The 115343-nt window shown below is 61.2% G+C and carries 100 protein-coding genes and 6 pseudogenes (1 of these 106 only partly in view); 62 read left to right on the top strand and 44 right to left on the bottom strand.

What is annotated here, in order from left to right; all coding sequences use genetic code 11:
* Both xylA and xylB read right to left on the bottom strand, forming a co-directional pair.
* Positions 1-471, bottom strand: the beginning of a protein-coding gene (gene xylA / locus ACYU8T_RS02295; RefSeq protein WP_247232671.1) for a xylose isomerase. Its footprint begins 843 nt before the window's first position; the window shows 471 of its 1314 coding nt (coding positions 1-471); it begins with the start codon at positions 469-471; the stop codon falls past the left edge of the window.
* A complete protein-coding gene (gene xylB / locus ACYU8T_RS02290; RefSeq protein WP_461158389.1) occupies positions 449-1924 on the bottom strand; it encodes a xylulokinase in 1476 nt (491 codons plus the stop codon). Before xylB ends, xylA begins: the two co-directional genes overlap by 23 nt.
* Positions 1925-2031: 107 nt before the next feature.
* Between xylB and ACYU8T_RS02285 the strand changes: the two genes are divergently transcribed.
* A complete protein-coding gene (locus ACYU8T_RS02285; RefSeq protein ID WP_461158388.1) occupies positions 2032-3078 on the top strand; it encodes a LacI family DNA-binding transcriptional regulator in 1047 nt (348 codons plus the stop codon).
* A 64-nt stretch (positions 3079-3142) separates the two neighbouring features.
* Positions 3143-4546 (top strand): sugar porter family MFS transporter, encoded by a 1404-nt coding sequence (locus ACYU8T_RS02280; RefSeq protein WP_461158387.1) that lies wholly within the window; start codon positions 3143-3145, stop codon positions 4544-4546.
* A 236-nt stretch (positions 4547-4782) separates the two neighbouring features.
* Here the strand turns inward: ACYU8T_RS02280 and ACYU8T_RS02275 are convergent, their stop codons facing one another.
* Positions 4783-6504, bottom strand: a complete 1722-nt coding sequence (locus ACYU8T_RS02275) for an FAD-binding protein (RefSeq protein ID WP_461158386.1) — start codon at positions 6502-6504, stop codon at positions 4783-4785.
* 118 nt (positions 6505-6622) lie between these two features.
* Between ACYU8T_RS02275 and ACYU8T_RS02270 the strand changes: the two genes are divergently transcribed.
* Positions 6623-8092 (top strand): NAD-dependent epimerase/dehydratase family protein, encoded by a 1470-nt coding sequence (locus ACYU8T_RS02270; protein ID WP_461158385.1) that lies wholly within the window; start codon positions 6623-6625, stop codon positions 8090-8092.
* Positions 8093-8349: 257 nt separating this feature from the next.
* The gene (locus tag ACYU8T_RS02265) at positions 8350-8937 is read left to right on the top strand and encodes a TetR/AcrR family transcriptional regulator (RefSeq protein WP_196225612.1); all 588 of its coding nucleotides are present in this window, start codon (positions 8350-8352) and stop codon (positions 8935-8937) included.
* A 62-nt stretch (positions 8938-8999) separates the two neighbouring features.
* Here ACYU8T_RS02265 and ACYU8T_RS02260 read toward each other — a convergent pair whose 3' ends face one another.
* The 4 genes from ACYU8T_RS02260 to ACYU8T_RS02245 all read right to left on the bottom strand — a co-directional run bounded on the left by ACYU8T_RS02260 (position 9000) and on the right by ACYU8T_RS02245 (position 17040).
* Complete coding sequence (locus ACYU8T_RS02260; RefSeq protein WP_461158384.1) at positions 9000-11867, bottom strand: glycosyl hydrolase; 2868 nt, start codon at positions 11865-11867, stop codon at positions 9000-9002.
* Positions 11868-11998: 131 nt separating this feature from the next.
* A complete protein-coding gene (locus ACYU8T_RS02255; RefSeq protein ID WP_461158383.1) occupies positions 11999-13510 on the bottom strand; it encodes a GH39 family glycosyl hydrolase in 1512 nt (503 codons plus the stop codon).
* Positions 13511-13567: 57 nt separating this feature from the next.
* Positions 13568-15253 (bottom strand): family 43 glycosylhydrolase, encoded by a 1686-nt coding sequence (locus tag ACYU8T_RS02250; protein ID WP_461158382.1) that lies wholly within the window; start codon positions 15251-15253, stop codon positions 13568-13570.
* Positions 15254-15456: 203 nt separating this feature from the next.
* On the bottom strand, positions 15457-17040 hold the full coding sequence (locus tag ACYU8T_RS02245) for a DUF5597 domain-containing protein (protein ID WP_461158381.1): 1584 nt from the start codon (positions 17038-17040) through the stop codon (positions 15457-15459).
* Between the two features lie 436 nt (positions 17041-17476).
* On the opposite strand from ACYU8T_RS02245, the gene ACYU8T_RS02240 reads away from it, so the two are divergent.
* The 3 genes from ACYU8T_RS02240 to ACYU8T_RS02230 all read left to right on the top strand — a co-directional run bounded on the left by ACYU8T_RS02240 (position 17477) and on the right by ACYU8T_RS02230 (position 21809).
* Positions 17477-19042: an aldehyde dehydrogenase (NADP(+)) gene (locus ACYU8T_RS02240; RefSeq protein ID WP_461158380.1), complete on the top strand. Its 1566-nt coding sequence runs from the start codon at positions 17477-17479 to the stop codon at positions 19040-19042.
* Entirely contained in the window at positions 19039-20016 is a 978-nt protein-coding gene (gene araD1, locus ACYU8T_RS02235) for an AraD1 family protein (protein ID WP_461158379.1), read from the top strand. The genes ACYU8T_RS02240 and araD1 overlap by 4 nt, the downstream gene beginning before the upstream one ends.
* 311 nt (positions 20017-20327) lie before the next feature.
* Complete coding sequence (locus tag ACYU8T_RS02230) at positions 20328-21809, top strand: hypothetical protein (RefSeq protein ID WP_461158378.1); 1482 nt, start codon at positions 20328-20330, stop codon at positions 21807-21809.
* 353 nt (positions 21810-22162) lie between these two features.
* Here ACYU8T_RS02230 and ACYU8T_RS02225 read toward each other — a convergent pair whose 3' ends face one another.
* The gene (locus tag ACYU8T_RS02225; RefSeq protein ID WP_461158377.1) at positions 22163-22378 is read right to left on the bottom strand and encodes a hypothetical protein; all 216 of its coding nucleotides are present in this window, start codon (positions 22376-22378) and stop codon (positions 22163-22165) included.
* A gap of 208 nt (positions 22379-22586) precedes the next feature.
* On the opposite strand from ACYU8T_RS02225, the pseudogene ACYU8T_RS02220 reads away from it, so the two are divergent.
* A pseudogene (locus ACYU8T_RS02220) lies at positions 22587-23100 on the top strand (helix-hairpin-helix domain-containing protein); the annotation flags it as partial.
* 161 nt (positions 23101-23261) lie between these two features.
* Here the strand turns inward: ACYU8T_RS02220 and ACYU8T_RS02215 are convergent.
* Positions 23262-24175, bottom strand: a pseudogene (locus ACYU8T_RS02215) (NAD(P)/FAD-dependent oxidoreductase).
* 474 nt (positions 24176-24649) lie between these two features.
* Between ACYU8T_RS02215 and ACYU8T_RS02210 the strand changes: the two are divergent.
* From ACYU8T_RS02210 to ACYU8T_RS02130, 17 genes are all read left to right on the top strand, one after another.
* Positions 24650-25336 (top strand): DUF72 domain-containing protein, encoded by a 687-nt coding sequence (locus tag ACYU8T_RS02210; RefSeq protein ID WP_461158376.1) that lies wholly within the window; start codon positions 24650-24652, stop codon positions 25334-25336.
* Positions 25337-25417: 81 nt separating this feature from the next.
* On the top strand, positions 25418-25774 hold the full coding sequence (locus tag ACYU8T_RS02205) for a hypothetical protein (RefSeq protein ID WP_097093113.1): 357 nt from the start codon (positions 25418-25420) through the stop codon (positions 25772-25774).
* A 306-nt stretch (positions 25775-26080) separates the two neighbouring features.
* Entirely contained in the window at positions 26081-26866 is a 786-nt protein-coding gene (locus tag ACYU8T_RS02200; protein ID WP_196225602.1) for an SIMPL domain-containing protein, read from the top strand.
* 3 nt (positions 26867-26869) lie between these two features.
* Positions 26870-27211: a hypothetical protein gene (locus tag ACYU8T_RS02195; RefSeq protein ID WP_461158375.1), complete on the top strand. Its 342-nt coding sequence runs from the start codon at positions 26870-26872 to the stop codon at positions 27209-27211.
* Between the two features lie 56 nt (positions 27212-27267).
* Positions 27268-28467 carry an META domain-containing protein gene (locus ACYU8T_RS02190; protein ID WP_461158374.1) on the top strand — a complete coding sequence of 400 codons (1200 nt, stop codon included), beginning with the start codon at positions 27268-27270 and terminating at the stop codon, positions 28465-28467.
* A gap of 1078 nt (positions 28468-29545) precedes the next feature.
* Positions 29546-29764 (top strand): hypothetical protein, encoded by a 219-nt coding sequence (locus ACYU8T_RS02185; protein ID WP_461158373.1) that lies wholly within the window; start codon positions 29546-29548, stop codon positions 29762-29764.
* Positions 29765-30079: 315 nt separating this feature from the next.
* Positions 30080-30235 carry a hypothetical protein gene (locus ACYU8T_RS02180; RefSeq protein WP_176502362.1) on the top strand — a complete coding sequence of 52 codons (156 nt, stop codon included), beginning with the start codon at positions 30080-30082 and terminating at the stop codon, positions 30233-30235.
* A 278-nt stretch (positions 30236-30513) separates the two neighbouring features.
* Positions 30514-30720, top strand: coding sequence for a cold-shock protein (locus tag ACYU8T_RS02175; RefSeq protein ID WP_097093838.1), 207 nt, complete (start codon positions 30514-30516; stop codon positions 30718-30720).
* A 61-nt stretch (positions 30721-30781) separates the two neighbouring features.
* A complete protein-coding gene (locus tag ACYU8T_RS02170; protein WP_461158372.1) occupies positions 30782-31117 on the top strand; it encodes a DUF6481 family protein in 336 nt (111 codons plus the stop codon).
* A gap of 354 nt (positions 31118-31471) precedes the next feature.
* Positions 31472-31693, top strand: coding sequence for a hypothetical protein (locus ACYU8T_RS02165; protein WP_097093836.1), 222 nt, complete (start codon positions 31472-31474; stop codon positions 31691-31693).
* A gap of 12 nt (positions 31694-31705) precedes the next feature.
* The gene (locus ACYU8T_RS02160; RefSeq protein ID WP_461158371.1) at positions 31706-32404 is read left to right on the top strand and encodes a polyamine aminopropyltransferase; all 699 of its coding nucleotides are present in this window, start codon (positions 31706-31708) and stop codon (positions 32402-32404) included.
* Between the two features lie 201 nt (positions 32405-32605).
* Positions 32606-33040, top strand: coding sequence for an AMP-binding protein (locus tag ACYU8T_RS02155; RefSeq protein WP_196225598.1), 435 nt, complete (start codon positions 32606-32608; stop codon positions 33038-33040).
* A 486-nt stretch (positions 33041-33526) separates the two neighbouring features.
* Complete coding sequence (locus ACYU8T_RS02150) at positions 33527-34054, top strand: hemerythrin domain-containing protein (protein ID WP_097093101.1); 528 nt, start codon at positions 33527-33529, stop codon at positions 34052-34054.
* Between the two features lie 170 nt (positions 34055-34224).
* Complete coding sequence (locus ACYU8T_RS02145) at positions 34225-35667, top strand: ATPase domain-containing protein (RefSeq protein WP_230463267.1); 1443 nt, start codon at positions 34225-34227, stop codon at positions 35665-35667.
* Positions 35668-35704: 37 nt separating this feature from the next.
* The gene (locus ACYU8T_RS02140) at positions 35705-36073 is read left to right on the top strand and encodes a response regulator (RefSeq protein WP_461158370.1); all 369 of its coding nucleotides are present in this window, start codon (positions 35705-35707) and stop codon (positions 36071-36073) included.
* A complete protein-coding gene (locus ACYU8T_RS02135; RefSeq protein WP_461158369.1) occupies positions 36073-37680 on the top strand; it encodes a sensor histidine kinase in 1608 nt (535 codons plus the stop codon). The genes ACYU8T_RS02140 and ACYU8T_RS02135 overlap by 1 nt, the downstream gene beginning before the upstream one ends.
* A 318-nt stretch (positions 37681-37998) precedes the next feature.
* Entirely contained in the window at positions 37999-38523 is a 525-nt protein-coding gene (locus tag ACYU8T_RS02130; protein WP_097093099.1) for a glycine cleavage system transcriptional repressor, read from the top strand.
* 261 nt (positions 38524-38784) lie between these two features.
* On the opposite strand, the gene ACYU8T_RS02125 is transcribed toward ACYU8T_RS02130, so the two are convergent.
* Positions 38785-39795 (bottom strand): helix-turn-helix transcriptional regulator, encoded by a 1011-nt coding sequence (locus tag ACYU8T_RS02125; protein ID WP_461158368.1) that lies wholly within the window; start codon positions 39793-39795, stop codon positions 38785-38787.
* A gap of 294 nt (positions 39796-40089) precedes the next feature.
* Between ACYU8T_RS02125 and ACYU8T_RS02120 the strand changes: the two genes are divergently transcribed.
* Positions 40090-44886, top strand: coding sequence for an autotransporter domain-containing protein (locus tag ACYU8T_RS02120; protein ID WP_461158367.1), 4797 nt, complete (start codon positions 40090-40092; stop codon positions 44884-44886).
* Between the two features lie 327 nt (positions 44887-45213).
* Here the strand turns inward: ACYU8T_RS02120 and ACYU8T_RS02115 are convergent, their stop codons facing one another.
* Positions 45214-46167, bottom strand: a complete 954-nt coding sequence (locus ACYU8T_RS02115; protein ID WP_461158366.1) for a mycofactocin-coupled SDR family oxidoreductase — start codon at positions 46165-46167, stop codon at positions 45214-45216.
* A gap of 307 nt (positions 46168-46474) precedes the next feature.
* On the opposite strand from ACYU8T_RS02115, the gene ACYU8T_RS02110 reads away from it, so the two are divergent.
* The gene (locus ACYU8T_RS02110; protein ID WP_461158365.1) at positions 46475-47770 is read left to right on the top strand and encodes a cation:proton antiporter; all 1296 of its coding nucleotides are present in this window, start codon (positions 46475-46477) and stop codon (positions 47768-47770) included.
* 117 nt (positions 47771-47887) lie between these two features.
* Here ACYU8T_RS02110 and ACYU8T_RS02105 read toward each other — a convergent pair whose 3' ends face one another.
* Positions 47888-49591, bottom strand: a complete 1704-nt coding sequence (locus tag ACYU8T_RS02105) for a cation acetate symporter (protein WP_461158364.1) — start codon at positions 49589-49591, stop codon at positions 47888-47890.
* A pseudogene (locus tag ACYU8T_RS02100) lies at positions 49588-49907 on the bottom strand (DUF485 domain-containing protein). Before ACYU8T_RS02100 ends, ACYU8T_RS02105 begins: the two are co-directional and overlap by 4 nt.
* 496 nt (positions 49908-50403) lie before the next feature.
* Here ACYU8T_RS02100 and ACYU8T_RS02095 point away from each other — a divergent pair.
* Positions 50404-50724 carry a hypothetical protein gene (locus ACYU8T_RS02095; protein ID WP_037463930.1) on the top strand — a complete coding sequence of 107 codons (321 nt, stop codon included), beginning with the start codon at positions 50404-50406 and terminating at the stop codon, positions 50722-50724.
* Positions 50725-51059: 335 nt separating this feature from the next.
* A complete protein-coding gene (locus ACYU8T_RS02090) occupies positions 51060-51950 on the top strand; it encodes an ankyrin repeat domain-containing protein (RefSeq protein WP_461158363.1) in 891 nt (296 codons plus the stop codon).
* Between the two features lie 400 nt (positions 51951-52350).
* On the opposite strand, the gene ACYU8T_RS02085 is transcribed toward ACYU8T_RS02090, so the two are convergent.
* Positions 52351-53406 carry a DUF3616 domain-containing protein gene (locus ACYU8T_RS02085; protein WP_461158362.1) on the bottom strand — a complete coding sequence of 352 codons (1056 nt, stop codon included), beginning with the start codon at positions 53404-53406 and terminating at the stop codon, positions 52351-52353.
* A gap of 12 nt (positions 53407-53418) precedes the next feature.
* Positions 53419-54537 (bottom strand): App1 family protein, encoded by a 1119-nt coding sequence (locus ACYU8T_RS02080; RefSeq protein ID WP_097093082.1) that lies wholly within the window; start codon positions 54535-54537, stop codon positions 53419-53421.
* A 468-nt stretch (positions 54538-55005) separates the two neighbouring features.
* Between ACYU8T_RS02080 and ACYU8T_RS02075 the strand changes: the two genes are divergently transcribed.
* Positions 55006-55845 carry a TIGR02587 family membrane protein gene (locus tag ACYU8T_RS02075; RefSeq protein ID WP_097093080.1) on the top strand — a complete coding sequence of 280 codons (840 nt, stop codon included), beginning with the start codon at positions 55006-55008 and terminating at the stop codon, positions 55843-55845.
* An 11-nt stretch (positions 55846-55856) separates the two neighbouring features.
* Complete coding sequence (locus tag ACYU8T_RS02070; RefSeq protein ID WP_097093078.1) at positions 55857-56258, top strand: hypothetical protein; 402 nt, start codon at positions 55857-55859, stop codon at positions 56256-56258.
* Positions 56259-56633: 375 nt separating this feature from the next.
* Here the strand turns inward: ACYU8T_RS02070 and ACYU8T_RS02065 are convergent, their stop codons facing one another.
* Both ACYU8T_RS02065 and ACYU8T_RS02060 read right to left on the bottom strand, forming a co-directional pair.
* Positions 56634-57317, bottom strand: a complete 684-nt coding sequence (locus ACYU8T_RS02065) for a CDP-alcohol phosphatidyltransferase family protein (protein WP_037466027.1) — start codon at positions 57315-57317, stop codon at positions 56634-56636.
* 447 nt (positions 57318-57764) lie between these two features.
* Positions 57765-58596: pseudogene (locus ACYU8T_RS02060) on the bottom strand (AIM24 family protein).
* A gap of 172 nt (positions 58597-58768) precedes the next feature.
* On the opposite strand from ACYU8T_RS02060, the gene ACYU8T_RS02055 reads away from it, so the two are divergent.
* On the top strand, positions 58769-59203 hold the full coding sequence (locus tag ACYU8T_RS02055; RefSeq protein WP_037466032.1) for a VOC family protein: 435 nt from the start codon (positions 58769-58771) through the stop codon (positions 59201-59203).
* A gap of 10 nt (positions 59204-59213) precedes the next feature.
* On the opposite strand, the gene ACYU8T_RS02050 is transcribed toward ACYU8T_RS02055, so the two are convergent.
* The 5 genes from ACYU8T_RS02050 to ACYU8T_RS02030 form a co-directional block, all read right to left on the bottom strand.
* Positions 59214-59810, bottom strand: a complete 597-nt coding sequence (locus ACYU8T_RS02050; protein WP_037466034.1) for a DedA family protein — start codon at positions 59808-59810, stop codon at positions 59214-59216.
* Between the two features lie 74 nt (positions 59811-59884).
* Positions 59885-60169 (bottom strand): hypothetical protein, encoded by a 285-nt coding sequence (locus ACYU8T_RS02045; RefSeq protein WP_037466036.1) that lies wholly within the window; start codon positions 60167-60169, stop codon positions 59885-59887.
* A gap of 3 nt (positions 60170-60172) precedes the next feature.
* A complete protein-coding gene (locus tag ACYU8T_RS02040; protein ID WP_037466038.1) occupies positions 60173-62704 on the bottom strand; it encodes a cbb3-type cytochrome c oxidase subunit I in 2532 nt (843 codons plus the stop codon).
* Complete coding sequence (locus ACYU8T_RS02035) at positions 62701-63630, bottom strand: cytochrome c oxidase subunit II (protein ID WP_369680250.1); 930 nt, start codon at positions 63628-63630, stop codon at positions 62701-62703. The genes ACYU8T_RS02040 and ACYU8T_RS02035 overlap by 4 nt, the downstream gene beginning before the upstream one ends.
* A 4-nt stretch (positions 63631-63634) precedes the next feature.
* Positions 63635-63925 (bottom strand): c-type cytochrome, encoded by a 291-nt coding sequence (locus tag ACYU8T_RS02030; RefSeq protein WP_369680249.1) that lies wholly within the window; start codon positions 63923-63925, stop codon positions 63635-63637.
* Between ACYU8T_RS02030 and ACYU8T_RS02025 the strand changes: the two are divergent.
* Positions 63860-64645 (top strand): annotated as a pseudogene (locus ACYU8T_RS02025) (c-type cytochrome); the annotation flags it as partial. The gene ACYU8T_RS02030 and the pseudogene ACYU8T_RS02025 overlap by 66 nt on opposite strands.
* A gap of 4 nt (positions 64646-64649) precedes the next feature.
* Here the strand turns inward: ACYU8T_RS02025 and ACYU8T_RS02020 are convergent.
* From ACYU8T_RS02020 to ACYU8T_RS02010, 3 genes are all read right to left on the bottom strand, one after another.
* Positions 64650-65321 carry a cytochrome b gene (locus ACYU8T_RS02020; RefSeq protein ID WP_097093069.1) on the bottom strand — a complete coding sequence of 224 codons (672 nt, stop codon included), beginning with the start codon at positions 65319-65321 and terminating at the stop codon, positions 64650-64652.
* Positions 65322-65499: 178 nt separating this feature from the next.
* On the bottom strand, positions 65500-66486 hold the full coding sequence (locus tag ACYU8T_RS02015; RefSeq protein WP_097093068.1) for a TerC family protein: 987 nt from the start codon (positions 66484-66486) through the stop codon (positions 65500-65502).
* An 855-nt stretch (positions 66487-67341) separates the two neighbouring features.
* Positions 67342-67593, bottom strand: coding sequence for a hypothetical protein (locus ACYU8T_RS02010; protein WP_461158361.1), 252 nt, complete (start codon positions 67591-67593; stop codon positions 67342-67344).
* Positions 67594-67888: 295 nt separating this feature from the next.
* Between ACYU8T_RS02010 and ACYU8T_RS02005 the strand changes: the two genes are divergently transcribed.
* Together ACYU8T_RS02005 and ACYU8T_RS02000 are read left to right on the top strand one after the other, a co-directional pair.
* A complete protein-coding gene (locus ACYU8T_RS02005) occupies positions 67889-69253 on the top strand; it encodes a hypothetical protein (protein WP_461158360.1) in 1365 nt (454 codons plus the stop codon).
* A 1479-nt stretch (positions 69254-70732) separates the two neighbouring features.
* Positions 70733-71257, top strand: a pseudogene (locus ACYU8T_RS02000) (AAA family ATPase); the annotation flags it as partial.
* Between the two features lie 324 nt (positions 71258-71581).
* Here the strand turns inward: ACYU8T_RS02000 and ACYU8T_RS01995 are convergent.
* The gene (locus tag ACYU8T_RS01995; RefSeq protein WP_461158359.1) at positions 71582-72523 is read right to left on the bottom strand and encodes an oxidoreductase; all 942 of its coding nucleotides are present in this window, start codon (positions 72521-72523) and stop codon (positions 71582-71584) included.
* A 129-nt stretch (positions 72524-72652) separates the two neighbouring features.
* On the opposite strand from ACYU8T_RS01995, the gene ACYU8T_RS01990 reads away from it, so the two are divergent.
* On the top strand, positions 72653-73882 hold the full coding sequence (locus ACYU8T_RS01990; protein ID WP_461158358.1) for an NADH:flavin oxidoreductase: 1230 nt from the start codon (positions 72653-72655) through the stop codon (positions 73880-73882).
* A 343-nt stretch (positions 73883-74225) separates the two neighbouring features.
* Here ACYU8T_RS01990 and fixJ (ACYU8T_RS01985) read toward each other — a convergent pair whose 3' ends face one another.
* Both fixJ (ACYU8T_RS01985) and ACYU8T_RS01980 read right to left on the bottom strand, forming a co-directional pair.
* A complete protein-coding gene (fixJ, locus tag ACYU8T_RS01985) occupies positions 74226-74840 on the bottom strand; it encodes a response regulator FixJ (protein WP_461158357.1) in 615 nt (204 codons plus the stop codon).
* Positions 74827-76335 (bottom strand): sensor histidine kinase, encoded by a 1509-nt coding sequence (locus tag ACYU8T_RS01980; RefSeq protein ID WP_461158356.1) that lies wholly within the window; start codon positions 76333-76335, stop codon positions 74827-74829. The genes fixJ (ACYU8T_RS01985) and ACYU8T_RS01980 overlap by 14 nt, the downstream gene beginning before the upstream one ends.
* Positions 76336-76483: 148 nt before the next feature.
* Here ACYU8T_RS01980 and ACYU8T_RS01975 point away from each other — a divergent pair, with 148 nt between their 5' ends.
* The 5 genes from ACYU8T_RS01975 to ACYU8T_RS01955 all read left to right on the top strand — a co-directional run bounded on the left by ACYU8T_RS01975 (position 76484) and on the right by ACYU8T_RS01955 (position 78802).
* Entirely contained in the window at positions 76484-77173 is a 690-nt protein-coding gene (locus ACYU8T_RS01975) for an alternative oxidase (protein WP_461158355.1), read from the top strand.
* 29 nt (positions 77174-77202) lie between these two features.
* Positions 77203-77556: a histidine kinase gene (locus tag ACYU8T_RS01970; RefSeq protein ID WP_461158354.1), complete on the top strand. Its 354-nt coding sequence runs from the start codon at positions 77203-77205 to the stop codon at positions 77554-77556.
* Positions 77553-77933, top strand: coding sequence for a group III truncated hemoglobin (locus tag ACYU8T_RS01965; RefSeq protein ID WP_461158353.1), 381 nt, complete (start codon positions 77553-77555; stop codon positions 77931-77933). The genes ACYU8T_RS01970 and ACYU8T_RS01965 overlap by 4 nt, the downstream gene beginning before the upstream one ends.
* Positions 77930-78226: a DUF1971 domain-containing protein gene (locus tag ACYU8T_RS01960; protein WP_461158352.1), complete on the top strand. Its 297-nt coding sequence runs from the start codon at positions 77930-77932 to the stop codon at positions 78224-78226. The genes ACYU8T_RS01965 and ACYU8T_RS01960 overlap by 4 nt, the downstream gene beginning before the upstream one ends.
* A 192-nt stretch (positions 78227-78418) precedes the next feature.
* Entirely contained in the window at positions 78419-78802 is a 384-nt protein-coding gene (locus ACYU8T_RS01955) for a group II truncated hemoglobin (protein WP_461158351.1), read from the top strand.
* Positions 78803-78836: 34 nt separating this feature from the next.
* On the opposite strand, the gene ACYU8T_RS01950 is transcribed toward ACYU8T_RS01955, so the two are convergent.
* Positions 78837-79523 (bottom strand): hypothetical protein, encoded by a 687-nt coding sequence (locus ACYU8T_RS01950; protein ID WP_461158350.1) that lies wholly within the window; start codon positions 79521-79523, stop codon positions 78837-78839.
* A 270-nt stretch (positions 79524-79793) separates the two neighbouring features.
* Between ACYU8T_RS01950 and ACYU8T_RS01945 the strand changes: the two genes are divergently transcribed.
* The 4 genes from ACYU8T_RS01945 to ACYU8T_RS01930 all read left to right on the top strand — a co-directional run bounded on the left by ACYU8T_RS01945 (position 79794) and on the right by ACYU8T_RS01930 (position 85136).
* The gene (locus ACYU8T_RS01945) at positions 79794-80711 is read left to right on the top strand and encodes a VOC family protein (RefSeq protein ID WP_461158349.1); all 918 of its coding nucleotides are present in this window, start codon (positions 79794-79796) and stop codon (positions 80709-80711) included.
* A gap of 17 nt (positions 80712-80728) precedes the next feature.
* The gene (locus ACYU8T_RS01940) at positions 80729-81922 is read left to right on the top strand and encodes a flavin-dependent monooxygenase (protein ID WP_461158348.1); all 1194 of its coding nucleotides are present in this window, start codon (positions 80729-80731) and stop codon (positions 81920-81922) included.
* 17 nt (positions 81923-81939) lie between these two features.
* Positions 81940-83019 carry a Rieske 2Fe-2S domain-containing protein gene (locus ACYU8T_RS01935; protein ID WP_461158347.1) on the top strand — a complete coding sequence of 360 codons (1080 nt, stop codon included), beginning with the start codon at positions 81940-81942 and terminating at the stop codon, positions 83017-83019.
* A gap of 173 nt (positions 83020-83192) precedes the next feature.
* On the top strand, positions 83193-85136 hold the full coding sequence (locus ACYU8T_RS01930; RefSeq protein WP_461158346.1) for a flavin-containing monooxygenase: 1944 nt from the start codon (positions 83193-83195) through the stop codon (positions 85134-85136).
* Positions 85137-85213: 77 nt separating this feature from the next.
* On the opposite strand, the gene ccoS is transcribed toward ACYU8T_RS01930, so the two are convergent.
* The 11 genes from ccoS to ACYU8T_RS01875 all read right to left on the bottom strand — a co-directional run bounded on the left by ccoS (position 85214) and on the right by ACYU8T_RS01875 (position 95774).
* Positions 85214-85354 carry a cbb3-type cytochrome oxidase assembly protein CcoS gene (gene ccoS, locus ACYU8T_RS01925; RefSeq protein WP_461158345.1) on the bottom strand — a complete coding sequence of 47 codons (141 nt, stop codon included), beginning with the start codon at positions 85352-85354 and terminating at the stop codon, positions 85214-85216.
* Positions 85351-87483, bottom strand: coding sequence for a heavy metal translocating P-type ATPase (locus ACYU8T_RS01920; RefSeq protein WP_461158344.1), 2133 nt, complete (start codon positions 87481-87483; stop codon positions 85351-85353). Before ACYU8T_RS01920 ends, ccoS begins: the two co-directional genes overlap by 4 nt.
* Positions 87483-87929, bottom strand: a complete 447-nt coding sequence (locus tag ACYU8T_RS01915; protein WP_461158343.1) for a FixH family protein — start codon at positions 87927-87929, stop codon at positions 87483-87485. The genes ACYU8T_RS01920 and ACYU8T_RS01915 overlap by 1 nt, the downstream gene beginning before the upstream one ends.
* Entirely contained in the window at positions 87926-89362 is a 1437-nt protein-coding gene (gene ccoG, locus ACYU8T_RS01910; protein ID WP_461158342.1) for a cytochrome c oxidase accessory protein CcoG, read from the bottom strand. Before ccoG ends, ACYU8T_RS01915 begins: the two co-directional genes overlap by 4 nt.
* Before the next feature lie 36 nt (positions 89363-89398).
* Positions 89399-90307, bottom strand: a complete 909-nt coding sequence (gene ccoP, locus ACYU8T_RS01905) for a cytochrome-c oxidase, cbb3-type subunit III (RefSeq protein WP_461158341.1) — start codon at positions 90305-90307, stop codon at positions 89399-89401.
* Positions 90300-90470 carry a cbb3-type cytochrome c oxidase subunit 3 gene (locus tag ACYU8T_RS01900; protein WP_461158340.1) on the bottom strand — a complete coding sequence of 57 codons (171 nt, stop codon included), beginning with the start codon at positions 90468-90470 and terminating at the stop codon, positions 90300-90302. Before ACYU8T_RS01900 ends, ccoP begins: the two co-directional genes overlap by 8 nt.
* Positions 90467-91213 carry a cytochrome-c oxidase, cbb3-type subunit II gene (ccoO, locus tag ACYU8T_RS01895; RefSeq protein WP_461158339.1) on the bottom strand — a complete coding sequence of 249 codons (747 nt, stop codon included), beginning with the start codon at positions 91211-91213 and terminating at the stop codon, positions 90467-90469. The genes ACYU8T_RS01900 and ccoO overlap by 4 nt, the downstream gene beginning before the upstream one ends.
* A 12-nt stretch (positions 91214-91225) precedes the next feature.
* Entirely contained in the window at positions 91226-92884 is a 1659-nt protein-coding gene (gene ccoN / locus ACYU8T_RS01890) for a cytochrome-c oxidase, cbb3-type subunit I (RefSeq protein ID WP_461158338.1), read from the bottom strand.
* 206 nt (positions 92885-93090) lie between these two features.
* On the bottom strand, positions 93091-93858 hold the full coding sequence (locus ACYU8T_RS01885) for a Crp/Fnr family transcriptional regulator (protein ID WP_461158337.1): 768 nt from the start codon (positions 93856-93858) through the stop codon (positions 93091-93093).
* A 152-nt stretch (positions 93859-94010) separates the two neighbouring features.
* Positions 94011-94622 carry a response regulator FixJ gene (gene fixJ, locus ACYU8T_RS01880; RefSeq protein WP_461158336.1) on the bottom strand — a complete coding sequence of 204 codons (612 nt, stop codon included), beginning with the start codon at positions 94620-94622 and terminating at the stop codon, positions 94011-94013.
* A gap of 3 nt (positions 94623-94625) precedes the next feature.
* Complete coding sequence (locus tag ACYU8T_RS01875) at positions 94626-95774, bottom strand: sensor histidine kinase (RefSeq protein ID WP_461159722.1); 1149 nt, start codon at positions 95772-95774, stop codon at positions 94626-94628.
* Between the two features lie 148 nt (positions 95775-95922).
* Here ACYU8T_RS01875 and ACYU8T_RS01870 point away from each other — a divergent pair, with 148 nt between their 5' ends.
* Positions 95923-96285 (top strand): hypothetical protein, encoded by a 363-nt coding sequence (locus ACYU8T_RS01870; RefSeq protein WP_461158335.1) that lies wholly within the window; start codon positions 95923-95925, stop codon positions 96283-96285.
* 3 nt (positions 96286-96288) lie between these two features.
* Here ACYU8T_RS01870 and ACYU8T_RS01865 read toward each other — a convergent pair whose 3' ends face one another.
* Positions 96289-96951, bottom strand: a complete 663-nt coding sequence (locus tag ACYU8T_RS01865; protein WP_461158334.1) for an OmpW/AlkL family protein — start codon at positions 96949-96951, stop codon at positions 96289-96291.
* Between the two features lie 132 nt (positions 96952-97083).
* Between ACYU8T_RS01865 and hemN the strand changes: the two genes are divergently transcribed.
* On the top strand, positions 97084-98391 hold the full coding sequence (gene hemN, locus ACYU8T_RS01860) for an oxygen-independent coproporphyrinogen III oxidase (RefSeq protein ID WP_461159721.1): 1308 nt from the start codon (positions 97084-97086) through the stop codon (positions 98389-98391).
* A complete protein-coding gene (locus ACYU8T_RS01855) occupies positions 98381-98614 on the top strand; it encodes a hypothetical protein (RefSeq protein WP_461158333.1) in 234 nt (77 codons plus the stop codon). The genes hemN and ACYU8T_RS01855 overlap by 11 nt, the downstream gene beginning before the upstream one ends.
* Before the next feature lie 37 nt (positions 98615-98651).
* Here the strand turns inward: ACYU8T_RS01855 and ACYU8T_RS01850 are convergent, their stop codons facing one another.
* Positions 98652-99533, bottom strand: coding sequence for an HAD-IC family P-type ATPase (locus tag ACYU8T_RS01850; RefSeq protein WP_461158332.1), 882 nt, complete (start codon positions 99531-99533; stop codon positions 98652-98654).
* 1036 nt (positions 99534-100569) lie between these two features.
* Between ACYU8T_RS01850 and ACYU8T_RS01845 the strand changes: the two genes are divergently transcribed.
* From ACYU8T_RS01845 to nhaA, 12 genes are all read left to right on the top strand, one after another.
* Complete coding sequence (locus ACYU8T_RS01845) at positions 100570-101094, top strand: curli assembly protein CsgF (RefSeq protein WP_461158331.1); 525 nt, start codon at positions 100570-100572, stop codon at positions 101092-101094.
* A 1-nt stretch (position 101095) separates the two neighbouring features.
* The gene (locus ACYU8T_RS01840) at positions 101096-102166 is read left to right on the top strand and encodes a CsgG/HfaB family protein (RefSeq protein ID WP_461158330.1); all 1071 of its coding nucleotides are present in this window, start codon (positions 101096-101098) and stop codon (positions 102164-102166) included.
* Between the two features lie 151 nt (positions 102167-102317).
* The gene (locus tag ACYU8T_RS01835) at positions 102318-103454 is read left to right on the top strand and encodes a hypothetical protein (RefSeq protein ID WP_461158329.1); all 1137 of its coding nucleotides are present in this window, start codon (positions 102318-102320) and stop codon (positions 103452-103454) included.
* A 120-nt stretch (positions 103455-103574) separates the two neighbouring features.
* The gene (locus ACYU8T_RS01830; RefSeq protein ID WP_461158328.1) at positions 103575-104717 is read left to right on the top strand and encodes a curlin repeat-containing protein; all 1143 of its coding nucleotides are present in this window, start codon (positions 103575-103577) and stop codon (positions 104715-104717) included.
* 60 nt (positions 104718-104777) lie between these two features.
* Complete coding sequence (locus tag ACYU8T_RS01825; protein WP_461158327.1) at positions 104778-106127, top strand: hypothetical protein; 1350 nt, start codon at positions 104778-104780, stop codon at positions 106125-106127.
* Between the two features lie 33 nt (positions 106128-106160).
* Positions 106161-106859, top strand: coding sequence for a hypothetical protein (locus ACYU8T_RS01820; RefSeq protein ID WP_461158326.1), 699 nt, complete (start codon positions 106161-106163; stop codon positions 106857-106859).
* Positions 106860-106861: 2 nt separating this feature from the next.
* Positions 106862-107224 (top strand): curli-like amyloid fiber formation chaperone CsgH, encoded by a 363-nt coding sequence (csgH, locus tag ACYU8T_RS01815; RefSeq protein WP_201513386.1) that lies wholly within the window; start codon positions 106862-106864, stop codon positions 107222-107224.
* A 105-nt stretch (positions 107225-107329) separates the two neighbouring features.
* A complete protein-coding gene (locus ACYU8T_RS01810) occupies positions 107330-108028 on the top strand; it encodes a hypothetical protein (RefSeq protein WP_461158325.1) in 699 nt (232 codons plus the stop codon).
* A gap of 244 nt (positions 108029-108272) precedes the next feature.
* On the top strand, positions 108273-108851 hold the full coding sequence (locus ACYU8T_RS01805) for a helix-turn-helix transcriptional regulator (protein ID WP_461158324.1): 579 nt from the start codon (positions 108273-108275) through the stop codon (positions 108849-108851).
* A 131-nt stretch (positions 108852-108982) separates the two neighbouring features.
* Positions 108983-109240 carry a hypothetical protein gene (locus tag ACYU8T_RS01800; RefSeq protein WP_201513383.1) on the top strand — a complete coding sequence of 86 codons (258 nt, stop codon included), beginning with the start codon at positions 108983-108985 and terminating at the stop codon, positions 109238-109240.
* A 109-nt stretch (positions 109241-109349) separates the two neighbouring features.
* Entirely contained in the window at positions 109350-109790 is a 441-nt protein-coding gene (locus tag ACYU8T_RS01795; protein ID WP_236574892.1) for a nuclear transport factor 2 family protein, read from the top strand.
* A 186-nt stretch (positions 109791-109976) separates the two neighbouring features.
* Entirely contained in the window at positions 109977-111173 is a 1197-nt protein-coding gene (gene nhaA / locus ACYU8T_RS01790) for a Na+/H+ antiporter NhaA (protein WP_461158323.1), read from the top strand.
* Here the strand turns inward: nhaA and ACYU8T_RS01785 are convergent.
* Positions 111151-112461 carry an SLC13 family permease gene (locus ACYU8T_RS01785; protein ID WP_461158322.1) on the bottom strand — a complete coding sequence of 437 codons (1311 nt, stop codon included), beginning with the start codon at positions 112459-112461 and terminating at the stop codon, positions 111151-111153. The genes nhaA and ACYU8T_RS01785 overlap by 23 nt on opposite strands.
* A gap of 103 nt (positions 112462-112564) precedes the next feature.
* Between ACYU8T_RS01785 and ACYU8T_RS01780 the strand changes: the two genes are divergently transcribed.
* Both ACYU8T_RS01780 and ACYU8T_RS01775 read left to right on the top strand, forming a co-directional pair.
* Complete coding sequence (locus ACYU8T_RS01780; RefSeq protein ID WP_247233936.1) at positions 112565-113440, top strand: hypothetical protein; 876 nt, start codon at positions 112565-112567, stop codon at positions 113438-113440.
* Positions 113441-113532: 92 nt separating this feature from the next.
* Complete coding sequence (locus tag ACYU8T_RS01775; protein ID WP_247233934.1) at positions 113533-114399, top strand: SDR family oxidoreductase; 867 nt, start codon at positions 113533-113535, stop codon at positions 114397-114399.
* A 234-nt stretch (positions 114400-114633) separates the two neighbouring features.
* Here ACYU8T_RS01775 and ACYU8T_RS01770 read toward each other — a convergent pair whose 3' ends face one another.
* Positions 114634-115182 carry a hypothetical protein gene (locus ACYU8T_RS01770; RefSeq protein WP_097092705.1) on the bottom strand — a complete coding sequence of 183 codons (549 nt, stop codon included), beginning with the start codon at positions 115180-115182 and terminating at the stop codon, positions 114634-114636.
* Positions 115183-115343 lie beyond the last annotated feature (161 nt).

The following is a 115343-nucleotide window of genomic DNA, read 5'->3' as shown; positions in this document are numbered from 1 at the left end:
GGTTGCAGCACCCGCCATGTAGCGCGGGTGGCTGAACAGGTTGGCCGTCCCCCACAGCAGCTTGCGGCCATGTCTGTCCTGCAACTCCTCCAGATGATCAACCGCCTCGGCAAAGCTCTTGCGGAACCCACCTATGGTGTCGGCATCGGCCATGACATCGACGTCGTGGAAGCAGTAGAAGGGCACGTCCAGCTTCTCGACGAAGGACAGCGCAGCCTCCCGCTTGGCACGAGCCGCCGCCGTATCGTTTGCGCCTGCATGCCAGGGGCGACGGAAGGTGCCGGCGCCGAACACATCGCTGCCTGGCCAGCAGAAGCTATGCCAGAAGCAGACCGCAAAGCGCAGATGCTCTTCCATGCGCTTGCCCAGGATGACCTTGTCCTTGTCGTACCAGCGATAGGCGAGGTCGTTATTACTCTCCGGCCCCTCGTAGGCGATGGTCGGGAATTCAGCGAAATAGCTGGCGGTCACGGATTTCTCCTTGAATTGATTGAACGGCGGAATAGGCGGCCCGAAAACGGGCGAGCCGCGGCGCAAGGCGATCGGCTAGCGCGGCGTCGGGCTCTATGATGTGAGAAATGGGGGGACGGACACAGGCTTCAGCCGCGCTGGCTCCAGTCACAGCCATGAGGGCGAGCTTCGCAGCGCCGAGTGCGGGGCCCACCTCCCCGCCCTCCAGGTAAGCAAGGCGCACATTCAGTGCAGCGGCGATGATCGTGCCCCAATATCGGGATCGCGCGCCCCCGCCGATCACCGAAAGCTGTTGGATTTCCGTACCGGCGTCGCGCAGCACGGCGATGCCATCTGCATGAGCGAATGCGACGCCTTCCAGGACAGCCGCTGCGATACGCCCTCGGTCCGTTTCATTGTCGATACCCAGCACAGCGGCACGAACATGTGGATCATTATGTGGCGTGCGCTCGCCCGAAAGATAGGGAAGGAATATCTCAGGCCCCCCTCCCGCGCCTCCCGCTTCGGCAAGGTCAAAGAATCCGGCCGGGTCATCGGCTCCGGTTGCCTTGACCCCCCATTCGATGCAGGAGGCCGCAGACAGATGCACGCTCATCTGGTGCCACATATCGGGAAGGCAGTGGCAAAAGGCGTGTACCGCACGTTCAGGGTTGGGGCGAAAAGCCCCAGTGGCCACGAAGATAACGCCAGAGGTGCCGAGCGACAGCAGCGCATCGCCTTCATTGACGACACCAATGCCGACAGCGCCCGCAGCATTATCACCGCCGCCAGCAGCCACCGGCACCCTCGCCATGCCCCACTGCGCCGCGACCTCGTGCCGCAACACGCCCGTAACGGCATTGCCCTCGAACAGCGGAGGCATGTGAGTTCTCGAAAGACCGGTGGCTCCAAGCATGACCTCGCTCCAGTCCCGCACCGCCACATCCAGCCACAATGTTCCGGCGCTATCGGACAGATCAGACGCCATGTCGCCGGTCATGCAAAGGCGCACATAATCCTTGGGCAGCAAAATCTTCTCGACGCGTTCGAAGATCTCAGGTTCATGCTCCGTCACCCACAGTAATTTGGGTGCGGTGAACCCAGGCATGGCAAGATTGCCTGTGATGGAACGCGATTCAGGAACCCGTTGCTCAAGTTGGCGGCATGCGTCTGAACTACGACCATCATTCCAAAGGATGGCTGGCCTCAGCGGACGATGATCTGCGCCTAGCAGGGTGGCGCCGTGCATCTGCCCAGCAAGGCCCACCCCTAGCACCCGCGCCCGGAGATCTTCAGGAAGCGCAAGAACCGCGGCCTCGGTCGCCTGCCACCAATGATCGGGATCCTGCTCTGACCAACCCGGGAACGGGCGGCAAACGCCTAACGGGGCGGTTCCGGCAGCCATGACCGCTCCGCTCTCCGCAACGATGACCGCCTTAACCCCTGACGTTCCGATATCTATGCCGAGATACATCCAGCTCCATCCTCCCGCCTTTAGGTAGCGCTACCATGAGGTATTGCGCAAGAGGCTTGCTCAACCGTCTCTGGCCGAATAGTCGATAAGACCAAGGGGAGCAGACCATGGCCGCCAGAAAAAATTTGCGCAGGAGAACCGAAGGGCCGACCGTTGCCGATGTGGCGCGGATTGCTGGAGTGTCCCCGATGACGGTTTCCCGGGTCATCAACCGCGATCAGCGCGTGAGGGAGACGACCCGCAAGAAGGTCGAAGAAACGATATCAGCCATCGGCTATGTGCCAAACGCAGCAGCCCGCTCCCTTGCTGGTGGGAAGCAATGCCGCATCGTCCTACTCTACCGCAATCCCAGCGCGGCCTATTTAAGCGAATTTCTCCTCGGTAGCCTCCATTCAGCACGGGAGAATGAAGCCGAACTGATCGTCGATGAGCATGATCCAGAGGAACTGCCCGCGAGCCTTGCTGCCCGGCTGGCTGCTCAGCGCATCGACGCGGTCCTGTTGCCGCCACCACTTTGCAATGACGGCGAATTGCTGGGCGCCCTCCAGAAAAGCGGCCTCGCCGTGGCTCAAGTGGCCTCAGGACAGCCGGCGCCTTCCTCTCACGCCGTCCTGATAGATGATGAGGAAGCTGCTTTCGCTATGACACAGCATATTCTTGCCCGCGGTCACCGCCGGATAGGATTTGCTGCAGGCGACCCCAACCAGACCGCCAGCCACCTCCGACGGAAAGGCTATGAACGCGCTTTGCTTCTGGCGGGTATCGCGCCGGAAGAGGAACTGATCGCACAGGGCAATTTTACCTATCGCGGCGGTCTGATAGCCGCGTCATCCCTGCTCGACCAGCCATCACCGCCCAGCGCGATTTTCGCTGCGAATGACGATATGGCGGCTGGTATCATCAGCGCCGCGCATCAACGCGGATTGGACGTACCGCGTGACCTTACGGTTTGCGGATTTGACGATACAGCAATCGCCACGACCATTTGGCCCGAGTTAACCACGGTGCGGCAACCGATTTCGGCGATGGCGAGCCTCGCCATCGACCTGCTTGCTCGCGCTGTCCGGTCCAAACGACCTCTCGCAAGCGCTCAGCCAGAGCATGTCAGACTGGATTTCGAGCTTGTCATACGAGGATCTGACGCAGCGCTATAGGGAGAGACTTGACGGCACCGCCAAGTTCGCCATGTTAGCGCTCACAATCAGGAGGGGTTCAGCTATGCATGGGGCTGCGCATGGGCGCGTCAATCTGGCGCTGATCAGCCGAATAGTCGCCGTAGCGACGATCGGCGGATTCATGTTTGGATATGATTCGGGGGCCATCAACGGCACGCAGGAAGGGCTTCGGCACACATTTGGCCTCAACGAGGCCCAACTCGGGCTGACCGTCAGCGCCCTGCTTCCAGGGTGCGCTTTGGGCGCTTTCCTCGCCGGCCGTTTCGCCGATATTTGGGGGCGCCGCTCCGTCATGATTGTGGCAGCGATCCTTTTCATCATCAGCGCGGCTGCGTCCGGGGGCGCATTCAGCGCAACGGTCCTGGGAATTGCCCGGTTTTTCGCCGGAATGGCGGTCGGCGCGGCGAGTGTCCTTTCACCCGCCTATATCAGTGAGGTGACTCCCGCACATATTCGTGGAAGGCTGTCGAGCATCCAGCAAGTGATGATCATATCGGGGCTGACGGGCGCATTTCTCGCCAACTACTATCTCGCAGACATAGCTGGGTCGTCACTTGGCACCGCATGGGCCGGACAGCCAGCATGGCGATGGATGTTCTGGGTTCAGGCGCTCCCCGCCCTTTTGTTCCTGGTCGCCTTGTTCGGCATTCCGGAAAGTCCGCGGTTCCTGATTGCCAAGGGACGGCTGCAACAAGCAAGGCTGGTGCTTGATCGCCTTATCGGCCCCCAAGCGGCGGCTGCCAAGATGGATGAGATCGGCGCGTCGCTTTCCCATGACCACCAACCGAGTCTTGCAGATATTCGTAAGCCCGGCGGCGGCTGGCGGAAGATTGTCTGGGTTGGCATTGGCCTTGCCGTGTTTCAGCAGCTCGTCGGCATCAACGTCGTCTTCTACTATGGCGCGGTGTTGTGGCAGGCGGTGGGCTTTACAGAGAGCGACGCGCTGAAGATCAACATCCTTTCGGGCGCCGTATCGATCTTGGCCTGCCTGATCTCGATCCTGCTCATCGACCGGATCGGGCGTCGCCCGCTGCTTCTGATCGGCTCTGCGGGCATGACGGTGACGCTTGGAACATTGGCATGGTGCTTCAGTAATGCGACGATTATCGACGGGGTGCTCCGGCTGCCTGAGGGGCTCGGCCTTGTCGCCCTCCTCGCCGCCAACATCTATGTCATATTCTTCAACCTCAGCTGGGGCCCCGTAATGTGGGTCATGCTCGGGGAAATGTTCCCGAACCAGATGCGAGGTTCTGCGCTTGCGGTGGCAGGCGCGGCACAGTGGCTCGCAAACTTCCTCGTAAGTTCGAGCTTCCCCTGGCTGGCGAAGAATATCGGCTTGCCCGTCACCTATGGCGCCTACACTGCCTTTGCCCTGCTGTCGCTGCTGTTCGTTCTGATGACGGTTCGGGAAACGAAGGGACTGGAACTCGAAGCTATGCAGGGTTAGCGGTTTTTCCAAGGCCTGCGGGTGGCGCCCCTGTTGATGACGGGCGCCACCACCACAACTCATCACACGATCTGCTGACAAATATGCTAGACTGTAGATTTACACTTCGGTCGTGGGCCTGGCGCGACGACCGTTGGCAATACGCCCTGGGCCGCCGTGCAGCTCGACCCAGGGTGCAGCACCGACGCAGCGAGAGAGTCTCGTCCTGTCTTTGATCTGTATGACCGACGGGCTGCTCAGTTGGGCGTTGCCAGGGACCGCGCAGCGCGCCGTCCAGAGAAGATACAATCGGCAACGGACAAGCCGCTCACATAGATGTTGGAGCATATGCCGACTGCATTCCGGCCGGCTGCGTAAAGTCCGCGAATGGGCTTACCCTCTTGGTCCAGGACCGCACCGCTTTCCTCCTGCACTTGCAGGCCTCCGAGCGTCAGGACAGGCAGGAATCCCAATTTCGCGTCGATAGACATGTTGATGGCGTGAAAAGGCGCTTTCAGGATTGGGGCGATGTCCTCCGATGCCTTGCCGAATGGATCGCGGGCGCCATTTTCGGCAAGCTGATTATAATCCGCCACCGCCGCCTCAAGTCCGTCCGGTGCGATCCCGCACTTTTCGGCGAGGCTTTTGACCGAGCCCGCCTTCTTCGATCCCAAAAGCATGGCGGCCAGCGCAGGGTAACGTTGAAAGGGTAAGATTGCCTTGCTTTTCGACTGGAGCTTCGCCCGCCGATAGCCTTCATCGTCAAGGATGATCCAGCACACGCCCTGATGATCCTCGACCATCGGCATGCCGATCGATGCGCCATAGAGCATCTCATTGACATATCGTCGGCCTTGTCGGTTGACGATCATGCCTTGCGCCCAGGCCATGGGCGGATTGATGAAACGCCAAGCACTGACATGGTTCAGGCGCGAGACAACGCCCCCCGCGCTTTGACCCAAGCGAATACCGCTGCCATCATCCCCTGGCGTACCAAGCGGCATGCCTTTCAAATATTTGGGCGCATAATGCGCGACCATCTGCCGGTTGAAAATAAAGCCGCCCGCCGCGAGGCATACGCCCCGCCGTGCGCGGATCATGCGCGTCGCGCCCGCCTGCCGCTCCACTTCCTGCGCCTTGCTGAACAGGCGTGAAGCCAGGCGAGCGATGATCGCAGCCCCAGGCATGGACGGCGGCAGGCGAAGCACCATCGCGGTTGCGCGACGCATCAGTGCGTCATAACGCTTTCCTTCTGCCGTATCGCGCTCCACCTGAACCGCGACCACGCCCACCACGCGTCCATCGCCATCCATGACGAGCTGTTTGACCCTTGTCGAAGACAGGGATTTGACGTCGGCGCGCTGCGCCGATTCCCTCAACGGGTCATAAAGGCCCTTACCGTAGCCCATAGGCGCATCCAGTTTATCGACCAGCGCGCGATGGCCTCTCGCGGCAGGTTTCGCCACGGCCTTGTAGTTGGGCGCAAGGCTATTGTCGGAATGATAGAGGGAATAGTCGGTGTGGGGATAGCTGGTCTTCTTTTCGTAGACCCGCCCTTCAAAGCGGACGCCGTGCCCGGCGAGCCAGCCTGCCGTTTCCGCGCTTTCCTGGCAGAAACGCCGCAGCGTGTCGTCGCTGACAACCCCTTGGGTTTCCAGGCGAAGATAGTTGAACATGTCCTCTACGCTGTCCTCGACGCCAGCTTCGAGCTGCGCAGGGGTGCCGCCGCCTCCGTAAAAGATGCCTCCGTTGATGCGCGTCGCCCCTCCCCCGTCGGCACGGTCGATGGCGATCACGGACAGCCCCTCCTCCCGCGCCTGGAGCGCTGCTGCAACGCCAGCGCCGCCATAGCCAACGATGACCACATCTTCTGCGCCATCCCAAGCGAATGCGTCAGCATCCTCGATCATGAGCGGCGCTTGCACCTCGCTATACCAATGAGGGTCGCCAGGACGAGGTTCGCTGTGCGGGCTGGTCATAAATTGTCTCCTGAGTCTGCGGCACGCTATAAATGGACATCAATGTACATTTCAATTGGCGTGCGCAGTTAAATGACCTAAGCCGCACCTATCCAGAAGAACGGCAAAAGGAACGAAGGTGGCAGGAACCGGAAAGCTTGTCCTGGTGACGGGCGCGACAGGCAATATGGGCAGAGCCGTTGTTGACGAACTATTGCAGACGCCCGGCATGACGGTCCGGGTCCTCGTACGCCCGGAAGAAAAATCTCATCCCGTCATTCGCCGCCTGCAAAAGCAGCACAATATCGATTACGCATGGGGCGACCTCACCGACCCCGTATCGGTGGATCGTGCCGTCGCGGGCGTAGACGTCGTCCTGCACATGGGCGCGCTGGTCTCGCCGCTTGCCGATGAACTTCCCCCTGCTCTCGTTGAGAAGGTAAATGTCGGCGGCACGCAGAATGTCGTGGATGCCATCCGACGCCAGCCCCACGCCGATCAGATCCGCCTTGTCTATATCGGCACGGTGGCGGAGACCGGCAGCCGCAATCCTCCCAACCATTGGGGCCGGACGGGCGACCCCATCTGCATCGGCTATAATGGACATTATGCCGGGACCAAGGCGCGGGCGGAGGCAATCGTCGCGGAATCAGGCCTCAGGCACTGGGTTTCCATCCGCCAGACCGGCATGGCCCATTACGACATGTGGAAGACGCAAGGGCCGATCATGTTCCACAATCCTCCAAACGGCGTAATGGAATGGTCGACCGTCGAGGATTCCGCAAATCTGATGGCCAAGCTGTGCGGCGACCGCATTCCAGATCATTTCTGGCGCCATTTCTACAATATAGGCGGTGGTGAAACCGGGCGGCTCGTCAATCATCAACTGATGGTCAGGATGATGGCTGCGATGGGCGTCAGCGACTTCCGCCGCATCCTCGACCCCAAATGGCTCGCGACGCGCAACTTCCACGGGCAATGGTATCTCGATTCCGACCGTTTGCAGGAACTCGTCCCCTACCGTCGCTTTTCAATCGACGATTTTTTCGCCGAGTTGTCGCGCCGCATACCCTGGGCTTTGCGCACTATCATGCGCTTCTTCCCAGGTCTCGCCCGCAAACAGATCCTTAAGGTCGCGGAAGGTCCCGGTGGCCCCCTTACCTGGCTGCGGACCAATGATGTGGAGCATATCGACGCCTATTTTGGATCACGGGAGGAGTGGGATCGCATCCCTAGCAGCTGGGACGACTTCCCCCTGGCGCAGCCTTCGCGCGAACCGGTCGCACTCGCCCATGGCTATGATGACGCCAAGCCGAAGGGTGAGTGGACTGCAGATGACCTGCGCGCCGCCGCCGGTTTCCGTGGCGGAAAATGCCATGCGGACGCGGTCGATGACCCCTTCACACCCGTGGAATGGGAATGCAGCCTCGGTCATCGTTTCTCTATGTCGCCCAACCTTTATCTGGCGGGCGGCCATTGGTGCCCCACCTGCCAGACCGATATCGAAAGCTATCCGCAGGTCGCCGCGTCAAATCCCTTCTTCGCGCAGGTTTGGCCGGGGCCGTCCGCCCAAACATCGACCACCGGCGCACCGAACCCTGTGAACTGATGAATTTCATGAAGAACCTTATCTTTCTGCGCGCGGCAGCGGCTGCGCGCACCCCTGAATCCGCCAGCGCGGCGCCCGCGACCTCATGTTGAAGGGCATAAAGCGTTTTTCGTAAGGCAGGATCACTGACAATCAGCTGGCCGCTGTGGAACGGCGTTGCCATCGCGACGGCACCGCATCAGAAGGTGCTGATGGCACGCCGAATTCCCATTCCTGCGAAACTCGCTTTAAGAAGGGGCCGCCCCACTTCCACGGAAGTGGCCCTGATCGAGCAAGCAATCCTTGCGACCGCGCGCAGCATGTTCCTTGCGGACGGTTTTGACGGCGTGTCGATGGAAAAGATCGCGGCGGCAACCGGAATAACTCGCACGACCCTTTACAGCCGCTACGCCACCAAATCCGACCTGTTTCGATCGGTCGTTAGGGAAACTTTGGCGCGTTGGTACGCCGTCTCTCGGGTCGAAGCCACCGACCGCATCACCGACATAGGCCAGATATTGCACCTGCGGGTTGCGGACATGGCGTCGCTTCTGGTGGATCCGCTCTTCCGCGGCCTTCACGCGCTGATCCTTCTGAACCGCCACCGCTTTCCCGACCTTGCGCCCCTGATGCATGATCTGGGCTATCTGAACGCGGTTCGGCTACTGGCGAACGACATCCGCGCCGCCGCGCAAAGAGACGGCATTCCGGTTGCCCGGCCTGAAGCGGTGGCGGAACATATCCTCACCGCCGTGCATGGCTGGTTCCTGCAATATGATCTGGTCCGCGAACTCACGGCCCAGGATATCGAAGCGCATGGAAGGGAAGTCGTCGACCTGATGCTCCTCGCTCGCGACCGCTGGTAATGACCTGCGGACGCGACCAGAGCGAGCAAAGGGGGGCGGGACTTCCCCGCTCGCGCTTCTGATCAACGACTGGCTTCCAGCCGTCCTGCGCCAACCCACCCCGCCGCGACGGGCTTCAGCTTCTTGAAGGCCGGGTTACTGGGGTCGATCATGCCGTTCTGCGGAACATTCGCCACAGTCACCTTGAGCATATTCGCGCCCGGCCGCAGCGCATCCGTTACATCAAGGCGGAACGGCGCGGCGATAACCGGCGGCAAAGTGCGGCCGTTGATCGTCACCGTCGCCATGTCATACACTTGTCCCAGGTCTAGACTGACGCGGGTGCCTTGCTTGAACCAGGATGGATCGATCGTGATCGAACGACTGTAGTTCGCTTCGCCGGAGAAGCCCGCCAGCTGCGGCACCTTGCTCCAGTCCTGCAGCGCGACCTCGCCGAAATCATGGGCGTAGGGCTTGCGCGCTACATGACCGGACACGGACAGCGCCCAGCCTTCGGCGGGCAAGGTCGCTGATCCGATTAAAGCCGGGGCCGCCAAGGTCTGGGGCCTGGCCTTGGGATCGAGGACAAGGAGTGCGCTTTCCCCGGAAGCAAGCGACAGAGGCAGCCGCGTCATGTCCGCCGTCGCGCTTGCGGAGACGGGCCTGACGCTGCCATCCATCGCATTCCAGCGCGTAACACCGCCGACGCCGGGCAACGACAGCGTGACATTTCGTGCGCTGTCACTGCGATTGTGAACGAAGGTGACGGTCTGCCCGTCGACCAACCGCTGAACGAACACCAGGTCCGAAGCGTCGCCATCAAAGCGAAGATTTCCCGCGACACCTGCGGCGCGGATCGCGGCAGGCAGCTCCGCTGCAGGCACGATCTTGGCTCCCGCCTTCATCGCTCCAGCTACCGCCTTCTTCACGCGAGCGTCGCGCTTCTTCGCCTCGGCCAGTCCTTCATCGCGGCGGGGTGCGTGATCGGTGAAGAAGACAGGCAGTCCCGCCTTGGCAAAGCCAGCTATCGCTTCCATCGTATCAGCGCGAATGCCGTCGATCGGCGGCAGCACGAGCACGCCATAAGCGTGCCCTCCCTTGGATATGAGCCGTCGACCCTCGACCCGCCCCTGCGCTATCGAGTCAGGATTGATCCGGTCGAAATCATATCCGGCGGCAAGGAAAGCCTTTTCGCCCGCCTGCTTGCCCGCGCCATCATCCTCGATACCGATATAATAGCCGTAGCGGCCATAGAACCAAGCAACCGGAACTACCGGCTCGCCCGCCTGCATGACGGCCTGCAACCGGCCCATATAGGCAGCAAGCGGCCTCATGGCAGGCCAGACCGGGTTGGTTTCGTTCAGCGGACCGCTGAACCCCAGGGAGAAAGGACTCGGTTGGAAGGCGTGCCAGCCCGGCCAGTCTTCGGCGTGAAAACGGTAGTTCATGCCGTGCAGGATCATGCTGTTGACGCCGCCGGCGATGATGAGGTCGGTGCGCCGCCGCATTTCCGTGGGCGTAACGCTATATGCCCGGTCGGGCCACACCAGGCTTTCCGCCGAAACGATGCGGCGTCCATAAAGGTTGGCGGCGGAGCGGGCGAGGCGCATGAACAGCGGATCACCGCTGTGAACCAGATCCTCGGTTTCTGGAATGTCGGCAAGTCCATAGCCGCGAATGGTATCGAACGCGCCGCCATGCGCCTGGAACTTGGCCTTCAGGCCATGGGCATGGTTCCACGCCACGAAGGGCTCGATGAAGCCCGCGATGATCATGTCCGACACCGTATGGCGATAATCCGCCCTCACCCGCTCGGCGATGTCGCTGTTTGCGGCGTCGAAATAGGGCAATGAATAATGTTCGTCCCATGCCTGCATCCAGCCCGGCTGCACCACGAAGGGGAGATAAGGCGTCAGATCATATCCGCGCCGTTTCTTGAATTCCTCCAGCAGTTTTGGGCCCCACTGAATATCCTGCATCAGTTCAAGAGAGTCGACGAACGTCGAGCGCATGCCCGGCGGGTTCTTGCCCAAGGGATCGCCGACGCGTGCGGCATGGGCTGCAAAGGCCGTGGGGTCGGTGTGGTCCAGGATAAGCTGAGGCCCCCGTCCGGCCGAGCCCAAGACCCCGACGTCAGAAGCAAATTGCCGGAAGACGAAGACCTGCCAGTCACCAGGCGGAGGCGACCAGTCGAGCGTGCCATCCTCCCGCAGCTTGTCGGTCAGGACAATGCGGCTGGCCGGATCTAGTGTGCCGGAGGTCAGCACATCGCTCCACGGCGAAATGGTCATCCCGTTCATGCCGCCGCGTTTCTTCAGGTCAGGCGCGCTGCCTTTCATCGCAACCACGGCCACGGTGCGCGCCCGCGCGTCCAACCGCTTACCCCAGTCCGCATATTTAGGATCTTTTGTACGCGGATCGAAGAAGTTGAGAGCGCCAAGCCTCTTGGTCCGCTTGGGCTGTTCGACCTTGATTGGGCCGGACGTGCCGCCCCTGACCATCGTGCGCGCCATGGCCAATTCGGTGAACGCCTTTTCCGGCGGTATCGCCTCGCCACCGCCCGACGGCCAGGCCGAGCCCAAGGTATAGTCGAGACTGAGACCAGCGCTCTTCGCGGCATCCGCCGCCGCGCGCAGATGCGCGAAGAAGCTGGGTTCGGCATAGTCGTTGACCACCGCCCTTTCTTCAGGGGTCAACTTCACGAAATTCGGCGAAAATGATTGCACCTCGGCACCGCCGAAGCCCATCTGCGCCATCAGCTGGACTTCGCGCCGCAACTCCACATCGGTTACAGCGTCGCCCGGCCACCACCAACGAAGGCGGGGCTTGGCCTCCATCGGTGGTGACTTGAACGCCTCCGACAAGGACTCAGCCGATGCCTGCACGTTCAGCACGGAAAATGCCATCGCGGTGGCTGCCAGAAGCTTTGCCGTTACCCTGTTGGCGAACATGATCTGATCTCTCTCTCGATTATTAACTTGGGGCCATTCAGGCGCAACACACTCGACATCACGGCAAACATCGTCGGCCGTCCGCACTCGGGTCGGTCAATGTTACAGCCTGAAGACCATCCTTCTCAGGATCAGACAGCCTCGACCAGCGCTACGCCTTCTGGCGGAAGATCCAGGATGATTTCGCCACGTCCATTGAGCGTTTTCAATTCAGGCGCAGCCAACTCCGCCGATTTGCGGATGGCGTCCATCTGCTCTCGCGTGGGATATTGCGGAGACCCCATGGCGCGCCATGCAGGATAAGGGGAACCGCGCTCCTGATCGACATAACTCACCTGTACCCGCTGCCCCGCCTGCGCGCCGCGCACCCTCACGAGCATCGCTTTGCGCGTACCTGTAACCTTGCGCTCCCTGCTCGCGCCGGGGATGCCTGGCGCCTGCTGCACATCGGCGAGATTCCAGACCAGAGCGGCAAATTTTCCCCCGTCCATTGTCGAGGCCAGGGCGGGTCCTTTTACCGCAAGTCTGCGGTCACTCAGGCGATTGAGCAACTTATAGGTGTTGAACTCAGGTTTCGCGACGCTGCCCCGGGCCAGCATTCCCCAACCATTCTGTCCTTCCTTGAAGACCCAGTTTGCGACCATATTTTCCTCATATTCGCCGCTGATCTGCCATTGACCCATGGCATGACAGTGAGGAAGGCTTTGCGTAATGGCGTGCGCGATCATGGCCGGGCTGTCGGATGACCATTCGTTCAACCACAATTCGGCTCCCTTGAACCGCGTCGCATCGATCTGCTTGCGGGCGAGCGCCACGCCCGCCGGCACGACGTCATATTCCCGGTATCGATCAACCTTGCCAAAGATCATCGCCTGGTCATCGCCAGGGTAAATGTGGGTGGATACGAAATCGACCGGCGTGCCAGTCTTTTCGCAATATTCCAGAAACTGAGGGATCCATTGGATAGCAGAGGTCGCCGGGCCGCCGATCCTGATCGACGGGTCAACAGCCTTAACCGAGCGAGCGCTCGCCTTGTAAAGCTCGAAATATTGCTCCTGCGTTCCACCCCAAAACCAGGACGTCAGGTTCGGTTCATTCCAGGCTTCAAAATACCATTGCCGCACTTCCGACGCGCCATAACGCTGTACCAGATGCCGCACAAACTTCTCGACCAGTTCGGACCATTTCTCCATCGAGCGCGGAGGGCTGACATCAGCCCTGTAGAAGCCGAACTTCTTCGTTCCGCTCGCCAACGCCTGCGGCATGAAACTCAGTTCGACGAAGGGCTGCACGCCACGGTCCAGCAGGCCATCATAGACGGCGTTGACGTTCTGGAAATTGCCGTTCGCGCCCACGCCCATTTCATCATTGAAAATTCCGTGAAATCGCACGCGTTTAAGACCGGCTTCGTTCTTGAAGCGTTCGAGATCCTTGCGCCAGGGCTCTCTCATCGTGATCGCCGCACGATCCGATCCCATGACCCGTGACCAGATATGGTCCAGCTTGCCTGTTTCGCGCCGAAGATCTATTTCGACGACCTGGCTCGCTTCCTCCGCCCACGCCGGCGAAGTCAACGCGGCGGCGCCAACCGCTCCACTCAGGGCTGTGAACTGGCGGCGTGTCCAGACAGGCATCTCATCCATCGGTCTTTTATCCTGCTTTTCTATAACATTGGGAATTTTGAGCGTGTGAACGCCCGCTCATCGTGAACAGGCAGGCTTTCCCCCGCGGGTGATGCCATTTTCGTTCACCGCATCGATCGCGACGCAGTAGCCTTTCCCAATGTTGAGGCTCGCTACGGTGATCGACGTCTTTCCATCATAAACCTGGTAATTCTGGTTCAGCAGGTCGGGGCGAACCCCAAGCCGCACGACGTAGAATTCGGCCCCCTTTGCCGGTGCCCAGTTGATCACTGCGCTGCGCCCGTCATCGCCGTCCCGGCGAAGAGACGCGCGGCGCACCTTGGCGGGCTTCACGCCTCCACCATTGCCGAAGACCCGCAGATCCGAGAGCGAAAATTTCCCCCCATCAGGCGAATGGATGTTGCGCAAACGGACAAAGCGAGCGCGCTCTGGCTTGGGGAGGACCTCATAGTCATGGGGAGCATCGACGCCGTTTTGCGAGCGATCGACCGCGGCTTTCCATGTCCGGCCATCCAGTGAGAGTTCGAGGATGTAATTATAGACGTCCGCACTGACCCCCAGCGCTTTGGCGTCCTGATCGGCGAAGTTGATCTGCACCGCCTCGATCCGCTTGGGCGCGCCGAGATCTACCTGAAACCATTCGCCTGCCCCGCCGGTCTTGGCTGACCACCAACTCCGCACATCCTCATCGACCGCGTCTTTTGCAGAATATCCGTCCAGCGTCGAAGAGGCGCTTACGCTTTTCAGCCGCGAGAGCAGCATCCATCCCGTAAGTTTGCGGCTCCCCCCGATGTAGCGCGGGTAATCGGCCAGATAGGTGTCTGCGATAACTTCACCCGATCGCGAGAAGCTCGTCGGAAACAGCCCCAAACGCCGCTCGAAAATATGTCGTTGGGAAATCGTCATCGTTCCCGCATGCCACCACTGACCATCCTTCCCCTCGAAGGTCGATCCATGGCCTGCGCCTGTAATGAAGCCGGTCGGCTTGAACGCGAACGGACTATAATCCTGATAGACGAACGGCCCTAACGGCTTTTCCGACACCAGCATCCCGTTGGCATAAGTCTTGAACTCCGTGCCAGGGGCTGAATATTCAAGATAGTAGCGCCCCTTGCGCTTCGTCATCCAGGCGCCCTCGACGAAGGTCATGCCTTTAAACTTCTCGTTCCTGTCACCGGGAACTTCCCAACCCCGTTCGTCCGGTTTGCGCGACTGGGGGATGTCCACCTTCGCGATCGGCTGAAACGTCTTGGGATCAAGCTCCTCAGCATGGAGCGGTCCCTTGGATGCGAGGCCGTGGTAAAGATAGAGCCGTCCATCATCGTCCAGAAATAGGGCGGGGTCCTGATAGCCCGGGCTGATGTCTGCGGCCACGCGCCATTTTCCGCTCATTGGATCGTCGGTCATCCAGATATGCCGGGTATCCTCGCTGGTGGCGAGATACAGCTTGTCGTTGATGACCACGACGGTCGGAGCAAATTTGTCAACGGCGTAACCGGTCGGCTGGACGAACTCCCATCGCAGAAGGTCCGTCGAATGCCAGTAGCCGCTCGAGTGCGAAGCGAAAAGCCAGTAGCGGCCCTTGAACAAGACAATCGTGGGATCTGCAGCTTCCCGGAAGGACTCCTTGGGCCGTGGCTGAAGCGGGCGAAAGGGCGAAGGCGCCTGGTAGCGGTAAGGTAGATCGACCGGGTTCGCATAAGTCGCAAATCGGTCAGCGCCAGCCGCTTGCAGCGGGTGCATGGAAAACAACATCGCGCCAGTGGCCATCAGGCAGCCGACCCGAGACAGCCCCGGTCGAGCGCTGGAACAAGGACCTAAAATCATTCTGACCACGTCATTTGCCATGTTCCTGCAGACCCCCTCAAATTTTCTACGACTTGGTCGTGATTAGAAACAGTTTGTATTTTGCGCGCTTTGCGCACCGCTAAGGCTGATCCAGAAATCTAGTAGGTTGAAAGCTTTACGCGAAGCAGCGCAGGCTGTTCGTTGAAGTTGAAGCCATAGGAGATCTGATCACCATTCCAGCGGCGGCTTGCTTGCCAGCGGCCATCGATGAAGGTTCCCTCCTCCGCGCTCATGATCTGCCCGTTCACGGCCGGATCGACGGGCGTGAACTGAAAGCGGCTATATTGCCCGGCAACCAGGAATTCATTGGGGCCGAGCTGAGCGACCACACCGCCACCGACAGGCTCCTTCGCCCAAGGCGGCGGCTCCATGCCCGGCCAGGGAATGTCGAAATTGTTGCGCCCATAGGTGACGGAAATCTTCCAGCTGCCCATGGAGGTCGAGTCCTCACCCGCGCTGTTCTTGGCGGTGCCCCAGGTCGGGTGCTTGCTGGCGATCGCAGCCCAGTCGCGCGCGATAGGCCGGAACAGGCGGTAAGGGGCGGCGAACGCCTCAATCGTGGCAGCGTCCAACTTGCGCGTGCCGAGCGGGTAATTGGAGTAGCTCGTCGCATCCATTCCAAATGGCGCCCAGCCGATAGCCCCCCGCCCCAGCGCGGCCCAGAAGAAACGAACGGCCCAGATTGCGTTGCTCGTCTCGGGGACAAACAGCGCATTGTCTGGCCGCGCATAGCGATCCAGCAGGCCCAGATAGGTCTTTTCAAGCGGCAGATAGAGGTCAGGTCCGATGAGATCCAGCGCAGGCGCAGCCGTCTTCCAGATTGGCAGCACATTCCAATTGGGGCCGCCGCTCGCAACCTGGGCGGCCATGGCAGTGCCCGTCGCGTCAATGACCGCGGCGTTGGTGTAGAGGGGCAAGTTCTTCTCAGCCTTGCCAGCCACAGCAACTTCCTGCACGAACCGCGCATAGGTCCAGGCGGCGAATGCCTGGTCCGCCTCCTTGCCGAACACCTCCGCCCATGTCCCCGACTGCTTTCCTGATGCGCGGCGGATGTCTTCGGGCACCTGCTGCGCGAAAAGCCGCTCGGCTGCAGGCGAATAATCGCGAGCAACGCCGTGGCTCCCGATCTCATTTTCAACCTGGACCATGATGACGGTGTGCTCGCGATCGACCTCGCGCAAATGCCGCATCAGCGCGACAAAGGCCTTGCGGTCGGCAGCAAGTGTCGCCTCACCAAGCGGGGAAAGCGTGGTCGTGGGGCGGCCGTCCCGCTTCTGCACACGGGGGAAGCGCTTCGTGTCGCTTTTCACCCATTCCGGCGTGTAGGTTGAATCGCCGTTTTTCCAGCTTCCGAACCATAGCAGCACAACGCGCATGTCATTTTTGCGCGCCTGGGCGAGCAGCGTATCGACCCAGCTATAGTCGAACCTGCCCTCGGTAGGCTCAAACTGTTCCCAGGCGACCGGAATTTCGATCGTATTGGCGCTCAGCGCCTGCATCACCGGCCACACCTGAGGCAGTACCGAGGGATAATTGCTGGAATTATGCACCTGGGCGCCCAGCATCAGATAGGGCTTGCCATCCACCAGCAACGCATGCCGCCCATCTTCCGTGCGCAGACGCGGCAGCTCACCTGCATGAGCCGACGCAGCGGCAGCGACGCTGCAAAGCATTAGCGTCATGAAGCGAATAGAGTGGCGCACATGATCTCCTATCAATCGTCGACCGTTATACGTCCCCTGCCTAATAAGTAAACCACATCGTTGCATTTTGCGCAGATCGGCCGCGGCCTGCGTTCGCGCGATCTCTACCCCCTCGTCGTCGTTCATCCCGCCGGTGTGGGTCACTTCGACCTTCACCCTACCCGAGCGCCGCTTGCGGTTGATGTTTTACTTGTATGAGTATATCTGCCTTCATGAGTTTGGTAATGCTCGGCTTCGCCAATCAGACGAACGAGCCACACAGCTTAGCGAGCCCCATGATTTCCTTTGCCCAAGTTTCATCCTGCGGTGTCGCGCTCGGCTCGGAGAGATCGAAGAGACTCTGCACCCCCGTTGGTCGCAGGGGCAAAATGGCCCGCATAGTTCTGAAAATTTCGATGATCGGGAGTTTTCCTTCGTGATTGATGGCAGCATTTTAATTGGCAGAGAGGCACGTCAGCGGGCGCCCAAATTCACAGGGTTTGACGCGACGAATGGCGATGCCGGCCCACAATATTTCTCCACTGCGGGGAATGAAGATGTAGCAGACGCGTGCTTGCTAGCCGCAAGCGCGGCGGAAAGCTTTGCCACGCTCAGTCCAGAGGCTCGCGCCAGTTTTCTGGAAGCTGTCGCGTATGAGATTGAAGCCATTGGCGACGATCTGATCGCCAATGTCATGGTCGAAAGCGGATTGCCACGGCCCCGGCTTGAGGGCGAACGGACGCGCACGATAAACCAGTTGCGCCTTTTCGCGTCGGAAATCCGCGCCGGTCTCTGGCTCGACATCGCGATCGATCCTGCAATGCCTGACCGCACGCCTCCGCGGCCTGATCTGCGCCGCATGAATGTACCACTCGGCCCCGTGGCTGTTTTCGGCGCATCGAATTTCCCTCTCGCTTTTTCTGTTGCGGGGGGCGACACGGCTTCCGCCTTCGCAGCCGGGTGCCCCGTCGTCGTGAAGGGCCACCCGGCCCACCCCGCCACGGGCGAGCTGGTGGCGCGCGCGATCGGCCGTGCGGTCGCCGCCTGCGATCTGCATCCGGGCATTTTCTCCTACCTCCCAGGCGCGAGCAATGAACTGGGTAGCGCGCTGGTGGCCGATCCGCGCATCAAGGCAGTCGGCTTCACTGGATCGCGCGCGGGGGGACTGGCTCTTGCGGCCATCGCTGCAACACGGGAAGAACCCATTCCGGTTTATGCCGAAATGAGCGCCATCAACCCCGTCATCCTCATGCCCCATGCGCTGAACGCACGGGCGGAAGACCTGGCAAGGGACTTTGTGTCGTCGTTGACGCTTGGGGCTGGGCAGTTCTGCACCAACCCCGGTATCGTAATCGCCATGGACGGTCCGGACCTCGACCGCTTCCTCGCCGCTGCGACAGGCGCTGTGACAGCCGCTTCGCCTCAAGTGATGCTGACGGCCGGCATCCACCTCGCCTATACGAAGGGCGTCGCCGCATTGCGCGCCAATCCCAATGCAGATTTGCTCGCTGTCGGTCCCGCACATTCCACCTGCGGCAGCGCCGCCCTGTTTGCCGCCAGTGCGGAAGCTTTCGCCAGCGACGCCTCCCTGCGGGAGGAGGTGTTCGGTGCATCATCAGTGGTGGTCCGCTGCAAGGATATAGACGCGATGGCGCGAGCGATTGGAGGGCTGGAGGGGCAGCTGACGGCCACCATCCACCTCGACCCCGAAGATGAGGCAACCGCCTCCCGGATACTGCCCCTGCTCCAGGGAAAAGCCGGACGGATCCTTGCCAATGGATGGCCAACCGGCGTGGAAGTGACTTGGGCGATGGTTCATGGCGGGCCCTTTCCGGCAACCACAGACGGACGCTCCACCTCCGTCGGCACCCTGGCCATGGCGCGCTTCCTGCGGCCGGTCTGCTATCAGGACATTCCCGACGATCTGCTGCCTGTACCGGTGAAGCATGACAACCCATGGAAACTTCCTCGCCGGATCAATGGCGAAAGAGAGTCCGCATGATCCGTTCACTCATACAATATGCCGATGACGCCGGACGCGGCGTCGCCGCTCTGGACGCACAGGGCGACGCTCACCAGCTGGTGGGGGTCTCATCCATTCGCGACCTCGCTCTCGACGCTATCGAACGGCGCAAGACGCTGCTGGAGCGGGCCAATGCGTTGCGTGGGAGCCGAATTTCGCTGCAAGGCGTCAGACTTCTGGCCCCGATCGACCACCCGGATCCAGCGCATCTGCTGATCAGCGGGACTGGTCTCACCCATCTGGGTTCCGCCGAAGGCCGCGACAAAATGCACAAAGCGGCTGCCGCAGGGCATGCCACCGACAGCATGCGCATGTTCCTGATGGGCGAAGAGGGCGGCAAGCCCGGTGACGGCCAGGAAGGAGTGCAGCCGGAATGGTTCTACAAGGGCGACGGATCGATCCTCGTATCGCCGGGCGCGCCCCTCGCCATGCCGCACTTCGCCGGTGATGGAGGCGAGGAGCCTGAGATTGCAGGCATCTATTTAAACGGCCCGGACGGCACGCCCTTTCGTCTCGGCTTTGCCCTCGGCAATGAATTTTCAGATCATGTGACCGAAAGAGTCAATTATCTATGGCTCGCGCATAGCAAGCTACGGCAGGCGGCCTTGGGACCGGAATTGCTGCTGGGCGACTTGCCTGCCGATGTTCGTGGCGTCAGCCGCATCTTGCGAGATGGCGAAACCCTGTGGGAACGGCCGTTCCTGTCTGGTGAACGCAACATGTCGCACAGCATCCACAATCTTGAACATCACCATTTCAAATATGCGCAGTTCCGGCGGCCCGGCGACGTGCATGTGCATTTCTTCGGTACAGCCACCCTCTCCTTCACCGACAAGGTGCAGACGAAGGTCGGAGACTTGTTCGAAGTGGCTGCCGACTGTTTCAGCTTGCCGGTCCGCAATCCTTTGGTCCGGGCAGCGGACCAAGGGATTGCAAGGGTGAAGCCGCTGTAGGCGATCCGATGGCGCTGAACCGAGCGAACGAAAACCGGCGAGCGCCGCCAGCAGGTCAGGACCATGCGGAAGCCGCCTACCAGCATGGCGCGCTTCTTTCCGGTTGCGTTGCACAGCGCCTAGGTCGTCGCAGCCGAAGTCGATCTGCGCGGTGCGCCCGATATCCTGACGGCCGACAGAAAGCCGCCATTCTCGGCAGCGCCGAGGTATGGGACCAAGCACCTTTACTGTCTCCGCCCCTTCGTTACTTTCTTCTTTAAAGTCGGCAGAAACGTAGATCGCCGGTAATTATCATCCAAGAGGTTCGAGCAATGATAGACCGCCGTAATTTTCTGAACGCGGGAATATTGACGGCGGCCGGGGCGCTGATCGTCCCGGCGCGCGCTGCGGAAACTCCGGCGACCCTGTCGCTCTCACTCAATGGATCGGCGCAAGGACCGCTGGTGCCCCGCGACTTCGTCGGCCTGTCCTACGAGACGCAGCAGCTTGAAACGCCCGATTTCTTCAACGCGCGCAACCGCCCGCTGGTCCGCGCTTTCCGTGACCTGACGCCGGCTGGCATCCTGCGCATCGGTGGCAACACCAGCGAATTTTCCTGGTGGAAGGAGCGCCCCGGCGACACGCAGCCGCCGCGCATCGAACGGCCGATCAAGCCGGGCCAGCCGCGCCCTGACCTGAACTACGCCGTCACCCCAGCAGCCATCGATGCGCTCAAGGGCTTCCTGGATGCGACCGGATGGCGGTGCATTTATGGCCTTAACCTTGGCAATGGCGTGCCGCATGACATGGCGCGCGAGGCAGCCTATGTCCAACGGCGGCTTGGCAAGCGGCTGGTCGCGTTCGTCATCGGTAATGAAGTTGACGTGTTCAGCTCGCACCTGCGCGATCCCAAGACCTGGGGTCCCGACACTTATCTTGCCGAATGGCTCGCCGCTGCCCATGCGATCACGGCGGTCAGCCCGGATGCCCGCTTCATCCTGCCCGACGTCGCTTACAAGCTCGATTGGTTGCCTGCCATCGCCGACCGCTGGGCCTCGATCAAGAATCCGCCGCGGATCGAGGCATTGTCGCATCATTTCTACAAGGGCGGTCCCAATGATCCGCGGATCAAGCCCGACCGCCTCCTCCTGCGCTCGACTCGGGAGGCTCAGGAAGGCAAGCTGACCAGCGACGCCGCGCGCAAGATGGGCGTTGCCTACCGCATGACGGAAGGCAACACCGCCTACCACGGTGGCAAGCCGGGCGTGTCGGATAGCTATGTCGCCGCGCTCTGGGCCGCTGATTATATGCTCCAGCTCATGTCGCTGGGCTATTCCAGCGTGAACCTGCACGGCGGCGCTGGCCCTGCAGTTGCCAACTCGGTCGGCGGCCTTGCGGGCGAAAAGATGCTGCCCGACGCGCAGCCCCGCCCGCGCCCCTTCTACACGCCGATCGGCAATATGGACGGGCAAGTGCAGCCGCAGCCGGTCTATTGGGGCATGAAGTTTGCCGGGCTGTTCAGCGGCGCACGCATGCGGACCGTCCAGTTGGACGCGCAGGGCCTCAACGTCGTCGCTTATGCAGCCGACACGGCTCAGGGCACGCTGCTCGCTATCCTTAACAAGGAAGTCAGCACCGACGTCCGCCTGCCGCTGCCCCGCCACCAGAGCGTCGCCACGTTGAGCGGCCCGTCCCTCGACAGCCGTGAGGCCCGCCTGGACCTCACCTCCCGCAGCGTCCCTGCTGCTACCGTCGACATCGCGCGGTCATCGGCCACCATTTTCAGATTGAGCAAAGTCGTTGCGGCTGATTGATTGCCGCTTCGGATCCTGCCGGGGTTGGCGTCGCCAAACGCGGCAGGCCTGACGGCCACGCAGACCAGGTATTTCTAGGTGCTCGAAAGAGCTCGATGATAGAAGTAGCCTGGATGGGTTCCTGAACAGGGGTGGCAAGAACGTCTACCGTAAACGGCGTTCTGCGGAAGGTTGACGGCACTTCCGACACCCACGGTCAGTGCCCGATTCGGACAGGAGCGGTCATTCGCTGCGGCTGGCCCTAACGGCGGGTCTGTCCCAGACCCAGTCATAATTCGAGCGTCTACTTTCAGGCGCGGTGAAATTGCTGTCGAACAGCAAAAAGTGGCGCAGAGCCGTCAGCCTGCTTCACCTCACATCCCGATGCCAAGCCCGCGCCGGCTCCCCAGGTCGATGCCATGGTTGAACGCCAGTTCTGCCCCTAACCTGCGGCCGCTGTCGATGAAGATGCCGAGTTCTCGTTTGCGGTTGGCCAATATCGACTGCACCTGCGGATCCCGCTCTAGGGATGTCGTTATCAACCGCATGCTAACCTGATAGGTACGGCGCTTGTCATAATCGCCTTCCACATAGGCCCGCTCGGCAGCGCGGGAGTAACGGTTCCACCGCTCGACAAAGCGGTCGGCGCGAAGCTCCGGATTGGTGCGAACCGCTTTCTCGTCGAGGATGGCAGCGTGCGCCGCCTCAGTGTCGCCGCGCGCCGCTGAGGCTGGGAGGGCGGGGTTGCGCGCATAGGCTGCTTCGGCATCGAGCGCTGCCTTGGGCCGCAGATCGTTCAGCCATTTCTATGACAAGCTGGTAAACGGTATGGTGTCGCGGGCTACTTCAGGGATCTTGCCGAACGCACCTTCAAGCAGATCAAAGGCTTTGGCAGCTATGGTTTTCCCGAGAGTCATGCGGCGAGCTTTGCCAAGATCGCCTATGCCTCGTCCTGGATGAAGCATCATCCGATGTCTTCTGCACTGCGCTCCTGTACGCACAGCCGGTGGGCTTCCACGCCCCGGCACAGATTGTGCGCGATGCCCGGCAGCACGGCGTTTAGCTACTGCCAGTCTCGATCAACCATAGCCGTCGGGACGGTACGCTCGAGCCAGCGCGTGGGCGCACCAAGGCGGTGCGGCTGGGTTTTCGGCAGGTGCGGGGCCTTGCCAATCTCCATGGAGCGGCGATCGTGGGCGCACGCGGTCCAGCGTCGTTCGAGAGCGTCGAGGAGGTCTGGCGCCGCGCGCGCCCGCCGCGCGCCGCGATCGAGCAGCTGGCGGAAGCGGACGCCTTCGCGTGCATCGCGCAGGAAATAAGCGCTAGACAGTAAGGTGCCCCCGACGATGATCGCCACTCCCGCAAGCTCGACCATTTTCGCGAGGAAATCGATTGCCGCGTGAGTATGCTCCATCAGCGATACAAGTGCGGCAAAGACGAAGCTGTTACCTCGCGGCGGCCGGTTCGAGTTCGCTAGCGCAGCAGCGCACGTGTTTTCGCCAGATCATTCCTTATGGTCGTGGCGGCCACCCCACCCTCACCCATGGCATGGCTGATCTGATCCAGGCCCTTCGCAACATCGCCCGCAGCGTATAGGCCCGGGACGCTCGTGCGCTGGTGCTCGTCGACGATTAGGCAGCCGTCTTCTGTGCCATCTGCTCCCAGCATCATCGCCAGCTCCGATCGGGTCACCGAACCTAGAGCCGGATAAACGCTGTCATAGGCGACTGGGCCCTGCGGCGTCGGAACGATGATCTGGTCACCGTCTATGCAAAGCGGTTCACACGGACCATCACACATCTTCACGCCAGCCTCTTCAAGCCGACCACGCTGCTCGCCGGTCAGGGCGTGTTCGCCGTCGGGCGCGATCAATGTGACGTCAGCACTATACATCCGCAGGAACAGCGCCTCTTCCAGCCCGTGCCCTTTTGTACCGATGACTGCGATCTTGCGATCGGTCACCTCATAGCCGTCGCAAATCGGGCAGTAGCGCAGCAGTCCCCGTTCGAGAGCAACATCGTGGATTTCTGGCGCAATCGGTGGCCGATTGTTGACGACCCCGGTGGCCAGCAGGATGGTGCGCGCGGTTCGCTGTTCCTCCCCTATGGAGGCGACCAACAGACTGCCATCCTTGGACAGCTTCTCAACCAACATGTTGGTGACCTGGCCGCCAAATTCCGCCGCCTGTTCACGCATGCGCGCCAGCAGCTCCTTGCCAGAAATGCCACCCGGATAGCCGGCGTGATTGCGGGTGCGAGGAATCAGGGCAGCACGACTATGCCCCGCATCGATGATGCCGATTTTCAGGTGAAACCGCGTCAGGTAGATCGCGGCCGTGAGCCCCGCGGGGCAGCACCTATTATAAGACAGTCCAACTCCTCGGCCATCGTAAACCTATCCTCACAGATGATCTACACCGGCAGCACTTGTGCGAGGGAGAAGTTCCATTCTTCACATTGGCACCGTCGCCCACGCTCGGGGGCGGTGCCTGGTCTGCGGAACAGCATGACGCGCCGAGGGTTCGCAGGGGAAGCTTCCGCTCAGCAGCGAGCGGACGCCAACCGGGAGCATCGAACCACATGGATATTCAAGCAACTACGGACCCGTCCAACCGTCACGCCCGAAGGAAGGCTAAGGCGCTGGCCAGGGAGCCCAAGCACAGAAGATGCAATTGCGGCACGGCGGGCCATCAACAGCTAACGGACCGGCACGGCTCTCCCTCGAACGACGAGCCATCATAACTGACAGTAAGGCGCTTGGCGCCATCTCCCAAATCACTTGGCGTCGTCACAATGCAGACAATCAATATCGGCACGGCGGGATGGAGCATATCCCGCGCGTCGGCGGAAGCATTTTCGAGCGTGGGTTCCGGCCTGGATCGATATGCTTCCCGGTTGAAGGTCGTGGAGATCAACAGTTCTTTCCACCGCTCCCACCGGCCTTCAACGTGGGCGCGCTGGCGCGAGAGCTCGCCCGCAGATTTTCGTTTCTCGGTCAAACTGCCGAAGCGCATTACGCACGAACTCAAGCTTGTGGATTGTGCTGCTGCCCTCGACCAGTTTCTGGCACAGGCTCACATCTTGGAGGAAAAGCTGGCAGTGCTCCTTGTTCAGTTACCGCCCAAGCTCGAATTCGCCGCCGAGACCGCACACCGCTTCTTCAGCGACTTGAAGTCCAGAAGCCCGGCACTGGTTGCCTGCGAGCCGCGCCACCCAAGCTGGTTTCTGTCCGAAGCTGAAGCCCTGCTCGAACAACATGAAATTGCGCGCGTGGCCGCCGACCCTGCCATCTGCAGAGCGGCCGCTCGGCCAGGAGGATGGATTGGCCTCCGCTACTGGCGGCTGCACGGCTCTCCGGTCATGTACCGGTCCAGCTATGGCGACCGGGTGAGTTCCTACGCGGATCGGTTGCTCGCGCACGCCGAAGCGGACGGGCAGACTTGGTGCATCTTCGACAATACAGCGTCCCCGGCGGCAATCAGTGACGCCTTGGCCTTATCGAACGCCGTTGAAAAGATCGCCCGCGCCTCTCGCGGGGGCAGTGTGTGAATGACTTCTGGGCGGCCGCCGGAACTCTCCTCATCGTGAGCGCTTGATGGCCGAAGACTTGAATTCGAGAGGAGTCTGTTCATGCGCCTTGCGCCAATCCTGATCGCCTGCAATCTGCTGGTTGCGTGCGGGGGTAATGATGGTCCGACAGTGATCGACGGCAGCAGTCAGGCCGCCTTTGAAAGCAGCCTTGCAGCCGCCCGGCGCGATGTGGGACCTAAAGATCGTATCAAGCTGGAGGCAGCGATCCGTGAACATCAGGCCCGGATGTTCGCCAAGGCCGACAATCGGCAGGAATATGAAAGGCTGGTGCGGCAGGGCATGGACGGCCTGACAGCGCCGGCCATCGTCAGGCAGTTCAACAAGGATGTCGACCGCGTTAGCGGCAAGGCAGCAGACGCCGTATTCGATGCGAAGCGCGCGCTGAAGGATCTTTGAAGCGTCGCTTAGTCGACCCGACTACCAGCCGCTGCCGCCGAAGTTGATGACCCCCAACAGGGCGAGCAGGGTCAGCGAGAGGATCGCCGAGAGTAGCAGCGATCCGAGGCAGCCCAGCTTGCTAGAAAAAAGAAAGAACATCATCGCTCCCAGGTGCAACGAAGAAACAGGCCATCGGGGAGCTGTATTGCCACCTCCCGACCGTCGATCCCTGACCAACGCAGCGTCGATCATGAGGTTGCCCGGGATCCAGGAAACTGAAGCGGCGGCACGACGTTGCGCAATGATAATAAGGAGGAGAGGCTTATGAGATGGTTCGCTTTCCTGGTCGCGGTGACCGGCGCAACATCCGCCGTGCAGGCTCAGCTGCCCGCGGCCAGCCCGGTCCTGACGCCCGAGGAAACCTTGTTGGTCGTCAGTGGAGAAGGGCAAAGCCGCCGTATCCCTGATGTGGCGCTGTTTTCGGCGGGCGTCGTCACCCAAGGCAAGACGGGAGGAGAGGCGCTAGGCGCCAATGCGACCCGCATGAACGATGTCGTAAACGCCCTAAAACGCGCCGGTATCGCGGACCGCGACATTCAGACATCGGCGCTCTCACTACAGCCGCAATATTCCAATCCCGAGCAGGAGGCCCAGATCCGGGCAAGAATGACGCGCGAGCCCTATATCGCACCGGCCCAGCCCCAGGCGCCCCGGATCATCGGTTATGAGGCCCGCAACAATGTGCAAGTGCGGGTCCGGAAACTGGGGGAGATGGGGCGCATCATCGACACTTTGGTCCAGGCTGGCGCCAACCAGGTGGACGGTCCCTCCTTCACGCTGGATGAACCCAAGGGCGCGCTCGACGAAGCCCGGACAGAGGCGGTGCGCGAAGCGCGATCCCGCGCCGAGCTGTATGCGCGGGCAGCCGGCCTGCGCATATCCCGCATCCTTTCGATCAGCGAAGGAGGCGGCTATTATCCCCAGCCGATCGTCGTCACCGGGCGCATGGCGGGAGCACCGCCCGCTCCCCCGCCGCCGCCAAGCCCCGTCGCGCCGGGCGAGCTGATGCTCGGCGCGACCGTCTCCATCCAGTTTGCGCTTCGGCCATAGGGTGTGAGGCTTCCGATCTTCGTGGTCGTCGGCTTTGGAGCTCTCCTGCTTGCAGGTTTCTCCGCAGCGGTCCAGCGACACGGGCCCGATCAGGCGATCTTCTGCGCCCTGGGCAAGTCGAAGGAGGGGTTCGACATATATTGTCCCAAGCCGGTGTTGAATGCCGGGTGGCCGGCGCCTTATCTGTTCGACCGGCCTGGCATTTCGGTCGAGAACAGGATCGGCATCCCCGAGGACGATTTCCGCTTCTGGCCTTTCACCGCCAACACCGCCTTCTACTGGTTGCTCCTGGCCGGGATACGCAGGATATCGGGGCGGCCTCGGCTTCGGGGCGGTGACGGCTAGTGCACCGCGCCGCGCTGATATCCGGAGCCATTCCCGCCGCCGGCCGTTTCCGCGAAATGACGCGTCGATCATGCCTGGCCATCCTGCTAAGCGTCGCGGGCTGCACCTCACCCGTGACAGCGCCTGTGCCTCAGCGATCGTCTAACGCACCCGTCGCAGCAGGCGCAGAGGACGACGGCACCTATCTGAGGCGCATCGACCCGCTGGGCGGCCAGTGGCGTGTCGAACGGCTGGGGCAGCAAGACTTCACCCGGTTCAGCGGCTCGGTGAATTTCAGCGGCGGCGGATTCCTAAATCATGGCGCCGGCTGCGGCGGCGGATTTCCAGCATTTTACCGGATAGAGGAAAACCGCATTTCGATAACCCGGCTGGAGAAGGTGCAGGTCGGGAAGTGCGGATCCACCGCCACGCCAGCGCGCACCCTCGCTGCCGATAGTGAGCGTCGCCTCGCCTCATTCCTTGACGGGGTGGTCAGTTGGAGCCGCCCTGACGAACGCACGCTGCTTTTGACGGGCAGCCGCAGCGAAACCGCGCTACTCACGCGCCCGGTTGAGCCACATCCTGAGATCGCGGGACGATGGCTGATCGAAAGCATCGGCGGCAAGGCACTGGTCACGGAACGGCGGCCGCCGACACTGTCGATCTCAATGAACTCCATCGGTGCACACGCGGACTGCAACTCGATGGGAGGGACGTTCACCGTGCCGTCGCCAGGGCGGATCGTGGTGACCGGCCCCTTCGTCTCTACCTTGATTGGATGCTCAGCTGACGACGCTGCGGAAGACGCGCTCATGACTGCCGCTATCAGCGGCGCCACCGCGTTTCACATCCAGGATGACAGGCTCATATTCACCGGAGGCAGAGGCATGGTGGTCCGCCGCCCCCCGCCTCCCGACCGCAGGCTTGCAGGCGAATATGCCGCCTGTGGCGACACTCTGCTGGGCGCCTATCATGAAGGGCCAATCACCGTAGTAATCGACAGCAACACGATGGTCGATAATGCGGGCTGTTCCGTACACTACACCACCAATGGCCCGCGGATTTCGCTCACATTGCAGAACCAATCGGCTTGCGCCTCTAACGCACCTCTTTTTGTACCGGGGCAGCCAGTGGCCGTTGGCGGCGCGATTTCACCCCTGGCGACGGTGCGCCCTGACGGCTTTGGATTTGATGAGCAGGGTCGACTGATACTGAGGACGAACCGAGGTCTGCTGAAAATGTGCCGCAAAGGGTCCCCGCTCCCGATGGGCGGCTGACGGTGAACGCGAAGATGCAACTCCCGCTAGCCCGGCGGAGACTGGCCGTGAACTGCATTGTCGTTGCGCCCTGAAGAGCAGCTTTGATAGACAATCGTGCCAGCTGTTCACGGTTGTGGCGCTGTGCGCTGGAATGGCCTGCACTGACGGAGGGCGTCAGGATCAACGAAGGTCGGCGGACGGGCGGATCACCTACGACTATAAGTTTGTTCTTCCAGATAAATTCAAGCGCACAAGGTCGACGGGATCGATAGCAAGGTGGAAGAATGGCAATCGCCCGATGCTATAATTATCACAGACTTTGGATTTTATAGCTCACCGCCCACATGCAATTTAGCAGGCCAAGGGTGTAGCGTTTCTAAGGAGAAGATCGCAGGAAGATCCTCTCTGGTCGGGCGGTACAGCTATTTACCCGGCCATCCCAACTATGAGCAGAGGCCTTTCAAATACCACGTCCACATTCCCCTGACCGAAGCGAGTGATGGCCGTCTCAATGTGTTCGCATGGTGTGACAGCGAGCCGGCTTGCGAGGAAGCGCTCTCCGCTATCCGGAAAGTCCGCATTTTGCATGGGAAGCGGCATCGCGTCGATTTAGTTCAGCCGGGCGCTCCGCCTGCGCCAGCACCCGCTGTTGCGCATGAATAGGGAAAGCATACACATCGCGATGCGTTGACTGACAGGGCCAGCATTCTTGCATCACCGCTAGCACCGGAGGTAAAAGCATCAGATACGGCAACAAATCGAGGGTATACCGGTCCGCGGTGAGAAATCTCTCGGCAATGGCCGCACTTCGCGAGGTAGGGAAGCACCAGCTAAAGACAAACTGGACGCAATATGTCGGTGCCGATCAGCGATCCCTTAGAACATGTGGTTCTGTTACAAGCCACGAGCAGGAATGTCGTGCCGCAAGTGGAATATCAGGGCACTTCACGAAAGGACACTTCTCTCGATTTTTTTGGAACCACGCCAAGGTTGTATGATTGTCGATCAAGACTATATGGAAGTCATCAAGTGCATAGCAACGTAGGCGCTCTTGACTGAGAGACCATCGCGCTCCCGCTTACCCAGGGAGTGACACATGGATCTCAATCAGCTTTATTTCGATCATCAGATTTTGCTGATGCACGCCGCCGACGCGATCAGTGAGCCGGCACGCCGCAAGCATCTGGCCGCCGCGGGCACTATCGGTGATCAGATCTTCGACTTGCTTTCCTCGAAAAGGGCCGATGCATCGCTGAGTTGGCTGCCTTGGACGGATAGGTCTTGCCAGGCCGCAGACTTGGTCGTGTCGGCATGACAGCGGACACGACCGCCCCGGCCCGCCCACGAAGGCGAGCGTTCATTAGCCGCGATCCACGGATTTCTCCTGACCAGGCGAGGCGGCAGGGGTTGATCACCCATCTTGCATTCGTCCTTCTGGGGCAGGAGGAAGCAATCCGCTTTCTAAACACCCACAATGCCTCGTTGGGCGCCCGGCCCCTCGATTTGGCGATCGCCGATCCAGAGGGGTATTCAAGGGTGGAAAATGCGGTCCAACTGCTTGCCCGACCCGCAGTCGGCGGGCGGCAGTAATCTTGCTCGTCAACCCGTACTCACCAGGATTGGACAGAAGATGACAGTTGTCCCGGCAGACGAAACGGAACTCATGGATCGCTATGGCATCATCAAGGTGCCGGCATATCGCTACCATTATCGTGACTGGCGATATTCGACCTTGAACGATGCGCTTGCTCAAGCCAAGCGCGATGAGGCGGCGCGCTCGAAGTGAGCAGCGCGCTGCGGCATTTGGTCGTGGCACAGATGCGATCCCAGTACGAAATCGAAGGAAACAGAGCAGGAGTTACCGGCAGCTGGGGAAATTGTCGCTCGATCAGCCCAGATCAGTTTTTGCATTTCCGTCGATTTGTGCTATTGACGCCTCGCTGAACGTCGCGCTTCGACGGATATCGGGCCGCTTCGGCTCTCCCTTGTCCCACATTTGCCTCTTGAAGCCGGGATGCCCGCATTGTCGCGGGCACCCATGAAACTTGGACAAGGAGCTCCAACATGATCATCGGAACAGTCAAATTCTTCAATGCCGACAAAGGCTATGGCTTCATCGCGCCGGAAAGCGGCGGCGGCGACGCCTTCGTGCACATAACTGCGGTTGAACGCGCGGGCATGCGTACGCTCGAGAAGGATCAGCGCGTGTCTTACACGCTGGAAACGGATCAGCGCGGCAAGGCATCGGCAACCAACCTTCAGCCTGCCTGAAGGAGGGTCGGGCGGCTTCGGCCGCCCCCAGCGCGAAATTGAAACAGGACTTTGCCTCTTAATGAAAAGATATAAGGAACCGCACTTCCAGGAGCGCATAGCCGCTGCGGCCAGCGCCCGGACAGAGGTTCTCGAACAACTACGGACGAAAGTGCCCGTGGTTCGGGCCGTTACCCTCGACCAAGCAGAACGCCGTCTGGCAAAGGAAGCTGCGGCAAGGGAGAAGCGCCAGCAGGCTCTGCTCGCGGCGAAAGAACAAAAAGCTGCCAGACGTGCGCAGGCCAACGAAATGGCCGCGGCGAAGGCGCCCAATCAAAAGCCGGAACTCAGTGAGGCTGAACGCAAGTCAGCCCGTGATGCGCGATATCTCGCGCGCAAGAAGCGGCTATCGTCTTGAGCGGGATGCTGCAAAGCCCTTTGGCTGGTGCGGCACCCTTGCAGATACAACCCCATGTCCATCGCCGCCATCGTCGCAAGCGCCTGATTAAAGGCCGTGCGGTGCAGCGAGGAACAAATATAAAAATGCGGCTCGCGCCGCGAGGACCATCTATGAATATATTTTCCAAACCCGATAAACGCGCAACCCGTTCCTCCTCCTTGCGAAGGCCCGAGGCGCGCCTCCCTGCCTTCAACCGCCCGACGACCTTGTCGAGCAGTGAATTGAAGCGCGTTGTCATAGCGATGGTGGGCTAACTTCATCCTCGGCAGAGTATTCGCCCTGCGATCAACCAAGTTACAGTGAGGAATCTCCATGAGCCGAGAAGCAATCCGTCCCTATCTAATCTCCAAGGATGATGATGGGAATTTCCGGCTCACGGTGCGTGAGACCCGGTACAATTCCCAAGGCTATCCGCTGGTCACATCGCATATGCAGGAGGAGACATTCAAATCCGTGGCCGCAGTCCGTACCTTCGCTCGCGACGTGTTCAAGGCCGAACCTGGCCAATATGATCAGACGAAGTCGCGGTCGTAACGCGGAATGACCATGCTAGCGCCACAGGATGACCGGACGGCAATCCCGGTAGAGCTGGTTGACACCGCACAACTTCCAGACGGAGGTGAATTGCTCCTGTGGCGTCGAGGAGACGATTATTCGATCCGGTTCGGCGAAGACGAGCTGATGGGCAATCAGGTTCGCCATTCGGAAGAAGCTCTGGCGACACTGGTATGCGAACGGCTGTCTCAAAGGGACGCGCGCATCCTCATCGGCGGGCTGGGCCTGGGCTTCACGCTGGGGGCGGCGCTCTCCTCGCTTTCACCGGCTGCTGAGGTCGTCGTCGCCGAACTTGTGCCTGAGATCGTCAAATGGGCAAGGGGGCCGCTCGCGCATCTGTTTCAGGACCATCTCCTCGATGCCCGCCTGTCACTTGAGATGGCAGATGTCCATGATGTGATCATCAGGCAGGAGGCCGCATTCGATGCCATTCTTCTGGACGTCGATAATGGTCCTGACGGGATGATCCACCTTCCCAACGAACGGCTTTACTGCGACTGGGGATTGCGTTCGGCGCGTGACGCGCTGAGGGCCGGTGGCATTCTCGCCATATGGTCGGCCTACACGGATGATCACTTTGTCGATCGCCTGGAGAAAGCCGGTTTCGATGTGGAAGAGGTGAGCATCCCCGCCCTGGCCGGCGAGGAACATGTAATTCACACGATCTGGCTTGCATCCAAGGGCGGTTGAGGTCGGCGGCCATGATAAGCCGGCGAGTCCCCCCGGCCAGTCCACTAGGCACTGCCGTCCTCGCGGACAACAACGACCTGTTCCTTGAAGCATTTTTTGGCGTTCCGTGCCCGGGCGGTATCATCCTGCCGGTCAATATCCGACTAAGCCCGGGAGAGGTCGCCTACATCCTCGACGACTGCCGCCCCCGGACTTGTGCTGGTGGACGAGGCGCATCAGCCGCTTCTTTGTTTCTGCGCTGAGCAAGACAGCGGCCAGCCGCGGCCGCTGACGCTAGCCGAAATGGACCGGCTGGTCGCGCATACGGCCCCGATTGCCGACGCTGGGCGCGGCGGGGGCGATGCGGCGAGCATTTTCTACACTGGCGGGACGACCGGCCGTGCCAAGGGCGTGATCATGACCCACGTCAACCATGTCGTGAACGGTCTGGCGCTTTGGGCTGGGTTGGGAATCGATACGTCGCGCGCGCGGTTCTTGCACGTGGCCCCGATGTTCCACGTCGCCGACGCCCTGTTCGTCCACTCGATGACTCTCGTTGGCGGCTGTCATGCGATCATTCTGCGCTTCGATCCGGCGGAGACAATGCGCGCAATCGAGCGGCACCGGATCACCGATGTGATCCGGTGCCGACGATGATACAGGCTCTGCTTGACTCGCCCGAACGTGAACGCTTCGATCTGACTAGCCTCGAGCGCCTGTACTACGGGGCGATGCCGATGCCCGAGACAATTGCCAAATGGCCCATCCGGAGTGGCGCAGATAGATGGCTGCCGTTTTCTGAAAAAGAATGTCTCAGCTGTCGACCACCGCAAGCCACTTCGAGATGAGGTTGCCAACGGCCAACTCCGACTGGACCAGCAATTAGCGCGCCGTTGTATGGCCAGACGGCAGTGCGTCGAGTGGTCGGCATTTCAGTTCGCTTGCCGTACTGGCAAAAGCGGACGCACATTTCCCATCATTACGGATGGAGGTCTAGTAGTGTGAGCAGATCCTGCTCGGCTATTTAACAGATCTCGAGGCGAATGCTTCTATCGGTGCCACTGCCCTGGCGACCTTTCCCGCGTTCGTGAGTTGTCTTGCGGATGAGGAGCGGAAGAAATCGCTCCGCACGAGGAGCAACACATGGCTGAGACAAAAACCGCCAGCAAATCGAAGGGGAAACCCGGTTCAAGAACAGCGCGCAAGACGCAGCGCGCAGCCGCCAAGCCGACTGATGCGATCAAGCTGCTCAAGGATGAGCATCGCGAGGTCAAAAATTGGTTCAAGGAGTATGAGAAACTCGAGGAAGAGGCGGAGAAGCAGGAGCTTGCCGACCGCATTTGCCTTGCACTCACCGTGCACACCCAGATCGAAGAGGAGATTTATTACCCTGCTGCGCGCGACGCAATCGACGACGACGATCTGCTCGACGAAGCCGAGGTCGAGCATGCCAGCGCCAAGCAGCTGATCACCGAGATACAGTCGATGAAGGCTGGCGACCGGCTGTTCGATGCGAAGGTCACCGTTCTGGGCGAATATGTGAACCATCATGTCGAAGAAGAGGAAAAGGAGATGTTCCCTGAAAGCCGTGACAGCGATCTGGACCTGAAGGCGCTCGGCCTTCAACTCGCCGAGCGGAAGGCGGAGCTGATGGCGCAAGCGGGCAAGTAAAACCCCGGGCAGGAGCATGGCGCGCGGCCTTCCTCGCACGCCGTGCCCTGGCCAGCTTCTCATATCTCACAACACCTCAAGAAGCTCAATTTTTCTTCAAGACGATTGATGTCGAGGCTGCTATCGGCAGGAGCATTGGTCTCTCGGCCGTTCTGCTTGCGAGGTTGTCTGTGACCCTGTTACCGCCCCGGTTCTCCACCGGCATCCCCGGCCTTGATACCATTTTCGGCGGTGGCCTTATTGAGGGCGCGTCCTACATTGTGCAAGGACAGCCCGGAGCAGGCAAGACGATCCTTGGAAATCAGATTGCGTTCGCCACGGCCGCTGCCGGGAAGAAGGTGCTTTACGTCACCCTGCTTGCAGAGACGCACGATCGCCTTTTTCAATCCCTGTCGACCCTGAGTTTTTTCGAGAAGAACCAGCTTGGCAGCAACATCGTCTATGTCAGTGTGTTTCAGACCCTGAGCAAGGAGGGGTTGGGAGCTGTCGTGGACCTGCTTCGCAAGGAGACCAAGCGCCAGGACGCCTCGCTGATCGTCTTCGACGGTCTTCTGAACGCTCGCGACCGCGCAGAGACTGACCTCGACGTGAAAACCTTCGTCGCCGAAGTGCAAAGCCAAGCAGCCTTCGTTGGTTGCACTGTTCTTTTCCTCACGAGCGCCAGGGTTCAGGACGATAGCCCGGAGCACACGATGGTGGATGGCGTTCTGGAGCTTCATGACGAGCTCGTCGGTGTACGCACCGTCCGACGTCTTCGTGTCCGCAAATCTCGCGGCAGCGCAGCTCTCGGCGGTTATCATCAATATGAGATCGCAAATGGCGGCATCTCGGTCTTCCCGCGGATAGAAGCTGCATTTGACACGCCGTCGGTCAAAGACGAGCCGGATCCTAAACCGCTTCGATCAGGCATCGAAGGGTTCGACAATATTACGGGCGGAGGACTTCCTCATGGCTCGATCACTTTGCTGATCGGGCCTTCCGGATGCGGGAAGACCTCGTTCGGCATGAACTTCCTTTCTGCCGCTTCGGAGAAAGAACCGGGCCTTCATTTCGGCTTTTACGAAACTCCGGAGCGCCTCTTGCTGAAGGCGAACGCACTGGGTCTTGATCTCCGCGCACATATCGAAAGAAGCGTGGTCGAAATCTTGTGGCAGCCGCTGACGGAAAACCTCCTCGACAAAATGGCCTATCGGCTTCTTGACGCCGTCTCCGCTCGCGGCGTGAAGCGCCTGTTCATCGACTCCTTCGGTGGGTTCGAGCGCGCAACTGTTAACCGGACTCGGCTTGTAGAATTTTTTGCCGCTCTGACGAACGAATTGCGGGCCAAGGGCGTTACTACTATCGGCACGTGGGAGTTGCGTGACCTTTTCGCGTCCGAGGTAGCAGCTCCCGGTCCCGAGATTTCCAGTCTGCTCGATAATTTGATACTGATGCGCCAAGTCGAGATCAGGGCCGAGTACAAGCGGGTGATGTCCGTTTTGAAGATCCGCGATCAGTCGTTTCAATCCGCACCGCAAGAGGTGTTTATCGATGGGCACGGCCTCGCGATCAAAGGTCCTTTTGAGCCCGCGACTGGGATCTCAACCGGGCTGGCCAAGCCTCTTGAGGCGTAGCGCTCCCCATGGGTCGGACACGTCCATGGAGCTCTCCATGAGAATTGTAGTGGCAGAGGATGAATTTCTGATCGCGGACATGCTCGTGGTAAGCCTTGAGGAGGCTGGACATGAAGTGCACGAGGCCGCGCATGGCGCGGCTGCGCTCAAAATCATCCGCGATGTCGTTCCCGATCTGGTCATTACCGACTTCATGATGCCCTTGATGACAGGCCTGGAACTTGCCGAGACAATGAGAGCAGACACGGCGCTGCAACGCATCCCTATAGTCCTTGTAAGCGGCGCGCAGGGAGCGCAGGCGCGCTCCCGCGGCGACCTATTCGACCTTGTTTTCGACAAGCCCTACGCGATGGACCGGCTGCTCACTGCTGTCGGAGAGTTCGGCATTCGCGGGAGTCGTTCTTGATGGCTGCGGATAGCGAAGCGAATTTGAACGATGGGGAGCATTCCGTGGGGCGTGATGCCTGGACGGCTGCATACCGGCTTGCTGCGATTGTCGAGTCATCCCACGATGCGATTGTCGGCAAGACACTCGACGGGATCATCACTGACTGGAACGCTGCAGCCGAGCGCATTTTCGGCTACGCTCCTGCTGACATCATAGGAAAGTCGATCCTGACGCTTATTCCGGTGGATCGCAGGGCCGAAGAAAACGAGATCATCGCGCGGTTGAAACGCGGCGAGCGGATCGAGCACTTTGAGACGATGCGCCAGCGCAAGGATGGCGCACTCATCCACCTCTCGCTAACCGTGTCTCCTATCAAGGCGGCAGATGGATCGATCATCGGCGCTTCCAAGATCGCTCGCGATATCACGGCGCGCAAGCAGACCGAAGCCCTTCTGGCGCAACAATCCGACCGGCTGCAGACCCTTAATCGGATTGCAAACGTGATCTCACGCGATCTCGACCTTGATCGGATTGTACAGTCGGTGACCGATATTGGCACCGAATTGACGGGCGCCAAGTTCGGCGCCTTCTTCTACAATGTCAAAGATAGCGCCGGCGAGTCTTACCAGCTCTACACTCTTTCGGGCGCACCCCGGGAGGCCTTCGACCGTTTTGGGATGCCGCGGAATACGAAAATTTTCGCGCCGACCTTCGCTGGCGAAGGGGTGGTACGGTCCGATGACATTCGCACCGATGCGCGGTACGGCCACAGCGCTCCGCACTATGGCATGCCAGCTGGCCATCTTCCTGTTGTCAGCTACCTGGCTGTGCCGGTGACTTCTGTTTCCGGCGAAGTGCTCGGCGGGCTATTCTTCGCTCATGACGAGCCGGCACGGTTCACCTCCAGCACGGAAAATCTTGTTTCTGCGATTGCCGCGCAGACGGCGGTGGCGATGGACAACGCTCGGCTACACTCGGCGGCACAACTGGAAATCGAACGCAGAAGGCGTGCAGAGGACTCGAAGGAGCTGCTCCTTCATGAATTGAAACACCGCGTGAAGAACACGCTGGCTACCGTCCAAGCCGTGGCGATGCAGACGTTTCGCGAGGCACCTCGCGCTGAGCTCAATGCGTTCATTTCTCGTCTACTCGCGCTGTCTGAAGCGCATGATCTGCTCACCCAGCGCGACTGGGAGATGGTTGACGTCGAGCATATTGTTCGCCGAGCGGTCAGTCCGTTCGCCGCCGAAGAAGGTCAGCGGTTCGACATTTCCGGAACGAAGATTGAGATCCCCTCGGAGAAGGGGTTGCAGCTCGCGATGGTACTTCATGAACTCTCCACCAACGCCGCAAAATATGGGGCGCTATCCAATCTGAATGGAGCGGTGGAAATATCCTGGAATTGTCCCGATGATGGGCCTGGCCAAGTGCTAGAATTGCAATGGGTCGAACGCGGCGGTCCGGAGGCAACGCAGCCGACGCGAAAGGGGTTCGGCTCGAGAATGATTGAGCGCGCTCTTCGGGGCGAAGGTAGCGGGGCCGAGTTCGATTTTCGCCCGGAAGGATTGCGCTTCCGGCTTCAGCTTGCAGTCTCCGACGAAATAGCCCCTGACGGGTCTACTTGAGGAACCGCAACGGCGGCTGACGAGCAGTGGTGGAGAACGCGGGCAGCTATCGGCCAACTCTTGTGGTTCTGACGTGGCGGAAAGGAAAACTCGCATGTCCACTCCTGCCGAAAGCCGCCGTTCGCGCGCACTTACAGGAATGGTAGCAACGTACCACGATCCGGCGCTCGCCTCCGGCAGCAGTCGACCGATGCTGGACGTTCCTCCGAGATCACGCGGCGTCCAAGCGCGGACATTCTACTAACCAGACTTTGCTCTATAAAATGATCCGGATGCGCTATCATGATTGCGAAACAGAGATCAGCATAGAGGTGAGGTATGGATAGAGCAGTCATCTTGACGGTAGTCGGTAGTGACCGACCCGGCCTGACCCGCGCAGTCGCAGAGGCGGTGTATGCTGCAGGCGGTAATTGGCTTGAGAGCCATCTCTCGCGCTTGGGTGGTAAATATGTTGGATCCGTGCTGGTTGAATTGCCCGAGGATCGGATGCACGAACTCGAAGCCGCGGTCCGCGGCATCGATGCGATGGGTATCAAGATCGACATCATCGCGGCTGCGGATGCTGAAGAACGCAGCGGGCTGTCGCTGGCCATCGAAATCGTAGGGCAGGATCGTCCTGGAATAGTTCGCGAAGTGACCTCGGCACTTGCGAAGCTCGACGTCAATATCGACGACTTCCTTACCAGGATCGAGGGAAGCGCCTGGTCTGGCGCACCGCTGTTCCGCGCCAATGTCCAGATTGCATTGCCCACGGGCCTCTCTACCGACGAGGTGCGGGAGGCACTCGAAGCCATATCTGGCGAGATCATGGTAGATTTTTTGCCCGAGCCCACTTTGAGCTAGAAAGAGCCACGCGTCCCGCGCGTGACTAAGCGCTAGTCCCCCAGGAAATCAAAAAAGAAAGCCCGGCCGTCATGATGTCAGCCGGGCCAGTTTAAAGTCTCAGCGGCTAAGCCGTGAGCCTTCGGGTCGCGGGTTCTCCTTACTGATCTCTCTGAGGTAGGTCATACCCCGATCGGGGGAGACGCGCGGAAAACTCCGGGCTCAATAGTTGTTCTTCGCCAACAGCTTGATTGCCTGTGACGGGCTGATGCCCGAGCTGCCTCATCGCCGGAGCAGGTCCCCGAGCATCGCCGTCAGATCCATCTCCCGACTAACTCCAAGCTTGGAGAAAATGGATTTGATCTGGGTTTTGACGGTTTGGGTGCTCGTTTCCCGCGCAGCGGCGATCTGATCACGCGTCACGCCCCTAGCGAGGGCCAATGTGACCTCGGCTTCAGCAGCAGACAGGCCAAATGCTGCGCGTAAGACAGCAGGGGCGGCCTCATGCCAGCGCCGACCCGAACGGACGATGACAAGAATTTGCGAGGCAAGGCTCAGCCGGTACGGCGGGGAAGGAAGGCGGCAGATATCGACCACCATAGGCATCTGCTTGCCGGCACCGTGCAGCAGCAACGTCTCTATCCCAAGAGGTTGACGATGCCGCCGCGCGAATGCCTTCAACAGCGCCGCGTCGTCACGTGGGTGCGGAAGACCGAGCTTCCCGTCCATCACCCTGAAGCGTCCGGCAGAAAGCAGCGCCGCAGCTTCGCCCGTCTCTCCCTTCAAATTTCCAGCCTCGTCGCAAATGAAGATCGGCAGACCTACATATTCGAGCGCGCCTGCGATCAACGCCGAACCGCGATTTTCAAGCGCGATCTGCATTTTGACGGCCCGCCGCGCATGGGGGGCTATCGCGGCAAAAAGTGCGCGCGTCTCGGCGTCGGTCTTACCATCCTTCCGGCTGCGATTGAGGGCTAAGCCGACAAACCGGCCGCCTCCTTCGAGCAACTTGGTTTGGCAGCCGTCCATGATGTCATAGGCGTCGCACATCTCCCGATAGAGATCGAACCCAGAACCGCGCCCAACCGCACGGTAATCTGCTTCGCTCCGAATAACGAATGCCTCGTCATTCAGCGACGCGCGCACCCGAACGTTGATATTGGGATCGCCACGCTCCTGCTCGACAAAGCGGGCGATCTCATCTTGACCTATATCATTGATCCAATTGAAGGGCACCTCACCGGGCGCAAAACCGATAAGCTGGCCGTAAGAGCTGCCAGTCAGTTCGGCCATGGCCCGCAGCGCGCCAAGCCACTCATCCCCATCAATGGCAGCCATGGCGAAACGCTCGCCCAGCGCCCAAATCTTATCTTCCACCCTGTTTCGTTCCTGTCCCGCGACCCGGTCAGAACGTCAATATCTTTGGCTGCTCACACGAAAATGTCGAGTGATCAGCGAGTGGATTTAGGCAGGTCTATCGAGAAACACAATATTTTAGCAGCAGTGGTTCGATACCCTCATCGGGGGATGCGGACACCGGCGCATTTTGCCTATCCCTGCGGCAATTCGTCTGGAGGGGTTTTCTACATGATCGGCAGCAATTCTGTGCGCACGCCTATTCGTCTCGGTTTGGGTCTGAGTGTCAGCGTCCTTGCGCTTGGCGCCAGCAGCGCACTAGCACAACAGGCGCCGACCCTGACCTGCCCCGACGGCAGCGCCGGACCGGTCTGCATCATCAGCAACAGCGGTTCGACGGGACCGATCACCGGCACATTGGGCACGGCCATCATCGTCAACAATAGCGGCGCGATCTCCGGCGACCCAGCGATCACCGCAGGTCAGGCCGTTGTGCTCGCGGTCAACAATGCGAGCGGCGGGGTCATTGGCGGGGGTACAAACGCGATCATCGCGCCTGCCCGGACGGGCATTCCCTTGCTCAGCTTCAATGTGACCAACGCTGGCACGATCAACGGCAATGTGTCCTATGTTGAGCCCACGCCCTCCGCGCAGCAGAATCCGCTGGCTGGTGCGGTCTATTATTATATTTCCGATGGGGGCACGCTGAACGGCAATCTGCAGCTCGGCACTGGTTTTAGTACCGCCAACTTCATCCAGCGCGGTAGTGATGACGGGGTGACTGGTACCATCGCGGCCGGTGGCGGCATCGACATCTACACCCGAAGCTACAGCCAATCGCAGTCGCTTGAGCTGGGAACACGCGCGCTGCCCGCGACCTTCGAAATCGAAGGGTTCGAGGTGCGAGGCGGTGCTACCACGCTGACCCTCTCAGGACAGGGAACGTCGATCAGCTTGATGGGAGATGGCAATGTCGTGAACAACGGCACGATAAACCTGCTCCACACGTCTGGCCTCTACCCTCAAGGCGTGACCATCGTCCCCGCCGCGATCGGCTATTATCAGCAGCGCTTCGCGACCTTCCAGCGCTCCAATGTGCAGCCGGGCACTGTTCCACTTTACACGCCGACCTATGGCGATGCACTGACAAGCTTCACCAATGAAGGCACCGTTAATGGCGACATCCGCATCGCCACCGCCAGCTTCGTCAACAATGATGAGATCAATCTGGTCACCAGCGGCATTGGTTCGATCATCACCACTTCGGCAGGGGAGAATTTCCTTTTCCGCAATGCAGGCACGATCGAGACGACGTTCACCGGCTCGCGCTCCTTCACCACGGATATCGAACGGGAATTTGATGACGGCGTAAATGCCGCGGTTCGCATACGGCAGGCGCTGGAAACCACCAGCGTGGCGGGGGCGACGATCGAGAACAGCGGCATCATAACCGGCGGCCTGGATGCAAATGTTGCAGCGGATGTCTTCTCCTTCACCAACAGCGGCTTGATCGCGGGTATCGATGCCAACGGATATTTTCAGCGTGGCCTGACGCTGAAGGTTGGTGCGTTGGACCTGGTGCTGCCGAATGCCAACGATGAATATAATGCGGACAGCGCGTCCATCATCAACACGGCGGATGGCGAGATCAGGGATGGCTTCTATGCTGCGGTCGCCTCTCAAAACCTCAACTTCGAGAATCACGGCAAGATATTAGCCTCGGCGCGGGAAGGCGGTCAGGCACTGCTCATCCGCACCGGTCTGTTGCAGGATGATGGCCCGGGCGACGATGATGTGTTGGACATCCCCGCCCAGAACTTTGCTTTTGCCAACACCGGCGCAATCGAAGGCGCGGCCGAGATCAACATCGCCAACAGAGTGGCGAGCTTTGACAATAGCGGCACTGTGACTCGTACCGAGCTGGCCATCAATCAGGGCGAACCTCCGCTGTTTGGCGGCATGTCCGCCTTCGACGTGGAATCCGAGACCGATGAAAGCCAGACGATCACGTTCAACAACAGCGGCAGCATCCTTGGTCAGGACAGGGGCGGCTCGGGCCTTGTCCTCGGAGTAGAGGCTGGCGATGACGAAATCCTGGGCGCTCCGGCCGCCAGTGCGACAGTCAACCTCGTCAACGGCGGTACGATCAAGGCAACTGGAGGCGCAACGGTCACACCGGGCCAATTTATCGGCCTGGGACAAAACACGGCCTATGTATCGCAGATCGCAGCTCTGGGCGTGGACGTTGAAAGTAGCGGCGCTGGCACCGTAAACATCGAGAATCTGGAAGGCGGCGTCATCCAGGCCGGCGGTGGGCTGACGGCCGTCGTCGGGGCGCAGGTGCAGGGGCTTCCCCAACCCTTCTGGGTCTACAGCCCGATCGCTAATACCGAGGGCAGCCATAGCGTGGCCGTGGCTGTCGCAGCCAAGACCATCAACATCGTCAACAGCGGTACCATCCAGGGTGGAGCTGGAACCAACTATTTCCCCAACACGCCCATCATCGACAATGCGATCGGCCAGCCCAATGGCTATCTTGCAGGGGCGATCCACACCAGCGGTGACCAGTTGGATGACGAAAGCGGTTATCTACCTTCTACCGACCATGTCACGAATAGCGCGACCGGCGTCATCATCGGCTCGATCGACCTCAATGCTGGCGATGACCGCATCGACAATGCCGGTCAGATCAGCGGCGACATCTACATGCGTGAGGGCAATGACGCGATCACCAATGCGGGCACCATCACCGGCACGGTCCGTATGGGCGAGGGCAATGACAGCTTCACGCACCTGCTCAGCTCAGCTGTACTGAATGGAACGGTCGACGGCGGCGCTGGAGAGGACATTCTTTCCTTCGATATCACCGGTACAACCTACACCGGATCGATCGATCCGGCACTTCGCCAGCTGTTCGCAAGCTTCGAAGTCGAAAAGATCATTGGCACAGGTAAGGTCGTAGTCCAGCAGACGGTAGAGGTATCCAGCGGCGGTGAACTGAACCTCACGCAAGGGTCCAGCATCGTCGTGGCTCCTGGCGAGACAGCGATCAGCGGTGGCAGCCAAAGCGTCAGCATCTCGAATAGCGGCGAGGTTGTGGGCAATGTGGATCTTGGCGAAGGCAACAATCTTCTGACCAACGCATCCGGCGGCTCGATCACCGGCAACATCATCGCCGGCAATGGCGCGAACACGATCAGCAACCAGGGTGGGACGATCAACGGGAATGTCCTGGCTGGAAGCGGCACCGATAGTCTGGTCAATAGCGGCGCCATCTCGGGCGACGTGGATCTGGGTGCGGGCGCTGACATGCTGACAATCGGCACCGGTGGCAGCTTTGGCGGCACGGTTGCCGCAGGCAGCGGCACCGATGTCCTCGCCTTCAACACCGGCAGCACCTATGCGGCCCAGACCACGATCGACGGGTCAGCTTTCACAGGCTTCGAGCAGGTGAATAACACAGCTGGCGTCAACAGCTTCACCGGCGACCTCAATGTCGAGGCGGTAAATGTGTCTGGAGGCCGGCTTATCGGTCAGGCAGGATCAACCCTCACCGGATCGGTTGATGTCACCAGCGGCGGTACCTTCGGCACCGCAGGCACGGTGAGCGGCGATGTCACGATCGGTACGGGCGGCACCCTGTCGCCGGGCGCGTCCCCCGCTATCATGACGATCAACGGCAATCTGACGATCGCCAACGGCACGACCACGACGTTCGAGTTCGTGCCCGTGGGCGAGAGCGATCAGATCGTCGTCAATGGCGGCTCGGTAACCATCGGCGATAATACGACCGTCAACCTCACCGGTTCGCTGACACCGGGTGCATCGCGTGATCTGATCGTGGTGAACGGCGGCGGCGCGATCACTGGTGACTTCGACATCGTCAATCGGGATCCGGGTATCGTCGGCGTGTTGCGTAACAATGGCGCCACATTGCAGCTGCTTGGAACCTTCGTTGCTCCCACCGGCATTTCGCTCCAGGCCAATGCAGCGATTGATTATGTCAACGACCTGCTGGTCGCCGGAACAGCGAATACAGCGCTAATCAGTGCGGTTCCGGTACTGCTGAGCGGCGGCACCGCCAATGCGGCGGCGTTCGGGCAGTTGACGCCCGAAGCCTATGCCAGCGCGTCTCAGCTTGGTGTGGAACAAGGGCTGGTCCTCGCCAAGGCTGGTCGTGCCGGCCTTGCCGCAACTACGCGCGACACCACCGGTTTCTTCAGCTTTGCGCAGGGGCTTGGCGACTGGCGCACGCTCAAGGGCCGCGGCTCAGCCGGCACATCGTCTGCCAAGAGCCATAGCTATGGCCTCGTCGGCGGGATCGGCTTTGGTAGCGCAAATGCATCAGTTGGCGCCTTCATTGGTCATATCGACAGTCGCCAGACAATCGCGCGCCTGGGCGCCCGGACGAACGCCGATGGCCTCGTTGCCGGTCTCTCGGGCCACTTCCTGAGCGGTGGGTTCGACGGGACGATGACGATCGCCTATGACTGGAGCGAGGCGAACACCCGACGCGCGGTACCCGGCGGCACGGCGCTATCCGGCGACTACCGCCTGCGCAACCTGGTGCTGGACGGCATGGTCGGCTACAGCTTCCCCCTGGGCAGTTGGGCCGTTCGTCCTGAAGCGGGCGTGACCCATATCTCGACCCGCCGTGGATCGGCGGCCGAGACGGGTAGTGCGGCTTTCGCTCTAGCGGTTGACAGCAAGAAAACGAGTGCGACCTTCGTCGATGGCGCAATCAAGCTGAAGGGCGGCCTCGGAGACGGCGCGATGTTCCACCCCTGGGTATCGGCGGGCCTGCGTCATCAGCTTGAAGGCAAGCGCTCTTCCGCTCGGGCTGGATTTGTTGGCAACGCCGAACGGTTCACGGTCTTGGGCGCGGGACGTAAGGAAACCATGGCAACCATCGGCGCTGGCGCCAGCTATGACCTTGCTGCAGGCCTCAGCCTCTACGGCGCCTATCAGGGCGAGTTTGGTGGCGGTCACGGTCACAACGTGAACGTTGGCGTGCGTTTCGCATTCTAAGGCTCGAGAGCTCAAAATATCTGGAGCATGCAAGCGGGCTGCCGATCACACGGTTGGCAGCCCTACAAACTAAGGTTCCAGATAAGAGCCGCTGATGGACAGGGCAGAATAACGTGTGGCGCGCGGTCGCTTCAGCTTTTGGATCCTTGTTGCATATTCAGGAGTAAGTTTATCTCGTCCGGCAGCGGTCAGTTAGCTCTCCATTGGAGCATCCACTAGCGGCCGGCTGTGGGTTCACCGGATTTAGCCGCTGAAATCCACCAGGATCGGTGACGCGTATTTTTTGCCTTTTATCAATGCATCTGATGGGGTCAGAAGAAAGGGCATCTACGCGACGTTATTGGCCATGCTTCCGGCCGCCACGTCAATGGCTGAACCAGTGATATGCCGTGCTTCTTCAGACAGGAGGAAGAGGACGCTGTCACTGACGTCTGTCGGGTCCACCCAAGGCACACCTTGGGGGGCGAATGGATGGAGGCGCATTTTCGCTTCGAATTTTTCCCGGCTGGGCTCCGCGTCGCCAGGCAAGGCCCGCTTCCACGCGGCCGCGTTATTGAGCAGCGGAGTGTTGACGCCGGTCGGACATACGCAATTTACCGTCACATTGCTCTTCGCGACCTCCAATGCGGTGGCCTTGACCATTCCAATGACGCCCCATTTGGATGCGCAATAAGCGCCCGAGTTCATCTGCCCCGTTCGAGCAGCTAGCGATGCGATGGCAACAATGCGCCCATACCGGTGCGCGACCATGCCCGGAAGCACGGCGCGCATGCTGTGAAAGACGCCATAGAGGTTGGTGCGCACGACATCATCGAACAAGCCGTCGCTCATGGAGGCCAAGGGGGCAGTGCCGTACACTCCCGCATTAGCGACCAACAGATCAATCCTGCCGAACATTTCGACGCCTTTTTGCGCGACTTCGGTGACCGCGTCAGGATCGCGTACGTCGGACCTGAGCGCTAGCACGCGCCGCCCCATTGCACGTACCATCCCCGCGGTCTCATCCAGGTCCGCTTGGCTTGCCATAGGGTATTCGATCGTCGGCAGCGAAGTCACGCTATCGGAAATAATGATGTCAGCGCCCTCCGCGGCAAGACGCTGAGCATGACTGCGACCTTGACCACGTGCACCGCCGGTAATCCAGGCTATTTTACCGGCAAATCGACCAGCGGACCGTTCTGGTGTCGCTGCTTGAGCCGTGCCGATAGCCGACGATGCAGTTACAGCACCTGCTGAAGCTACGAACTGGCGACGTGAGATAGTTGGGTCGTCTCCAGGCATGGCTTAATCCTCTCGAACAGTGGTTTCGGGCCCCTCTTTCAAGAGAGGTTCCACGGTGCAGCGATCTACGTCAATCCTCTGACGAAGACCATTAAGAGCCTAGCTCTTCAAGGACGTTGGCGTCCCCAGAAGTGACATTTGCCTGCGAAAAGTGCCGCAGGGCGAGGCGTCCGGTCCCCCAGCAAACTGCATGTCGGCCACAGCTATTGAGCGGTTGATGGAGGCCGTACAGTCGCTGCTATGGATGTGAGGGTACGCGGTGGAGCGAGGGCCAGCAACGTCCATGCAACCGGCGCGTTAGCGGCTGATGGATCTGCCTTTCACTGCGCCCGAGCCGTATATCCTGATGCTGACAGGCGCGGGGTTCCTGATAGCGCTGGTGGCTTGGCTACCGCTTGCGCTGAAAAAGCTCCCGCTGTCATTGCCCATCGTGTGCATCCTCATAGGCGCTGGCATCTTCTGTTTGCCGGAGGTGAAGTTCCGGCCTTCGCCGATCAACTATCCCGTTATCACCGAACGCTTCAGCGAATTTGTGGTGATTATCGCACTGATGGGCGCAGGGTTGAAGCTTGACCGCCCCTTTCACTGGCGGCGCTGGGGCGTAACCTGGCGTTTGCTTGCGATCACCATGCCGCTCGGCATCGGCATCATCACGCTCATGGGCGGGGCCTTGCTGGGCCTGCCATGGAGCATCGCTCTCTTGCTCGCCGCCAGCCTCGCCCCCACCGATCCCGTTCTTGCCGCCGATGTTCAGGTCGGCCCTCCTAGGAGTGGTGAAGAAGATGAAGTCCGGTTCGGGCTGACCTCGGAAGCAGGGCTCAATGACGGCCTTGCCTTTCCGTTCGTCCATCTCGCCATCGTGCTCGCAGCGAGTGCCGGGGAGCCATGGTTTGGCCGCTGGCTCGGCGTCAATGTAGTGTGGGAGGTCGTTGCAGGCGTGGGCGGCGGCTGGTTGATTGGCAAACTCTTCGGCTGGCTGACTTTCCATATCCCGGCAGAGACGAAGCTCGCGAAGACCGGCGATGGCTTGATCGCCATCGCGGCGACATTCGTCTCCTATGGCGCCACCGAGATCGTTAACTGCTATGGATTCCTGGGGGTTTTCGTCACGGCGCTGACGCTGCGTGCGTCACATCGCGACCATGAGTTCAACGTGCAAATGCACGATCTTACCGAGCAGATCGAACGCCTTGCCATGATGGTTCTCCTGCTCCTGTTCGGCGGAGCTCTCATAGCCGGTCTGCTTGCCCCACTCCAGCCAATGGACGCGGCATTTGTGCTGCTGATCCTGCTCGTGGTGCGGCCTGCCACAGGGCTCATCGCGCTAACGGGCTTCAAGGCGAACCGCTTTGAAAAGCTGACGATCGCTTTCTTCGGTATTCGCGGTGTCGGCTCCTTCTACTATCTCGCTTATGGCCTCAACCACATGGATGCGGGTGACCCGGACCGCCTCTGGGCCGTCGTGGGTCTGGCGGCTTTGGTCTCAATCCTGCTTCATGGCCTAACGGTTACGCCCGCTATGCGGTGGTTGGATCGTCGCGAAGGGCGTGACCCGGACAAAGGCGGGACGACGGGTGAGGCTCATGATCGGGGCAAAGCCTGATCCAGCGCTCGCCCATGCCAGCGAGAGCGACCCAAGACGACCCTTCTCGAGCAGAAATGAAGCTCCCGAAAGCTGCCGCTAATGCCGGTACTCGCCGCGCCCAACGTCGCGAAAGTATCAGTGATCGCTCGCGGAAAAAGCTCCTATGCCAGTCTCCGCCCGCACCCGTTGCGCAGGATAGCCCGTCTTGTCGATCGCAGCGCGCCGGGAACGATCGAATAGCGAGATCAGCCAAATTGCGATGAAGCCCGCAGGCACTGAAAAGATCGCTGCTGAACTATAGGGGAATGGCGCAGTTCCGAGATCGAAGGTGTCGGTCCACACTGCTGGTGAGAGCAGAGTAAGTACAAAAGCACTCAGCAATCCGATTGTGCCGCCACATGCAGCGCCGCGTGTAGTACATCCGCTCCAAAGCAACGAGAGAATAAGCACCGGAAAATTCCCTGAAGCTGCCAGCGCGAAGGCCAGGCTGACCATGAAAGCGACATTTTGCTTTTCGAACACCAGGCCCAACAGCACCGCCATTGCGCCAAGCGCCAGGGTGGTCAGACGTGACATGCGGAGTTCGTCTGCGGACGTAGCGTTGCCGTGTCTAAATACGGTGGCATAAAGATCATGGCTCACTGCCGAGGCTCCGGACAGCGTCAACCCGGCCACGACAGCTAGGATAGTCGCAAAGGCGACCGCTGAAATGAAGCCAAGAAAGGCGTTGCCGCCGATTGCGTGCGCGAGATGGATGGCGGCCATATTGCCGCCGCCCCGCAGCGCTCCTTCTGCGTCTAGATAACTGGGCTCAGTCCCTACGAGCACGATCGCGCCGAAGCCGATGATAAAGGTGAGGATATAGAAATAGCCTATCCAGCCCGTAGCCCAGAGCACGGATTTGCGCGCTTCCTTGGCGTCAGGAACGGTGAAGAAGCGCATGAGAATGTGAGGCAGTCCCGCAGTACCCAGCATCAGCGCCAGGCCAAATGAAATGGCAGAAACGGGATCCTTGATGAAGTTGCCCGGCGCCATGATCGAGCGGCCCTGCGCCGCAGCTTCAGCTCCGTCCACCCCCTTTGCTAGCGCGGCGCCTGCTTTCACCTCTACAGCGCGAGCAAAGAGGGCCTCAAATGAAAAGCCCATATGCGCCATGACCATGAACGCCATGAAGCTCGCCCCGCCGAGCAGCAGCACCGCCTTTATGATCTGGACCCACGTCGTGGCGCGCATACCTCCGAACAACACGTAGAGCATCATGAGGACGCCGACGATCTGCACTGCCAAGGCGTAGGGGAGACCGAACAGGAGCTTGATGAGCTGTCCGGCCCCGACCATCTGCGCAATCAGGTAGAAGCTGACAACCAGCAACGTGCTGATCGCGGCGAAACTGCGAACCGGCGCTTGGGCGAAGCGATAGGACGCCACATCAGCGAAGGTATATCGGCCCAGGTTCCGCAGCCGTTCCGCCATCAGGAAGAGCAGGATCGGCCAACCGACTAGGAAGCCTGTCGAGTAGATGAGGCCGTCATAGCCATCATTGAAAATCTGTGCCGAGATGCCGAGAAAAGAGGCGGCCGACATGTAGTCGCCAGCCATAGCCAAGCCGTTCTGAAAGCCCGTGATGCCACCGCCAGCCGTATAGAAATCCGACGCAGTGCGGGTTCTCGCGGCGGCGGCTTTGGTAATCCAAAGTGTCAGCCCGACGAAGGCCACGAACATGGCAATCGCCACCCAGTTGATCGGCTGACGCTGAGCTTCCCCCTCGAGCGCCGCAGCGAATCCAGGTGCCGGCAGGAGGATCAACGGAAAAGTGAGGGCAGCCAAAGCAGCCTTCATGCGCCATGATCCTTCAGAATGTTCGCCATAGCTGCGTCAAAATGGCGATGGCGTAGACGACGTAGGTGGCAGTCAGAGCGACGGCGAGCAAGATGACACCAAGGCCGACCGGAATACCAAGAGAAGTAACGCCTCCCGCAATGGGCGTTCCCAGCAGCGCCTTGTCGAACGCGATCAGCATCAAATATCCCAGGAAGGTAAGGAAGATTATTGCCGACAACCACCAGCCGAGCCGCGAGCGACGTCTTACCAACATCACATAGCGCGTGTCGGCTGTCATAGCCGAAATCAGCGCCGCTTCCTCTCCATCGGTCATTACCGCACCCCCCCTTTGTTGCGTGACGATAGGGTTGAAGCATGGGATTGCAAGCCCGACACCCTCAAGCCGCTAAGATGACAATTTGCGCTCGCGAGCTGCGGACCGTCCGCTCTAGCCTTCGCCCGGACAAAAGCGTGTCCGAAAGTATAACCGCATCAAACCACAGAGGCGTATCTACAGTTTTCCTATTCCACATGCCGGAGAAGTCCAGCTATCTCGCATAATCAATGATCGACGGCGGAAAAACGCATCAACTAAGATCATTGATCTATTTTAGTGAATGGGTGATGTTTCATCGACGATGAGCTCGATCTCGAGAATTTTAGGAGAATGACATCCATGTGGGATCATGCTGTGCTTTTTACTTTCCCTTGACGCTTCACTTAGCTAAATCAGCCTTTTAGCAGCCTCGGCTGTTTGGGAGACTATTGGGGGATCTATGCGTTCACATGTTCGGGCCGTGGCCGTTGCTGCGGGTCTAGTCACAGTCGGGATGACCGCCGTGCCGGCTGAAGCTGGCACCGGATGCAATGGGGTGGTCAACATCTTCGTTTGGGGCTGCGCTCCGTGGGACAATAATAACGGTCCGCAATTCCCCTACCACCGTAAGAAGCAGATCGATCTGCGCGTGCCTGCAGGAGCCAAGGTTCACGTCAAAGACGGTTCGGCGGTTGTGGAATTTAACGGCCAAAAATACCCTGTTGTGGGTGGCGCAGGAGTCGTTTCCGCAGGCGGCGCCAATGTTGTCTCAGCAGGAGGAGCGAACGTCGTCTCCGCTGGCGGTGCGAACATGAAGGTCTGGGTGCAAAACTGAAGTTGCAGATCAGTTGGGCGGCGAAAATTTCCGCCGCCTTGGCTTTCGCCGGTGCCATCGCCTTATTAGCACCCCTCGCCTATGGAGTTGTGAGCATACGCTGCTGCGGGATCGACGGGGGAACCGAGATCGCCGGATGGGTGCTGATCGGTCTTCTCGTCCTCTTGGCAGCGACCGTTCTAGCGCTCTTGGTTGCAGCACTGAGCGAGTTCTGCGCCCGCGCTGTGCGACGGCGGCGCAGGAAATAGTCATGAGCGTGCGCACCCATAAGCTGCACCTCGGCGGTGGAGGCAATATAGAGGCAGTACATGCCACTTTTGGGGGAGTAGATAACTTTGTTCCGTAGTATGCTGATAGGGTTAACTGCCCTCTTTATGTCTTCTGCCGCCATTGCAGGCGATCCCTTCGATGATGCACGCTATTATCTGGGAGTTAAGCAAAATGCTGAGGCTCTGAGGATTGTGGACAGCGGTCAGTTCGATGTGAATATGCAAACCGAGGAAGGCTTCACTCTTCTTCACTATGCTGCGGATGCCGGGAACCTCGAAATGGTAAGGGCGCTCCTCGCTCGCGGTGCCGATCCAAGCCTAAAATCACGCTCGGGCAGCACGCCTTATCAGATGGCTCTGGGAACCATGGTTCAGGCTGAAATTCGCAAGGCCATGGTTAAAGCATTGACCGCAGCTGGATCAGCTGGCCAGACGGGTGGCGCTGCCGTCGGCCGCCCGCAGCCAACACAGCCTGCCGGAAACGGTATGTGCGCTATGGTTCGGTCGGAACAGGTGAATGACGGGCGGTCCCCTGCCATGCGCCCATTTCTGAAGGCCAAGGATGCGATCTGGTACAATCATCCCGACGAGCTGACCGGATTGATCGAAGACTGCGTCGGTGTTGACGATCAGGACCAATATGGGTGGACGCTGCTTCATCACGCCGCAGATCGGGATCGGGTTGCTTTGGCCAAGATCCTACTAGATCAAGGGGCCAAACGAACTATCCGCAACAAGGATGGCCAGACCGCGCCTCAACTCGCCACCTCACCCGAGATGAAGGCGCTGCTGGGAACTGCCACTGCGAAGCCTTCCACATCCAACCCGCCCGCAAGTCGAAAGGTGGAATGTCAGCAGAAATATCAGGCGGACGCGGCTCTCTCCTCCGACACGACAGGAAAGATGCGCGCCATGCGGCGGTGGCAACAGTGCCTAAACACCGGTCGTTACTGGTGAGAACTCTGTGCGCTGTAGGCGTGAGCTATTGATCGTCTTTAGCTTGCACGCGGTAGATAGCCCGCCTGTTTATTTCCCAGGGAAGGCAGACCCACGGTAGCGCACCTCAACATGATCCTAGCTTTCGAGCTGTGCCGCAGCCGAATTGCAGGGAGCGAGTCGTCGTCATCATGGGATCACTGCGAGAGGTGCCGCGGCATGAACCAATCGGCAAGCCAATGCCTAACCTCGCACCTTTGATTTTCGACCCTTTGTGGTCGTCTGGGTGCCATTCATTTGTTCTCAGCAGCGGACCTTCCGCTCACCTCCGAAATGGGAACAGCTGGCCGCGGGATGGTGCTCCGGGTCAGCCGGCACCTCCTGCAACGATTATAGCTGGTGAGCAGTCTTCCAAGCAGACCTAAAGGGGCAACTTGAAAAGATCAGCCTTCAGGATCTTACGGGCGGTATCAAGCCGCTCAACAGAAGGGCTGTCGCACACGACCAGAATTGCATTATCTTTGCTAGGCCAAAGCGCCAGACCCTCCGGATGATCGACCCCGCGCCCAAACGGCAGGTCTATCAGATGCTCTGGCCTGTGCAGCCGAACCCTTTGTTCGTGCTGCACTGGATCCTGGGCCCAGCCAACCCACCTGTAAATTGCACAGGGACCGCTCAGTCCCACCGTCGGCCCAGCAAGAATGAGGAGATCGTCGCCGCAGCGTTTGAGATCCCGGATGCCGAGCCCTTCCAAATCAAGCAGCCGCTTGGCGATGGGGCCCACCAACTCAAGCGAGCCCGACTTTTTGCCGACGATCTCCATTTCAAGAAGAACGGCATGGATTCTGATGACCGGCCCGCGCAGGCCGAGCGCAACCCGGCTCCCCAGAACGGCGACCCCCTCTACGTCGATCCCACCCTCCTTAGCCGGGATCCTGGTGAAAGGAGCAAGAAGCGGATCCTTACGCAACTGCTTGGATAGAGCATTGCCGCGCTTCGTCTGCCGCACCAGCCCGCTTCTGCGCTTCCCATCTTGGTGAATCGGGAGCCACTGCCTGCCTTGCTGCTTTAGAGGAATGCGAGCCAACAGGCATCTAGGTCGGGTGTCATTGAGGTCCGCGAGTTCGTCGAGATCGATACAGTCCTCGTTTTTCTTCCCCAGCTTTGGACGCGTGCGCGCATGGCTGCCGACGATCCACAGCCAACCATCGTCGACTGCAAGCCCTTCCAGGTCAGCTTCGTCGTCCGGATCCGCCAGGTCCAACAAACTGCTCAGCTGAAAACAGTGATGGTCTGCCCATATGCCACCCTCCAGACTGAGCCGGTCGATACCGCAACGCTCATCGGCGGCGAGGAACAGGCTGTCCCTGTAGCGGGTCGCGCCAGAGAAGTTCTGCAGGAGCTTAGTATCCTGCCCCTCGCCGAAACGAAGCTCCACCTGATCGACAGGGGTAGCCGGGTCAGACCACATGGTCATGCTAAGCGATCCTCATGGTCTCAGGTCTTTTGCGCTTATCGCCTTTGCAGCTTCCAGCGGCCGATCAAGCTCAAGCTCTTTCGCGGCTGTCAGAGCATCGTTAAAGCCCGCTCCGCAGTAGACCGGAATGCCGTCCGCCTCGATGCCGTTCAGCAACCCTGCCTTCGTTCCCTGCTTGCAGCTTCCCTCAACATCCCTGATGAACACCGCAGCCACTCTGCCGGGAAAATCTTGAACGGCGCGCGCGTATATTTCCACGTCATGCTGCCCATTATCGCCAATCAGCAAGAACCGTAATTGTGGATAGAATGAGAGGATCGCCTCGATGGCGGCCAGCTTATGTGTACCATGCGCGACCTTGAGTAGCTTGTCCCGGTCGATACCATAGTCCGTCAGGAACATCGGCCCATGCGGGATCCCGTTCAACCCCATGAACTCGGCAATGAAGCCATAGAGATTCCACGGACTGGACGACACATAGAAGAAGGGCCGGACGGGTTCCTGATGGTCATGCGCGATCATCTGGTAGAGCTTTGCTGCCCCCGGCACCGCCAGCCGGTCGTCCGGCTGATCGACCAGCACACGGCGCCAGTTCTTGACGAAATTGGTCGCACCAGTTTCGATGATTGTATCGTCAATGTCGGAAATGACGCCCCAATGATCATCCGCAGCAGGTGCCATGATGGGCACCCTGATGCTGGCCGATTGCGCCTCCTGCTCAGGCGTCCAGAGCGTCGCGCTTTCCCAGCTCGTGGCATCCGGTAGCGGCTTGTCGATCGGAAGCGCGAAGCTGAAATAGCCCTCTTCATCGGACCGCGTCTCGGCAGTCCCGCCACAAGCATGGCACCGCACGCAGACGCCGGGCACCTCCTCACTATTGTAGATCGCCATCATCGCCCGCAGTCGGGACAATGTTCCCTCGCCAGCATTGAGCGGCTCTCTGTAACGGATTACGCGGCCTGAGACACGCAGTTCATGGGCGTTGCGGTAGCCGGCATAGGTTAGCAGCCGCACTTTGCCAGCAAGGTCATCATTTTTGAAAAGCAGATCTTCGAACCGATCGATGTCGGATTCCAGACCAGCTGCTGCGGCACGAAGAAAGGTGCCTGTCAGGGAGAGCTGTTCATTCATGATTGAGCAACGAGGGGACCGTCAGCCGGTTCCGTCCTGAGCCTTTCCCCTCGATGGTGATGAACCTTACGATCCCTTCCGGCCACTCAGCCACCGGTCTTTGCCCTCAGACTCCGGACGGGCTGCTTTCGATCACCTAGCCTTCCAGCGGGTAAACTTCTGATTTCAAACCAAGGCTACCAGGGCCTCGGAGCGTCCAGGCTTGGCCTCAACCACATGGAGGGTGGGTGCGGAGCGGCTTTGGGCAATCGTGGGCCCTCGCCGCCCTCGTGCCGATCCTGCTCGACGGGCTCACCGTCGCCCCGGCCATGCGCTGGCTGGACCGCCGACAGGGACGCGACCCTGACACGGGCGAGACGGCGGCCGCTTCCGGAGCGGGGTACAAGCATCAACAAGCCAGCGCGGGCGCCGCCCCGCAAAAGGTCGTTCCTCGATCGAACCAATATTTCCAAGCGGCGTTGATCCGGCATGACGGCCTTGTGGGACAGCGATGCGAACTGGGGCTATGCACGCGGCGTTGCGCGGGCCTTGGCGGGCGCGGTGCTGTTCGGCCTACCTCTCTTGATGACAATGGAGATGTGGTCGCTCGGTATGAACGTCGAACCGCGGCGCCTCGCGCTCTTCCTGCTCGCCAATTTTCTGCTGCTGGTCATCCTGTCACGCTTTGGCGGGTTCGAACCGACCTCCAGCGTCACGGAAGATATCCTCGACGCCCTCGCCGCTTACGCCATCGGCATGGTCGCGTCGACTGCGGTCCTCTTCCTATTGGCGCTGGCCAACACCAGCATCCCGCCTGATGAAATGCTGGGCATGATCGCCATCCAGAGCATCCCCACCAGCTTCGGCGCGATGATCACCCGCAAGCAGTTCAGCGCCGGCGGCGGGGAGAGCGAAGAGGATCAGGAGGCGCGCACCGCCGGCTACGCGGGACAGTTGTTCCTGATGATGGCGGGCGCGCTGTTCCTTGCCTTCAACATCGCGCCAACGGAGGAGGTGCTGCTCATCGCGTTCAAGATGACGCCATGGCACAGCCTCGCCCTTGCGGGCGTGTCGCTGTTCGTCCTGCATGCGTTGGTGTTCAATGTCGGATTGACAGGACAGGAGGCGGCGCCGGAGGGCTATGGCGCGGGCAGGGTCTTCCTGATCTTCACCGTGCCCGGCTATGCCATCGCCATCCTTATGAGCCTTTACGTGCTCTGGACCTTCGGACGGCTCGACCATGGCGATCTGGCGAGCGTGGCCGAGAGCGCAGCGGTGCTCGGCTTTCCCGCATCCATCGGTGCGGCCATCGCGCGCCTTGTCGTTTGAGGAAGAACAGGATGGCCGACCGATCCGCCGCTCTCGACCGCACGCCGCTCCTCGAATGGATCGCGGCCGGCCTCGGCTTGCTGCTGCTTGCCGGACTACTGTTCGTGCTGGGGCGCGAGGCTCTCACCGCTGGACCGGACCAGCCGCCATCCATCACCATTCGGCAGCAGGGCGTGAAAGCCGCCGTTAATGGTTATGTCGTGACATTCGAGGCGATCAACAGCGCCGGCGGCACGGCGGCTGCATTGCAGGTGGAGGGCATGCTGGCTCGCCCGGGGCACGAGCCCGAACGAAGTGTCGCCACCATCGACTATGTGCCGGGCCATGGCCGCGCTGAGGGCGGCCTGTTTTTCGCTCACGATCCACGCGGGGCAATGCTGACTATCCGTCCGACCGGCTATCAATCGCCCTGAACGGCACCAACTGGTTCCGCCGCGCACGCAACTCATGAGGCCATGGCTGACGCGGGCAACGTAAAAATGGGGTCTGACGGCCGCCTGGCGTGGCTCCCGTTCATTAGTGAGACAACCATAGCAGCACAGTATCGGGCCGCCTCAACTTCGGTTGGCAGGTCCACTTTCCACCCTACATCATCGTCTGCGGCAACGTGATCATGCCTCATTGATCTCGTTGCAGACAAGCATCCTGATTAGTGGCAGCGACCCTTTGCGGCCGTTCAGTTGCCGATTTTCCGTTCCCAAGTGCGGCCCGTCCGCTTTGCTATTCGTGCGTCGCCGTCGATCAGAAACTGGATCATGGGGGCAGCAATATCCGCGCCGGTTCGCATGTCAGTCATTTCCCCGGTCAGACCGGGCTAAGCGCCGTCCCGTGACCAACGTCTGGATGACGAACAGCAGGATCAGGATAAGCGCTATCGCACCTACGAACAGGTCAAATCCCGACAGGACACCGAAATATCCGGGACCAGAGCCCAGGACCATCATCATCACCGTCAGCCCGATCAGCATCAGCCGCAATTCAGTGGGGCCAGCCGCCAGATAGGACAGCTTGAACTCTCCCAACACGCGAGCGGAAAGATAGGCATGGATCGACAGCAACAGATAGCCGGCCAGCGCCACCATCGCGACGTCCATGGTAACAAAAGGGCTGAGACCGATCCCAGCGAGAATCAGCAGCGTCGCGAAGCCGTCGCAGCTATGATCGATGAAATAGCCATAGGAGGGACGTTCGATCCGGCGAAAGCGCGCAATGCTACCATCCATCGAGTCCCCAAACCATTGGACAACATAGCCCGCGATGGCGAGCAGCAACCAGGATGAATGCAGATTGCTCCCGACATAGCCCAGGAAGATCATAACCGCGCCGATCATGCCCAAAGCGGTGAGGCGATCAGGCGTGACCCATGGGGGCATTTGGGCGCAGAGCCAGTTGAGTAACCGCCGTTCCTTCGCGGCAAGCCAATTTTCTTGGATTCTGGAAAGTGAGGCGGCGTTCTGTAACTCAATTGTCATAGGCCCTTATGCGGCCATCGGCTTCGAGGGGCAACGTACGAATGGCGCCTCCCGCTAAACGTCAAACGCATGGTAGATCATGTCATTTTGCAAGCCCGGCCCTTTGTCGCCGTTCCAAAGTGGGTTTCCAATTCCCAGGTGCGGACGAGCAGCTACTCGCTTTCTAATGTTCATGAGCCACTGCAGCTCGGCGCTGCGCCGGGCATTCAACCACCATTCGGAAGATAGTTGAAGCAAAGGCCTCAAATCCTGCAGCACGGCAGCGCTGCATTCCTCAATGGGCTCGTCTCGTGCATCGCTTACTGGAGTCGGGAAGTCCCGCACCATCCCCTCAAGACGCTGGCCACTGGGTCAAAGCTTGAATCCACCTCGCCCAGATGCCCGCAAGGTTCGACCATGCGCTAAGTCGCGCGTTCCGAGCAGTAACCACTGCTCCTATAGCCAGCCTTAGTTAGTGCCGCCGATCAGATCCCCTAGTCCGCCGAGTACCGAGCCCTCGCCCCTGTTCTGGCCCCCACGGCTGCCAGCCCCCGCCAGCATCCGCCCAGCCAAACAGGAGAATGGCAGGGACTGTATCCAGACCTTTGCGGGTGCCGTGAGCCGGGCGAAAAACAAACCCTCTCCTCCGAACAGGACGCTGCGGACTCCGCCAGCGCGGTCAAGGTCAAAATCTACTGTGTCGGTGAAGGCCGCGACACAGCCTGTGTCGACGTGGATCTGCTCTCCGGGTGCCAGTTTCCGCTCGACGATCGCGCCGCCCATCTGGACGAACACCCAACCGTCGCCCTCCAGCTTCTGCATGATGAAGCCTTCGCCGCCGGACAGGCCGGTCATGATCCGCTGCTGGAACTGCACGCCGATCGACACGCCCTTGGCGGCCGCGAGGAAGCTGTCCTTTTGGCAGATCAAGCGCCCGCCACATTGATCTAGTCGAATGGGCAGGATCGCGCCCGGTATCGGCGAAGCGAAAGCGACCTGGGCCTTACCCTGCCCGTCATGCGTGAACACGGTAGTGAAGAGACTTTCGCCCGTAACCAAACGCTTCCCCGCGCCCAACAGCTTGCCCGTGAAGCCGCCATCACTGGCCGCTCCCGTCACCGAACACGGTCATGCCGACGCTCGCATCCTTCCAGACCAGCGCGCCCGCTTCGGCAATAGCGCTCTCGCCCGGGTCCAGTTCGATCTCGAGGAACTGCAGCTCCTGCCCGATGATCTCAAAGTCGATGTCGTCGGCCAGGGCGGCGTTGCGATGATGCTGCCAGGGACTGGTGCTCGGCATGTCTATCACTCCTTTGAATTCGGCCGCTCATAGCGCGACTGGTTAGGCTTCGCTACGCGCAAGGCTGCCGCGGCGCGGGCGTGACATTGTTTGGGAACCTCAACGCCATGCCTCGGTTCCCGCAAGGAGCAAAAGCTTGCCGCGACAAAACTGGCGCAGGAGGAACCCGACAATGGAAGCCCAGACACTCCATCGCGGACGGCTCGTCGATCATATCCAGTTGGTGGTCAAGGATGTCGAGGCCTCGCGCAGATTCTACGGCGCCGTCATGGCCGTTCTCGGGATCCCGCTCGGCGGCAGCGCCGACGCTCATTTCTGGTATGATGAACTGTTCGTCTCCTCGCCGGACGGGCCGGAGGCTCTGGGCAAGCTGACCGGCCGCCATCACCTTGCCTTCCAGGCGAAGGACCGCGCCATGGTGGACGCCTTCCACAAGGCCGCGCTTCAGCATGGCGGCATCGATTTCGGCGCTCCGGGCGAGCGGCCCTATCATCCCGGCTATTATGCCGCCTTCGTGCTCGATCCTGATGGCAATAATATCGAGGCGGTATTTCACGGCGAGGCGGTGCGATCCGCACCCAGCGTCGCCATCAGCTTCGACGGCTGAGGCAGGGCGCTCAGCCCGGCTTGAAGCGCGCGACCCGCCAAAGATAATAGAGGAACAACACGGCCATGATCGCCATGCTCACTGGCCCCAGATAGCGGTCCACCGCTCCGAACTCCTGGCCCAGCCCGTAGCCTGCGCTGACCAGCGCCGCGTTCCACACGCCCGCACCCAGCACCGTCAGGACCATGAAGCGGAGGATCGGCATCGCGAAAATACCGGCGGGAATGGAGATGAGCGTCCGCAGGCCGGGGATCAGGTGCGCGACCGGGACCGCCCAGCTCCAATGACGGCAGAACCAGGCGTCGAGAGAGTCGATATCCTGCTTGCCAAGCGTGATCCACCGGCCATGACGGCCCGCCCATCGGCGCAGCCCTTCTTCGCCCAACCAGCGTGCGACGGCATACCAGAACAGGGCCCCGGCAAATGTGCCCGCCGTTCCTGCAAGCAGCGCGCCGATCAGGTTGAGCTTGCCTTCTCCCGTCGAATAACCGGCCAGCGGCATGATCAGTTCAGACGGGATCGGTGGGAAGATGTTTTCCAGGAACATGAGCAGGGCGATGCCGGCATATCCCATCTTCTCGACGAAATCGGTGATCCAATCGGACATTGGCTCACCGGCGCATGGGAACGGCTGTTGGCATCCCCGTCGAACGATCGGTCGGCGGTCGCGTTCCCGACATCCTAGACGATCAGGGCGGGCAATCCCTGCCAGATGATCGCAATGCCGGAAAGGCCAAGCCCGCATAGCGCGACCGTCCGCACCCACCGATCCATGCCGCTCGCCCCATCCCCTCGCTTGGCCCGCATCACCGCGAAGGCGACGCCCGCGAGGCACAGGATCGTGATGAGTCCCGTCAGCCAGTAGGAGGGCGGCTGCCCCGGAAATGCGCTGGCAGCGATATAGAGCGCGAAGAAATGGATGGTCCAAAGGATGTAGCCGCTCAGCAGCATCAGCCAACTGCGCATCGGTCAGCCCCCCACCACGCGCGTCAGGATCGCTGTGAGCGCGCCTTGCCCGGCTGCATAGGCGACGAACAGCACGCAAAGGTCCAGGCTGTTATTGCGTGGCCGCACGATCATCCCCCGGCTGTTCCGCGCCGACAAATATCCCGCCATCAGCAGGCCGATGAACGCGAGCGCCGCTTCCAGCGAGAGCAGGGCATAGATGCTCGCGCCCTGTCCGCTTGCACTCGGGCTGAGGCCGCTCCTGTTCCAGCTCCAAATATCTGCGCCGATCCCCACAGCCAGCGCCAGCGCCCCGCACAGGAACAGCACCCCCGGTGTCCACAGCTGCGTCGCCTCACGCGCCAGCATATGCCGCGACCACAGCGCCAGCCCCCCGGCGGCTCCATAGGCGGGCAAGATGAGCGCCAGCCCGCCCAAATCCGCCGGCTTTGTCCAGAAACGCGGCTGCACGCCATAAAGATAGAGAAAGCTGAACACGCCCATGACGAAAATCATACCGATCACGACCAGCAGGATCACCATCGCCCACCAGCCATGGCTCCCCGGTCCGGTGACATAGGTCGGCAGACGAATGCCCGCGCCGACGTCCACCACCTCTTGGCCGACCGGCCGATCCGTATCCCACAGCCAGCGCAGCACACAGATGATCGCGAAAATCCCGCAGGCGAAGGACGGATAATAGGCATGTATCGTCATCAGGATGAAGAAGCCCGCCGTCATCACCGCCGCCAGGAACGGCCAGACCGATGGACCGGGCATGATCTGCAGATATTGCGGCTCGGCGCGCAGCGGGCTGGTGACGATCGTCTCGCGCAGCCCTGTCGCCGAACCGGGAAGGAAGTAGCGGCCCGCCTCCACATTTTCGGCGAGCTCAGGATCGTCCCACAAAGGCTCGAGGCTCTTCACCACCGGAATGCTGCGCGTCGAATATAGGCCGGTCGGCAGCCATTCCAGCGTTCCGCCGCCATAGACATTGCCCGCATCATCATCGGTCGTGAAGCGGAAGTTGCGGGCAAGATCGATCAGGAAGACCAGCACCCCCGCGCCCATGGCAAAGGCTCCCAGGGTCGAAACGACATTCGTCACCTCCCATTCGCGGCCCGGCAAATAGGTATAAACGCGCCTCGGCATACCCATGAGCCCTGTGAGATGCATCGGCATGAAGGTGAGTTGCATACCCGTAAACGTCAGCCAGAAGGACCATTTGCCTAGCCTTTCCGACAAGGGCCGGCTGCTGGTCATCGGCGTCCAGTAATAGAAGCCCGCGAACATCGGGAACACCATGCCGCCGATTAGGACATAATGGAGGTGTGCGACGATGAAATAGCTGTCATGCGCCTGCCAATCGAACGGCACCATTGCTACCATGACGCCGGTCAGCCCTCCGATGACAAAGGTCACAAGCCCGCCCAGCAGGAACAGGGTCGGCGCGTTGAAGCGCGGTCGGCCTATCGCAAGGGTTGCGATCCACGAAAAGACCTGAATGCCCGCAGGTACGCTCACGGCCATGCTTGCCGCCGAGAAAAAGCCGACCGAGAGGTTCGGCATTCCGGTCGTGAACATATGGTGCGCCCACACGCCAAAGCTGATGAAGCCGGTGGCGAGGAAGGCAAGGACGATCAGGGCATGACCGACCAGCCGCGTACGAGCGAGCGTGGCGACCATCATCGATACGAGTCCAGAGGCGGGCAGGAAGATGATATAGACTTCCGGGTGGCCGAAAAACCAGAAGAGATGCTGCCACAGCAGCGCGTCGCCTCCCCGCGTCGGATCGAAGAAGGGCCAGTTGAAGGCGCGCTCCAGCTCCAGCAGCAAGGTGCCGAGGATCACCGAGGGAAAGGCGATCACGATCATCACCCCGAACACCAGCATGGCCCAGGCATAGACCGGCATCCGCTCCAGCGTCATGCCGGGGGCGCGGGTACGCAGCACGCCGACGATGATCTCTATCGCGCCCGCAATCGCGCTGATCTCGATGAAGCCGATGCCCAGCAGCCAGAAATCCGCGTTGATCCCCGGTGAATAGGCCATGCCGGTATAGGGCGGATACATGAACCAGCCGCCATCCGGCGCGAGACCGAAAAAGAGCGACGCGAAGAAGCACAGCCCGCCGACGAAATAGGCCCAGAATGCATAGGCCGACAGGCGCGGAAAGGGCAGGTCGCGCGCCGCCAGCATCTGCGGCAACAGCAAGACGCCGATCGCCTCCACCATCGGCACGGCGAAAAGGAACATCATGACCGTGCCATGCATGGTGAAGAACTGGTTATAGGTCTCCTGCGGCAAGACCCCTTGCAACGGCAGCGTTAGCTGCACCCGCATCACCAGCGCCAGCACGCCCGCCAGCAGAAAGAAGAGGAAGGCGGCGGCAACATAGAAGAAGCCAACATAATTATTGTTCACCGCGGTCAGTAGCTGCCAGCCGCGCGGCTTGCACCAGATTGCCTCAAGCTGCTTCAGTTCCTCGGGAGGGCGCTCCTCATTCGTCGGGAAACGGTCATAGAGGGCCGGGTCGAAGCCGGTCTCCGACCTCATTTCTGCGCCCTTACATAATCGGTGAGGGTCTGCAGCTGCGCGGCGGACAGCATCTTGTAAGGCGGCATGCGGTTGCCAGGCTTGATCGACTGGCTGTCGCCGATCCAGCCCATCATTGTCCCGCGATTATTGGGCAATATGCCTGCGCCGAGCGAGCGTCTCGATCCGGCATAGGTCAGATCCGGTCCCGCCATGCCGTTCGCATCTGTCCCCGCGATCCGGTGGCAGGCAGCGCATCCGGTGGAGCGGAACAGCGCCGCACCTTCCGCCGAACCGGCGGGACGCTTCGTTCTCCGCCCCGCCATCAGCAGCGCGAACTCGGCTGGCTCATGCGCGATCACGACAAAGCCCATCAACGCGTGCGGACCGCCGCAGTATTCGGCGCACTGTCCAGCGAACACGCCCGGCGTGTCCGCCTGTATCGGCAGGATGTTCCGCCGCCCCGGCACCATGTCGAGCTTGCCCGACAGGCGTGGCACCCAGAAACTATGGACGACATCGTTGGACTCCAGCTCCAGCAGCACCGGCTGCCCCGCCGGGATGTGCAGCTCGTTGGCGTCGATCATCGCGGGGCGCCCCTGCCCGTCCAGATAGGCGACCCGCCACCACCACATTTCGCCCGTGATCCGCACCCGCATCGCGGTGCGCGGCACCGGCTCCGTCAGGTTGCGCGTCAGGCTGAGGCCGTAGACGAGCAGCACCGTCAGCACCACCACAGGAAAGCCGATCCCGCCGATCCACACCGCTTTCGCTCCGCCCAGCTTCTTCCTGATCCGCTCTCCCCCGAACAGCGCGACCCACAAGGCGGCCAGCACAATCAACAAAACCCCGCACGCCATGGTGATCAGGATCCATGACAGAATAGTTATGGATCCTGCATAGGGCCCTGCAGGATCGAACACCGGCACGATTGATTTCTCCGGCAATTCGCTATTTCCTTCCTGCATAAAGGAAAGCCGCCACATCCCGCGCCTCGCTTTCGCTGATCGGCATCGCCGGCATTGTCGAACCCGGCACCACTGCCGGAGCATCGCGCACAAAGGCTGCCAGATTGTCAGGCCGGTTGGGCAGCCGACCCGCAATCAAGCCCTGATCGGCAAAGCCACGTAGCGACGGCCCGGCCTTTCCCTTCGGCCACCTTATTCCGCTTATCTCATGACACGCCGCGCACCCCACTCGTTCCATCACTGCCTTGCCCCTCGCCGGATCGGCCTGCGGCATATGCTGCATCTCGGCGGGAGGCGGCTTGCAGGACATCGCCAGCAACAACGTCAAGGCGTGCAACAGCCTCATGTGCCCCTTTTCGTCGCTCCCGCCGTTTTTACACTGAGGCAAGGAACCGTTGCGATGGCGAAGCGGTTCCCGTCCATGGCCTTGCGAGCCCCATTGGCGGTCGGCGTCACCCTTTTTCTCGCCGCCTGCGGATCGATAGACAGGGGGTCGGCGGACGGCTTCACCGCGACCGGCGAACTCATCGCGCTTAGCGGTGGCGACGCTGGCGCCGCTTACGCCTGCGTCGCGTGTCACGGCATTGACGGGCTGGGCAACGGGGCAGGCACGCCCAGGCTCGCTCGCCTGGATCGCGGCTATCTGACGGCCCAGATGGAAGCTTATGCGAGCGGGCGCCGCCGCCACCCTGAAATGGAAGCCGTCGCTAGAAAGCTGACGCTGGCGCAGCATGACGCCGTATCTGCTTATTACGCTGGCCTCCCCTTCGTTGCCCCATCCGGTCCAGTCAAGCGATCAGGCGAACCGGCCGCGCTCTATCAACAAGGCGATGAATCGCGCGGCCTTGCCCCTTGCGCCTCCTGTCACGGTACGCGGGGCGAAGGGGGCGGCGCCAACCCTCCCCTCGCGGGCCAGCCCGCCGCTTACCTCGCCCAACAAATGGCGCAGTGGCGCAAAAGCTTCCGCCGGAATGACGGAGAAAACGTCATGCTGCGGATCAGCCAGGCGCTTTCGCCGGCTGAATCTTCGGCTCTCGCGGCTTATGCGTCGTCTCTCCCCGGGGATCCTCCGCGTCCGGTATCTCCGGCAGCATTCCGCGCAGTACATCATGCCGATCCCAGAAATGATGCTTTAGCGCCGCAGCCACATGTAACGGAATGATCGCCAGCAACATCGTGACCAGCGCCAGATGAACATCCTCCGCCACGTCCACGATCCGCCACTGTGTCGTTAACGGCAGCTGATCGAACGGCAGCTGCGGCCAGGGAATGACGCCCGCCAAATAGAGCGGCCCCGGCTCTGCGATGGCCGACCACATGGCCCAGCCGCTCAGCGGTAGTCCGAAAAAGGCCAGATAGAACAGGTAATGCATCACATAGGCGACCTGCGTCTGCAATCCTTGGCGATCGGCGTCATTGATCGGTCCGGGTATCATTACGCGCCAGCCGAGCCGCGCGATCGCCAGCACAAGGATCGGCAAACCGACCATGCTGTGCACCTCATAGGCGCGGAGCTTCTCTCCCCCCACCCCCAACCAGCTTGCGTAGTAGCCCCAACCAAGCTGGAATAGGACCAGAAGCGCCATCACCCAGTGAAAGGCGATGCCGACGGGCGAATAGCGGCTCCGTTCCGTGTGTTTGCGTGCCCATGCGCGAAGTGCCCGTATCATGCCACGACCGCCGCAGCCCTTTCTTGTTTCAACCAGCGGACGCACTGGCCAACGCCGCGCGCCCGCAGTCCCCACGCGCCCTCGGCCAGAGTCACCTACTCTGATTATCCCACTGGTTCAATTAACGGCGGCCCCTGCCGTTCCACCGCCCGGAAGCGTCGGGGCGCCGCCCGGCACATCAGGGCACCAGCCGCTGCTTCTCCCTTCTGGTCACCCATAGCGACCATCCCACTCCGATGGCGATCAGCGCAAAACTGACTCCCAGACTCAGCGCCGGCGGGAATTTGCCGCCGTCCAGCAGGAAATCCGCCGCGAAAATCTTGCTGCCGATGAACACCAGGATCGCTGCCAGCGCATATTTGAGGTAATGGAAGCGGTGCACCATGGCCGCGAGCGCGAAATACAGAGCGCGCAGCCCCAATATGGCCATCACGTTAGAGGTGTAGACGATGAAGGTGTCGGTGGTGATTGCAAAGATCGCCGGCACGCTGTCCAACGCGAACACCAGGTCCGCGAAGTTGATGACGATAAGCGCGCAAAGCAGCGGCGTCGCGGCAACTCTGATGCGGCCGGTTTTCGGATCTGGCACATGCGCCAGGAAATGCTCGCCATGCTGTTCAGGTGCCACCCGCAAGTGACGGGAGATAAAGCCGATGATTGGATTCTTCGCCAAATCCACCGGCTTGTCGGCGCCGACCATCATCTTGATGCCGGTCAGGATCAGGAAGGCGGCAAAAAGGTAAATCACCCAATAGGCTTCGTGTAACAGTGCCGCCCCGCCCGCAATCATCAGCCCGCGCAGCACGACCACGCCCAATATGCCCCAGAGCAGCGCGCGATACTGATATTTGGCGGGAATGGCGAAATAGGAAAAGATCAGGCTGATGACGAAGACATTATCGATCGACAGCGCCTTCTCGATAAAAAATCCGGTGAAATATTGCATGCCGAGGTCGGCCCCGCGGGCCCACCATACCCACGCGCCGAATGCGCAGGCGATGCTGATGTAAAAGACGGAGAGTTTCAGGCTCTCACCGATCCCGATTGCCTTGTTCTCCTTGTGAAGGAAGCCCAAGTCGAACGCAGTCAGCGCCACCACGATGGCAAGGAATGCCATCCAGAACCAAGCAGGGGTTCCAAGCCAGTCAGCGGAGAAAAATTCCATGGGAGATGCTCCTCTTTTCAACGGCAAGGTTGACCGGAAAAGCCGCTGCGAAGAGAGGAAGGGATGAGACCAAGCCGCATTCGCACCGGATTTCCCGATGCGGTCCGACATCACGCGCCTTGAAAATCAGCGCGCCAGAGGGGCCCGGTCCGCCGGCGCATGATAGTGCCCAGCTTTCCGGCAATCAACCGTCCACTTCCCGGCAGGCTCAGGCCTATCGAGATAAACAGTGGCTTTGATGAAGTTCGCGCGACCAATGCCTCATCGGCATCAATTCATGCCGATCTTCTTCCGCCATAAAGCCGCGCGAAGCTGAAAGCCGTTTCTCGGCTTGGCTCGTTGAAGCCAATCCGCCTACGGCGCGTTACCGATACCGAAGTCGGGCCGTTAATGGGCTAATTTTCGTCGTCCAGGTGCGGAAAGTCAGCTATTTGAGCTGAGCCTCCAAAACTGCCCTTGCCGAATGACTGCGGATGACTTGACCTCCCGATTAGCGCCCGTTCTACCTCAGCCTCTATAGTTCCTTGTCAACGGCAACGCCTCGCGACGACGGCTGAGCTGAATCTGGAAATTCATATGGGCATCATGGCGGAAGGCAACGATCGCTCCTGCCAAATAGAACTGCCACATACGGAAGAAGCGCTCATCGTACATCGCGATGATCTATTCGCGTGAGGAAATGACTCGTTGATACCAATGTGAAAGTGTCTGGGCATAATGGAGGCGAAGCACCTCCATGTCCGTGATCCAGAGCCGCGCATCTTCGATGGCCGACGCAATTTGGCTTAACGCGAGGACATAGCACCAGACCGCATCCGTCTCGGTCGTCCCGACTGACTTCGACGATCGGTCCGATCAGTATCGCAGGCTGATCGTTCCCAATATTGGTCGGGGCGCGCTGTAGCGGGATTGGTCGAAGGTGAGCGCCGTTAGATATTTCGCGTTATTCACATTGCGCAGATTGATGCCGACCGACAGGTGCCGCGTCAATTCATAGCGTGTCATTAAATCGATCTGGGCAAAACCGCCTTGATCCAGCCGGATCGGCAGCGCAGTGGTGTCCGAAACGCCGCCGGGTTTGAAATAGAAGCTGCTTTGATACTGCATCGATGCGCCGAGCTTGTTGCGTGCACTTTCCTTGCGTACATGCTGTCGCCACTACCCCGGTGCAGCAGACGGGCTCAAACGTCGCTCAAACTCGCCCGTCCATATCAACCTTCCCCGTAAGGGTTAACGGGTCGGCCTGCACATCGTCCTTTTCGAGGATTGCTCAGCGTTCACTCGCGTTACGGCCTGTATCGATGGCATCGAAATGCGCGTCCATCGCGGCTCGCGGCGGCTGCTTCTCATCCAGCATACCATCACCGCGAAGCAGGGGCTGCGCCGCAAGTGGCTGGACCCGGTGGACGGCGACCTCGCCAAGTCAAAGGCAATCGCCGACGCTGAACGCGAGCGCGGCGCGGTTCGCGAGACAACGCTGGTGCTGTGCTGTTCGATCGACCCCGACCAAACTCTCATCCGCGACGTCCATGCCGCCGCTGGCGACAATCTCGACATCGATATCTGGCCAGGGTCCCGGATCGCCGATTTCCTCGACCGCGATCCCGAGGGTCAATGGCTCCGTCAGCAAGAATTCGGAACCGATGCCGTGCGGCTGTCCGCAACACAAACACGCGATATCGCGCGCCGTTCGCTTGCCAGCTATCTGCCGCTCGTTCCGCGCGATGAGATCGTGGAGCGCGAGTTTGATCCAGCGCTTTTGGCATTTGCGCGGGGTGCGAGAGGCGCGGGGTTCGTGATTGGCGAGTCCGGGCTCGGCAAGAGTGCGGCACTTCGCCGCTTGGGTGATCAATGGCTGGCCGGCGGTGGGATCGCCCTCGTACTCGATCATGCGGTTATCGAGCAGGCAGCGACAATCGAGCAGGCAATCATGCTTGGTCTGCGTAAATGGACGCCGACGCTCGATTCAGGGTGCGGGAAGGTCGCACTTTCACTCGCCTCACCCGAGCACCCTCTGCTGCTGATCGTCGAGGATATCAACCTCGCAAGCAATCCGCGTCGTCTTGTTGAGCGGATGATTGCCTGGTCCGGGGGCGACCGGAAGGACACGACCGAAATCGAATGGCGGCTGCTCTGCCCTGTATGGCGCGGCAATGCCAGCTTGGGCGATAGTCAATTGAGTAGCCACGTCCTCAACCGCTCGCTGACAATTGACCGATTTGAGCCCGACGAAGCGGTCGCAGCGGTTAATGCCCGCGCCTTGGCCGCAGGGGTGACGCTGACCCGACTTGAGGCAGTAGATTTGGCTGCCGCGTTGGCTAACGACCCGCTGTTAATCGGCCTCAACGCCGACTGGGCCGCGGCCGCTCCGCGAAATGCGATCCAATCCTATATCGAAGCTCAGATCGACAGCGCCGCCGACGACCGGCTGCTTGCCAGCGACTTGCGTTCGGCGCTCGACTATTGTGCCGAGCGGATGGTCGAGAAGCGCGAAATCGCTCCAACATGGAATCAGATCAGGACGTGGCATGCCTCAGATGCCGATCGTCTCAATGGTCTACGCCGCCTTGTGGATCAGGGCCGGATTGTGCGGCTTGGTACTGACGAGCGACTCATTTACCGACATGACCGCGTCCGTGACCATCTTCTAATCCATGCTATTGTGCGTTTGATCGACTGCGGCCGTTTCTCAGCCGATTTGTGGAGCGAGCCCTTTTATGCGGGGCTGATCGGCGCCGGTCTGACCATGCTTCCGCCTGGGCGCTAACCCCTAGCCGCAGTGGAGGCGGCACGCGACGCGCATCGATTGATCGAGATCACCGGCAAGCCGGGCGTCGGCAAATCTTGGGTGCTCCGCCATCTCGCCGAACGTCAGGCGCGCGAAGGGCATGTGATCGTCCTCGATCCGATCGGGACACCCGATGGTGGCTGGGCCGCGCTCGGCCAGCGCCTCAACGTGCCGGGCACGGCTCGGGATTTCCTCGGTGACATCGCGGCCAGCGGTGGCGGCGTGCTGTTTATTGACGGCGTTGAGATGTTCGCCACGGCCGAGCGGCGCCGCACCGTCAACGACGTTCTGCGCGAGGTCGCCAGCATCGAGGGTTTCTCTGTCGTTATCTCGACCCGCCCGGATCAGGGCGTTGAAGGCGGCAATTGGCTCGCCGAGGATGCGCTGTCCGTGCTCGGCGCCCCGCACCCGGTAATTGTTGGCGAGCTCGACGACGATGAGGTCGCGGTTCTCATTGCGCTGGCGCCGGAATTGCGCGTACTGCTCGCGGCCGACCATCCGGCCGCGGCCATTTCCCGCAACCTGTATCGGTTGACCCAGCTGCTCAAGGTGCCCAGCAGCGTCGATATCCGCACCGAGGCGGCGCTCGCCGACCATTGGTGGAAAAGTGCTGACGGCGCGAAGCTACAAGATGTGCGCGCAGCGCAGCGTATTCTGACCGATCTTGCCGAAGCTGCGCTTGCCGGCCGCGACACGATCGACGCCACAACCGACTCTTCAGCGCGCGATCACCTCCTACGCAGCCTGACCTTGAACGAGCCGACGCGGGACAAGCTCGCATTCTACCATGACGTGCTGCGTGATTGGGCGATCGGTGCGCGTCTCAACGAAGACCTGTCGCTGCCCGACGGCCTGGATCTCACGTTTCCGCCGTCGCCGCGCGTCGCGCGCGGCATCGAGTTTGCGGGCCGGCTCGCCCTTGAAAAGGGCACGGATGGTTCGGACTGGCAGGCCTTGCTTGCGGCTCTGTCTCGCACCGGTGCCCATGACGCGTGGCGGCGGCAAGCTCTCTTGGCGATTGTAAGGTCGGAGCTCTCGGCCGAACTGCTCGCGCGGTGCAGCGCAGCGTTGCTGGCGCAGGGCGGCGCACTGCTTGTCGAGCTCTGCACCGCGATCACCGCGGTCGAGACCATGTCGACCGCTGCGTTGTTCGCGCAGATGCGGACTGCTGGTGTCAACGTCCCCGAAGGACAGACGTCGCTTCGCGCCGCGACTTCGCCCTCGGCGCCCGCGGTCCTGATGTGGTGTTTCGCCCATGAAGCGGAAATACCGATCCAGGCGATCGGCGCTGTCGTCAAGCTGGTCGAGATCCAGTTTTTCCTGGCGATGACCGTCTCCGCCTATGGGCAGGCGGCAGCCAGTATGCTGTTCAAATGGTTGATTCAGCTCGATCTGAGGACCAGGGCGATCACCATCCCGTCGCCTGTTGACGTGCCGAGGCTCGAAGGGCAGGTGCGCCAGCGGCTGGACGACGGCCGCCTGACCGATGGGCAGGGCCGGACGGTGGACTTCACCAACACGATCATCGTTCTGACGTCGAACCTGGGTAGCCAGTTCATCGCGGGCCTTGCCGATGATGAACCGGTGGAGAAGGTCGAAGATCAGGTGATGGACATCGTCCGCGCGCATTTCCGACCGGAGTTCCTCAACCGCCTGGACGAGGTGATCCTGTTCCATCGGCTCGGTGCAACGCACATGGCGCCGATCGTCGACATCCAGGTGGCGCGGATCGGCAAGCTGCTGAAGGACCGCAAGGTGACGCTGGACCTGACGGACGGCGCGCGGGCGTGGCTGGGGCGGGTCGGTTATGATCCGGTCTATGGCGCGCGGCCGCTAAAGCGGGCGGTGCAGCGGTATCTGCAAGACCCGCTGGCGGATCTGATCCTGCGGGGCGCCGTGCCGGATGGGTCTACAGTCAGGGTGGAGCCCGGCGAGAAATGTCTGGATCTTGAGGTTGTTGAGCAACTGCCAAAAGCAGCATGATCTTATATCATCAGTGGGAGGTGGGATACCGCACCAGCTCAGATTGCGACTGTCCCAGTGAGTTTAATGGACTTGAACCGCTGTCCCGCTTGCCGACTCCCCACTTATGGCCGGCCGACACGGGCGCAAGCACCAACTCTATGCACAGGCTTTGCGGATCCGCTGGGTGACGACCGCCAGAAGGACTACGACGACAATGGTCCCATGATATGGGAGGAGGCAGTTCCCAGGCATCACTCAGGCGCCGTTTCTCATCCCGCCGGCAGCTATCACTGATCCGCGATCTCGCTGTTCACGCAGCTCTTCCTTTTCTATAGATCCACCTTAAACGATGAAGGAAGCTCCGGTTAGATCCTCACTAACCCGCCAGAGTTTCTGCGCCGCCTCCATATCTTGGCCGGAGGGCTTTATCTTCGCAGCCGCTGGCAACCCCTTCATCTCACCGAAGCCGCCCGGCCCGTAAAAACCACCACCTTTGGCTTGGGCTGCTGCTGCTCCATAAATAGTCGGGAGAGCGCCGGCTGCGGCAGATTGCCCAAGGTAAGGCATGACAACCTTAAGCACGCCGCTGACTAGGTAATCACCGAACCCAAATTTGCCAAGCTGCTTACGGTTGGCTCCTATGGAGGTGCGTGCGACCCCAGGGTGAACTGCTATGCTTTGTACGTTACTACCGACTGAGTCTAGCCGCTTCTGCAATTCGCGCGCAAACAGCAAATTGGCCAGCTTCGTCTGATTATAGGCTCGCTGCGCTCGATATCCCTTCTCCATTTGAAGGTCCTCCCAGTCCAGTCGCCCCTGTCCGTGGACAAGGCTGGAGACCGTGACGACCCGCCCGGCGGGCGCCGATTTCAACAAAGGGAAAAGAAGCGCTGAAAGGGTAAAATGCGCCAGATGACCTATGGCGAAGGTCAGTTCGAACCCATCGCCACTTGTCCGGCGCTCGCTGATCGGCTGGATGCCGGCATTGTTAACCAGAACATCGATCGGTTTCCCGACTTCGAGGACGTCGGTTGCAAAGCGTCTCACCATTGAAAGAGAACTAAGATCAACGCGGCGGAACTCAGCGAGGTTCGCAGTGGCGGCCGCGTTGATCTGGGAGACCGCCCTATGTCCGGCATCCTCATCGCGGTCAGCAATGATGATCTGCGCGCTTTTCGCCGCGAGGACCTTCGCCGTCTCGAGGCCAATGCCGCTGGCACCTCCTGTGATCAGGATCCGCTTGCCAGTCATGTCAGGTATGTGCTTATCGACCCACCGTTCCATCAGGTGCCCCCTCCCAAGTGCCGCTCATCTACGGTGTTGATTGCCAGTGGGATAGAGCAAATCTTCCGAAGATATGAAGAAAATTGTTACAGTCTGGCGAAGAGGTTCGCAAGCAAGTACTGAGTACTCATGAAACACGCTTTCGCTCCGTTCACCGTCGGCCCCATCACTGTGCCCAACCGCTTCATCAGATCGGGCGCCAATGAAATGATGACGCGTGGATCTATGCCGACCCGATCGTTGCTCGAATTTCACCGTCGGATCGCCGCCGGTGGCACAGGCATGACAACCTTAGCTTATGTGGCCGTATCACCTGATGGCCGCACCTTCGAAAGCCAGGGCGTCATGTCGCGCAATTCGCTGCCCCATTACGCTGCCATAGCCGACGCCGTTCACGCAGAAGGTGGGCGAATCTCGGCCCAGATTACGCATGCGGGTAGCTTCGTTCAGCACCGGCAACTGTCTACCTCGCGCGCCATGTCGGCAAGTGGTGGGATCGACCAGATGGGGATGATGATGGGCCGTTGGCTGCAACGCCCGATGAATTCTTCGGACATGATGCAGGTACGGCAGGAGTTCGTCTCAGCCGCCCTCCTTGCGCGAGAGGCAGGCTTTGATGCCGTCGAACTTCACATGGGGCACGGCTATCTGCTCAACCAGTTTATCTCGCCCCTCTCGAACAAGCGTACCGATGAATATGGCGGGTCGGCCGAGAGACGGGCGCGCTTTCCGGCTGAGGTCCTCACCGATGTGAAGAGTGCAGTCGGGAACGACTTGGCTGTACTGGCCAAAATCAACCTTTATGACGGCGTAAAGAAGGGCGCCACCGTTGAGGATGCAATTGTCACGTCCAAGGCTCTCCAAGATGTCGGCGCGGATATGTTGATACTATCTGGAGGCCGGAACATCGAATCGCCTTGGGCGATCTTCAATGGATCACTGCCCCTGGATGAGATGGCGAAGCTGCAGTCCGGCTGGAAATACCAATTACAGATGATGGCTCTCAAAGCCATGACACCCAGAAATATCAAGTTTTCGGAGCTTTACTTCCTTGAAGCCGCAAGGAAAGTGCGCGCAGCCGTGGACTGCGGCCTTGGCTATGTCGGCGGTGTGCTTTCCATGGACGGCGCGCAGCAGGTTTTAGAGGAAGGCTTTGACGCAGTCGTGATGGCACGCGCGTTGGTTCACGACCCTGCAATTGTTAGACGCTTCAGGGAGAACCCATCACACCACAGCGCCTGTGATTCCTGCAATCGCTGCGTCGCACTGATGTATACCCCACCTGGAACCCATTGCGCGCTCAGCAACAACGCACTGCCCCCAGAGTGGAACCAAGTGCCGGCAGAAACAGCTGTATAACAGAGCAGGATGACAACACGCTTTATGGAACCGTTCGGACATTATACAGCTGTGTCCTTTAGCGGAATTCAACCTGCGTCAGGCTGCTTATTGAAGACCTTCCATGTGACCTGACGTTAGCGGCCCGGTGCACGAGAGTTACTAATGGATCGGATCCTGGGTTAACCCGCTCCTGTCCGGATTGAAGAAGGGCATCGCCGTCAAACGGTGAGGAATAGCTGGAACGCCAAATATGGCGTTCGCAGCATATGGAGTAGCGAGGTTCCGAGCAGGGGCTTTCCGGTTTGGAAGACGAAGGGCGGCAGTGGATATCCCCTTCTGGGCGCGACCAACTCTGTCGTGTTCATCCCAGCCGCGCGAGAGTCACCATTCGAACCAGCTCCGAGAGGGTCTTCGCCTGCATCTTCATCATCACGTTTGCCCGATAAACCTCAACCGTCCGGGCGCTGATCTCCAGGTCGAAGGCGATCGCCTTGTTGGCGTGTCCCGCAACCAGTCCTTCCATCACCTCCATCTCGCGCGGGCTAAGGGTGGCGATCCGGTCGAGTATCGACCGCTTCTCCGCCTGCGCTTGATCATCCCCTGCCTGCCGAGCCAGCACCTTGCGGATCGACGACAGCATCACTTCATCATCGAAAGGCTTCTCGATGAAGTCATCCACCCCTGCATGCATTGCCTGTACGGCAAGCGGCACATCGGCATGGCCGGTGATGACGATGACCGGCACATTTGCACCACGCCGCCTCAACTCCTCCACCAGTTCAATGCCGTTGCGGCCGGGCATCCGGACGTCCGTGACGATGCAGGCGCCTGACAGCGGCGGGGACGAGGCGAGGAAGGTGTCGGCAGAAGCAAAGGAGCGCACCCGTATCCCCGCGCAGTCGAGCAGGAACTCCAGCGAAAGACGCGCGCCGTCATCATCGTCGATGACGTAAACAATCGCTTCACTCACCGTCATACAGATCTTCCTCACTCACGCGTGGCAGGGTGACGCAAAACAACGCGCCGCCGCCCTCCCGCGGTTCCGCCCAGATCCGCCCGCCATGCGCCTCGACAATGGTGCGCGAAATGGAAAGGCCGACGCCCATGCCGGTCCGCTTGGTCGTGATGAAAGGTTGAAACAGGCGATCGGCAACTTCGGGATCAATCCCAAGGCCTGTGTCTGCCACGGTGACCTGCGCCATATTATCGCCTGCTGGCTCAATCCCGATCAGTAATTCGCGACGGGGCAGCGCGACATCGGTCATTGCGTCGACCGCGTTGCGGATGAGGTTCAGCACCACCTGCTGGATCTGGACCTTGTCCGCCAGAACCAGATCGACCTCGGGACTGAAGTCATACTGCACCCGGATGCCATGTTCCTTCGCGCCCACCAAGGCCAGTGCACTGGCTTCCTCGACCATCTTCGGCAGGCTTTCGACCGACCGCTCAGTTTCCCCGCGGGCGACAAAGTCCCGCAGGCGGCGGATGATGTCGCCCGCCCGCAGCGCTTCCACCCCTGCCCGTTCCAGCGCTTCACCCACGCGGTCCAGCGGCACCTCTTCGCGCGCCAGCAGCATGCGGCTGCCTTTAAGATAATTGGCGATCGCAGACAGAGGCTGGTTCAGTTCATGCGCCAGCGCAGACGCCATTTCACCAAGCGCGGTCAGCCGGGACACATGAACCAGCTCGTTCTGCAATTCCTGAAGCCGGGCCTCAGCCTGCTGCCGTTCGGTAAGATCGCGGATGAAGCCGGTGAAGTGCCGCTGGCCGCCGACCCGCATCTCTCCGACAGCCAGTTCCAGGGGAAAGGTCGATCCGTCCTTGCGCTGCCCCAACACGACGCGACCCTTGCCGATGATGCGCTTCTCCCCAGTTGTGTAATAACGGGCGAGATAGTCGTCGTGAGCAGACCGATATGGATCGGGCATCAACATGCTGACATTGCGTCCGCGCACCTCCTCTATGCTCCAACCGAACATCCGCTCCGCTGCCGGGCTGAAGTCCCGGATCAAGCCGCCTTCGTCAATCACGATGATGGCGTCCGGCACCGTTTCGAGCAGCGAACGGAGATGCGCCTCCCGCCGCGCCAGCGCCTCCGTGCCACGTTCCGCCTCTGCCCGCGCCCGCTGGAACCATTCGCCACCAAACGCCACGGCAAGGCCGATGATCACAAACGCGGTCGCCGCGATGAGGCTCCCGGCTTCCAGAGGACCGATCGCCCTATCGCACAGCAACCCTGCTGCGGCTCCCGCTATGCAAGCGATGATCCCGCCACGCAGACCTGACAAGGCGCTTGCCACCACTACCGCCGGAACGAAGAAGATATAGGTGGCGCGCTGGCCAAGCTCTGCGGCGAAGGCGATGCGCACCCCCGCGCCAATCGCCACAGCGATGGCAGCAAGCGCCAGCGTCACCAGAAATGGCGGCGCGGGCAGGCTCATGTGCCGGAAAGGAAATGCCGCTTTGTTCACATCCTCCTCATCGGGTCGGCCCCGTCGCTTTCACCTCCGGTAGAGCCCTTAGGGGACTTGCGGTAGGGACAACATCCGAATTTCTGCTCCCGGTCCAGCGGCATAGATGAGCGTCATAGCAAACAGGCTCGCATCTGGAGATAATTTCATGACCGCACCGTTCATCAATCTTGGCGTCCATCACAAGCCCAAAGGGCTGTCGGACCAGGTCGCCTTTGGCTTCACGAAGATGTTGCGCTGGTGCGCGGACACCTTCTTCGCTGCGCGCTACGGTCATCGTGCCGTGGTTCTGGAAACGGTGGCCGCTGTGCCCGGCATGGTCGGTGCGACGATCACCCATCTCGCCTGCCTGCGGCGCATCTGCGATGACAGGGGCTGGATCAAGACGCTCATGGACGAAGCGGAAAATGAGCGCATGCACCTCATGACCTTCATCGAAATCTCTAAGCCTACGTGGTTCGAACGCGCGGTGATCATGGGCGTGCAGTGGGTATTCTACCTCTTCTTCTTCGCCCTCTATCTGGTGAGCGCAAAGACTGCTCACCGCGTGGTCGGCTATTTCGAAGAAGAGGCGGTGATCAGCTACACCCATTATCTTGCCGAGATCGACGAAGGGCGCAGCCCTAATGTGCCGGCGCCGGAAATCGCCAAGCACTATTGGAATTTGCCGGACGACGCGACGCTCCGCGACGTGGTGCTGGTTGTCAGGGCGGACGAGGCTCATCACCGCGACGTCAACCATGGCTTTGCCAATGAACTTGGCGGCCTGCCCGTGGGCGCGATCGCCCACTGCCCGCCCCACGTCCCGCTGGAACCCATCTGGAAGAAGGCGGCCTGACCTGGCCTGAATGGGAGAGGAGAGCGAAGATGACCAGCGACAATCCGGTCCTGCTGTTCATCGATGATGCAGCGCTCCTCTCCTCGATCGAATTCGCCCTGTCAGTGGCGGGCATCAAGGCGGCGGCGGGGTCGGAACTATCCGATCCAGCCGCTGCCCCTGCGCTTGTGGTGGATCAAGATTGCGCGCATGGGCTTGAACGACTCGCCGAGCTTCGGCGGCAATGCGCCACCCCGGCGATCCTGCTGGCGACAAATCCAACCCGCGCGCTTCGCGCCTCGGCGGCAGAGCTGAGCGCCATTCTGATTGAAAAGCCGCTGCTGGAAGACGAACTCATGCGAACCCTGAACCTGATCCTGCAAATCCGGAAGGCAGAGTCATGACGACTAAAATAAAGGAAGAAGATATCGCGCGCATGGTCCCGGCCTTTTACGAGCGGGTCCGGCAAGATCCGGTGCTGGGGCCGATCTTCAATGGCGCGATAGACGATTGGCCCCACCATCTCGGCAAGCTTCAGGACTTCTGGTCCTCGGTCATGCTAACGACGGGGCGATACAAGGGGCAACCAATGGTCGCGCATGTTCGGCACGCCGAGCACATGGCCGATGACAAATTCGCCAGATGGTTGGCGCTGTGGCGAGAGGTCAGTGGCGAGCTGCTCTCACCCGCCGCCGCAACGGCTTTCCAGCAAAAGGCGGATCGAATCGCGGAAAGCCTGCAGCTTGGCGTTCAATTCTACCGCGAACGGAATGAGGCATGATCGGTCACCTTCCTGACGGGGTCAGACCCTATAAGCGCACGCCGACCTTCACCGAGAAGACTATACCAGCAGGTCTGCTGAACGATCATCAGACGAAGGAAGGCACCTGGGGCCTGATTCGCGTGGAGGAGGGCGAACTGCGTTATATCGTGACCGATCCGCGCAGAACGCCGGCAGAAGTTATGTTGTCCAGCGGGACGCTGCCCGGCATTGTCGAGCCCACCATCTTGCACCGCGTCGAACCGATGGGAGCCGTGCGCTTCCATGTCGAATTTCTCAGACTGCCAGCCTGATACCCTCATTCGAATTTTTGACAGGCGTCAATGTCCCGGCCTCCCTGCGGGTCTATCGTCTCTGGAAAGGAGACGAGAAATGGACAACCTGTTCAGCCAATATTTCCCACACATGGTTGCGGCCCTGATGCTCATGTTCATGCTGATCTTGGGCGGACTCAGCCTACAAGACGCGCTGCGCGGCCGCAAAAATTGAGCATCGAACAACCGCCCTTTCTTGCGGTCGGCGGACGCGACGGCGTGCGTACCATCGTCGAGCACTTCTATGACCTGATGGACAGCAATGCCGCCTATCGGGACCTGCGCGAAATGCATGCTCAGGACCTCACCCCCATGCGGAATTCGCTGAGCGGATTTCTTTGTGGGTGGCTAGGCGGAGACGCCGATTGGTTTGCCGCCAACCCCGGCAAATGCATGATGTCACTGCACGCCCGTTTTCCGATCAATGCCGCGGTTGCCGATCAATGGACGTCGGCCATGCGTCAGGCGATGGCGGATTGCGGCATCGAAGAAGAGACCGCGTCGCGCATCAACGACGCTTTGGGCGCGATGGCGTCCGCCATGGTCCGCGCTTGATATTATGGCCCCCACGCTGGCGGGGGCCATATGCTCATCGGCTGGCGTCCGAAATGGCGAGGATATGGTCGTCCCTGTCGGGGAAGATATAGTCGAATTCCAGCACTACGCCGCCGCCCAGCGGACCATCCACGATCAGGTCCGTCTCGCAAAAAGCCTGCACACCATTACGCCCATAGGTGTAGCGGCTGACCCCTTTATAGATCGGCGAAGCATCAAGGCGTGCGTCAATCTCCGCGTCGCCCGGTTGCGCCCGATTGACCAGAAACTTCAGTCGCCCGGCGAAACGGGGATCATTGGCCTCCAGCGCCTGAAGCGCCAGATAGCGATGCTCCAGATCGTCGAGAGAAGAATGCAGGAAGCCGACATGGAAATTATATTCCGGGTCCGCCGCCTGGGCCGCGCGATAGGCTGACACAGCGGGATGCTCGTGATCTGTGCCAAGCGCTAGCGCCTCGCGCGCGGCGGCCAGCAGCGTAGCGGTCGCCGCCGGTAGCGGGCTGAGATAAATGATGTTGTCCCCGCCATTGGGCGCGAGACTATCGGTCGTAAAACGATAGAAGACACCGCCTTGCGGAAGCGCCATTTCCTGCGTCTTCAACAGCCCCGCCGTTTCCAGCAGCAGCGCGACCGCCGGGCCATCTTCGGGTCGGGGATAGTGCAGGTTAACATGGCTGATGGTCAGCGCGGTCGATCCGCGCACGGTAGATTGGACGTTCATGCTCTTCCTCTCTGCCGCAGCGCCGAACGCGCTCGGCTGCTTAAGTAGGAACTGCAATCGCGGCGGCCGCCTTGACTGCGGTCAAATAAGGCGATGTGCGTAGAGATAATTGGCTCGTGGAACGAATGTTGCAACCGATTATCCGACTTTATGGCCGGTTAGCGGAGATGATTTGCCAGATAAGAACGATGTTTTCCGAATTTTTGACGGCGATCAATTCCCTGAACCTCGACCCGGTTCATCATGTGCTCCTCACCCACGGAGGACGTCATGGAAGTCGCTGCACTCGCCTACAGCATCATCACCGCTCGCGATCCCCAGCAATGGGTGCACTTTGCCCAGGACATTGCGGGGTTTTCCGTTGATGCGCTTCCCGGCGGCCTGGCTTTGCGTATCGACGAGCGGGCCGGGCGGCTGTTCGTCATCGAAGGCGATCGCGACGGCTATTGCGCCAGCGGGTGGGAAGTCCGCAACGAACAGCAATATGCCGCGGCTTTGGCGACCCTCGACGTACGCGGCATCGCCTACAACCATTCCACGCAGGCGGAACGCGCGCTGCGCCATGTGACCGAGATGGTGTGGTTCCGTGATCCGTCCGGCAACCGCCATGAAATCAGCTATGGCTATATTAGTAGCTTTGCGCCCTTCTGCTCGCCGCAGGGCGTGCGCTTCGTGACCGGCGCCCTTGGCTACGGCCATGCTGTGCTGCCCGCCCCCAAGATCGCCGAGACCCGAAGTTTCTTGTCAGAGATATTGGGGCTCAGCCTATCCGATTTCATGGTGCACCGTCCGGCAGGGCCGAACGGGCCGGGAATGCGGGTCGATTTCCTGCATTGCGCCAATGGCCGCCATCACAGCCTGGCGCTGTTCGAGGGCGAGGTGCCGTCGGGCTGCGTGCACCTGATGGTGGAGGTCGCCACGATCGACGAGGTCGGTCACGCCTATGACCGCATGCTGGCCGCGGGGGCGCGGCTGATGGCGACGCTGGGCCGGCACACCAACGATCACATGATCAGCTTCTATGTCGAAACGCCCGGCGGCTTCGCGCTGGAATATGGCTGCGGCGGGCGTGTCATCGACTGGGATCATCACACTGTTTTCGAAAGCACATCGGCCAGCCTGTGGGGCCATGATTTCAGTGTCGGCTTCGGTGCCGATGAACAGGCGAAACTGGCCGACGCGGCTTGATCAGAAGGAGAGGGAATATGACGCTTGCCAATGCGACCAACGCGCCCGCCATGGCCGATCTCGTCGATCGGGCGGCGGCGCTCGTGCCGGTGCTGCGCGAACGCGCCGACGCCTGCGAAGCGGGCAACAAGGTGCCGGACGAAACCATCCGCGATTTTCAGGAAGCGGGCTTCTTCAAGATCCTGCAGCCCCGTCGTCATGGCGGCTATGAGATGGACATCGAGACATTCTATGCGGTGCAGATGAAGCTGGCCGAAGGGTGCATGTCGTCTGCCTGGGTGCTGGGCGTCGTCGCGGTGCATAATTGGCAGCTCGCGCTGTTTGACGCGCAGGCGCAGGAGGATGTGTGGGGCATGGATAATGCCACGCTCATTTCCTCTTCCTACATGCCGCGCGCACAGGTGACGCCAGTCGAGGGCGGCTATCGCATCAGCGGGCGCTGGGGCTTTTCCAGCGGTGTCGATCATTGCGACTGGGCGTTTCTGGGCGGCCTGGTCAACGATCCCGAGACCGGCGAGCCGGATTTCTGGACATTCCTGGTCCCTCGGGCCGATTTCAAGGTGCTGCCGATCTGGAACACGATCGGGCTGGGCGGCACGGGCAGCCATGACGTGACGGTGGAGGACGCCTATGTCCCCGCCTACCGTACGCATCGGTCCAAGGATGGCTTTGCATCCACCAATCCGGGCGCGAAGGTCAATCCGGGCGCGCTTTACAAACTGCCGTTCGGGCAGGTGTTCGTGCGGGCCGTATCCTCGTCTTCGATCGGAGCGCTTCAGGGTGCGCTGGACAGCTTCATCGAAAAGGGCGCCAAGCGCAGGAGCGCAAATAGCGGCGCGAGCGCATCGGCCGACCCCGATGTGCAAATGGTGATCGCCGAAACCCGCGTGGCGATCGACGAGATGAAGACCATCCTATTCCGCAACTTCGCGCACCTGACCGAAAAAGCGCGCGCAGGGGAGCAGGCGGACCTTGAAACCCGGCTGCACTATCGGTTCCAGTCGGCGCAGATTTCCGGCCGCTGCTGCGCGCTGATCGCCCGCATCTTCGCAGCGAGCGGCGCGGAAGCCATCTATCGCGGCAATCCGATCGCTCGCGCCTTCTGCGACGTTCATGCCGGACGGGCTCATGTGGCGAACAATCCGGGCGTGGTCGGCCGCAACTTCGGCGGCGTCATGCTGGGCGCACCGAACAGCGACAGCTTCATTTAAGAGGAAGGGAGGACAGCATGGCGAAGACAGCCGAATATGGCCTGGGCGAACTGACCTTCCCCCGTGGCTGGTTCATGGTCGCGATTGCCGACGAGGTGACGCAGCAGCCGCAGCCGGTCCGCTTCTTCGGGCAGGACATGGCGCTCTATCGCGGCAAGAGCGGGCGCGTGGTTCTGATGAATGCCTATTGCCCGCACATGCGCGTCAACATCGCACGCAACAGCACATCCTACGTCGTACGCGACGGCAATCAGGTGGAGGGCGATTCCATCCGCTGCCCCGCCCATGGCTGGCGCTTCACGCCCGAGGGGCAATGCGACGACATTCCCTATTCGACGCACAAGATCCCCAAGGCTGCCTGCATCAAGTCACACAAGGTCGTGGAAAAGGCTGGCTGCATCTGGATGTGGCATGACATGGAGGGGGGCGCGCCTGACTATGACCTGCCCGACTTTGCCGAATGGGACCGCACCGGCGAAGGATGGGTGCGGTGGAAGGTGGATCATCTGGGCACGCTGCCGATCCACCCGCAGGAAATCCTTGACAACATGACCGACTATGCCCATTTCGCGCCGGTCCATGGGTCGTCGGGCAATGTATTTTTCGAGAATGAATTTGATGGCCCGATCATGCGGCAGCGCTTTGCGTCGGGCCACCGCACGCTGGTGGATGGCAGCGCAATGCTGGAAACCAATACCTGGTATACCGGGCCGGGCATTCTGTTGTCCCGCATGGAGGGCAAGCACCCCTCGCTGATGATGATCTGCAACACGCCGGTCGAGGATGGCGAAGTCCGCGTCTGGTTCGCGGTCATGGCGCAGACCGCCGCGAATGGCGAGGTGACAGACGAAGATCGCGCCACCGCCCGCGCCTATCATGAAGCCGGTCTCGCCGCCTTTTCACAAGATTTCGAGCTGTGGAAATATAAGGAACCGGCCATCCACATCCTTCAGGTGCCGGACGACGGGCCGTTTCACAAAGGACGGCTATGGTATCGCCAATTCTACAACCCGCGTGCGCGAGCGTATGAGATGCAGAAGCGGGTCAACGGCGTTCATACCACGGTGGACCTGCGAGGAACCAAGGCTGCTGCCTGAACAACTCTTTAGCTGCCGGATCAGTGGCGGAGCGCCCTCTGGGGTTCTCCGCCGCTGGTCCGTCAGCACCTCCAAATTTGATGCGCGTCAATTTTTTCGGCCTAAGTGAGTATATACTCACTTATCGAGCGACCCGGCGTTTTTGCTGTGGCGCAGCCAAGAGAGGAGCGAAGATGAACGCGCACAGCAAGCTACATCCGGCGACCACATGTCCCCTGCCTGTCAGGGATCATGACGGTCTGCGCAGGGCATTGCAGGACGCTAACCTGCCCACCCTGCTGATGGTCTACACGACCTATGCCCAGGACCGTGCCTATCTGGACAGCTTCGCGCCCTACCTCACCGGCATCTATACGGCGGAGGCGCCGTCCAGCGTGCCCGATGCCATGGCGCAGGATCTACGCGACAAGCTGTTCGCGCTGCTGACCAACCCGACGCCGCCCGTGGAACGCCCGATCGAACCTGAACTGCTGCGGCGGATGATGAGCGTCAGCGTCGGTGAGGATGTCGATCCTACGATCATGCCGGTGCTCTACGACCAGATGGGCTTTGAACGCCCGGTGCCGCGCAAGGACATGCCCGGCCGCGTCCACCCACCAGCAGGCTTTCGCGTACTGGTGATCGGCGGCGGCATGACGGGCATCGCCGCAGGGATCAAGCTGGGCGAAGCGGGCTATGACTATACGATTATCGAGAAGAACCCTGACCTGGGCGGCACATGGCTGGAAAACCGCTATCCCGGCGTGGGCGTCGATACGCCCAGTCATTTCTATTCCTATTCCTTCGAACTGAACCCGGACTGGAGCAGCTACCATCCCAAAGGACCGGAGATTCACCGTTACCTGACCGGCGTTGCGGACAAATATGGCATCCGCGATCATGTGCAGTTCGGGACAAAAGTTCTCGCCGCCCGCTGGAGCGATGCGGACAGCAACTGGCACGTCACCTTGCAGGACGTGAACACCGCCGCGGAACGGGTGGAAGTGGTCAACGCGGTGCTGCTCGCCCATGGCGTGCTCAATCGCTGGTCCTTTCCTAACATTCCGGGCTTGGATAGCTTCAAGGGCCCGAAGATGCACACCGCCGGATGGGACCCAGACATGGACCTCACCGGAAAGCGCGTGGCGGTGATCGGCACCGGTGCCAGCGCCGCCCAGCTCGCCCCGGCTATCGCTGACAAGGTTTCCAGCCTCGTCATTTTCCAGCGGTCGAAACATTGGGTGCTGAACAATCCCGACATCGCCATGCCGGTAAATGAAAATATCCATTTCGCCCTGCGCAACATTCCGCATTACAAGGAATGGTTTCGCTTCCGGGTTTACTGGTTCACGGGCGATGGGCTCTATGGCAATGTGAAGAAGGACGAGAGCTGGCCCAACCAGGACGTCTCTATCTCGGCCCAGAACGATGGCGCGCGCAGCTATGCTCTGCAATATATTCATCACAAGCTGGCGGGCCGACCCGACCTGATCGAAAAGATCGTTCCCGACTATCCGATTTTCGGCAAGCGCATCGTGCTGGACGCGGACGGCGGATGGCTCGACACGTTGGTGAAGCCCAATGTCACGCTGGAAACCGACCCGATCGACCATGTCGAAGAGCATGCGGTCGTCACCAGGAGCGGCAAGCGCTACGAAGTCGATGTGATCGCGCTGGCCACCGGCTTTGAGCTGGCGCCCGCCCTCGGACCGCTCAAGGTCTATGGCCGGAACGGCTGCGATCTGGCAGCGGCATGGGGCAAGGACGAGGCGCGCGCCTATCTTGGCGTGATGGCTCCTGAATATCCCAACTTCTTCATGACGCTGGGGCCGAACAGTGCGCCCAATCATGCAGCAGGCGTCAACATGGTTCTGGAAGCGCAGATCCACTATATCGTCGAGGCGCTCGACAAGATCGTGGCTGCTGGCGGCAAGGCGATCGAGCCGACGGAGCAGGCCTATCTCGATTGGAACGAGAGGGTCGATGAGCAGATGAAGCAGATGGTCTGGACCCACCCCAAGGCCAAAAGCTATTATCTGAACAGCAAGGGCCGCAACTATGTGTCCTGCCCGTTCAAGCTCGCCGATTATTGGAGCTGGACGCGCAATCCTGATCCGGGGGCGATGGTCATTTCTTGACTATCAAAGGCCAGCAACAGAAAGGGGCCAGGTCCAGCGGATCTGGCCTTTTTCCCGTTCCTTCCTCGGGCGCTTCCCTAATCCTCGTCGATCAATATCCGCGCTGCCGCGCCTTCGCTGTCATCAAACTGGCCGTCGCGCAGCGCCCAGAAAAAGGCGGCGAGGCCAAGCAGGCCCAGGCTTAATGCTATGGGGATCAACAGTCCAAGACCTGTCATTTCGCGGCTCCCTTCAAACGCAGCGCATTCGCGATCACGATCAGCGACGATGTCGACATGGCGATGGCGGCGACCAGCGGCGTGACTTTCCCCGCAATGGCCAGTGGCACCGCCAGCACATTATAGCCGATGGCGAGCGCGAAATTCTGCTTCACCACTGCGATCGTCCGGCGTGCCGCCCGAACGGTCTCCACCACGGGCGTCATCCTATCGCCGAGGAACACTGCGTCGGCTGTCAGCTGGCTCGCGTCGCTGGCAGAAGCCGGGGCCATGCTGGCATAACCTGCGGCCAGCGCCGGTCCATCGTTAAGGCCGTCGCCGACCATCAGCACCTTTTCGCCGCGCGCGTGTAACCGCCCGATCAAGGCCAATTTGTCGGCGGGACGCAATTGTCCGATGGCAGTCGTCCCAGTCTCGCGCGCAACTTCCTCCAGTGCTTCGGTGCGGTCGCCGCTGGCGATCAGTGTCTTTACGCCCATCGCCCGCAGCTCCTGCAACGTTTCTGCCGCATCCGGGCGGAGCGCATCACTGAAGCGGAGCAGCGTAGTGTGATCGCCCCGCCGATATTCGCTCGCAAGCCCGAAGAGGTTGACGATACTGTGTGGCCGAGCGAGCGACACGGAGAGCCCTTCATGCTGAGCAAACAGCCCTTCACCCGGAACCTCGCGGATCTGGTCAAGAGCGGCCGGCGTCACTTGTAACGCCTCAAGCGCCTGGCGCACAGCATTGCTCAAGGGATGGCGTGACGCCCGTGCCAATGCCAGCAGGATTGCCTGATCCTCAGCGCCCAGTCGTTCCAGGCCCTGCGGCACTGGGCGGCCCAGCGTCAGCGTCCCGGTCTTGTCGAACAGTGCTTCGCTGACCTCGGCCAGTCGCTCGAGCGCGGACCCGTCCTTCACCAGCACGCCGCGCCGCATCAGCGCGCCGCATGCAACGATCTGCGCCGCCGGGACAGCGAGGCCAAGCGCGCAGGGACAGGTGATGAGCAAGACGGCAACCGCAATCAGCAGCGCCTGATGTGCGCCCGCGCCCGCGATCATCCAGCCTGCGAAGGATAGCGCGGCGAGCAGGTGGACGCAGGGCGCATAGTAGCGTGCGGCACGATCGGCGATCTGGACGTAGCGGGACTTGCCCTGCCCTGCTTCCTCCATCAACCGAGCAATATCGGCGATAACGGTGTCGGCCCCGGCGGCAATCACCTCGACGGTGATCGGGCCTTCGATATTCATCGCCCCCGCCTGCACAGCGTCCCCAGGCCGGACGCGGACCGGCGCGCTCTCGCCGGTCAGGAAGGCAAGATCGATCCCGCTTTCGCCTTCCATGACGCGGCCGTCCGCCGCCAGCCTTTCGCCCGCAGCGACGAGCATGCGCATGCCGGGGCGCAGCGCGCTGGCTGCCATCCATTGACTGCGGCCGTGTTCGTCGAGGACCAACGCACCCGGCGCGGTCTGCTTGAGCAAGGCCGCGACGCCCGCGCGCGCTCGTCCGCGCATCATGCTGTCGAGGCAGCGCCCCGCCAACAGGAAGAAGAGCAGCATCACCGCGCCATCGAACCAGGCATGTTCGCCGCCGACGATGGTTTCGAACAGGCTCATGGCAGTCGTCAGGAGCACGCCGATGCTGATCGGCACGTCCATGTTCGTCCGCCCCTGCCGCAACGCCGCCCAGGCGGAACGGAAGAAGGGCTGGCCGGCATAGGCAACTGTCGGCAGCGCAATGAGTGCAGAGAGCCAGTGAAACATCGTCCGCGTCGCGCCTTCCGCACCCGACCAGATCGATACCGACAGCAGCATGATGTTCATCGCCGCAAAGCCCGCGACGGCGAGCGCGCGCACGAGCGCCTTGCCCACATCCGCCGCGACATCCTGCCCCGGATCGGCGAGTGGCTCCGCGTCGAAGCCGAGCGCGACGATGGCCGCCTTCAACTCCGGCGGCGTCAGTGCGGGATCATGGCTGATGGCCACCCGCCTGGCGCTCAGATTGACGCGTGCAGAGCGGATTCCCGGCTGAAGCGGCAAGCCATTTTCGATCTTTGACAGGCACCCGGCGCAATGAATGCCTGGAACGGCGAACAGGCTTTCCCTGACCTCGGGCGGGGATGCTTCGTGCAACACTGGCTGGCTGGCCATCAGTCGATCTCCCGCAGCAGATGTTTTTTCCCAGCATCATTATGAATCTCGAAGCGCAGCTGCCATCGGCCAGCGGGCAAGGCGCGGTCGCTGACATACACTCCCGGCGCAGCCTCATGCAGGCGCAGCATGATGTCCGGCGTGCGCCCAACCGGATGCTGCGCCACCGCGATGATCTGCGCCCCCGCCACGTTGAGTTCCATCCGCACATGACGGGCGGCGTCCAGCGACACTCGATCAACCCAACCCAGTTTTTCCTGCGCGCGCGCCTGCGCCAGCCAGCCGTTGAACTTCTGGCTGGCGACATAGCTGTTCTCCACCACGGCCCCGCCGAAGGATCGCACCGCGAGCGTCGCCATAGCCATGTTGACGGCAATAACGACGGAGAAACCGGCGACGAGTATCGCGGTCATGTGCCAGCCTGTGAAGGGAGGGGCATGTTTCATGTTGAGGGCCTTTCGAAACGAGCGTCTTCGCTGTCGCCGCCGCCTTCGCGGTCCAGGGCGCGCACTGTGAAGCGGAAATCCTGCCGCGCGGGACCGGCAGAGGGCAGGGTCAGGAACAGGCGCAGCTTTGTCACGCTGTCGGCAGCGACAGTCGCCCGCACTGCATCGCTCGCCTCTTCCCGCGATCCGGCGTCAGTCCAGATTTTCGCGCCGGGCAGACCGGCGACGCGCACCTCCACGTCGCGCGGGCGGGTCTCCATGTTTCGCAGCTTCACAGTGTAAGCGTTGCGGATCGCGCCGTCCGACAGGCGCACGAAAATCGGGTTGCGATCCTGCTGCGCGCTGATGTCCAACCGCGTGCGCGCACCCAGCGCGAACAGCATGGCCGCTCCGATGCTCGCCCAAACCGTGAAATAAGCGATGGTGCGCGGACGCAGCAGGGTCTTTAGCACGGGCTTGGCCGCCGCGCCCTTCTTCTCCGCCTCGGCATCGTCCTCCGTGCAATAGTCGATCAGCCCGCGCGGACGGCCCACCTGCTCCATCACCTTCTCGCAGGCATCGATGCAGAGGGCGCAGGTGATGCAACCGATCTGCGGGCCTTCCCGAATGTCGATGCCGGTGGGGCAGACCGCGACACACTGGTTGCAATCGATACAATCGCCATAGTCGCCGGGATGGGCCTGCGCCTTCTTCAGGCTGCCGCGCTGCTCCCCACGCCAGTCCTTGTAGGTGACGACCAGCGATTTTTCGTCCAGCATCGCCGTCTGAATGCGCGGCCATGGGCACATGTATATGCACACCTGTTCGCGCATGAAGCCGCCCAGGATGAACGTGGTAGCGGTCAGCACCGCAACCGTCCCATAGGCGACCGGCGCTGCCGTTCCGCTCCAGAATTGCTGCTGCAAAGTGGGCGCATCGGCGAAATAGAAGATCCATGCGCCACCGGTGATGAATGCGATTGCCAGCCACACGGACCATTTGGCGATCCGCCGGGCCAGCTTGGAGATGCTAAACGGCGCTTTCGCCAGCTTCAGTTGCGCATTGCGATCACCATCGATGAACCGCTCGACATGCTGATAAAGGTCGGTCCACACCGTCTGCGGACAGGCATAGCCGCACCAGGCACGGCCCACGGCGGAAGTGACGAGGAACAGGCCAATCCCCGCCATGATAAGCAGCCCCGCCACATAATAAAACTCGTGCGGCCAGATCTCGATCGAGAGCATGTAGAAGCGCCGGTGGGCCAGATCGACCAGCACCGCCTGGTCCGGCGCATAAGGTCCCCGATCCCACCGCAGCCAAGGCGTCACCCAATAAATGCCGAGCGTCACCGCCATGATCGCCCATTTGAGGCGCCGGTAGAAACCGTCCACGGCCTTAGGGTAAACGCCCTTGCGCTTCTCGTAGAGCGAGGGGGAGCCGGACATCAGCATGCCTCCCTCCCCGGGATGACGCGGAGGGTGCGGCTGCTATTGGGCGGCATCACCCGCTACCTTTGCCGGTGTCGCCTCACCCCCGCCCAGGCTGTGGACATAAGCTGCCAGCATGCGGATGGCGGCCTTGTCGAGCTTGTCGTCCCAGCGCGGCATCACGCCACGGCGGCTGTTCCAAACGGATTCATGTATGGAGTCAGCGTCTCCACCATAGAGCCAGATCGCGTCGGTCAGGTTCGGCGCACCCACCTGACGGATGCCCTCGCCCGCAGGTCCGTGGCAGACGGCGCAATTGTCAGCGAAAACCTTGGCTCCACGCTGCGATACCGGGCTGGGACGGGCCTGCCCACTTATGACCCGCACATGCGCCACCACGTCATCGACCTGGTCGGCCGTCAGCAACTGGTCCTTGCCGAACGCAGGCATCATCGACTGGCGGGTCGCCGCATGGTCGGGGGTGCGGACGCCGACCGTGATGGTCGTTTCGAGCGTGGCAAGATCGCCGCCCCACAGCCAGTCGTCGTCGTTGAGATTGGGATAGCCCTTTGACCCCGCTGCGCCAGATCCATGGCACTGCACGCAATGAACCCGGAAAGCCGCGCGTCCGCCTTCCACCGCCGCGTGCATCAGTTGCGGGCGCATGGGCAGCACGTCAATCGACGTGTCGGCAATTGCCTGCCGCACCGGCGCGATCTGCGCTTCCCGCGCCGCCAGTTCCTTTTCGAGCGCCCCCCGGCTCGACCACCCCAGCACGCCCTCTGTCGCCCGGCTGATCATCGGCAGGGCGGGATAGGCGATCACATAACCGATCGCGAACAGGATCGTCGCGTAGAAGGTCCACAGCCACCAGCGGGGCAGCGGCGTGTCCAGTTCCTGGATACCGTCCCATTCGTGATGCTTGACCTCGGTGCCGGTGGCGGCGTCGATCCGCTTTTCATCAGCCATGATCCGCCTCCGAATGTTCCGTTTCGAAAATCGTCCGCGCGGCCTCTGCGCTACGCTCGCGCCCCATGGGCCGGAAATGCCAGCCGATCAGGACGGCGTAGGTGAGCGCCATGAAGACCAGACCCCAGCTGTCTGCGAAATGCCGCAACGCGTCGTAGCTCATCGTCCGGCCTCCTGCGGCCTGGCGCTTTCCACGTCGACCAGCGTGCCCAGCATCTGGAGATAGGCGACCAGCGCATCCATCTCCGTCACCTTGGCAGGATCACCGTCAAAGTCGCGCGCCTGCGCCTTGGGGTAGCGCTTGATCAGATCCTTGGCGTCCGCGTCGGGATCGGCCTGCGCCTTCAGGTCGTCATCCGCCTTGGCGATGTCGTCCTTGCTGTAAGGCACGCCGACACGGGACAGCGCCGTCAGGTCCTTGCCCATATCACCCGCCTTCAGTTCCCGCTCGGCGAGAAACGCATAGCCCGGCATGATCGATTCCGGCACCACGGCGCGCGGGTCCTTCAGATGCTGGACATGCCATTCATCCGAATATCTGCCCCCCACCCGCGCCAGATCGGGTCCAGTACGCTTCGATCCCCATTGGAAGGGATGGTCGTACATGCTTTCGGCCGCCAGGCTGTAATGGCCATAACGCTCCGTCTCGTCGCGGAACGGACGGATCATCTGGCTGTGGCAGTTATAGCATCCTTCGCGGATGTAAATATTCCGCCCCGCCAGCTCCAGCGGCGTATAGGGCCGCATGCCTTCCACTTTCTCGATCGTGTTGTCGATCCAGAACAACGGCGCGATTTCCACTATCCCGCCGATGGCGACTACAACCAGTGACGCGATACCGAGCAGGGAGACATTGCGCTCCAGGTTGCCATGATCCCAGAACTTGCCCTTTGTCTTGCTTGTCATGTCTTTGCGTCCTTAAGCAGGCTGGGTGACAAGCGGCCGGTCCGCGATCGGATCGAACGCCGCATCGCTCATCGGCTTTTCCTGCCTCAGCGGGCTGCCCGCGATGGTCTTGCCGATGTTCCAGGCCATGGTGATCGCCCCGGCGAGGTACATGAGGCCGCCCACCGCGCGGATGACGTACATCGGGAACATGGCGCTCACGACTTCGGAGAAGGCGTAGACGAGGTAGCCGTCGCTCCCATATTCGCGCCACATCAGCCCCTGCATGATGCCCGCCACCCACATCGACGAGGCGTAGAGAACGATGCCCAGCGTCGCGAGCCAGAAGTGCCAGTTGATCAGGCGCAGACTGTAAAGCCTCTGCCGCTTCCACAGTCGTGGCGTCAGATAGTAGAGGCAGGCGAAAGTAATCAGGCCGTTCCAACCCAATGCACCACTATGCACATGGCCGATCGTCCAGTCCGTATAGTGGCTGAGGCTGTTGACCGCCTTCACCGACATCATCGGCCCTTCGAAGGTGCTCATGCCGTAGAAGGCGAGCGCCATCACCATCATGCGGATGATCGGATCGGTGCGGATGCGGTCCCATGCGCCGTTGAGCGTCATGAGGCCGTTGATCATCCCGCCCCAGCTCGGCATCCACAACATGACCGAAAACACCATGCCCAAAGTCTGCGCCCAGTCGGGAAGCGCGGTGTAATGAAGATGGTGCGGACCCGCCCAGATGTAGAGGAAGATCAGCGACCAGAAGTGGATGATCGACAGGCGGTAACTATAGACCGGACGCTCCGCTTGCTTGGGCACGAAATAATACATCATGGCTAGGAAGCCGGCAGTCAGGAAGAAACCGACCGCATTATGCCCGTACCACCATTGTGTCAGCGCGTCCTGGACACCGGAAAAAGCACTGTAGCTCTTCGATCCGAGCAGGCTCACCGGCATCGACAGATTGTTGACGATGTGCAGCATTGCGATCGTCAGGATGAAGCTGAGGTAGAACCAGTTCGCCACATAGATATGCGGCTCGCTGCGGCGCAGGATCGTGCCGCCGAAGACGATCAGATAGGCGACCCAGACGATGGTCAGCCACAGATCCACATACCATTCGGGCTCGGCATATTCCTTGCCCTCGGTGATGCCCAGCAGATAGCCGGTCGCCGCAAGGACGATGAATAGTTGATAGCCCCAGAAGACGAAGCGCGCGAGCGAGGGGAAGGCAAGGCGCGCGCGGCAGGTGCGCTGCACGACATAAAAGCTGGTCGCAATGAGGGCGTTGCCGCCGAAGGCAAAGATCACCGCCGACGTGTGCAGCGGCCGCAACCGCCCGAAGCTTGTATATTCGATGCCAAGATTCAGCGCAGGAAGGGCCAGTTGCAAGGCGATGTACAGCCCGGCCAGAAAGCCCGCCAGTCCCCAGAAAACGGTCGCGATGACACCCCAGCGGATCGGGTCGTCATCATATTTGCCCTGGTCGGCAGGCATCTTCACCAGACCGCGCGCGATCCCGGCATAATCGGCCCCGCCGATCGTCACGATCGCCATAAGCAGCGCCGCCGCGCAGGCTATGCCCATATGGACGGCAAAACCGCTGTCCACCGCCATCAGCGCCGCCAGTAAAGCGAGCACCGCCAGCGCGAACCAGCCGCCCGATTTCAATACTAGTTGATCCATGGGATCCCCCTGCGAGAGCTTGTCCGCGGCGCCCTTCCCCAGGGGCCGTCTTCATTGAAAATTCTCTGTCAAAGGCGGGGCGGCAGGTATGTAGGGGAATGTCCGTAGACAATTTGTCGCGCCCTCTTCCCCTTCCCTCCCTCAGGCAGGGGTGGGTCAGTGCCGCATCGATGCAAATTACAAAGCCGAGCTCAGGGAGCTCGACCTCACTCCCCCTCGGCCATGCTCTCCAGCCGGTCGGCATCGCAAATGCGAACGCCCCGCCGCCCGACCAGGGCGATAACGCCCAGCCGCTTCAGGTCGCTGAACTGGCGCGAGACGGTTTCGATTGTCAGTCCCAAAATGTCCGCGATCTGCTGGCGTGAGAGAGGCAGATCGATTGCACCGTCAGCGTCCGCGCGCAGCCTTCTGCTCATGTCCAGCAGAAAGGACGCCACCTTCTCTCGCGCATTTTTGCGTCCGAGCAACAGCATCCAGCCGCGCGTCCGGTCCAGATCATCCAGTGTCCGCTGCAACAGTCGATGTTCCAGTTGCGAATGCTGCCGCGCAAAGCCGTCGAATGCGCCGCGCGGATAAAGGCACAGCCGCGCATCGATAAGCGCCGTCACGCTGTGCGGCGTGCGCACGCCAAAGGGGCGGCCGATGAAATCGGAGGCGTAGACGACGCCGACAATCTGTTCCCGCCCGTCGCCTGTCGATGTGGCGAGCTTCAGCGTGCCTTCGATCACATTGGCGACGACCATGCTGTCATCGCCTTCCCACATCACCGTCTGCCCGGCCTGCAACGTCACGCGCCGTCCGATCCGGTTGAGCGCAGCCCGCTCCTGCGGACTGAGATCAGCGCAGATCGCTTGATCGCGCACTTCGCACCGATCGCAATAACCAGTGGCACAGCCGCCAGAGACCGGAGTCATCATTGCAGCCATCTCAGGCCCGGCAGGCGCCTTTTGCGCCAGATCAAATTGCATATCCATGTCCGCTGCATGCCGCTGCGCGGATTTCAGACCTATCCGTAATTGTCCCTAGCCACTTCTTCGTCATGCCAGAGAACGCTGGCATACCGGTCGATAGGAAGCAGCTTGGCCGCACCTGATTCCAGATTACGCCGGGATGACGGCTAAAGCCCTCACCCCACGCCCGCGTGAAAGGCAATACGCAAAGCTTCGGCCAAGCTCTTCACCTCCAGCTTCTGCATCAGATTGGCGCGATGGATTTCGACCGTGCGAGGGCTGATCCCCAAGTCGAAGGCAATCGTCTTGTTGGGCAATCCCTCGACCAGCCCGTCAAGCACCTCACGCTCCCGGTCGGTCAGCACATTGAGCCGCGCTCGCGCGTCGTCCGCCCGCGTGCCGGCCCCACGCTCGGCAAGCGAAAGAGTGCGCGCCGCTTCGACGCATCCGAGTAGCGCAGCCTTCTCAAAAGGCTTTTCAATGAAGTCGCTGGCACCCGCCTTCATCGCCGCCACGGCCATGTCGATATCGCCATGGCCCGTCATGATAACCACGGGCAGCATGACGCCGCGCGCGCGCAGTTCTCGCTGCACCTCAAGCCCGTCGATATCGGGCATTCGCACATCCAGCAGCACGCATCCCGGTTCCAGACCGGCAGCCTCCTTCAGGAAAGCGGCTCCCCCTTCGAACAGGCGCACCGCATAGCCGCTGGTCTTCAGCAGGAATGACAACGACCGGCGGATCGCCTCATCATCATCGACAACATAGATGGGGAAGGGTTCGCTCATGCCTTAATCCGCGCTGTCCAGGGTGAAGTGAAAAGCCGTGCCGCCCCATTGGGATGGCTGCGCCCAGATCCGGCCGCCATGGCCTTCGACAATGGTCTGGCTGATCGACAGGCCAACGCCCATGCCGGACGGCTTGGTGGTCGTAAAAGGGGTGAAGAGCGTGCGTGACATGTCCGGGTCCAGGCCAGTTCCGCTGTCGGCGACGATTATTTCGACGCGTCCATCGTCCGCTGGAGCCGCGGACAGGCGCAATATCCGCGCCGGGCTGCTCGCCATTGCCTCCATCGCATTCTTGATCAGGTTGATGATCACCTGCTGCAGTTGCACTCGGTTGACCAGCACCTTGTCGACCCGCCGATCAATGCTGATGTCCATGTCGATGCCCCGGCTGTCCATGCCGATGAAAGCCAGCGCTGCGCCTTCGGCCAGCAGCCCGCGCAGAGGTTCGGGCTGGCGCATCGTCTCGCCACGTTTGATGAATTCGCGCAACGACCGGATGATCTCGCCCGCGCGCAGTGCCTGGCGCGCGCTTTCGTCCATCGCCTCGCGCAGCAGATCGCGGTCAACCGGGCCTTCGCCGTCCAGCAGGTCGCGCCCGGCCTCCAAATAATTGGCGATTGCGGTCAGGGGCTGGTTCAGCTCATGCGCCAGCGCCGACGCCAGCGTTCCCATGGCCGTGACTCGTGTGGCGTGGGAGAGTTCCGCCTGAAGGTCCGCCACGCGCCGCTCCGCCTGCTGCCGTTCGGTCAGGTCGCGGATAAATCCGGTGAACAGCCGCTGGCCCCTGTCCTGCACTTCCCCCACCGACAGCTCGATCGGAAAGGTCGACCCGTCCCGTCGCCGGGCGCTGGTCAGGCGGCCGATGCCAATGATCCGCTTTTCGCCCGTGTCGATATAATGGCTGATATAGCCGTCATGCCGTTCGCGATCGGGCGATGGCATCAGCATCGAGATGTTCTCGCCCAGCACATCGCTTTCCGCATATTGGAACATGCGCTGAGCCGCCGCGCTGAACGACACGATCCTGCCCCTCATGTCGATGACAATCAGGGCATCGGGCACGGTCGCCAGGATCGAACCCAGCAGCGCCTGCTCCAGGCTGTGCTCGCGCTCGCTCAACCCCTCAATGTCATCATCGTCCGCAACCGCCATTACGTCACCATGCCCCGTCTTTTCCATGCCAGCAAGCCAGCGGCGCACGCCCCCGTTCCCGCCGCTGCTCGCTAAGATCGCGCGCGCACCGCCACCATCCGGGATAGTCCTTATATTTTTTGGCGCGGGAAAACGCGATCTGGATGGCATGACATGGACAACCGTACGCCTTGAACTTGCCAGGACGGCCGACTTTCCCAACGGATCGGCGGCGCGCAGCTATGTGATGCGCTTGCCGCTCGGCGATGATGGGCTGATCGATGAGAAGGAATATCAGCACCATCCCGAACTGGCGACGGTGCGGCGCTTCTGGCCCAATGAACCGGACCGGCATGGATGCCTGCTGCGGACGGCTGAGGGTTGGGCGCTGTCCTACCAGCCGGGGGAAGAGGATGACGAAATCCTGTTCCGCCTCGACGCACATAGCATCAAGCCGGGAAGCTATCTGACCCTGACGGAGCCTGATGGCGAACGCCTGCCCTTCGTGGTGAAGGCGTTCGCCACAGCCTGAAGATCAGAGCTTCATGCCGATGCCGATCCCGAACACCAGCGGGTCAAGGTGCACGCGCACCTTCTGCACGCCCGCCGCCGTGGTGGACAGGCGCGCCGTTGTGTCGATGTCGATATATTTGACGTCCAGGTTCAGGAAGATCCTGTCCGTCAGGTCTACGTCGACCCCGGCCTGTGCCGCCCAACCGAAGCTGTCGGACATACGCACCCTGGTCGCGCCCACCGCACCCTCAAGCGCGCCAGAGGCCTTTTCATTGTAGAACAGCGTGTAGTTGACGCCTGCCCCGACATAGGGCCGGACCTTGCCTTCGGGCAGGAAGTGATATTGCGCCGTCAGCGTCGGCGGCAGCACCCAGGTCGAAGCCAGACGGCCGATCGAACCCGTCGTGCCACTGCGCCCGCTGGCGCTATGCTTCGTCGTCGCTGCGATGAGTTCGAACCCGATATGATCGCTCGCCATATAGGTTATATCGATCTCCGGCATTACGCTGTTGTCGACCTTCACCTTCTCGCCGGGAAAGCCGGGCGGCACGCTGCCGCTGCGTTCGTTGGGTGCGACCATTATGCCGCGCAGCCGCACCAGCACGTCGCCCTGCGCGGCCTGCGCAGGTGCCGCCATTGCGGCACAAAAGCCGGTCGTGCCCAGCAGGATAGTCTTGAAGTTCATGAGATTGTCTCCGTCCCTATTGTCGGTGACCCTCGTCTGCTCTGGTCGCAAGCATCCGACATTGATCCGGCGCAAGCCGTGATTTGACCTGCCTCAATGTGCCAGGATGCAGTCCGTGCGATCCGCTCCATAATGTGGACCTATCACCCCGATCTGCTCGCCCAGCCGGTGCCGCGCTACACCAGCTACCCAACCGCCGCGCAGTTTACAGCTGACATAGGCGCGGCCGATCTAGCCGCCCGGCTCGACGCGATTGACGCGGACGCTGCGCTCTCCCTCTATGTCCACATCCCCTATTGCCACGACATATGCTGGTATTGCGGTTGCAACACAGGCGCGGCCAATCGCGCGCACCGCCTGACTGCCTATGTCGAGTCTTTGGAGCGCGAGATCGCCCTTGTCGCCGCGCGGCTGGGCGGACGTGGCCGGGTTGCGCGGATCGCCTTTGGCGGCGGCAGTCCCAATTCGCTGCCGCTGGTCGATTTCGTACGCCTGCTCCAGCAGCTGTTGCTCTGCTTCGATGCGCATCGGGCTGAGATTTCGGTGGAGCTCGACCCGCGCCGCCTGGATGGCAAGTGGATCGCCACCATGGCGGCGATGGGGATCAGCCGCGTCAACCTTGGCGTGCAGACCTTCACCCCGCATGTTCAGTCCGCCATCGGCCGCATCCAGCCGCTCGACATGGTGGAAAGGACCGTCGATCAGCTTCGATCCGCCGGGATCGCGACCGGCTTCGACCTCATGTATGGCCTGCCCGGCCAGAGCCTCGATGATCTTGCGGCGACGCTGGAAGCGAGCATCGGCATGCAGCCCGCGCGCATCGCCCTTTTCGGCTATGCCCATATGCCCCAGCTTTTGCCGCGCCAGCGCCGTATAGACGGCAGCACCCTGCCCGATCTTGCTACCCGTTTCGACATGGCGGCTCAGGGCTATCGCCTTCTCACCGAAGCTGGCTATGCCGCGATCGGCTTCGACCATTTCGCCCTGCCGCAAGACAGCATCGCCTGCGCTGCCCGCGAAGGCAGACTCCGCCGCAATTTCCAGGGCTTCACCGATGATCCCGCCGAAATCCTCCTGGGCCTTGGCGCCAGCGCGATCAGCCAGTTCCCGGACCTGATCGTCCAGAACGAAAAGCAGGCAGGCCCGTGGCGCGACCTTGTGGAGCGTGGCGCGCTAACCGCCACGCGCGGAGTCCTCCGCACCACCGATGATCGCCGTCGCGGCCGGATCATAGAAGCGATCCTGTGCAACGGCGAAGCGAATGTGGATGCATCCACCCCGATACCAGACCTGTCGCGCTTCGAATGTCTCGGCCTTGTCAGCGTGGATGGAACCCTTGTGCGACTGACCCCTGACGCCCTCCCCTATGCCCGCAGCATCGCCGCCGCCTTCGACTTCTATCTGCAACCAGCGGAAAGGCGGTTCAGCCATGCGGTATAGCGCCGCTGCGCTCGCCGCCCTCGCCTTCGCCAACCTCGCGGCCGGGCAAGTGCGCCATTATGCCGCCCGCTCCCCCTACTTCTGCGGCACACCTCCCCCCGGCTGGACGCCGCCGGAACAACGCAGGGGGCAAGGCCATGATATAAACATCCTCGGCTGCCACACGCTCATCGGCGAACGCAGCCGTGCCTTGAAGGACCGGGCGCGACGGCGTTCCGACTAAAAACGAGCCCTTGCCGTCCGCAGTTCCGCACCGCCCCTCAGGCGATCCGGCGCCGCTGTCCCTTGACGAACTCGCACAGGCCAAGAACGACCAGAGGCGTCGCGATCAAGATGGGCAAGTCCATCAGCCCGAGCGTGGCGAAATCAAGGATGCGGCGCAGCGGGGCCAGCAGAACGATCATTCCGCAAGCGATCAGGACCGTGGCCGCAACGTAGCGAAGCGAAGCATTGTGCCGCCACAGGGCACTCATCAGCGATGTGCTGAAGGACCGGCTCACCAGCACCAGCGCCATGATCGCCCCGACTAGCCCGAAGAACAGGAGCGCCCTCACCCGATCAGGCGCAAATCCCCCATATGTGGCGCCCAGTTGAAGCCCGACAAGCAGCGCAAGCGCCATTCCGCCATAAAGGATGCTGGGCAGGACAAGGCTCGCCGAAAACAGGCGCTCAGCAGGATGACGCGGCGGTCGCTGCATGATGCGGCTTTCTTCACGCTCAGCTTCGAAAACGAGGGCGCAAACCGGATCGATGATCATTTCCAGAAGCGCGATCTGGATCGGCCCCAACACCAATGGCAGGCCCAGCAACAGCGGCGAAACCGCGAGCCCGGCGATCGGCACATGCACCGCGAAGATGAAGCCGATGGCCTTGCGGATATTGTCGTAAATGCGGCGGCCAAGGCGAATGGCGATGACGATCGCGCCGAAATCATCCTCCACCAGAACGATGGACGACGCCTCCCGCGCCACATCGGTGCCGCGCTTACCCATCGCAATGCCGATGTCCGCGGCTTTCAACGCCGGTGCATCATTGACCCCGTCGCCCGTCATAGCGACCACCTCGCCTGCGGCCTTAAGCGCCGACACGATCCGCAGCTTCTGTTCCGGCATGGTCCGGGCGAATATCGTGGCATCCTTCACCCGCGCGCAGAGGTCAGCGTCGGATATGCCTCCACATCCATCCACACGCCTGTGGGGACGACAATCAGCATGCCTCACGTGCCTGAGTTCGATAAGGCGACACACCTGGCGGTCCTCACCCGGCCATTCCGATCGGCTGCTCGAAGAACGCGGTCTGCTGAGCGCCAGTCCACTCTATGTGGACCCCAACCATCTCATTATTTGGTGATTACCCGGTGATTACTTCTAGGAAAAAACGCCCCTGATGATAGCGAATTAGCGCTTTATTTTCAGCGAGATAGTTGAAAGCGAGCACGAAGTCTGGTACTTCCGCTACCGCCGCAAGTAAGGCGCTTACCATGGCGCAGGACAGGTCCTGTTGCCGCCTTTTATCGCTTCGACATGCATGCAGCGCGCCGCCGCAACAGCCGGAGCGCATCCCTGTCCATTGCTGCCATAAGGCCAATCATTGCCCGCCAATGGTCTTCGTCCCAACAGCCTGTACCAATTAGAGACGAAGAAGTTTTTTTGCTAAATAATCCTTGTCACCGTTAACTTTGTTCGCCCTAGGAAAGCCGTGGGTTTGACCTTCACAACCCAATATTTACGGCTAAATCCGGGCGCTACTCAGGTACCCCTACTCAATTTTGGGTATATATCATTCGTTAGGTCTTTGTTAATTGGCCCCTTAGCGAAGGGTAGACAATAAAAAACGAGTCGCCACCCTGCAGCCGACAATTGGATAGCGTGCCGCGGCGAAATTGCGGTCAATGTCCAGTTGCGCCGAAGTTGGGGGGAAGTGGTGTATGCGTAAGAAGAGCCTGATCGTTGGAGGATGCCCCGCATCCACCGATTTCCTGCCTGTTATTTCAGGAAACAATCACCCGTCATCCTGACGAAAATGATCCGGGCCCAGTTTAGGGCTCCTCCTTTCAAATAGCTTCCGCCCCGAACACTTCACCTGTTCGGGCACCCATGACGCGTTCCTCATGCGTGGACCTGCAAAGGCCTCCACGTCCGTGCAGCACCTATGATGCAGTAATAAGGGGCTTGAATAGTGAAACATCTACGATTGGCCACGCTGGCAGTGATCGCGTTGGCGACACCCGCTTCGGCCCAGGAACTGAAGTTCGAGTTCCGAAACCCTTCCTTCGGCGGAAATCCCTTCAATTCCGACCATCTTCTCGCCACAGCGACAGCGCAACGCCCGCCCCAGAAATCAAATGGCGGTGATGGAACCGGCGAACTGACCGAGGCACAACTGTTCGCCCGGCAGATTCAAAGCCGTCTGCTCTCCGCCCTGTCTTCCAGCGTCGTTGAAGCCATTACGGGCTCCGATCCGGGGACTTCGGGAGAATTTACGGTCGGCGACCAGAAGATTTCCTTCGAACGGACGCTGAGCGAAATCCGCCTCAGCATCTTCGACAATTCGACGGGTGAGACGACGGACATCGTCGTCCCGGTGCTGACGCTCAACAACGCCAACGCGAATGCGGCTGCGGCATCCGCCCTCGGAAACAACTCGGTGGAAAGCTCGCTGGCCGCCAGCCTCACCGGCAACACCAGTCTCACGGGGCAATAAGATGAGCATCAGGGGGAATATCGTGAAGCGTTCGGCTGCTGCTGCGCTCGTCGGCTGCATGGCGGCCACTCTTGGGGGGTGTTCGGTCCCGCACGAACTGGTGGCATCCGCCAGCTCCGCGCCGCAGATCGCGCCCGTCACGCCTGTCCAGCGCGACCTCATCTACCTGCCGCCGCCGCCGCAGCCGGTGCCGATCGCCGTGTACAGCTTCACCGACCAGACCGGCCAGCTCAAGCCCTCGGAAAATATCCAGAGCTTGTCGCGCGCCGTGACCCAGGGCGGCACCAGCGTCCTCATCAAGGCGCTGCGCGACGCAGGCAATGGCAACTGGTTCACCGTCGTGGAGCGGGAACGCCTCGATAACCTGCTGAAAGAGCGCCAGATCATCCGCGAAATGCGGCAGCGCTATTTGGGCGAAGCGGAAACGCCCTCCAGCGTCCTGCCTTCGCTGCTCTTCGCCGGCATCCTGCTCGAAGGCGGCATCATCGGCTATGACAGCAACACCCAGACCGGCGGCATCGGCGCGCGCTTCCTCGGCATCGGCGGCGACATGCAATATCGCCAGAACACCGTCACCGTCTATCTGCGCGCCATCAGCGTGAAGACCGGCGAAGTGCTGGGCAATGTCGTCACGTCAAAGACCGTCGCCTCGGTCGCGCTCAACACCAACGTCTTCAAATTCGTCGAATTTGACGAGCTGCTGGAAGGCGAAGCAGGCGTGTCGGCCAACGAACCGATCCAGATCGCCACGCAGGCCGCCATCGAAAAGGCGGTCTACGCCCTCATCATGGAAGGCGCTCAGCCCGGCGGCCGCCAGCTGTGGAGCTTCGCCGACGCAGCTGCGGGCCAGACCTACCTCAACCATTATAAGGAAGAGAAGGAACGCGCCATCGCCGCCGCCTTCCGCCGCACGGGTCCCTACTACACCGACCCGATTGACGACCCGAAGAAGACCGCACGCGCCAAGCCCGCAAAGCCCCAGGCCCGCGCATCCGGCACCCGCCAGGCCGCACCGGCCAAGGTCGCCGCAAACAACCAACCGAATTCCGCCGGCCAACCAGCCGCGCGGTGAACAAACTCGCCCTTCGCGAGCGGGGGGAGAGTGTGACGAGTGGGCAGGGACAAAAACCAGCCCCGCCCGCCCGGCGCTACCGATCTGGGGAGCCGGTAAGCCAAACCGCCGCACAACATCGCGGCATGTGAGTTGAAACAGGAGGATTAACATGATCAAGAAGCTTCTTATCGGCGCTTCGGCGCTGGCTTTCGCTACGGCGGCGCAGGCTCAGGTGACCGATCTGACCATCAGCGGCACCACCGCGACTGCCGGTGCCGGTTTCCACGATGCCGTCCGTGCAGCGAACAATCCGCCGGTCTCTGGTGCGAGCGATACCAGTGAAGCCGCTGACGCGAAAGCCAACATCCCGAGCGCCGGTTCGGTCATCACGCCGGTAGTCGCCAGCGTCGTTTCCCAGAGCTCCCTGCTGGACCCGAGCCGGAATACCAACAAGGCTGGCATCGAACAGGACGGCACGAACAACGACGCCGAAGTTAATCAGGACGCTGGCCGCGCAGGCTGGGGCGTGGTCAACCAGAACGGTCGTAACAACGACGCGATCATCAGCCAGACCGACACCGGGACCGGCGGTACGGCTAATGGCGCCTATGTGAGCCAAGCTTCGCGAAGCGATTTCTCCTTGGGACAGGTTGCGCGGATCACGCAGGTGCACACCGGTGCTGGCCTTTCCGGCCAGAACGCTGTCATTCTGCAGGGCTCGGATTCGGATCGCACATCTTTGAACTTGGGCACGATCACTCAGCGTGGTGGCAGCAACGGAAACAATCCCGCCACGCTCCAGGACGCTCTCATCGTACAGACGGGGTCAATCAACGCCTCGGCCATCTCGCAGGATGGAACTAACAATCGTGCGACCAGCGTACAGGCCCAGTCTGGCGGTTCTGATATCGATCAGACCGGTAACGGCAACGCTGCTTACGTGACTCAAGGTACTGGCCAATTCGATATCAAGCTGAGCGCAATCACTCAGAATGGCAACGGCAACTTCGCCGCTGTTGAACAGAAGCTGCTTGCCGCCTCGCGGATCGAGCAGACGGGCAACAACAATCAGGCTTTTGTTGAGCAGAACGCGGCCACCGGTCTGGCGAGCTCTGCTATCGAACAGCGCGGTACAGGCGGCAACAACTACGCCAGCGTTCTTCAGCTCGTCGGCGCCAACAGCGAAATCCTCCAGACCGGTAACGGCGGCGGCAATGAAGCCTATGTCTACCAGCATACCGCTTCGGGCAGCCAGAGCGTCATTTCGCAGAACGGTGGCGGCAACTACGCAGTTACCCGTCAGTAACGAAAGCTTGCGGGGCGGCGTCATGCCGTCCCGCATCCTTCTCCTCAGCAAAGCGGCGGCTTTGTTCAGGTGAAGGATGATCGGCCAGCCAAGGGCCAGAATGCCGAGAAGGAGCATGACATGCGGATGACAGGCAGTTGGACGCGCAAGGCGCGCTTGATCGCGGCGCTGGGTTCAGCAGCGATGGCTGCGGTCGCCACATGCTCCGGTGTGAACGCTCAATCTGTCGCCTTCATCGAGCAGGTGGGCGACTATAACCAGACCAGCATCGACCAGAGCGGCGCGACCGGATCAACCGCGCTGGCTCAGACGAAGGGGTCTGAAAACCTTCTCGACCTGACCCAAAGCGGCCGTGACAATCGCGCAGTCGTATCGGTTACCGGTAACCGCAGCGGGCGCGGAGACGCCCCCGGCGGAACTGGCCGGACCATGGCTTTCGCACCGAAGACCCTGTCGCCCTACGTCATTGGCAGCGAGAACAAGCAGAACAAAAGCAATAACGGCCAGGGCGATCCCTGCGGCGAGGGCAATGGGCAAGGCACGGGCAATCCCTGCAACGGCAACAATGGCAATGACGGCGCCAACGGCAATGCCGGGCACAAGGATGCCGCGCTGACCACCTCCACCCTCACCCCACTCGCCAACCTCGAATCCGGCGTTATCCGCCAGTCGGGCGAGCGCAACCTCGCGGGCGTTCTGATCAAGGGCGACAGCAACGACTTCCACGTGTCGCAGCTGGGCAACGACAACAAGGCGGCGCAGGCCGTCTCCGGCTCGTTCAATCAGGCCGCCATCGTGCAGGGCACGCCCAATGGAGCGACCGGCGGCGGCAACAGTGCCGTCCAGGTCCAGCGCGGATCGAGCAATTCCGCCTATGCTCATCAGGCAGGCAGCAACAATGTCGCCGCGCTCGTGCAGGCGGGGGGTCTCGGTGCGTCACCGACAACAGCCGAAGCGGCGCTGGCCGGCGCGGGCGGACTGGTCGGTGTTGCAGGCAGTGCCAACTACACCCAGTCGGCCGAAGCTGTCCTCGCTAGCTACAGTGCGCGTGGCAAGGGCACCGGGAATAGCATCACACTTCAGCAGAACGGCGACAACAACATCGCCCTGCTCGGTCAGTTCGGCAACGACAATAGCATCGCCCTGCGCCAGCCCGGCGACGCTTATGCCTCTATCACCCAGTTCGGCAACGGCCGCTCGATCGGGATCGAACAACAGGCCGGGACTAACGGTGTTTCACCCATCACAGTCACCCAATATTGACCGCTCGGCCCGGTCTGACGGGCCAGCTCATCCAACCGCTACGGGCTCAGGAGCAACAAGATGCGCAAAAGGAACGATCTCTGGCTGCTCGGCGCGGCTGTTTCCTTGAGCCTGCCGCTGGCCACCCACGCCGCCGCGCAAACCATCACCGCAGGCGACGGCATCCTCGTCACCGACATCCAGATCGCCGACACGCCGCAAAGCTTCATCCAGGATCAGGTCCTCGCCAACGCGCTCGGCAAGTCGCAGGATGCGGGCCTCATCAGCGACAATGTGCCTGACCGCAGCGACGTGCGCGGCTTCAACAAGGGCGATGTTCGCGGCGCCATCATCTCGGCCTTCAACTCCAGCGCCTCCTCGATCATCGGCAATTTCAACCTTGATGAGGTGCCTGGGCTGCAGTTCGATACGCTGGGCAACAAGGCGGCGGTCGAGCAGGATGGCCTGCGCAACCTCGCCAATATCAACCAGGCTGCGGGCAATGCGGGCTGGTCCGTCGTCAACCAGGCGGGTGAGGACAATGCGACCCTCATCGAACAGGCCGACACCCGCGCGCCGGGCCAGCGCTCTCTCAACCGCGCTTATGTCGGGCAAGTGGGCTCGGCGATCGGCTCCGGAAGCCTGCTTTATTCCAACTATGGCCGCATCCAGCAGACCCACCGCAGCTTCGACCTGTCGGCAGGCGCGTTCAGCGGCAACAACCTCGCCAACAATGCGACCATTCAGCAGGGCGGCTTCCGCGACATCACGCTGCGCGAGGTTCCGGTCCAGTTCAACGCCGTCGCCGCGCGCAACGACGCCCTGATCGAGCAGGAGGGGGCGGAAAACGACGCCGTCATCCAGCAGGGCGCTGAAAGCCCAAATACCTTCGCGTTCGAAGTCGGCGACACGATCGGCCGCAACAATCGCGCCATCGTCCGGCAGGTCGGCTATGGCAACCGGGGCGTCATTCTTCAGGAAGACGACGCCAACGCCATCACCCATCAATATGGCTCCGACAATCTCGCCTTCGTCCGGCAAGATGGCGACGTCGTCGATGGCGGCCAATATAGCCTGATCGAACAGGGCCGCCTGGAAAATGGCGATGTGTCGGGCAACTTCGCCTCCGTGTTCCAGCGTGGCATCCTTCAGGAATCGACCATCCGCCAGAACAGCAACGGCAATGATGCCCATGTCTACCAGACCGCCGAGTCCGGCTATGCCAAATCCACGATCGAGCAGGGCGGCGGCAACGGCAATTACGCCAGCGTCCTGCAAAGCGCCGTCGCGGGCACCGTCGACATGGCGGTGGTCAGCCTGATCGCCCAGACTGGCGCCAGCAACGAAGCCTTCGTGTCGCAACGCACCGCCGGCAGCTACAGCAGCGTCGCCCAGACCGGCGACCGCAATTTTGCGCAGGTCCGGCAATAGGCTATATTGAAGCGGCACCCTGCGTCCTGAACCGTGAGCGAAATGTCTATGCGAACCCTATTGTTGATCACGGTTCTTCTGGCCGGAGGAACATCCGCGCTCGCCCAGCGGAGTGACCTGGCGGTTGAGCAGCTGCCGACCCATTCCTCAGGCCGCGCGGTGCCACAAGTCGGCGCGGCAAGCGCCTCGGACCAGATCTCGTCGAGCGCTTCCCAGGCCCCCGCGCTTCAGGGCCAGCTCTCCTCATCGCGCACCGGCCGCGAGCCAGCACTCCGCCAGATCGCCCCACGCACCGCCGGATCTGCCCCAACGCCCCAGCTCGCCGACCGCAACGTGAACCCCCGCATCAGCGCCCTGCCCCCCGGGCTGGTCGACGCCTGCGCCCGCGCGGCCGAAGGCAGGGGCGAACCGCCCCAGGGCGTGGACTGCAACAGCGTGATCGAGGCTGCGCCGCCCCCGCCGCCAATATCCGCAGAAGAAGCCCTGCTCACCAGCGATGAAGAGCGGGCGTCGCAGCGCGTCGCCAGCGAACAGCAGTCACGCGGTCGCGCGCCCGATGCCGGAGAGGTCGCGCGGCGGCTGAGCTCCGGCGATGTTTCCAATTCTCCCGTCGCGCAGGCCGTCGCGGCGCAGGCGGCCTCGGACTCGATCGCCAACTCGACGCCTGCCCCCAATGGTCAGCCCGTCATCGTGCCCGGCGGCGGTTCCGTCGTCGTGCCGGGAAGGAACTGACGATGATCCGCACCATCCTGCCCCTCATTGCCGGAATGATGATGACCGTCTCCGCCCACGCCGCCGAACCCGAACTGAAGGCGCGCATCCTGGTCGAGGACGCGCCCAATGCCGCGAAACGGTTCGTGGGCTATGTGACGGCGCAACAGCCGTTCGAAGGCCGCTATGAACTGATCGGTGAAAAGAAAGGCGTTGCCGGCAATGCAAAGGTCAAGCAGGCAGGCGTGGTAAAGGCCGCGCCGCATCAACTGGTGCGCCTTTCACATCTGGCTTTCGGTTCGATCGCGGCGGACGACCATTATACGATCCAGCTCAAAATCTATCGCGGCAAGGACTTGGCCGCCCAGGACCAGATCGTCAAATAGCCGCTAACACTTTGTTATGCATAACAGCCTACTAACGCTGAACTAACGATATCTTCACGGCCCAGCCCATAAACCTACCTCCGGGGACATATGCCGGAGGACGTAATGGCGCACACATATGGACGGGTTGATGGCAGGAAGTGCCTCGCGATTTTGGGCCTGTCGGCCGCGCTTCTTTACCAGGGTTCCGCTTCCGCCGCGCAATCGGATATATTGATCGATCAGATCGGCCAGCGCCCTGCCTGGTCTTCCCCGATCGTCGGCCAGATCGTTTCGCCCACGGCTGGAAACGCGTTCGTGTCGCAGGCTCAGCCGCAACAGCAGGCGATCGACGCCGCTTTCCAGGCCAATTCGGGCGGCCTGTCCTTCGCTCAGGCTGCGAGTGCTGACCAGCTTTCTCAAAATCTCTCCTCATCGGGCGCGCCCGTCGAAATGGCTTTCCTGGGCTACGGCCTGGATCTGGGACGGTATCTGCGCAGCGGCACCGGCTCCTACGAAGCCACGGACGCGCAGGGCAACAGCCTGCAGCAGGATTGGCGCGGCGAAGGCAATATCCAGTTCGCCTTGCAGGAAGGCTCGAACAACCGCGCCGTCCAGCAGCAATATGGCGTCGGCAATGTCTCCGTCCTGCTTCAGCGCGGCACCGGCAATGTCGGCGAAATCCTGCAATCCTCGACAGAGGGCGTCGCCACATTGCTGCAATCCGGCGACCGCAACAGCGCCACGATCGTCCAGGGAACAGCGGCCAGCTTCGCCAGCGTCTCGCAAAGCGGCATCGCCAACATCGTCGCGATCCGCCAATAAACGCCGCAAAACCGTCCACGGCAAATGGGCTCAGCTGCTTCCGTGAAGGGAGCAACTGAGCCTCTAGGATGACCTAGATCAAGTAAGGCCGGATCCTAGTAGAAGATTTTGCCTATCCCTGAATTATTACCGCCCGGTCATTTTCTTGGAATTCAAATACAGAATTGATCGCAATCGTTAAGATATTGCCACGCATCTTTTTACCTTTTAGGGCATTTCCGTCTTCAGTTTTTACTGTTCGGCTATGGTGGGGATGCTGCAAACCAGTCTTGAGCCTTTTGATGCGCTCGCCCTCGGGTGGATCTCCGCTGACTTCAGAGGACGTCTCATCATTGATTCACTATATCATATCCAATGGTGGAATGATGAGGGCAGACGCGCGATAGAAGCCAGTGAGATATTGCGCGAAGAAGCAGGGCAACTGGTAGTCGACGCCAGCCTCCGCACCAAATTCTCATCCTTTTTGTCCGATCTCAAATCGCAAACCGAAACCGGAATACTGACCGTCAAGGATGGCGACGGCCATTTCGTGATGTTTGGTCATCATGAACCCTCGACCGGCATGTTCTGCCTCGAAGTCAGCTGCTCCCATGCCGAAAAGCGCATCATGTTCGCCGATTTCGGAAGTATCTACGGATTGACCGAAAGCGAAACGCAAGCGGCTCTGGCGCTGTTTCGGGGCAAGACAGTCGTGGAAATCGCGCAGGACCGGAACGTATCGGTCGACACGGTTCGCACCCAGGTCCGAAAATTATACGGAAAGATCGGCGCCCAGTCCCGCGAGAAACTCTTCAAGATGCTGATGCCCTTCCGTATCACCTGATCAGCGGCCATATCTGTTCTCCCGGGCCGTTTATCGCCCGATGCGCCTGCCCTGGCTTGGCGAAGGTCCGCTTTCCTCCTTCCCATTCTTCCCAAATCCGATAGGGACGATGATCAAACTGGAGCTGTTCCATGACCGATCATCCCACATCCGCAATCCCCTGGGATCAGCCTGCAACCTTGATCGACCTTGAAGGACGGGCGCCGCTCATCGGCACGATCCGCGACTGCGCCCAACATTTCGCCATGTTCAAACCGCATGCGCGGGAACAGGCACGCGTCCTTCTCACCCAGCCTATCCATCGGATCGGCCGCAAGACGCGCACCTGGGTCCTTGAGCCCTTCGAAATCGAGCAGTTGGCCGACCGGTTGCGCACGGAAACGCACTGACAGCTGCGCTCCACGATCGCGCAAAACGCATTTACGACGCTGTTTGCGAAGCCCAATCCTCCGCCTATGCTTCACTCCATTGGAGATGATGCCAAAGGAAAGGATGTCGATGAACCTGGAAATCTTGCTGGCCGAGCGGGAGATCGGACGCGCGCTCTATGCCTTCGCTCGCGCGATGGATGAGCGCGACTGGCAGGCGATCGGCTCTGTCATGGCAGAGGATGCAACCGCGGACATGGGAACAGGCCCACTCAACGGCCGTGACGAGGTGATCGCGCTGATGCGTTCCTTCCTCGACGATTGCGGGCCGACCCAACATCTTCTGGGCAACCTCGTCGTCGATGTCACCGGGGATCAGGCGACCAGCCGCTGCTATGTCACCGACATGCACAAAGGCATGGGCGACAAGGGTTACCTGACCTTCTCGACCCTCGGCGAATATCATGATCGCTGGCGGAAGGTGGACGGTCACTGGCAGATGGTTCACCGCACGAAACTGAACCGGGCCCATATCGGCAGCATCGAAGTGCTGGGGCCGGGCCCGGCCTGATCTTTTTAGCAAGGATCGGCTGGCACCGCGGTCGCTCGTCCTCTCGCAGACGGGCGGCCCTCCTCCCCATTGGCCGCTAGAGCGCGCTGCGTTCAATCGGACGCAGCGCGCTCCAGTTTTGTTATCGCATCCTTTTAGTCGCGAAACCGGTTCCCACTTTTGCGCACGATGCTCTAGGAACCTCCCATGAGCGTTCCTTCCCTTGTCGCCCGCCCCCTTTCGATGATGCGCGCCTTCCTTGCGGCGGAAGCGGCAGGCGGCATCATCCTGATAGGCGCGGCGGCTCTGGGAATGCTGATCGCCAACTCTGCCCAATCGGCCACCTATTTCCATACGCTCCACATCGATATTGGCGGGCTCAGCCTGCTGCACTGGATCAACGATGGCTTGATGGCGCTCTTCTTCCTGGTGGTGGGGCTGGAGATCAAGCGGGAGGTTCTGGACGGACAGCTCGCCCGATGGCCCGATCGCCTGCTGCCGGGTTTGGCGGCGGCTGCGGGAGTCGTCGTCCCCGCCCTCATCTACATCGCCATCAATCGGGGGGACGCGATCGGCATGCGCGGCTGGGCGATTCCCGCTGCGACCGACATCGCCTTTGCGCTTGGCGTGCTGGCCCTGCTCGGCCGCCGCGTGCCGGGGTCGCTCAAGATTTTCCTGACCGCCGTCGCGATCATCGACGACCTGATCGCCGTCCTCATCATCGCGCTTTTCTACAGCGAACAACTGAGCCTGCTGCCCCTCGCCCTGGCCGCAGCGGGCCTCGTCTGCCTCGCCCTCTGCAATCGCGCTGGGGTCAACCAGCTTTGGCCTTATCTGCTGATCGGCCTCTTCGTCTGGTTCTGCGTCCTTCAGTCCGGCATCCATGCCACGCTGGCAGGTGTCGCCGTCGCGATGACCATCCCCTTGGCGCGCACGCCTGCCGCGCCCGACGACCAGCATTCACCCCTGTCCCGGCTGGAACATGGCCTTCACCCCTGGGTCGCCTATGCCATCGTGCCGCTATTCGGCTTCGCCAATGCGGGCGTGGCATTGACCGGCTTTTCCTTGCCCGACCTTGCAGCGCCTGTGCCGCTCGGCATCGCGCTTGGTCTCTTCACTGGCAAGCAGGTCGGCATCTTCGGCGCGGTCTGGCTCCTGTCCCGCCTCGGCTGGGTCAGCCGCCCGGCGCATGCCAGCTGGACGCAGGTCTATGGCGTCGCGCTGCTCTGCGGCATCGGCTTCACCATGAGCCTCTTCATCGGCGGCCTTGCCTTTGCGGGCCACCCCCATGAAAGCGACGCTGCCAAGCTCGGCATCCTGCTCGGCTCGCTTGCGTCAGCCACCGCCGGTTACCTCCTGCTTCGGCTGGCGCCCGGCCCGATCAGAACGGAAAAAACACGCTGATCGCGGCAATCGCGACGACACAGGTGATGATGTTGAGCGGTAGGCCCACCCGCACGAAATCCATATATCGGTATCCGCCCATCTGATAGACGATGACATTGGTCTGGTAGCCAAAGGGCGTGGCAAAGGCAGCGCTCGCCGACATCATCACCGCGACCAGGAACGGCCGGGGGCTGACCGCCAGGCTGTCGGCCAGCGCCACCGCGACCGGCGTCACCAGCACCGCCACCGTTGCGTTCGACAGCAGCTCCGTCAGCACCATCGTCACAAGATACAGCACCACCAGCGCGATCAGCGGGCTCAGCCCATGAACGCTGCCGATCAGCATGCGCGAGGCATCCGCCGCCAGCCCGCTCTGTTCCATCGCGATCCCGATCACCACCATCCCCGCGATCAGGATCAGGATCTGCGGCCGCAGGCCGCTATAGGCCTCGTCGGCGCTGATCACCCGCAGCAGGATCAGCAACACCGCCCCAGCAAAGGCGCTCGCCGCGATCGGCGCGACATCGATCGCCGCCAGCCCGACCGCCGCCGCGAACACGCTGAGTGCGATCGCCGCCTTTGCGGGGTTCAGCGGCCGGGGCTCGGCGAACACCGCCGGGTCGCCCACCTGCGCGCTGTACACATGGGACGCGTCGATCGGCTGCGCTTCCCCTTCCCGCTCGTCTGCTTCATGCCGTCCGCCCAGCAGCCTCTTGCTGAACAGGAACAGGTACAGCCCGCCCGCCAGCGCCATCGGCACGCCCACCGGCGTAATTTCGAAAATGCCGAAGCGCGGCTGCCCGGCCACGCTGGCCATATCGTCGACGAGCAAATTGGTGGACGTCCCGATCAGGGTGCAGCATCCGGTCAATATGGTGATGTAGGACAGCGGCATCAGGAACCGCTTGGGCGACAGGCGCAGCGCATTGGCGACGTCGCGCACCACCGGCGCGCCCAGCACGACGATCGGCGTCGAATTGAGGAAGCAGGACACCGCGCCGATCATCGACAGCAGCAGCCACATGCCGGTCGCGCCCAACCGCTTGCACATCGACACCGCCATGGCGATCGCCCGGTCGAGCAGGCCCGACAGCTCCAGCGCATAGGCAATGACGAACAGCGACGCGAGCGCGATGATCGCCGGGCTCGCAAAAGCGCCCTGCACATCGACGGGCCGCACGACGCCGGTCATCAGCAGCACCGCCGCCCCGGACAGGGCGACGACATCGGCGCGCACCTTGTCCCATATCAGCGCGGCGACGACGGCGGCCAGCACCAGCAGCGTCAGAACTTGGTCAATCGTCATGCGCCCCCTGCCTCGTGCCTGCTGCCTCCCCTGTCAACGCAGCAAGGCGGAAAAAGGGCGATTATCCTCTGGAGAAGGAGGACTTTTTTGCTATCAATGGCTTATGCGTGAACCCAGTGCCCGGACCAGCCGGCTCGCCATAGCCGCGGGGTTGGCCGCTTTCATCGCCATCGGTGCGGGGGGCTTCCTGCTGGGCCGCGCCACCGCGCCCAAGGCTCCGCCGCCCGCCCCCGCGCCCGTCGCGGTCATTCCGCCGCCCATCCCCGTCCTGCCGCAATCGCCCCGCCTCTGGGGCCGTGCGGAGATCACCGATCTCGCCCGCCGCGCCGCCGATGCCCTGTCGTCGGGCAAGCCGCTGCCCGATGACCTCGCCGGGGCGGTAGGGCAGCGGTTCGAGCTTTCCCTTCCCTTCGGCTGTTCCGGGGAGGCGGACGAGGATAGCGCCGTCCCCATGCGCTGGCGCTATGATGAGGCGGCGGGAGTCTTGCGCGTCCATGCCATGCCGGTCACGTGGAAGGCAGCCGACTTCGAACTCCCCCCCGGCGGCGACGGCTATGCCGAGGGGTTCTGGATGGAGCGCCCCTGGTCCACCAGCGACGAATGCCCCGCCGCGCCCAGGACAGCCTCTCCCGATCAGCAAGCCCCTGCGCCAGCACCCGATCAGACTCTCGCCCTCGCCCAATTCGGCCAGAATGACGGCAACGACCTCTGGCGCCAGGGCCGCCCTTTCGAGAAGGTGCTGCGCCTCGCCCCGGAAGATTTCGCCCCTTCGCGCGGTCTCAGGCTCCGCCTGATCGGCCGGATCGAGCAGGTGCCGGGCAACGGCCCCGTCCACTGCGTCCAGCCGTCAGGCGTGGAACAGCGCCCCGCCTGCGTCATCGCCGTCTCCTTGCGCGAAGTGCGCATGGAAATGCCGGGCGCCGACGCACCGCTCGCCATCTGGGAAAATCGCGGCGCGGCGGGCTCCGCCGGGCACTGAAAGCCACCCGTTCACCCGATCTCGCGCTCCGGCTCACAACACCATGAACCATCTCCCCTGCCAAAGTGTTGGCCGGGAAAAGGAGATGCGCCATGTCCGACACCCAGTCCGACAATCATGAAGAGATGATCCACGAAGACGGCTTGCCCGGTCACGAAAGCAAGCTGGAGCCCAAGCCCGAATGGGAACCCCGCTATCCCGGCTCCGGCCGCCTCGCGGGCAAGGTCGCCCTGATCACTGGCGCGGACAGCGGCATCGGCCGCGCGGTCGCCGCCCTCTACGCCCGCGAAGGCGCGGACATCGCCATCCTCTACCTCTGCGAACATGACGACGCTAAGAAAACCGCCCAGATCGTCGAAGCTGAAGGACAACAGGCCCTTACCATCGCCGGAGACATTGGCGAAAAATCCTTCTGCGACGATGCCGTGAAACAAGTCATCGACCGTTTCGGCCGCCTTGACATCCTCGTCAACAATGCCGGTGAACAGCATCCCGATCAGGACATCACCGACATTACCGAGGAACAGCTGCGCCGCACCTTCCAAACCAACATCTTCGGCATGTTCTTCCTGACGCAAGCTGCCCGCCCGCACCTCAAAAAAGGCGCGGCGATCGTCAACTGCACCAGCGTCACCATGTATCAGGGCTCGTCGGAACTGCTCGATTATTCGAGCACCAAGGGTGCGATCACCGCCTTCACCCGCAGCCTGTCGGAAAATCTGGTGAAAGACGGCATCCGCGTCAACGCCGTCGCACCCGGCCCCATCTGGACGCCGCTCAATCCATCAGGCGGCGCAAGCCCGGAGAAGCTCGAACATTTCGGGGAATCCGTACCCATGGGCCGCCCCGGCCAACCCAACGAAGTCGCCCCCGCCTTCCTCTTCCTCGCCTGCGAGGACTCCAGCTACATGTCGGGGCAAGTCCTGCACCCCAATGGCGGCACGATAGTGAATGGGTGAGTGAACAAACTATTCCCCTCCCGCAGGCGTTCGAACGAGGCATGTGCTCGTTTCAAAGGTTAGGGATGGGCGCGAGCTAAGCGAACCCACTCCCCTCTCCCCTTTAGGGGAGAGGGTGCCGAGCGCAGCGAAGGCGGGAGAGGGGCCCGTGAAGCCGAGGGCGCTCATTCCCCTCTCCCCTAAAGGGGAGAGGGAGAAGGCCAGTGACCTCCGCCTGCGGGAGGGGAGAGAAGATCAGTTCGCCTTGCTCAAATCCACCTTCTCCACCCACTCAGGGTAGAATGTCGGCTCCCGGTTCGACCAGCCCACCGCCGTAGCCGCCGCTTCGCTGATCGACTGCAACAACGCCCGGCGTTTCTCCGGATGGAGATGCGGCAGGCTCGCCGCCGCGCAGAAGGCGCCTGGCAGCCATGGCCGGGCCCCCGCCCCCAACAGCCGCTCATACAGGAAGCGATAAGCGGAAAAGCTGCTCAGCCGGTCCTGCCCGAGATCGAATGCCGATATCGTCACCAGCGGCGCCATGAACGGCTCCATCTGATCGAGGCCGCTATCGTCGGGCACTCGCGCCTTGATCTCGTCCAGCCGCCCGTAAATGCGGGCCTGCGCGCGGATGCTCGCTTCCTCCACCATGTCGCGCGACCATAGCTTCATGGCGTCGCGGCGGTGGAGGCCGATGTCCAGCGATCTGCGGATGTAGCGCTGCGTGGCAGACGGGAAACTGGCGAATTCGCGCAATTCAGCCAGGGTGATTGCCCCGTCAGCCGGTCTTGCATTGGTGCCCATGCTCTTGCCCTCCGACTTCAAGTCGATCGGCAGATCATGCGCCTTTCATGGTTACTGAAAGATTAAGCGCCGGTTCTGCCGACAACTATAAGGAATCACGTTTCTTTGTGCGCTGCAACATGTAATTTTTGTGATTGCGCCGAATGGAAACGCGTGGGCAT

The sequence above is a fragment of the Sphingobium sp. TomMM35A genome, from assembly GCF_054771735.1.
The sequence above is the reverse complement of the archived record's forward strand: the minus strand, read 5'-3'. Positions and strand labels throughout refer to the sequence as shown.

Bases quoted from the DNA above. Each gene is read 5' to 3' on its own strand.
- xylB (WP_461158389.1), bottom strand. From the start codon at position 1,924: ATGTATCTCGGCATAGATATCGGAACGTCAGGGGTTAAGGCGGTCATC.
- ACYU8T_RS02285 (WP_461158388.1), top strand. From the start codon at position 2,032: ATGGCCGCCAGAAAAAATTTGCGCAGGAGAACCGAAGGGCCGACCGTT.
- ACYU8T_RS02280 (WP_461158387.1), top strand. From the start codon at position 3,143: ATGCATGGGGCTGCGCATGGGCGCGTCAATCTGGCGCTGATCAGCCGA.
- ACYU8T_RS02275 (WP_461158386.1), bottom strand. From the start codon at position 6,504: ATGACCAGCCCGCACAGCGAACCTCGTCCTGGCGACCCTCATTGGTAT.
- ACYU8T_RS02260 (WP_461158384.1), bottom strand. From the start codon at position 11,867: ATGTTCGCCAACAGGGTAACGGCAAAGCTTCTGGCAGCCACCGCGATG.
- ACYU8T_RS02255 (WP_461158383.1), bottom strand. From the start codon at position 13,510: ATGGATGAGATGCCTGTCTGGACACGCCGCCAGTTCACAGCCCTGAGT.
- ACYU8T_RS02250 (WP_461158382.1), bottom strand. From the start codon at position 15,253: ATGCACCCGCTGCAAGCGGCTGGCGCTGACCGATTTGCGACTTATGCG.
- ACYU8T_RS02245 (WP_461158381.1), bottom strand. From the start codon at position 17,040: ATGACGCTAATGCTTTGCAGCGTCGCTGCCGCTGCGTCGGCTCATGCA.
- araD1 (WP_461158379.1), top strand. From the start codon at position 19,039: ATGATCCGTTCACTCATACAATATGCCGATGACGCCGGACGCGGCGTC.
- ACYU8T_RS02230 (WP_461158378.1), top strand. From the start codon at position 20,328: ATGATAGACCGCCGTAATTTTCTGAACGCGGGAATATTGACGGCGGCC.
- ACYU8T_RS02205 (WP_097093113.1), top strand. From the start codon at position 25,418: ATGCGCCTTGCGCCAATCCTGATCGCCTGCAATCTGCTGGTTGCGTGC.
- ACYU8T_RS02200 (WP_196225602.1), top strand. From the start codon at position 26,081: ATGAGATGGTTCGCTTTCCTGGTCGCGGTGACCGGCGCAACATCCGCC.
- ACYU8T_RS02190 (WP_461158374.1), top strand. From the start codon at position 27,268: ATGACGCGTCGATCATGCCTGGCCATCCTGCTAAGCGTCGCGGGCTGC.
- ACYU8T_RS02185 (WP_461158373.1), top strand. From the start codon at position 29,546: ATGGATCTCAATCAGCTTTATTTCGATCATCAGATTTTGCTGATGCAC.
- ACYU8T_RS02180 (WP_176502362.1), top strand. From the start codon at position 30,080: ATGACAGTTGTCCCGGCAGACGAAACGGAACTCATGGATCGCTATGGC.
- ACYU8T_RS02175 (WP_097093838.1), top strand. From the start codon at position 30,514: ATGATCATCGGAACAGTCAAATTCTTCAATGCCGACAAAGGCTATGGC.
- ACYU8T_RS02170 (WP_461158372.1), top strand. From the start codon at position 30,782: ATGAAAAGATATAAGGAACCGCACTTCCAGGAGCGCATAGCCGCTGCG.
- ACYU8T_RS02165 (WP_097093836.1), top strand. From the start codon at position 31,472: ATGAGCCGAGAAGCAATCCGTCCCTATCTAATCTCCAAGGATGATGAT.
- ACYU8T_RS02160 (WP_461158371.1), top strand. From the start codon at position 31,706: ATGCTAGCGCCACAGGATGACCGGACGGCAATCCCGGTAGAGCTGGTT.
- ACYU8T_RS02150 (WP_097093101.1), top strand. From the start codon at position 33,527: ATGGCTGAGACAAAAACCGCCAGCAAATCGAAGGGGAAACCCGGTTCA.
- ACYU8T_RS02140 (WP_461158370.1), top strand. From the start codon at position 35,705: ATGAGAATTGTAGTGGCAGAGGATGAATTTCTGATCGCGGACATGCTC.
- ACYU8T_RS02135 (WP_461158369.1), top strand. From the start codon at position 36,073: ATGGCTGCGGATAGCGAAGCGAATTTGAACGATGGGGAGCATTCCGTG.
- ACYU8T_RS02130 (WP_097093099.1), top strand. From the start codon at position 37,999: ATGGATAGAGCAGTCATCTTGACGGTAGTCGGTAGTGACCGACCCGGC.
- ACYU8T_RS02125 (WP_461158368.1), bottom strand. From the start codon at position 39,795: ATGGCCGAACTGACTGGCAGCTCTTACGGCCAGCTTATCGGTTTTGCG.
- ACYU8T_RS02120 (WP_461158367.1), top strand. From the start codon at position 40,090: ATGATCGGCAGCAATTCTGTGCGCACGCCTATTCGTCTCGGTTTGGGT.
- ACYU8T_RS02115 (WP_461158366.1), bottom strand. From the start codon at position 46,167: ATGCCTGGAGACGACCCAACTATCTCACGTCGCCAGTTCGTAGCTTCA.
- ACYU8T_RS02110 (WP_461158365.1), top strand. From the start codon at position 46,475: ATGGATCTGCCTTTCACTGCGCCCGAGCCGTATATCCTGATGCTGACA.
- ACYU8T_RS02105 (WP_461158364.1), bottom strand. From the start codon at position 49,591: ATGAAGGCTGCTTTGGCTGCCCTCACTTTTCCGTTGATCCTCCTGCCG.
- ACYU8T_RS02095 (WP_037463930.1), top strand. From the start codon at position 50,404: ATGACCGCCGTGCCGGCTGAAGCTGGCACCGGATGCAATGGGGTGGTC.
- ACYU8T_RS02085 (WP_461158362.1), bottom strand. From the start codon at position 53,406: ATGACCATGTGGTCTGACCCGGCTACCCCTGTCGATCAGGTGGAGCTT.
- ACYU8T_RS02080 (WP_097093082.1), bottom strand. From the start codon at position 54,537: ATGAATGAACAGCTCTCCCTGACAGGCACCTTTCTTCGTGCCGCAGCA.
- ACYU8T_RS02075 (WP_097093080.1), top strand. From the start codon at position 55,006: ATGACGGCCTTGTGGGACAGCGATGCGAACTGGGGCTATGCACGCGGC.
- ACYU8T_RS02070 (WP_097093078.1), top strand. From the start codon at position 55,857: ATGGCCGACCGATCCGCCGCTCTCGACCGCACGCCGCTCCTCGAATGG.
- ACYU8T_RS02065 (WP_037466027.1), bottom strand. From the start codon at position 57,317: ATGACAATTGAGTTACAGAACGCCGCCTCACTTTCCAGAATCCAAGAA.
- ACYU8T_RS02055 (WP_037466032.1), top strand. From the start codon at position 58,769: ATGGAAGCCCAGACACTCCATCGCGGACGGCTCGTCGATCATATCCAG.
- ACYU8T_RS02050 (WP_037466034.1), bottom strand. From the start codon at position 59,810: ATGTCCGATTGGATCACCGATTTCGTCGAGAAGATGGGATATGCCGGC.
- ACYU8T_RS02045 (WP_037466036.1), bottom strand. From the start codon at position 60,169: ATGCGCAGTTGGCTGATGCTGCTGAGCGGCTACATCCTTTGGACCATC.
- ACYU8T_RS02040 (WP_037466038.1), bottom strand. From the start codon at position 62,704: ATGAGGTCGGAGACCGGCTTCGACCCGGCCCTCTATGACCGTTTCCCG.
- ACYU8T_RS02030 (WP_369680249.1), bottom strand. From the start codon at position 63,925: ATGCCGCAGGCCGATCCGGCGAGGGGCAAGGCAGTGATGGAACGAGTG.
- ACYU8T_RS02020 (WP_097093069.1), bottom strand. From the start codon at position 65,321: ATGATACGGGCACTTCGCGCATGGGCACGCAAACACACGGAACGGAGC.
- ACYU8T_RS02015 (WP_097093068.1), bottom strand. From the start codon at position 66,486: ATGGAATTTTTCTCCGCTGACTGGCTTGGAACCCCTGCTTGGTTCTGG.
- ACYU8T_RS02010 (WP_461158361.1), bottom strand. From the start codon at position 67,593: ATGCAGTATCAAAGCAGCTTCTATTTCAAACCCGGCGGCGTTTCGGAC.
- ACYU8T_RS01995 (WP_461158359.1), bottom strand. From the start codon at position 72,523: ATGGAACGGTGGGTCGATAAGCACATACCTGACATGACTGGCAAGCGG.
- ACYU8T_RS01990 (WP_461158358.1), top strand. From the start codon at position 72,653: ATGAAACACGCTTTCGCTCCGTTCACCGTCGGCCCCATCACTGTGCCC.
- fixJ (WP_461158357.1), bottom strand. From the start codon at position 74,840: ATGACGGTGAGTGAAGCGATTGTTTACGTCATCGACGATGATGACGGC.
- ACYU8T_RS01975 (WP_461158355.1), top strand. From the start codon at position 76,484: ATGACCGCACCGTTCATCAATCTTGGCGTCCATCACAAGCCCAAAGGG.
- ACYU8T_RS01970 (WP_461158354.1), top strand. From the start codon at position 77,203: ATGACCAGCGACAATCCGGTCCTGCTGTTCATCGATGATGCAGCGCTC.
- ACYU8T_RS01965 (WP_461158353.1), top strand. From the start codon at position 77,553: ATGACGACTAAAATAAAGGAAGAAGATATCGCGCGCATGGTCCCGGCC.
- ACYU8T_RS01960 (WP_461158352.1), top strand. From the start codon at position 77,930: ATGATCGGTCACCTTCCTGACGGGGTCAGACCCTATAAGCGCACGCCG.
- ACYU8T_RS01950 (WP_461158350.1), bottom strand. From the start codon at position 79,523: ATGAACGTCCAATCTACCGTGCGCGGATCGACCGCGCTGACCATCAGC.
- ACYU8T_RS01945 (WP_461158349.1), top strand. From the start codon at position 79,794: ATGGAAGTCGCTGCACTCGCCTACAGCATCATCACCGCTCGCGATCCC.
- ACYU8T_RS01940 (WP_461158348.1), top strand. From the start codon at position 80,729: ATGACGCTTGCCAATGCGACCAACGCGCCCGCCATGGCCGATCTCGTC.
- ACYU8T_RS01935 (WP_461158347.1), top strand. From the start codon at position 81,940: ATGGCGAAGACAGCCGAATATGGCCTGGGCGAACTGACCTTCCCCCGT.
- ACYU8T_RS01930 (WP_461158346.1), top strand. From the start codon at position 83,193: ATGAACGCGCACAGCAAGCTACATCCGGCGACCACATGTCCCCTGCCT.
- ccoS (WP_461158345.1), bottom strand. From the start codon at position 85,354: ATGACAGGTCTTGGACTGTTGATCCCCATAGCATTAAGCCTGGGCCTG.
- ACYU8T_RS01920 (WP_461158344.1), bottom strand. From the start codon at position 87,483: ATGGCCAGCCAGCCAGTGTTGCACGAAGCATCCCCGCCCGAGGTCAGG.
- ACYU8T_RS01915 (WP_461158343.1), bottom strand. From the start codon at position 87,929: ATGAAACATGCCCCTCCCTTCACAGGCTGGCACATGACCGCGATACTC.
- ccoG (WP_461158342.1), bottom strand. From the start codon at position 89,362: ATGCTGATGTCCGGCTCCCCCTCGCTCTACGAGAAGCGCAAGGGCGTT.
- ccoP (WP_461158341.1), bottom strand. From the start codon at position 90,307: ATGGCTGATGAAAAGCGGATCGACGCCGCCACCGGCACCGAGGTCAAG.
- ACYU8T_RS01900 (WP_461158340.1), bottom strand. From the start codon at position 90,470: ATGAGCTACGACGCGTTGCGGCATTTCGCAGACAGCTGGGGTCTGGTC.
- ccoO (WP_461158339.1), bottom strand. From the start codon at position 91,213: ATGACAAGCAAGACAAAGGGCAAGTTCTGGGATCATGGCAACCTGGAG.
- ccoN (WP_461158338.1), bottom strand. From the start codon at position 92,884: ATGGATCAACTAGTATTGAAATCGGGCGGCTGGTTCGCGCTGGCGGTG.
- ACYU8T_RS01885 (WP_461158337.1), bottom strand. From the start codon at position 93,858: ATGGATATGCAATTTGATCTGGCGCAAAAGGCGCCTGCCGGGCCTGAG.
- fixJ (WP_461158336.1), bottom strand. From the start codon at position 94,622: ATGAGCGAACCCTTCCCCATCTATGTTGTCGATGATGATGAGGCGATC.
- ACYU8T_RS01875 (WP_461159722.1), bottom strand. From the start codon at position 95,774: ATGGCGGTTGCGGACGATGATGACATTGAGGGGTTGAGCGAGCGCGAG.
- ACYU8T_RS01870 (WP_461158335.1), top strand. From the start codon at position 95,923: ATGACATGGACAACCGTACGCCTTGAACTTGCCAGGACGGCCGACTTT.
- ACYU8T_RS01865 (WP_461158334.1), bottom strand. From the start codon at position 96,951: ATGAACTTCAAGACTATCCTGCTGGGCACGACCGGCTTTTGTGCCGCA.
- hemN (WP_461159721.1), top strand. From the start codon at position 97,084: ATGTGGACCTATCACCCCGATCTGCTCGCCCAGCCGGTGCCGCGCTAC.
- ACYU8T_RS01855 (WP_461158333.1), top strand. From the start codon at position 98,381: ATGCGGTATAGCGCCGCTGCGCTCGCCGCCCTCGCCTTCGCCAACCTC.
- ACYU8T_RS01840 (WP_461158330.1), top strand. From the start codon at position 101,096: ATGAGCATCAGGGGGAATATCGTGAAGCGTTCGGCTGCTGCTGCGCTC.
- ACYU8T_RS01835 (WP_461158329.1), top strand. From the start codon at position 102,318: ATGATCAAGAAGCTTCTTATCGGCGCTTCGGCGCTGGCTTTCGCTACG.
- ACYU8T_RS01830 (WP_461158328.1), top strand. From the start codon at position 103,575: ATGCGGATGACAGGCAGTTGGACGCGCAAGGCGCGCTTGATCGCGGCG.
- ACYU8T_RS01825 (WP_461158327.1), top strand. From the start codon at position 104,778: ATGCGCAAAAGGAACGATCTCTGGCTGCTCGGCGCGGCTGTTTCCTTG.
- csgH (WP_201513386.1), top strand. From the start codon at position 106,862: ATGATCCGCACCATCCTGCCCCTCATTGCCGGAATGATGATGACCGTC.
- ACYU8T_RS01810 (WP_461158325.1), top strand. From the start codon at position 107,330: ATGGCGCACACATATGGACGGGTTGATGGCAGGAAGTGCCTCGCGATT.
- ACYU8T_RS01805 (WP_461158324.1), top strand. From the start codon at position 108,273: ATGGTGGGGATGCTGCAAACCAGTCTTGAGCCTTTTGATGCGCTCGCC.
- ACYU8T_RS01800 (WP_201513383.1), top strand. From the start codon at position 108,983: ATGACCGATCATCCCACATCCGCAATCCCCTGGGATCAGCCTGCAACC.
- ACYU8T_RS01795 (WP_236574892.1), top strand. From the start codon at position 109,350: ATGAACCTGGAAATCTTGCTGGCCGAGCGGGAGATCGGACGCGCGCTC.
- nhaA (WP_461158323.1), top strand. From the start codon at position 109,977: ATGAGCGTTCCTTCCCTTGTCGCCCGCCCCCTTTCGATGATGCGCGCC.
- ACYU8T_RS01785 (WP_461158322.1), bottom strand. From the start codon at position 112,461: ATGACGATTGACCAAGTTCTGACGCTGCTGGTGCTGGCCGCCGTCGTC.
- ACYU8T_RS01780 (WP_247233936.1), top strand. From the start codon at position 112,565: ATGCGTGAACCCAGTGCCCGGACCAGCCGGCTCGCCATAGCCGCGGGG.
- ACYU8T_RS01775 (WP_247233934.1), top strand. From the start codon at position 113,533: ATGTCCGACACCCAGTCCGACAATCATGAAGAGATGATCCACGAAGAC.
- ACYU8T_RS01770 (WP_097092705.1), bottom strand. From the start codon at position 115,182: ATGGGCACCAATGCAAGACCGGCTGACGGGGCAATCACCCTGGCTGAA.